This window comes from Streptomyces sp. NBC_00986 (genome assembly GCF_045162565.1).
Classification (GTDB): domain Bacteria; phylum Actinomycetota; class Actinomycetes; order Streptomycetales; family Streptomycetaceae; genus Streptomyces.
The window spans coordinates 4,990,281-5,105,623 of the sequence record NZ_CP108733.1 but is presented as its reverse complement, the minus strand read 5'-3'; the positions used below and the strand labels follow the sequence as shown (position 1 = coordinate 5,105,623).

Genomic DNA, 115,343 nt, shown 5'->3' with positions numbered 1-115,343 from the left:
CGCCGAGCAGGGCCGAGTAGAAGCGGTCCAGGTCGGCGAGCGTGGTCACCAGCTCGCCCGCGGCCCCGGCCACCCGCGGGTCGAGATCGGTGACGTCGGAGCCGTCGGCGGCGTAGGCCCGGCCGTGCGGTGAGGGAAGAGTGGTGCGGGAGCCCGGGAAGGAGGTGCCCGTCAGACGCAGCGGAGCGATGATGCGGCGCTCGGCCTCGGTGGCGTACGAGTTGCCGGTGACCTGTCGGATCACCAGGCCGAGCAGCACGTAGTTGGTGTTCGAGTAGGAGAAGCGGCCGCGATCGGCCGGAGGGTGGGTGATGGCCATACGGACGGCCTGAGTTGGGGTGACGGGGACGGTGCCCCCGGTGACCGCGGTGAAGTCGTACAGACCGCTGGTGTGGGTGAGCAGGGAGCGGAGGGTCAGCGCGCGCCCGTCGTTGCCCGCTCCGTGTACCAGACCGGGCAGGTGCTGCTCCACCGTGTCGGACAGGGACAGCCGGTGTTCGGCGGCCAGTTGGAGGATCACGGTCGCGATGAAGGTCTTCGTGATGCTGCCGACGCGGAAGTGGTCGGCGCGGCCGATGCCTGTTCCGGCCTGTGTGTACTCCGTCGTACCGAGTGCGTAGTCCGACTCGGCCTGGGCGTCGTCCGTCCCGGTCCGCGGGTGGTCCGTCCCGGTCGGTGCGGTGCCAACGCCCGTGCTGTCGTGGGCCAGTAGGGCCGCGGCGGGTGCTCCGCCTCGGGCGACCAGCAGTCTGACCAGGGCGTTCGTGTCCGGTGCCGGGTGGGCCTGGGAGGCTGCCGCGGACAGGCAGAGGAGGGTCAGGGACACCGGAAGGGCGAGCAGTGTCCGAGGTGTGGGCATCGTGATCCTCCGTTCTCATCGGTCATCCTGCCCGGGTTGGCTGTGTGACCTGCGGCGGATATGCGAGGGGATGTGCCGTCGGTGCGCGGGGAGAGCCCCCCTGGGCGTTGGGCACTTGTTCGGTGGGGGACAATGGAGGCTCTGTCAGGGCGGGTTGCATGAGGGGACGCATGTCGGAGGCGGAGCGGGCGGGGACATCCCGTCAGGACAAGAGCGAACGTCTCCTCGCCGGGCGGTACCGGTTGGGAGCAGTGCTCGGCCGCGGAGGCATGGGCACGGTGTGGCGTGCCGAGGACGAGACCCTGGGCCGGACGGTCGCCGTCAAGGAGCTGCGGTTCCCGTCCAGCATCGACGAGGACGAGAAACGCCGGCTGATCACACGGACGTTGCGCGAGGCCAAGGCCATCGCGCGGATCCGCAACACCAGCGCGGTGACGGTCTACGACGTCGTCGACGAGGACGACCGGCCGTGGATCGTCATGGAGTTGGTCGAGGGCAAGTCGCTCGCCGAGGCCATCCGGGAGGACGGTCTGCTGGAGCCGCGGCGTGCCGCGGAGGTCGGGCTCGCGATACTCGACGTCCTGCGGTCCGCGCACCGCGAGGGCATCCTGCACCGCGACGTGAAGCCGTCGAACGTGCTGATCGCCGAGGACGGCCGGGTCGTGCTCACCGACTTCGGCATCGCGCAGGTCGAGGGCGACCCGTCGATCACCTCCACCGGCATGCTCGTCGGCGCGCCCTCCTACATCTCCCCGGAGCGGGCCCGCGGGCACAAGCCGGGTCCGGCGGCCGACCTGTGGTCGCTCGGCGGGTTGCTGTACGCGGCGGTCGAGGGCGCACCGCCGTACGACAAGGGTTCGGCGATCGCCACGCTCACCGCGGTGATGACCGAGCCGTTGGAGGAGCCGAAGAACGCCGGGCCGTTGAAGGACGTCATCTACGGCCTGCTGAACAAGGACCCGGCCCAGCGTCTCGACGACGCGGGTGCCCGGGCGATGCTCAACGCGGTGATCCACGCGCCCGAGCCGAAGGCGGCCGAGCCCGAGCCGCCGGTGGACGCGACCCGGGTCGTGCCGTTGCCCGCGCAGCCGGGGCCCGCGGAGTCCGGCGGCAAGAAGAGCGGTGGCGGGAGCGGGAGTTCGGGTCCCTCGGCGGGGGCCGAGCGGTTGCGTGGGGCGTTCCGGTCCATGCGGAAGGCCGCGGGGGGTTCGGCGGGGGCCGGGGCGGCCACGTCTTCGGCGGCTGCGGGTTCTGCCACGGCTGCGGGTTCCGGCACGGGTCCGGGTTTCGGCACGGGTCCGGGTTCCGGTACGAGTCCGGCTGCGGGTTCGGGTTCTGGTGGGGCTTTAACTCCCGTTGCCGGTAAGCCGGGTGGCTCGGGTGCGGGTGCCGGTGCGGCTGCTGCCGGGGCTGGTTCGGCCGGCGTTGCCGGCACTTCGGGCAAGAGCGGCTCCGGTGCTGCCGGCGCCGCGGGCTCCGGTGGGGCGAAGAGCACGGCTGCCGACGGGAGTTCAGGGTCTGCCGCTGCCGGGCCTCGGACGCCCGGGGTGCCTTCGGCCCGGTCGGGAGGTGCTTCTGGTCCGGGGACCCGTTCCGGGACGTCGACCGGTTCGGGAACTGCGGCCGGCGCCGGCACTGGCGCTGCGGCTGGTTCCGGTGCCGCGGCCGGATCGGCGGCGAAGGGCGGTGCGGCGGACTCGGGTACACGTGACCCGGGTACGCCTGATCTCGGTGTGCAGTCGTCCGGGCTGCGGGAGCCGGGACTGCGGGACTCCGGTACTCGGGACTCCGGTACTCGGGACTCCGGTACTCGGGACTCCAGTACTCGGGACTCCAGTACTCGGGACTCCGGTACTCGGGACTCCGGTACTCAGGACTCCCGTACTCGGGACTCCGGTGCCCGGGACCTGGGTGCCGCTACGCACGAGTCGAGTACTCGGTCGGCCAACTCGGGTGCGGGCGGCCGGAGTTCCGGATGGCCGGTCATGACGCCGCCGGATCTGCCGCCGCGGCCGGTGCCGAGGGCGCCGCTGACCGATGTGGTGCCGAAGCGGACGCTGGTGATCATCGCGGTCGTCATCGTGCTCGCGCTGATCGGTGTCGTGCTGGCGTTCACGCTCGGTGGCGATGACGACAGCGGCTCGAAGGGGTCGAAGCACAACAGCGGCGCCAAGGCGGACAGCAGTGTCAGTGCGAGCGCGAGTGCGAGCACCGACAAGAAGGACAGTGGCACCACCGGCAGCACGGGCGGTGCGCAGACCGATCCCACGGCGACGGCATCGGGCTCGGGGAGCACGGCGAGTTCGGGTACGAACGCGTCCGGCGGGAGCGGTGACGAGACGGACGGCTCCTCGGGCGGCGCCGCGGTCGTGAAGACGTACAAGGGGAGCCAGGGCTTCTCGATAGGCCTGCCCGCCGGGTGGTCGTACCAGTCGACTGACTCCGCCGGAGTCCGGCTGACCGGCCCCGACGGGCAGAAGCTGCTGATCGCCTGGACCAGTACGCCGAAGAACAATCCGGTGGCGGACTGGAAGAACCAGGAGCAGTACATGACGCGCTCCGGGTACAACCGGATCCGAATAGAGAAGGTGGACTACCGGAGCTGGAACACGGCCGACTGGGAGTTCACCTATCAGGACGGTGGGACGCAGTACCGCACCATCGACCGCGGGTTCGTCGTCAACAGCCATCTCGGATATGCCCTCATGTACACCGCGAAGGCGGCCAATTGGGGTAGTGAGCTTCGTAAGGACACCTGGGCCACCCTGACGAAGACGTTCGAACCGAAGTCGTGAGGCGGGTGGGTCCGGGTTTGGCGCGCCAGATCCGTCAACCCCTCTTTGTGGGTTGCCTCCGGCACGTATCGTGAGTGGTTGCGGACCGTACGCATCCAGGTATGTGGACGGAACGGGCCGCTAGGCGAACGGAATTGACCAACCGGGCGGCCGGGGGAGGCAACGTGGACGACTATGCGGGTCGGGTGCTCGCCGACCGCTACCGCCTGCCGCTGCCACCCTCCGACGAGTACGAACTCACCGAGTCCCAGGCCTTCGACACCTACAGCGGGCAGGAAGTCCTGGTACGCCAGGTGCCGTTGCCGGAGGTCGTCGAGGCGGAGGTGCTCGGCGAGGACGGGCTGCCCGACGGGTTCACGGCGCGCGACCGCGGGGCGCGGCGGCCGGCCGCGGCGCGGACCGCGACGCGGCGGCCCTCCGATCCGGCGGTACGGCGCGCGGTCGAGGCCGCGCAGGCCGCGGCGCGGATCCCCGACCATCCCCGGCTGGACCAGGTCTTCGACGTGTTCGCCGAGGGCGGTTCGCTGTGGATAGTGAGCGAACTGGTGTCCGCCCAGCCGCTGTCCGCACTGCTCGTCGAGAAGCCGTTGTCGCCGTACCGGGCGGCCGAGGTCGCCTCCGACGTGCTGATGGCGCTGCGGGTCCTGCACGCGCACGGCTGGGTCCACCGGAACATCACCGCCCGCACGGTGCTCGTCTGCGACGACGGCCGCGTCATGCTGACCGGCCTCGCGGTCGGCGCGGCCGAGGAGGCACTGTGCGGCTACGACCCGGTGCCGCCCCAGGATGGCGAGGACGAACGCGGGCAGCAAGGACAGCACGGCGGCGGGGCAGCGGTACCCGCGAGTTTCAGGGCTCAGGGCGGCGGCGCTGTACCGCGTGCGGGTTCTACGGCCCCGGGCGGCTCCCTCCCTCCCGCGGGCTCGACGGCGCCGCCCGGTCCCAGGACTCCCGGCAGTTCCACGCTCCCTGCGGTCCCCGGTAGCTCCCGTGGCGGCGGCGCGATCGGCTTCGGCGGCGCGGCTGGCGGAACCGGCGCGGGTGCAACTGCCGCTGCCGTAGGCCCCGGTGCGGTGGACCCCGAGGCCGCCCGGCGGGCCGCGATCGAGGCGCGGGCCGCCGGAGGGCTGCCCGGAGTCGGCGTGGAGAGCGGTGGCGCGAGCGCGTCCTCCGCCGCGCTGGCCCGCCGTGACGCGGAGGTCGGCGGTGACGTCCGGGCCGCGCGGGCCGGGGCGATCGCCGCGTACCGGGCAGGCGCGCGAGCCGCCGCCCGGGTCCAGGAGACCCAGCAGCCGGGGCGCCCGGCACTCCCCGGTGCCCGGCCCCCGGTCGAGGGCGAGCGCGGCACCGCCCAGGCCAACGGTTCGGCCCAACTGCCGTACTCCGGTGGCAACGGCGTGGAGCAGCACCCGCCCGGCACCACACCCCCGGGCCAGATAGCCGACCCCTACGGCGTCCGCAACACCGCCTGGCACGGCGCCGCCCCGCGCCCCGGCGCCCCGGCCCCATCCACACAGGGCGACCGGCCGTCCCTTCCCCAGGAGGGCACCGCCGCAGGTACACCGCCCTCAGACGCAACAGGCACGTTCCCCGTCCCCGGCGCGAACACCCCGCCGCACGACGGAGAGGCCCGTCCCTACGGCGCGGACCCTTCTGCCTACGGCGCGGATCCCTCGGCCTATGGCGGAGATGCCCGTCCCTACGGAGCAGCACCCTCGGCGTACGGCCCGGGCGCACCCGCCCCCGCCCCCGGCACCGGCACCCGCCCCCACGGCGCGGACACCGCGTCCTACGGTCACAGCGCAGACCCCTCAGCCCGCCGCGGTACCGACCCCTCCACCTACGGCGCCCTCACCCCCGCCGCCGGTAACCCCCGCCTCGACGGTCCCGTCCAACCCGGAGCCGTCGCCACCCCCGGCAACTCCCCACGCCCTCCTGCCCGTTGGGACGAATTGGCCTCCGCCGGGGCTCCCGCTCGCCGGGGTCCCGCCACCGCGCTGGCCGCCGAGCGTGCGCGTCAGGTGCGGATGACGGTCGTGGGGCCCGTGACCGAGCGGTGGGCGCCCGAGCAGGCCGTACCGGTGCATGAGAACTGGCAGTTGGCCGCGCCGATCGGGCCCGCCACCGACCTGTGGGCGCTGGGCGCGCTGCTCTTCCGGGCCGTGCAGGGGCATGCGCCGTATCCCGAAGAGGCGACCGCCGAGCTGGTGCAGCTGGTGTGTGCGGAGCCGCCCGCCTTCGCGGAGGAGTGCGGGCCGCTCAGGCCGGTCGTGGAGTCCCTGTTGCGGCAGGACCCCACCGAGCGGCTCGACTTCGAGGAACTCCGGGGCTGGCTGCGGTCGTTGGTGCGTTCGGCGCCCGAGCCCGAGGCCGGTACGCATGTCGTCGCCACCCCGCCGACCGACCCGCGGCGGCTGCCGATCGTGCGCAGGCGGGGCGAGTTGGTGCGCAGGCGGCGGGCCGGGCTGCCCGCGACCAGTCCGCACGGGCGGCACAAGCGGGCCAAGGAAGAGGTCGGCGGGTCGCCGCGGCGGCTCGGCCGGACCCTGGTGATCCTCATCTTCCTGCTGCTCGCCGGTGCGGTCGCGTACGCGATGCTCTTCATGCCCAAGTCCGGGGAGAACTCCGGGGCGGGGCAAGGGGATCGGACCGGGGCCGCCGGGGAGGTCAGTACCGCGCCCACCCAGTCGTCGGCCGGGGCCAGCAGCCAGCCGCAGCCCGATCAGACCTCGCCCAGCGCCCACAAGAGCCCCTCCAACTCAGCCAGTTCGACCGAGACGCAGACGGACCCGAACGTCGCCGACGGGTTCGTGCTGCGCAAGGACCCCGAAGGGTTCCAGCTCGCGGTGGCGAAGGGCTGGACCCGGACGCCCAAGAACGGGAGCGGTCAAGTCGTCTACTCCCACGGCGACTTCGAGCTGATCGTCGTAGCGGGACGGGACAGTGCCACGGCGGACGGCAGCGATCCGATGGTCTACCAGCGGGACAAGGAGGCCGAGTTGCAGCCGTACCGCAACTCCAGCTGGGCCACCGCGACCGGGCTGCGGACCATCACGGTGGGCGGAAAGACCATGGCCGAGGGGCAGTTCACCTGGACGGACAGCCAGGGCGGCGACCTCTTCGTACGCAACATGGCGTTCCTCATCAACGGGCGCTACCACATCGTGCAGGTACGCGGCCCGGAGGCTCAACGCGACGAAGTGACAACGCTGTACGAGCAGGCGTCGTCGACCTACCAGTACACCGGGTGACCTGCGGAGGCGGCGCGCCGAGGCCCGGTGGTTCCCGTTCGGGCGCAGAAGCGACAACCGTCACAGTGCGGTCTCCGTGGTACCCCGCTGGTTCCCTGGACGAGGCCCTGTCCTTACGCTGAGCCTGTCAAGAGCATTGCGGGGAAACGTGAATCAGATGCAGGGCCTGCTCCTCGCGGGGCGCTATCGGCTCGCCGAGTCGATCGGCAGCGGCGGTATGGGCCGGGTGTGGCGCGCGCACGACGAGGTGTTGCACCGGACCGTCGCCATCAAGGAGTTGACGGCCGCGCTCTATGTGTCCGAGAGCGACCAGCCGAGGCTGCTCGCGCGCACCCGCGCCGAGGCACGCGCCGCCGCGCGGATCAACCACTCCGCCGTCGTCACCGTGCACGACGTACTCGAACACGACGGCCGCCCGTGGATCGTCATGGAGCTCGTCGAGGGCAACTCCCTTGCCGACGAGGTCAAGGAGAAGGGCCGGATCGAACCGGCCGAGGCCGCGCGCATCGGCGTATGGGTGCTGCGCGCCCTGCGCGCCGCGCACGCCGCCGGTGTCCTGCACCGTGACGTCAAGCCCGGCAACGTGCTGCTCGGGCAGGACGGGCGGGTGCTGCTCACCGACTTCGGCATCGCGCAGATCGAGGGCGACTCGACCATCACGCGCACGGGAGAGGTCGTGGGCTCCGTCGACTACCTCGCCCCCGAGCGCGTCCGCGGCGCCGACCCCGGACCGTCCTCCGACCTGTGGGCGCTGGGCGCCACGCTCTTCACGGCAGTTGAGGGCCGCTCGCCGTTCCGCCGCACCTCGCCGCTGTCGACCATGCAGGCCGTCGTCGAGGAGGACGCCGGCGAACCGCGGTACGCCGGTGCGCTCGCGCCCGTCATCGCCGCGCTGCTGAACAAGGACCCCGCGCTACGGCCCGACGCGGACCAGGCCGAGCAGATGCTCGCGGAGGCGGCCGAGGGGCGGCGCCCGCGCGCGGCGGAGGAGTGGCTGCCGACGCAGCAAGTGGGCTCGCGGCAGGGCGGGTTGGCGGAGGACTTCAACTCGGGTTCGGGCGCGAATCCGTACGCGTCGGCGACCGGGGGCGCGGCGCCGTACCCGTCGGCGACCGGGCCGACCCACCACACGCCGCTCGTCGCCAGTACGACACTCGCGCCCGCGCCGGCTCCGTCGAAGCGGCGCCGGCTCCGTTCGGTCGCCCTGGTGGTCGTCGTCGCCGCGCTCGTCGGCGGCGGTGCGGCGCTGGGGCTGCAGAAGTGGCACCAGGACGACGAGCAGGGCGGCAGCCCGTCCGCCTCCGTCTCACAGAGCCCCACGGCGACCGGCGCCACGCAGTCCCCGGCACAGGGCTCCCTTCCCGCCAACTGGGAGGTCCACCACGACCCTTGGGGCTTCGACGTCTCCCTCCCCAAGGGCTGGACGCGGAAGGTCTACGGCGACGCCGACGGCATCAAGCAGGTCGACTACACGCCCGACAACGGCAAGCACTTCGTCCGCATAGCCATCGACACCTCGCCGGACTTCCCCACCGCGAACGCCCACCAGCTGGACCTGGAAGTGCAGCTCCAGAAGCTGGTCGACTACAACCGGGTGACCCTGGAGGCGAACACCTACCGCGACCGTCCGGGGTCCCTGTGGGACTACACCTGGACCGCGCTGGCGAAGGACACCCCCTTCCCGGGACCCCGGCGCGCCGTCGAGGAGACGTACATGTCCCGTGACGGCGTCGAGTACGCGATCTACATGTCCGCGCCGGCCGCGGACTGGGCGACGACCAGCGCGCAGTTCAAGACGGTCATGCAGAGCTGGAGCCCCGACTCGGGCTGACCGCTTCCGGTTGCGTCATGATGGTGCGCATGGGGACCGAGGGGGACAACGTCCGGGTGATCGCCGGGCGTTACCGACTGGAGAAGCGGCTCGGGCGCGGTGGCATGGGCGTCGTCTGGCGCGCCACCGACCAACTCCTGGGCCGCCAGGTCGCGGTGAAGGAGATCGCGCAGGACGACTCCCTCTCCGAGGAGGAGGCCCGCCAGCAGCGCGACCGCACCCTGCGCGAGGCGCGGGCGGTCGCGCAGCTGCGGCACCCGCACATCATCGTCGTGCACGACGTCGTCGAGCAGGACGAACGGCCGTACATCGTCATGGAGTTGATCGACGGCGGCTCGCTCGCCGAGCGGATCTCCGCCCGCGGTCCCGTCGACGCCGCCGCGGCCGCACGCATCGGCATCGCGCTCCTGGGCGCGCTGCGTACGGCGCACGCGGCGGGCGTCCTGCACCGGGACATCAAACCGGCCAACGTCCTGCTGCAGACGTCCACCGACGAGACCGACTCCGAGCGGGTCGTGCTGACCGACTTCGGTATCGCGCAGGTCGCGGGTGCCACGACGCTCACCGAGAGCGGCGCGTTCGTCGGCTCGCCCGAGTACACCGCGCCCGAGCGGATGTCGGGCGTGCGGACCGGTCCCGCGTCCGACCTGTGGTCCCTCGGCGCGTTGCTGTGCACGGTGCTGAGCGGTGAATCGCCTTTCCACCGAGACTCGTTGGGCGGCATCCTGCACGCGGTCGTCATAGACGAGATCCGCCCGCCGGAGCAGGCCAGGCCGCTGCTGCCCGTCGTACGAGGACTGCTCGAACGCGATCCGGAACGGCGGCTGAAGGCGGCCGAGGCGGAACGGATGCTGCGGGCCTTCCTGGACACCGGGCGGACGCCGAAGGCGTCGACGGGGCGCCATCCGAAGGCGACATCCGGCCACGTGGCGAAGCCGACGCCCGGGTACACGCCGACTCAACGGGACGTTCCGCGACGGGACTTGGCACCCCCGCCCGCACCGTCACCGTCCCCGCCGACCCCTTCCTCCACGGCCGGGCAGCCCCCTCGGCGTTCCACGCGCGGGGTGCTCATGGCCGCGTTGCTGGTCGCGGCGATGGCGGGGGCCGGGGTGTCGGCGGCGGCGCTGTTGATGCGGGGGGACGGCGGGGACGGGGGCAACGGGGTTGCCTCGCCGGTGAGTTCGGCGCCGTTGACCTCCACGAGCGCCGGTACGCCGTCACCGTCGCCCTCCCCCTCGGCGAGCGCCGGGACGCCCAACACCCCTACCGCGCCCTCCGGTTACCGCATCGCCCACGACCCCGACGGCTTCTCCCTCGCCGTACCGGAGGACTTCGTGCGCGTGCCGCAGGGCGAGCGCATCTTCTACATGTCGCCGGGGGAGACCTTCCGGCTCGGCATCAAGATGTCCGACCCCGAACAGGGCGGCCCGCTCGCGGTGATGAAGGCCGCGGCGGCCAACGGGGCGGCCACGAACCCCGGTTACCACGACGGAAAGGTCACCGACACCACGCACTACGGACACCCCGCCGCGCTCTGGGAGTTCAGCTGGAACGGCTTCAGCGCGGCGGAGGGACCCCGGCACACCTACGACATGTGCTGGGAGGAGAACGGCCGGATGTACGACGTGTGGGTGTCGGCACCGGTCGGGAAGGTGCGGGAGGCGAAGGAGTACTTCGACGTCGCGCTGGACACGTTCGTACGCGCATAAACGGGAGATAAGCCGCGACCTCGGTCACGGCTCTGTGACCGGAAAGCGCCAGAGGTGGATGTGGTGGCGTCTGGCGAGATATGGATGGACGCATGAGCAGCAACGGGGGAGCCAGACACGGAGCCGACGAGCCGACGAGTTTCGCCCTGCAACCGCCGAACCCGCGCATGGCCGTGCCGGCGCAGGTGCCGCACCCGAACAACCCGTACGCGACGCCCGGTTCGCCGCCCGCACCGCAGCCGGACCCCGGCACCGGACGGCTCATAGCCGGGCGGTACCGGTTGCTCGGCAAGCTCGGGCACGGCGGCATGGGCACGGTGTGGCGGGCCAAGGACGAGACGGTGGACCGCGAGGTCGCCGTGAAAGAGCCCCGCGTCCCGGACCATCTTCCCGAACGCGAACGCACCAACGCCTTCGAGCGAATGCGCCGCGAGGCACGCGCGGCGGCTCGGCTCGATCACCCGGCCGTCGTGAACGTGCATGACGTGGCCGTCGTCGACGGTCAGCCGTGGATCGTGATGGAGCTGGTGACCGGCCGTTCGCTGGGCGACGCGTTGCAGGAGGGCACCCTCGACGCGCGGGACGCGGCCCGGATCGGCCTCCAGGTGCTGGGCGCGCTGGAAGCGGCACACGCGGCGGGCATTCTGCACCGGGACGTGAAGCCGGACAACGTCCTGCTGGGCCGCCACGACCGCGTCGTCCTGACCGACTTCGGCATCGCCCAGATTGAGGGCGAGACGAACCTGACCGACACCGGCGGTTTCGTCGGCTCGCCCGAATACATCGCGCCGGAACGGGTGTTGGGCCAGCGCCCCGGCCCCGCCTCCGACCTGTGGTCCCTCGGTGTGGTCCTGTACGCGGCGACGGAGGGCGTCTCCCCGTTCCGCCGCAGCAACACCCCCGCCACCCTCCAGTCGGTCCTCAACTCCGCCCCCGCACCGCCGACTTCGGCCCCTGGCCCGCTCGCCGACCTCATCACCGCCCTCCTCGCCAAGGACGCGGCGAGCCGCCCGAACGCGGCCCAGGTACGCGCCGCACTGGAATCGGTGGCCAACCCTCCGGCACCGGTGCCCACGCAGGAGGTGCGGTACGTCGAACGACCCAGTGCGGCAAGGGGACTTCGGCCGGGCCGTAAAACGTGGTTCGGCCTCGGCGCGGTGGCCGTCGCGGCGGCGGTGACGGCGTATCTGCTGATCGCGAACCCGTTCGCCGGGTCGCAGACGCTGCCGCACGACTGGAAGAAGCACCACGAGGCGGACGTGGCGGCGACGCTCGCGGTTCCCGCCAAGTACACGCGCGATGCGCCCGACCGTAAGACCGACAAGGGCCACTGGGTCACGTACACGGACCTGAGCGGGACCATCCAGATCGGCCTGCTCCTCGACCGGAAGTCCGAGGACACCCTCAACGAGATCAAGGACTCGGCCGCCGCCCAGATGTACGACGACAACGGAGACTTCAAGGAGAGCGGCAGCTCCGAACTCGACATGGCGAAGGGCGGGAAGACCAGACCGAAACCGACCGGTACCTATCGGGGCAGGCCCGCCGCCACGAACACGATCGCCTACCACACCGATGACAGCCAGGACGCCCTTCCCTGGGAGGTGCAGGTCCTCTACTACAAGACCACCTCCGGCAACATGTACCGACTCACGATCAGTTACCCCGGCGACGGCGACTTCACAGCCCGGGGCCGCGAGGTGGCGAAGGCGGCGATCGCGAACCTGGACGTCGACACGCTGTGAGCGGTGCTGGTGCGGCAGCGCACAAATACGTTGTCAGTGGCGGCAGTTAAGGTCATCCTCCTCTTTACCGGATCTTGGGAGGGGCTTGATCGTGAGGACGTCCAACTGGAGACGCGCCGGGGTGACATGTGCCGCCGTGGCACTGACCGCAGCTGCCATGACGGGAGTTGCGGCCGCGGCCGACGACACCGAAGCGCCGCAGACGCCGGTCGTCTCGTCGCAGGAGTACCCGAACGACTCGAACGAGCATGACGGGACCGGCAGTTACGGCACGTTCGTCATCGACTCGGCGTCCGACGACGTGGTGTCGTACCGCTACGAGTGGATGGGCGCCCTTCCGCAGACCCTGACGGCGGCCGAGCCCGGCGCCCCGGTCTCCTTCCGCTGGCTGCCGCAGACGAACGGGCCCACGTACCTCTACGCCCAGGCGATCGACGCCGCGGGGAACGTCAGCGCCAGGACGACCTACTTCCTCCGGGTCAGGACGGGCCGGGCGGCGGTCTCCCACTGGGACCCGCAGCACGACACCGGCGCGGACACCGGCACCGGCGTCACCTCCGACGAACAGGGCCCCACCGGGACGGGCATCGCCTCCGCCGCCCGGTTCGACGGCACGGACGAGGCGTACGTGACGCTCGACTCCGCGGTGGACACGGCGAAGATCTTCTCGGTCGGCGCGTGGGTCCGGCCGGACGAACTCGACGCCGGCACGACGGCCGTGAGTCAGGCGGGCTTCACCCTGGGCACGGCGACGAACTCGACGACCGGCGCCCCCAGTTGGTCCTTCGCGCTGCCCACCGCGGACGGCGGCACCGCACGCCTCACCGGCGGCTCCCCGGAGGCGGGCGAGTGGGCCCACCTCGTCGGCGTGTACGACGCCGAGCAGCACACGGCCCGGTTCTACGTCGACGGAGACCTCGTCGGCACGGCCCAGGACACGGTCGCGACCGGCGGCACGGGCACACTGCGACTCGGCGCGGGCAGCGACACGACCACCGCGCACTGGCACGGTCTCCTCACCCAAGTGAACGTCTGGGACCGGGTGTTCGTCCCCGAGGAGATCACGGCCGCGGCCATCCGCTCCCCGCAGCGCCAGGGCTACTGGAACCTGGAGACGGCTCCCGGCGGCGAGAGCCCCGAGTTCGCGGGCGGCGCCCCGCTCACCCTGGCGGGCGACGCGTCGATCTACACGGGCACCGACGACTGCGACGTGAACCCCGACTGCACCCCGGCGCTGTACCCCCTGGTGGGCTCCGGCAACCTGCTCCTGGACGGTGACGGCGACTACGCCACGACACCGGACGCGGTACGTCCGTCCGACGCGGGCTTCTCGGTGACGGCCCACGTGCGCATGGACGAGGACACGGCCACGCACGACATGACGGTCCTGTCCCAACCCGGCGAGCACACCGACCTGTTCACCCTGCGCTACGTCGCCGCGTCCAAGTCCTGGGAGGCCGTGGTCGCCCACGAGGACAGCGCCGGAGCGCCGACGACCACGGTCAGCGCGCCCGTCGCGCCGTTCGGGTGGGGGGAGGACGAGTTCCTCGCGGTGGTCTACGACGAGAGGACCGACCAACTGCGGCTCTACGTGGACTACGGCTACGCCGCGGACACCGCGAGCATCACCGGCGAGGACACCTGGACGCCCACCGGCGACCTCCAGGTCGGCCGCAGCCTCACCGCGGACGGGGGGACGGACTACCTGGCCGGCGAGATCGACGAGGTCCACACCTACGCCGGAGTCCTGGACGCGACGCGGCTCACCATTCTGAGAATCGGCGGCACGGACGACTGACCGGGCTCCGGACGCCGGGGAGGTGGCGGTGCGGTCGCAGCAGGAGAACACGGCGGGTCAGGAAGACCCGGCGCTCCTGAGCGTGCGCGCGCTCGGCGATCGCGGTCTGCCGCAGGACGTGATCGACGTGCGTGCGGCCTGCCGCCACCACTCCGTGATCGAGCTGGAGCAGCTGGCGCTCGGGGCCGACGGTCCGGACTTCGACCTCTTCGGCCTGCGGGACCGGCTGGAGAGTGTCGTCTGGGTCAGCGACGAGGAGTTCGCGGCGCACGGGCTCGACGCGGCGGAGATCGCGGAGTTGAGGCAGTGGGCCCTGGAATGGGAGTCCGACCTCGGTCTGCGGCTCGCGGAGGAGTACGACGACGGTCCGGACGCCGAGGGCGAGTAGCTACGAACTCCCCGCCGATACCCGGTACTTCCCCGGCGTCACCCCGAACTCCCGGCTGAACGCGTGCGACAGGGCGTACGGGCTGCCGTAGCCCGCCTCACGGGCGACCGTCGCCAGCGAGGCGTCCGTGTCCCGTAGCCGCGTCGCCGCCAACGTCAGCCGCCACCACGTCAGATACGCCATCGGCGCCCGCCCCACCAGCGCGGTGAACCGGCGTGCCAGCGTCGCCCGGGACACGCCCGCCGCGGCGGCCAGCCGGTCGTTGGTCCAGGGGGCGGCCGGGTCGGAGTGCAGGGCCCGTAGCGCGGCCGTGGTCACCGGATCGTTCAGCACGGACGGCCAACTGCCCGTCTCCGCCTCGGACATCCACGCCCGCACCATGTAAATCAGCAGGAGATCCAGCAGACTTGGCAGCGCCAGGCAGGCCCCCGGCCGCCGTTCGTCGAGTTCGTTCGCCAACAGGTCCACGGCCGAGCGCAGTTCGGGGTGGCGGCCGACCCGGTTCGGCAGATGGACCACCTCCGGCAGCTCCGCCATCAGCGGATGCGTCCGGCTCCGGTCCAGCCGGTACTTCCCGCACAGCAACTCGACCTCGCGCCCGTCCCCGCCGCCCCCGTCCGGCCGCCGCATCTCCTCGAACGGCACCGCACGTGCCGTGTCGCCGGGTGAGTCCGCCAGCACGTGTCCCGCACCGTGCGGCAGCAGTACGACGTCCCCCGCGCCCAGCGTCACCGGCTCACCACCCGTGTCGGGCACCAGCCAGCAGCCACCCGCCAGCACGACATGGAACCCGGCACCCTCGTACGGCGCGAGCCGCGTGCACCAACTGCCGTTCACACGAAGGCGGTTGGAGGAGGGCCGCCCGGTCCGTACGGCGGAGATCGCGTCGCTCACCACGTCCATGCGGCCAGGTTACGCCAGGGGAGCAGTGGTGAGCATTCCGCGCATCTGCATGAGTCATTCACGCATTGAGACGCTCACCTCGCCCTCCCTACGCTTGTCCCATGACCGAGGACAACACACAGACCCTGACCATCGGTGACGTCGAAGTCGTCCGAGTCGTCGAGTGGGCGCGGCCCTACGCCCCCGCCCGCACCCTCGTCCCGGACCTGCCGCCCGGCGTCTGGCAGGAGCACCGCGAGACGCTCGCCCCCGACCACTGGGACCCCGGGACCGACCGCGCCGTCGTGGCGCTCCAGACCTGGGTGGTGCGCAGCGCCGGGCGGACCGTGCTCGTGGACACCGGGGTCGGCAACGGGCGGGAGCGGCCCGGCAATCCGCTGTTCCACATGAGCCAGGGCGACCTCCCGGGGCGACTGGCGCGGGCCGGTGTGCGCCCGGAGGACGTCGACGTCGTCGTCAACACCCACATCCACGGCGACCACGTCGGCTGGAACACCCATGACGTGGACGGGAGTTGGGTGCCGCTGTTCCCCAACGCGCGCTACCTCCTTCCCGCCGCCGACGACTTCCACTTCGGGCCCGACAACAACTACGGCGGTGCGGTACGACCCGACGACCGCCTGACCTACGAGGACAGCGTCGCGCCCGTGCACCGCGCCGGGTTGGCGACCCTGTGGGACGGCACGGACGGCACGTACCGCGTCGACGAGCATCTGACATTGGAGTCCGCGCCCGGGCACACCCCGGGTTCGTCCGTGCTCCGGGTCGCCTCCGGCGGTGAACGGGCCGTGTTCGTCGGGGACTTGCTGCACAGCCCCGTCCAGATCCCGCATCCGGAGTGCAGCAGCTGCTTCTGCCTCGATCCCCGGCAGGCCGCGCACAGTCGTCGACGCGTGCTCGAACGGGCTGCGGATGAGCGGGAGTTGGTGATCCCGGCACACTTCGGCGGTACCGGAGTCGCGGAGGTGCGGCGGGTGGGCGACACGCTGATGCTCGCGAAGTAGGGCGCGCGTCGACAAGGCCGTACCGGGCACGGTACTGATGGGGCATGAGCGAAGTCGGCGAACAGGTGCGCGACGGACGTCTGGTCGGCGGTCGCTACCGGTTGCTCGAACGGATCGGCTCCGGCGGCATGGGCACCGTGTGGCGGGCGTTCGACGAACTCGTGGACCGCGAAGTCGCCGTCAAGCAACCGCGGTTGCCCGGCGACCCGGAGGACGAGGGGTTCCAGCGCGCCGCCCACCGGCTCTACCGTGAGGCCCGCGCCGCCGCCCGGGTCGACCATCCCTCCGCCGTCGCCATCCACGATGTCGTCATCGAGGACGAACTCCCGTGGATCGTCATGGAGTTGGTGCGCGGCGAGTCCCTGCACGAACTGCTCCAGCGCGGCCCCCTCGCCCCCGCCGACGCCGCCCGCATCGGCCGAGCCGTCCTCGGCGCCCTGTGCGCCGCGCACGCCGTGGGGATAGTGCACCGGGACGTGAAACCCGCCAACGTCCTCCTCGGCCCGCATGGCCGCGTCGTCCTCACCGACTTCGGCATCGCGCACATCCAGGGCGAGGAATCCCTCACCGCCAGCGGGGAGTTCGTAGGCTCGCTCGAATTCATCGCCCCCGAGCGCATGTCGGGCACGGGCGCGGGACCGGCCTCCGACCTGTGGTCCCTGGGTGTCCTGCTGTACGCGGCCGTCGAAGGGGCATCTCCCTTCCGCCGTACGACTGTTGAGTCCACCCTCGGCGCGATCCTCGCCGGCGAACCACCCGAGCCGACCCGCGCGGGGCCTCTAGGGCCGCTGATCCTGCGGATGCTGGAGCGGGAGCCGGAGACACGGCCGGGGGCGGAGGAGGTCGGCGCGGTACTGGACGCGGTGGCCGAGGGGAAGGACGTACCGGAACCGCCGATCGCCCGCCAGGACGCGGTGCCGGACGTGGAGCCCCTAGGCGCCGCGACCGCCGCCGACGCCGTACCGCAAGCCCAGTCGGAACCCGATCCCGCACCCGATCCCGCACCCACGACCGAGCCGACGCCCGAACCCAGGTCGCGCCGCCCCCGCCGCGCCCTTCTCGTCACGCTCGGGGTGCTCCTCCTGACGGGTCTGGTCCTCGGCACGTTCGTCGAGAGGCGCCTCGACAAGGACTCCTGGACCGCTCACCGGCGGGACGGCATGGACGCGGTCCTCTCCCTCCCGTCCCAGTACCGGCTTCTCCAGACGCGGGCGGCATCCGGCAGCCGTGCCGTCACCTACGGCACCGGCGCCCTCCGCGTCCGCCTCACCGAATGGGACGAGGCCGCGGGCACGCCCCTCGCCGAAGCCCGGTCCTGGGCCGAGGCCACGTCCGACCCCCGCTACACCCGCACCAGCTTCCGCGGGAACAAGAACGCGATCCTGGCCGACACCACCTACGAACAGTCCGGCGTCCCCACCCGTGCCATGGCCCTGGTCATCCGCACCGCCGACCACCGCATGTACGAACTGCGCGTGGACATGCCCAAGGGCACCCCGGCGGAGAAGAAGGGCACGGCGCTCTTCAAGGGCGCCCGCGCCCGGCTCACCCTCACGGAAAAGTGATCCGGCGGTGGTCCGGTGGCAATCCAGGGGTGATCATCCCCGTACAACGCGCTGATCAGGACATTCGTTGCCAGTGATCACTGGCGTCGTGTGAGTACTCGGTGAATCCCGATTACCGACGGGTACCCAAACCCTCCGCACCGGCATACCCTGCCGCACATGACGGACTCGCAGGCCCCGGAAAAGACCGGTACGGAAACGACGACCGGCACGAACCCCCTCGCGCCGGCTCCCACAGGCGCCCGTACCGCCGCCGATGTGGTCACCCCGGAGCTGGTCGCCCAGCTCACGAAGGGTGTGGTCGGCTCAGGCCGGACCGCCAACCACTCGCCGTTCACCGGCGAGAAGCTCGCCGATCTGCCCGAGTCCACCCCCGAGGACGTGGCGAAGGCCTTCGACGCGGCCCGCGCCGCACAGGCGCTGTGGGCGCAGACGCCGGTACGGCAGCGCGCGGCGGTCCTGCTCCGCTTCCACGATCTCGTCCTCGCCCGCCAGGCCGAGGTCCTCGACCTGATCCAGCTGGAGACCGGCAAGGCGCGGCTGCACGCGCACGAGGAGGTGCAGGCCGTCGCCGTCGCGGCCCGCCACTACGGCCGCAGGGCCCCCGCCTACCTCAAGCCGAAGCGGCACACCGGCGCCGTCCCGACCCTCACCAAGGTCACCGAACTCCGCCACCCGCGCGGGGTGGTCGGCCAGATCGCCCCCTGGAACTACCCCTTCGAACTCTCCGTCGGCGACGCGCTCCCGGCCTTCGCGGCGGGCAACGCGGTGGTCATGAAGCCGGACACGGAAACGTGCCTCACCGCCCTCTGGGCCCGCGACCTCCTCATCGAGGCGGGCCTGCCGGCCGACGTCTTCCAGGTCGTCCTCGGCGAGGGCCCGGTCGTCGGCCCCGAGGTCGTCAAGCACGCCGACTACGTCTCCTTCACCGGCTCCACCCGCACCGGCCGCGAGGTCGCGCAGGGCGCCGCGGCCCGGCTGATCGGCGTCTCCCTCGAACTCGGCGGCAAGAACGCCATGTTGGTCCTGGAGGACGCCGACATCGAGAAGGCGGCGGCGGGCGCGGTCCGCGCCTGCTTCTCCTCCGCCGGCCAACTCTGCGTCTCCATCGAGCGGTTGTACGTCCACGAGTCGATCGCCGACACCTTCCTCGAGCGTTTCGCCGCCCGCACCAAGGCGATGCGCCTCGGCACGTCCCTCGCGTACGGCGCGGACATGGGATCGCTCGCGGGGGAACGGCAGTTGGAGTCGGTCACCCACCACGTGGACGAGGCGGTCGCCAAGGGCGCGAAGGTGCTGGCGGGCGGAGTGGCCCGTCCGGACATCGGCCCGTACTTCTTCGAGCCCACCATCCTCGACGGCGTAGAGGCCCCCATGGCCGTCTGCGCCGAGGAGACCTTCGGCCCGGTCGTCTCCGTCTACCGCTTCAAGACGGAGGACGAGGTCGTGAAGGAGGCCAACTCCACGCCGTACGGCCTCAATTCCTCGGTCTGGACGAAGAGCGGCACCCGAGGACGCGCCATCGCCGCCCGCCTCCACACCGGCACGGTCAACGTCAACGAGGGCTACGCCTCCGCCTACGGCAGCGTCCAGTCCCCCATGGGCGGCATGAAGGACTCCGGCCTCGGCCGCCGCCACGGCTCCGAGGGCATCCTCAAGTACACAGAGGCCCAGACCATCGCCCAGCAGCGGTTGTTGCCGATGGCGCCTTCGCTGGGAATGACCGACGAGGCGTACGCGCAGTTCATGAGCAGGAGTCTCCGGCTGATGAAGGCATTCCGGCTGAGGTAGTTACCCCAGGGGCGCGGGGAACTGCGCGACCAGCCACACACGATCCGCAGCGAATCTCAATGAGGAGAACACGTTGTCGCAAGATGCCTACGACTATGACGTCCTCGTCGTCGGTTCCGGCTTCGGCGGTTCGGTAACCGCCCTCCGCCTGACCGAAAAGGGCTACAGCGTCGGCGTGTTGGAAGCCGGCCGCCGCTTCACCCCCTCAACGCTCCCCAAAAACTCCTGGGACCTGAAGAACTACCTCTGGGCCCCCAAGCTCAACATGTACGGCATCCAACGCATCCACCTCCTCGGCAACGTCATGGTCCTCGCCGGCGCAGGCGTGGGCGGCGGCTCCCTGAACTACGCCAACACCCTGTACGTCCCGCCGAAGCCGTTCTTCGAAGACCCCCAGTGGCGCGACATCACCGACTGGGAAGAGGAGTTGACCCCGTACTACGACCAGGCCCGCCGCATGCTCGGCGTACGCCTCAACCCGACGATGACCCCGTCGGACGTCCACCTGAAGGCCGCCGCCCAGCGCATGGGCGTAGGAGACACCTTCCACATGGCCCCCGTCGGCGTCTTCTTCGGCGACGGCAAGGACGCCGAAGGAACAGCGAAGGCACGCCCCGGCGAACAGGCCGCCGACCCGTACTTCGGCGGCGCGGGCCCGACCCGCAAGGCCTGCACCGAGTGCGGCGAGTGCATGACGGGCTGCCGCCACGGCGCCAAGAACACCCTGAACGAGAACTACCTCTACCTCGCCGAGAAGGCGGGCGCGAAGGTCCACCCGATGACGACGGTCGTGTCGGTGACGGACGACTCGCAGGGCGGCTACGCGATAGCCACCCTGCCGACGGACGCGAGGAAGTCGTCCAAGGGCCGTACCTTCAAGGCCCGCCAGGTCGTCCTCGCCGCCGGTACCTACGGCACCCAGACCCTCCTGCACCGCATGAAGACGGGCGGCCAACTGCCTTACCTCTCCGAGAAGTTGGGTGAACTGACCCGTACGAACTCGGAGGCGCTGGTCGGCGCGCAGACGACCGGCCGCCGCTACCGCAAGGCGACCGGCACCCGGCAGGTCGACTTCACACGCGGAGTCGCCATCACGTCCTCGATCCACCCCGACGAGAACACCCACATCGAACCGGTCCGCTACGGGAAGGGCTCCAACTCGATGGGCGGCCTCTCCATCCTCCAAGTCCCGTACGCGGAGGGCTCGTCGAGGGCGCTGGGCTGGCTCGCGAACGCGGCCAGGCACCCTCTCCTCGTCCTGCGTTCGCTCTCCAACCGCCGCTGGTCGGAGCGGACCATCATCGGCCTGGTGATGCAGTCGCTGGACAACTCCCTGACGACGTACCTGAAACCGGACGGCGTGGGGAAAGGGCTGCTGACGGCCCGTCAGGGTCACGGCGCCCCCAACCCCAAGCAGATCAGGGCGGCTTCGGAGGGCGCGGCCGCGATCGCCGCCGAGATCAACGGCTTCGCGGGCTCGAACGTCGGCGAACTCATGGGCACCCCGCTCACCGCCCATTTCCTCGGCGGCTGCCCCATCGGCGCCTCCCGCGAGACGGGTGTCATCGATCCGTACCACCGGCTCTACGGCCACGCCGGTATCTCGGTCGTCGACGGTTCGGCGGTCTCCGCGAACCTCGGCGTCAACCCGTCCCTCACCATCACGGCACAGGCCGAGCGCGCGATGTCGTACTGGCCCAACAAGGGCGAGCCGGACCCGCGCCCGGAGCAAGGGCTGTCGTACGAACGCCTGAAGCCGGTGGAGCCGCGTCAACCGGCGGTCCCGGAGGGTGCGTTCGGCGCACTGAAGCTGCCGTTCCTGGGGATGCCGACGGTACCGCCGAAGTCGTAGACGTTCAGGGGAACTTGAACGGCCGGTACAGACAGAAGGACCTGCGCCCCCCTCCGAGCGCAGGTCCTTCCTCGTGCGACGAGCTACGTGTTACGCGCTCGCCCCGCTCTTGCGCCGACGGACCATGACCACCGCGGCGGCACCCGCGACGACGGCGGCGCCGCCGACGAGGCCGATCACCGGCAGCGCGGAACTGGAGCCGGTCGAGGCGAGGCTGCCGGTCGGGAGGTCGGAGACCTCGCCCTGCGGCTTCTTCACCGAGGTGTCCTTGTCACCGGTGCTCGGGGTGGCGGTGCCCGGGTCGGTGTTCGAGGAGCCGGCCTTCAGGACCTCGAAGTCGTACTGGGCCCAGCCCTCGGCGATGCAGTCCTGGCCCTTGACGTTGTCGAGGTAGGCGCCGGAACCGAAGGAGTAGGCGTCGCCGGCCGGGGCCTTGGCGCTGATGCTGACGCGCAGGTCGACGGTCTCGCTCTTCCCGGACTTCAGGGAGTTGACGTAGAAGAAGTAGTCACCGGCCCACTCGTCGTTCCCGATGCGGTCCCACTTGCCGGTCTCGGGGTTCTTGAACTCCAGGTCCACGTACGGGCTCAGGAACTTCGACTCGTCGAGCTCGTAGTTCTCGACCTCGGCGTAGAAGGCGACACCGTCGACCGTGGTCTTCGACTTGTTGGTGACGGTCAGCTTGAAGCCGTGGAAGCCGTCGCCCGCGACGATCTTGCCCGGCAGGCCCTTGATGTCCGCGGACACCTTGGCGGTGGAGAAGTCCTCGTCCAGGTCCTCGCAGAACGGCACGTCCGGGTCGGTCGGCTCCCCGGTCGGCTCGGCCGAGGTGGAGGGCGTGGCCGACGTGGAGGCGCTGTCGCTCGCCGAGGGCGAGGTCGAGCCGCTCGGCAGGGTGCTGCCGGACGGCGACGCGGAGTCGGAGCCGGACGGCGTCGGGGAGGCCGAGTCGGACGGCGTCGCGGAGACGGACTCGCTCGCGCTGTCGCTCGGGGTCGGCGACGCCGAGTCCTCCGCGAACGCGGCCGGTGCGGACAGCAGGGCGAGCGGGGCGATGACGGCCGTCGCGGCCGCCGCGGCCATGGCACGGCGAAGCTTCATGAAGTCCTCAAGAAGTCCGGTGTGCTGCGGCAGCGCAGCACGCTGGGCGGAGGGCTCCGCGTGTGGGGCGCGGGTGTGGCCCTTGGTTATGCAGATGAGACCCGGGAGACCTGAGAACGGTTGTGCCCATCCTCACAGGATTCTTATGTGTGCTGTGTCACACCCAAGTTCTTCTTGTGAACATGCTTTCGGAGCGTCTAGAACTTGGGGACGTGTCTGACAAGCCTGCCGAGGAGCCGTCCTCGATCCCGGAGATCCCCGACGATGTCTGGGAACAGTTCGCCCGCGACACGGAGCGCGAGATTCGCGCCTCCGCCCCGAAGGAACCGTCCGCCCGCGCCCGTGAGGTGACCGAGCGGCTGAAGAGGGACGAGAGCAAAGGGAAGAGCAAGGGCAAGAAAGGCAAGCGCCAGGAGCCCGAGGGCTGGCGGACCGGTCCCGCCTGGCAGGAGATGAACGGCCGGGCCCGGCGCAAGCGCCGTGTGTGGGCCGTCCTCGGTGTCCCGCTCGCGATAGCCGTCGTCGTGGTCGCGATGAAACCGTCGCTGATCCCGGGCGACCCCTTCCACAAGGGCGGCAAGGACAGCCCCGACGCCGCCGCGGCCTCCCCGCTCGCGCCGGAGACGGCCGCCCCGACCGCCGCGCCCTCCGCCGTGGACCCCGAAACCCCCACCCTGGACCGGCCGTTCGCCGGTTCACCCGCCCTGAACTGGGCCGACGGCACCGCCGGCATCGTCCTGCCGAAGGCGAGGGCGGTGGGCGCGTTCTCGAAGGACCAGGTCCAACTCGCCCTGAAACAGGCCGAGACGTTCCTCGTCGACGCCAACCTCGACCCGAAGACGATCGCCGGCGCCCGCCCGGCCGCCGCGCTCGCGGTGCTCGACCCGAAGCAACCGGACATGCTCACCCGGCTGAACACGTCCCTGAGCACCCCGGCCAAGGCCCACGACCCGCTGCAGATGTTCAGCCGCTTCGACCCCAAGCAGGTACGGCTCGTCGGCGACGTCGTGAAGACCCGCGGCCGGATCACCTTCAAGGAGTGCAAGCAGTCCGGCGTCGCGATCCACGCCGACTACACCTTCGTCTACCCGGTCGTCCGCGCCGACGGCTCCGTCGAGGTCACCCGCACCATCGTCCGCCGCGTGCTCGACCTCGAACTCCTCGACCCCGCCCACTACCAGGTCACCACCGGCCGGCTCAGCGTCGACAACTACGACGCGGAGTACGGCAACACCGCCTGCCAGGTCTACGACGGCTACTTCCACCCGGACTTCCCCTCGGCGGAGCCCACGGGAGCGGCACCGACCGGCCCGACGACGGACCCGTACGACCGGAGCAAGGAACTCGGCGCGGGCCAGGACGAGACATGCGGGACGGTGTCACGCACCTGACCGCCGTGAGCCGACCGGCTATGTGCTGAACGGCCGTGCGCTGAAAGGCAGTCGAGGACAAGCGAAGGGCCCCGCGGGACGGAGCCGCGGGGCCCTTCTCCGTCAGCACCGACGTCAGGGCAGCGCCGGTGCCTGGGAGCGGCGCCGGGGGGTTGCGCCGCTTGTCTCAAGTGCCCTGGGTCGGCGCCCCGGCGCACACGGGGCGCACGCTTGGTCTCGACCTTTGGCAGGGGGACTGTGCACTGCAATGCGGTTGTCTGCTTGGGGACTTGCGGCTCGGGGAAGCCTCAGGGCCTTCTACGCATCGTGCTGGATGGACGCGGCCTCCGCAACCGTTCGATCCGGCTTTGTGCATTTTTGCAGTTTCCGCCGGGCGGCCCCGGGCGTCCCCGGAGCCGACCGTTCTCTTGGGTGACCGGGCTGCTGTCCCCTGCCGTCCGGTCACGACCCTGGAGCGAGGTCCCACGACGCACGGCACGATCCGTACGTCTCATCGCCCCAGCCGAGCCACGCGTGGTTCTTTCGGGCCCGCCCCTGGCTGGCGCGGACACCACCCCAACGAAGCGGTTCGCGGGGCGGTCACGCGCCGTACGGGTGAGAGCGGACCCGAACTCAGATACGACCGGCCTCAGATACGGCCCCGGGACAGTTCGAGCAACGTCATGGCCAGGGCGGTGCCGGGCTTGCCGAGCGCGGCGCTGTAGTGGCTGAGGATCTCGTTCTCCCGGGTCAGGCTCACCCGCCGCCCACCGGAGGCGATCCGCGCCTCCTGGACGACGGCGGACACGGCGACCCGTTCCTGGATCAGCCCGATGATCCGGTCGTCGAGGGCGTCGATGCGCTCGCGTGCGTCGGTGATCGTCTGCTCGGGCGTGGTGATGGTCATGCGGGGGCTCCTTGTCGGATGCGGACGCGGTACCCCGGGCGACAGATCCGGGACAACGACAGGCGCCCCGGGCCTTGTCGGCCCGGGGCGCCTGGAAAGTCGCTTGTCAGTAACTCAAGCAGCTCGACCATGGCAGCCGGCGGGCCGGTTGCCATAGGTAAAGAGGAAGGTCGGGTGCGTGAGCATGGGGGCGAGTATGGCACAGGCCCGGGGGTCCGGGGGTGGAGCCCCCGGGGGCGACCAGGTGACCCACCCAAGCCTCGTCACACAGGCACGACCAGGTGTCCCACCCGAGCCCCGTTAGAATCGATGACCAGAACCCGCCCAACCGCCGGAAGGCCCTCGTGTCAGCAGCGACCCCCGCCCCCGACACCGTCCTGGTCGTCGACTTCGGCGCGCAGTACGCCCAGCTCATCGCCCGCCGCGTCCGCGAGGCCCGGGTCTACAGCGAGATCGTGCCGAGCACCATGCCGGTGGCGGAGATGCTCGCCAAGAACCCGGCGGCGATCATCCTCTCCGGCGGCCCCTCGTCGGTGTACGCGGAGGGCGCCCCCCGCCTCGACCGCGAACTCTTCGACGCCGGCGTCCCCGTCTTCGGCATGTGCTACGGCTTTCAGCTGATGGCCACCACCCTCGGCGGCACCGTCGACAACACGGGTGCCCGCGAGTACGGCCGTACGGAACTGCACGTCTCCAAGGCGTCCTCCACCCTCTTCGAAGGCACCCCGGACGAGCAGTCGGTGTGGATGTCGCACGGCGACGCCTGCTCCGCCGCCCCCGAGGGCTTCACGGTCACCGCGTCCACGGACGTCGTCCCCGTCGCCGCCTTCGAGAACGACGAGAAGAAGCTCTACGGCGTCCAGTACCACCCCGAGGTCATGCACTCCACGCACGGCCAGCAGGTCCTGGAGCACTTCCTCTACCGGGGCGCGGGCCTCACCCCGGACTGGACCACCGGCAACGTCATCGACGAGCAGGTCGCCGCGATCCGCGAGCAGGTCGGCGACAGGCGCGCCATCTGCGGTCTGTCCGGCGGCGTCGACTCCGCCGTAGCCGCCGCCCTCGTCCAGAAGGCCATCGGCTCCCAGCTGACCTGCGTCTACGTCGACCACGGTCTGATGCGCAAGGGCGAGACCGAGCAGGTCGAGAAGGACTTCGTGGCCGCGACCGGCGTACAGCTGAAGGTCGTGGACGCGGAGGAGCGCTTCCTCACCGCGCTCGCCGGGGTCTCCGACCCGGAGCAGAAGCGGAAGATCATCGGCCGCGAGTTCATCCGCGTCTTCGAGCAGGCGCAGGCAGAGATCATCGCGGACGAGGGCCCCGAGGTCGCGTTCCTGGTGCAGGGCACGCTCTACCCGGACGTCGTCGAGTCCGGTGGCGGCACCGGCACGGCCAACATCAAGTCCCACCACAACGTGGGCGGCCTGCCGGAGGACCTCGAGTTCCAGCTGATCGAGCCGCTGCGCAAGCTGTTCAAGGACGAGGTGCGGATGGTCGGCCAGGAGCTCGGCCTCCCGGACGAGATCGTCCAGCGCCAGCCCTTCCCGGGCCCCGGCCTCGGCATCCGCATCGTCGGCGAGGTCACCAAGGACCGCCTCGACCTCCTCCGCGAGGCCGACGCGATCGCCCGCGAGGAACTGACCGTGGCCGGCCTCGACCGCGACATCTGGCAGTGCCCGGTGGTCCTCCTCGCGGACGTCCGCAGCGTCGGCGTCCAGGGCGACGGCCGCACCTACGGCCACCCGATCGTCCTGCGCCCGGTCTCCTCCGAGGACGCGATGACCGCCGACTGGTCGCGCCTGCCGTACGACGTCCTCGCGAAGATCTCCACCCGCATCACGAACGAGGTCGCCGACGTCAACCGAGTGGTCCTCGACATCACGTCGAAGCCGCCGGGCACCATCGAGTGGGAGTAGGCCTTTCTTGAGGCTCAGGTCCGCTTGAGGGTGCGCACCGGCGCCCCGGGCGTCCAGATCTGGACGACCAGGTACTTCTCGTCCTCGACGTAGGTCCGCACGACCTCCGTCACCTCGGTGCGGAAGAGGTGGAACGGCTCCGGCGGTTCCACCTCTTTGCTGTACGCCCCCTTCACCCCGGGGTCGGTGACCTCCACCGCCCGCCCGCCGACCCGCACATCCCCGCCGCCCATCTCCGTACCCGCCCCCGGGTTCGCCTGCAGCGCGAACCGCGGATCCCGCCGCAGATCCAGCGCCTTCAGCGAGTCGGGCATCATCCCGAACCACAACTCCCCGTCCAGGAAACGCACTTCGAGCCCGCTCGTCCGCGGCGACCCGTCCTTGCGCAGGGTCGCGAGGATGTGGTGCGTGAAGGCACCGAAGCGCTTCTCCACGGTCGCGGCGAGCTCGGGTTCGGCGGTGACGAATACCGCCCAGTTCGATGTCATACGGTCACTGTCCCGCCGATACCCGACATCCGCTGTCCGGATTCGCGGAGGACTGGGGACGGAGCAGGACGGACTCAGAACGGACTCGGTCGGGACTCGGGACGGACCCGGAAAGCCCCGGGAAGGCACCCGGCCACGCTTGGTGCCGCATCTTTACAGAACACCACTGCCCTTTTCGCCTCACTGACGGTAACTTCCGCCGGTAACCAGGAACCCAGTGCTGGAGGACCGATGCACGGGCCGACACCGCCCTCCCCCCTGCCCACCGACCGGCTGCGGTTCGCCATGCCGCCGATGCACGAGTCGGTCGAGGACGAACGCCGGCACCGCAAGGAACGGCTCGCGGGCGCCCTGCGCCTGTTCGGCCGGTACGGCTTCGAGGACGGGGTCTCGGGGCACATCACCGCGCGCGACCCCGAGTTCACCGACTGCTTCTGGGTCAACCCCTTCGGGATGCCCTTCCGGCACGTCACCGTGAGCGATCTGGTGCTGGCCAACTCGGACGGACAGGTGCTCCAGGGCCGCCACCACGTCAACCAGGCCGCGTTCACCGTGCACTCCCAGGTCCACGCCGCCCGCCCGGATGTCGTCTCGGTCGCCCACTGCCACTCCGTGCACGGCCGCGCGCTCTCCGCCCTCGGCGACTTCCTCGACCCGATCAGCCAGGAGAGCTGCGCCTTCTACGAGGACCACGCGCTCTACGACGCCTACAGCGGTGTCTCCGTCGACGCCGAGGAGGGCAAGCGGATCGCCGCCGGCCTCGGCTCGCGCAAGGCGCTCGTGCTGCGCAACCACGGCCTGCTCACCGTGGGGGACTCGGTGGACGCGGCGGCCTGGTGGTTCCTGTCCATGGAACGCTCCTGCCAGGTCCAGCTCCTCGCGAAGGCGGCCGGCCGCCTTCTCCTCATCGACCACAAACTCGCCGTCGCCACCCGCGAACAGACCGGCGGTGACCTCGTCGCGTGGATCAACTACCAGCCCCTGTGGCAGGACATCAGCCGCAGCGAACCGGACCTCCTCAGCTGAGGCCCCTACCGGAAACCCCGCAGCACCGCCGCCTTGGTCATCGTGAACTCCTCGTCCGTGAGCACCCCTTCCCGGTGCAGCTCCCCCAACTCCCGCAGCCTGCGCAGGAGTACGTCGTGATGATCCGCCGGAGGCGGGACGGAGGCCGCCCGTCGGGGCCGATCCGTGAACTCGCCGTTGTCGCCCTCGTGTTCCCGTGCCGACGGATGCGGCAGCCGCGCGGTCACCGCCGTCGCGACCAGCGCGGTGAGCAGATCCCGGCGGGTGCTGCCCCACAGATCGAGGGCGTACGGGTCCTTCTCCGGCGGCAGTTTGGAGAACACCGTCTCGCGGGTCACGAACCGCATGAACCCGTCCTCGTACCCGGAGTTGGGCAGCCACTCCACCTGGACGAGGTCGCCCACGGCGACTATGCGCGGCCCGGTCGCCCGCTTGACGCGCTCCGAGGTGTCGGCCCAGTCGATGCGCACCTGGGCGCCGTCGAACGACACCGTGCCGTCGGACGAACGCACCGAGACCGGCACCGGCGGACCCGGCAGGAGATACGCCTTGGTGGGGTCCTTGGGGATCTGGTCGAGGAGCAGCCCGTGCCGGATCTCCTCCGCCACGTACTCGGCCACCCCGGACCGGTCGATGTCCACCATCAGCCGGTAAGGATCCGCCGCGTCCGGCAGTCGTCCGCCGGTCGCCTGGAGCAGCGGGTCGGCACCCTCGCGCAGTCTCAGGCGCAGTCGGCCACGCTTGCGCTCGGGTTCGTAGACGACCCCCGCGACGGCTTCGAGGGGCACGGCGATCTCCCCGTACGTCTGCCGGAACAGTGGCACGGAGCGGTGAAGTCCCGGCGTGATACGGACCGTTGTGCCGTCGAAGGCCCAGGTCCCGTCGCGCTGGATGATCTCGGCCATAGGGAAATTCTCGCAGCCGGGTCAACACGGCGGCCGTCACTTCACCCGCGCTGACCAGACCTGCCGGACGCGGGCCGTGTCCCGTAGGGCACAATCCGCTGTTGTCGTACGGGAGTTGCAAGGCGGTGGCCAAAGGCTTCGGAGCCGGCCGCCGAACGTGAGGGTCCGGGGTCGCGGGCCGAGGGGCATGGGGAAGGCAGGCGTCGGGCGTGGCGGTGCAGGAGGCGAGACAGGGCGGCGAGCACGTCGGTGCCCACGGAGGCGGCTGCACCTGCGGGGACTGCCCGCACGGAGCACGCGAGGGGCATCGGCGCGCGGTCGCCGCGTTCCTCGTCAAGCGGGACGGATTCGCCGCCGGGGAGGGGCTGCCCGCGGCGGTGGCGCACTCGGTGTCCGCCTCCCGGCAGTGGGTCTCGGACGAACTGACCCAGTCCGCCGACGTCGTCGCCGAACGCGGCCGCGCCGAGGGCGGCGCCTGGCTGGCCCGCCTCTGGCACCGCACGGCCTTCGCGGTGTGGAGCGCCTTCGTCGTGCTGCTCCTGGTGCAGGCGCTCACCGCGATCGGCGCGGGCTGGACGGCCGCCCGCACGGCCGGACTGCTGGCCGCGCTCGTGGTCGCCGGCGCGCTGACCGCGGCCTCCTGGTTCCACCGGGCGCGCGGCGGGGCGCTGGCGCCGGTCATCGGTGAGGACAACCGGCTGTCGACCTCCCGCGCCGTGGCCGTGTCCTGGGTGCTGTTCGTCGCGTACGCGGTGCTGGTCCTGGCCGGGCGCCTCGCCGCCGCCTCCGACCACGCCGAGCGCGACGCCCTCATCTCCGGCCTCGAACTCGCCCGCGGCGCCGGTGTGGTGACCGTCCTCGCCGTGGTCTGCGCGATCGCCGTCCTCGTCCGCCGGGTCGTGGGCCTGCGCGTGCTGGGCCAGCGCCTCCAGAAACTCCCCGCCGACCGCCCCCGCGCGGCCGACCTCCTCACCGACGACGCGGGCCGCGGCACCTTCGCCGACATCCAGTACGTCGCGATCAGCGCCGTCGCCCTCGTCTTCGTGGCCGTACGCCTGGCCCGCCGCCCCGACCAACTGCCCGACCTGCCCTGGGGGTTGGCGGTCGTGGTGCTGATCTCGGCCGCGACATACCTGGCAGGCAAGTACGCGGAGGGCGGCCGTCCGGTCATCCTCTCGGTGGTGCGTTCCCGCGAGGCGGGCGACCTCGACGCCCCCATCCGCACCGGCGACGACATCGAGATCCGCGGCGCGGGCTTCGTACCCCCGGGCGCCCAGACCGCCGACCGCCTCTCCCGCATGGTCGTCCGCATCGGCCCGGTCAACGTCCACGTCCCCCTCGTCCCGGTCACCGGCGGCTTCTCCAACCCGACGGACACCCTCCTGACCGTCCCCGTCCCGGTCGACGTCGAGCCCGGACGGGTGGAGGTACAGGTCGTGACCGCGGCGGGCGTGGAGACGAACTCCTGCGTCGTCGACGTCACGGACTGACGCCCGCGGCGGGACGCCCACCGCACGAGCCGTACCAAAGTCGCGAAAACTGGTTGAAGCATGATTGAGCGGGTCCCCCTATTCGTACGTATGGTCTGTTGAGGGGTCACGGCACAGCGGGCGAGAGGCGGCTAAGGGCGATGACTCACGGCACTCGAATGGATACGCAAACCCCGTACCTCGACGGCGACCGGAGCTGGCGGGACACCGCCACCCGATACGCCCTGCTCCCATTGCGCGTCTTCCTCGGCGTCACGTTCATCTACGCCGGCCTGGACAAACTCACCGACAGCGCCTTCATGAAGTCCTCCGGCGCCGGCTCGATCGGCGAGACGATGCGCGCGGTCCGCGACTCGTCGGCGATCCCGGCCCTGGTCGACCTGGCCCTGAAGAGCCCCGTCGGCTTCGGCTACGCCATCGCCTTCGGTGAACTCGCCGTCGGTATCGGCACGTTGATCGGTCTGCTGGCCCGCCTCGCCGCACTCGGCGGCGCGCTGATCTCGCTCAGCCTGTGGCTGACCATCAGCTGGGCCAACGACCCGTACTACTACGGCAACGACCTCGCCTACCTGATGGCCTGGCTGCCCCTCGTCCTCGCCGGCGCCTCCATGTTCTCCCTGGACGCGGTGATCCGCGGCAGGCGTAGGCAACGGGCCGGAGGCTACCGGTAGCCTCCGAGACCGGGCGGGCTGTCGGGCCCCCCTTAGACGATCTTCAGCCGGATATGTCCGGACCGGGGTCGGCCGTGTTCCTGCGGCCGGCCCCTCGGCGTCTGCGGACCGCGCCGTTGATGCCCGCCACCACGCCGGCCAGCACCAGGCCGACCGTGACCAGCGGGATCACCGCGAACCACTCGGTCACCCACAGTCCGCCCGCGTCCCCGGCGTAGACCACGCCCGCGGTGGCGAGGAAGAGGCCGGCGACCAGCTTTCCGGGCTGGAACTCATGACGCAGCACGGCTGACCTCCGCCTGTCCGACGCCGACCTGGAGGTCCAGGTCCAGCGTGCCGGTGCTCTTGACGCCCGTCGCCGGGGTCAGGGTGACCTGCTTGTGCTTGCCCGGCTCCACGTCCACGTCCTTCTTGTCGTCACCGGGCAACTGGATGTCCCCGACGCGTACGTCCACACTCAGCCTCACCGTCACGTTCGACGGCACGATGACCTTCAACTGCCCGACGCCCACCTCGGCGTCCGTCGCGACGGTCTGCCCCTTGGCCAGCCGCAGCCGGGTCAGGTCGAGCGTGCCCACCCCGTTCCCCAGGTCGTACTTCTGCTGTACGTCCGCCACCGCCGCGGGCTGCCAGGTGAGGTGTTCCCAGTGCGTGGTGAGGTCCTTGGGCAGGGCGGCCGAGGCGGCGAGCAGGCCGGCCGTGACGATCGCGAGGAACACCGAGCCCGCCCCCGTACGCCCGAGGAACGCGCTGATCGCGATCCCCAGGCCGAAGACGACGAGCGCGCAGGCCAGGCCCGCCTGCAGGCTGGTGCCGAGCGCCTGGTCGTCCCACTTCGCGGCGGTGCCGAGGCCCCCCGCGAGCAGTGCGAGCAGGAACACCCAGCCGCCGATCCAGCGCGGGCCGCGCGTTTTCGGCGGCGCCGGGCGCGGGGCCCGCTGATCCACGGGCCAGTGCGGGTAGGAGGGGGCGAGCCTGACGTCGATCACATCCGCGATGTCACGCTCACGGGAGTCGCCGGGGCCCCACAGATAACCGGTGCCACCGACGTGTGTGCCGTCCTTGACGATCGGATCACGCCACCAGGAGGGGTAGGCGGTGGCCACCGGCGGCGCCTGGGCCTCCGGCGGGGCGTCGGCGACGGCCTGCGCGGCGAGCGGGTCGGGGTCGGGGGCGCCGCGCTGCTGCGACCAGTACCCCGCGCCCGCCAGCAGGAGGGAGAGGACGACGGCGAAGGTCAGCACACTGGCGTTGTTCAGCATCGACAGGAACACCCCGCAGCCGACCAGCGCGAACAGCACGGCGGCCAGGGCCTGGCCGTCCACGCGGCCGGTGAAGAGCTTGCGGACCTCGTTCTCCTCCTCGTCGTCGTACGGGACGAAGAGCCACGCGAAGCCGTAGAAGATGAGGCCGATGCCGCCCGTCGCCGAGAGCACGGCGAGCGTGATCCGGAAGATCACCGGGTCCATGTCGCACTGCCGCCCGAGCCCCGCGCACACCCCCGCGAGCACCTTGGACCGCCGGTCCCGCCGGAACCGGTGCGGAGCCGCGGCCGCGGTGCCGCCGCCGGGCACGGCACCCGGCGAAGAGGCGGCACCCGCGCCGGGCACGGCGTCCTGCGGCCCGCCGCCCGCTCGCGGACGTGGGCCGGAGCCGGGTCCGGGACCCGTCGCGGCGCGCTCGTGATCTGTCATGCGTCCATGCTGCCCGCCGCGAGCCGCCGATGGCAGTCGGGACGACCCTGGCCGAACCCTGAAATCCGCCCCGACCCGGACCGGGGGAGTGTTCGAGGGGCTGTGGTGTGTGCGGGCGGGCTGCACCACGAGCTGTTCGCCGGGCGGGCGCGGTTGCCGCGGGCGGCCGGTTGCCCGCCGGGCTTCCTGTGCCACGGCGACCGGCATGGCGACCGGCATGGCGACCGGCATGGCGACCTGCTCGTGTGCCGGTGGCGTTCAGATCTCCTGCAGCCGCCAGCGACCCATGGACCGTCGCGGCGGGTTGCCCGCTGGGCTCCCGTGCCACGGCGACCGGCATCGCGACCGGCTCGCGTGCCGGTGGCGCCCAGATCCCCCGCAGCCGCAGCCGACCCATGGACCGCGGACGCCCGCTTCGCCTTCCGGCAACCCGTCAGAACCCTCGCGGCACGCCGTTTTCGCGGACCGAGCGCGCCGAATTCGAAGATCAGGGGAGTCTCGGGGGTCGACCCTGATGCCCTGAACGGCGGGGCGTGTGAACATCGGTGGCATGCCGGAAGCCGCAGCATTGCCCGTCGAGGATCCGCGGCCGCCGCGCAAGCTCTACCGCAGCAGTGACGGTCGCTGGCTCGGTGGTGTGGCGCGGGGGCTCGCCGGGCATCTCGGGCTGCCGGTGATCTGGGTGCGGCTGGTGTTCGTGGGGCTGTTCCTCGCGGACGGACTCGGCGCGCTGCTGTACGCCTCGTTCTGGTTCTTCGTGCCGCTCGGCGTCGGCGGGGTCGCCGGTCAGCGGCCCCCGTCGCTCGTGTCCACCGAGACCTCGCCGGACGGCCGCCGCAGGCTCGTCGCCCGCAAGCCGGACAAGGGCCAGATCGTCGCCCTGCTCCTCATGGTCGTCGTCGCGCTGGTCTTCGTCGGCAATGTGAACCTGGGCAGCGGCGCCAAGGCCTATCTCTTCCCGACCGTCCTCGTCGGCGCGGGCGTCGCCCTCGTCTGGCGCCAGGCGGACAATGCCCGGCGCGCCCGCTGGGCCGAGGTCGGCAGCCGCCGCCGTACGCTCAGCCTGCTGCGCGCGGGCGGCGGCGTCCTGCTGGTCACCGCCGGTGCCACCGCGATCTTCGTGCTCCAGGGCTCCGCCGACCACCTCGGCTCGGTCCTCCAGGCCGCCCTCGCGGTCCTCGTCGGCATCACCCTGCTCGCCGGCCCGTACCTCGTGCGGATGACCCAGGACCTCTCCGAGGAGCGCCTGATGCGCATCCGCGCCCAGGAGCGCGCCGAGGTCGCCGCCCATGTCCACGACTCCGTGCTGCACACCCTGACCCTGATCCAGCGCAACGCGGAGAGCCCCAACGAAGTGCGGCGCCTGGCCCGCGCCCAGGAGCGCGACCTGCGCGCCTGGCTCTACAAACCGGAGGGCACCGGCAAGGACGAGGCCGACGAACCCGACACCCTCGCCGAGGCGGTGCGCCGCAGCGCGGCCGAGGTCGAGGACAAGCACGGCGTCCCCATCGAGGTCGTCGTCGTCGGCGACTGCCCCCTCGACGACAGAATCGGCGCCCAGATGCAGGCCGCGCGCGAAGCGATGGTGAACGCGGCCAAGTACGGTGGCGAGGGCGGCGCCGTACAGGTCTACGCCGAGGTGGAGGGGAAGACGGTCTTCGTGTCCGTCCGTGACCGCGGACCGGGCTTCGACCTCGACTCGATACCCGCCGACCGCATGGGTGTCAGAGAATCGATCATCGGCCGTATGGAGCGCCACGGCGGTACGGCCCGACTGCGCGCGGTGCCGGACGGCGGCACCGAGGTCGAGCTGGAGATGGAGAGGGCGGAGAAGACGTCATGAGCGACGCGACCGAGACGAACGAACCGGCGGAGCCGACCGGCGGGAGCGCGGGCGGGCGTCACGTGCGCGTGGTCCTCGTCGACGACCACCGCATGTTCCGTACGGGGGTCCAGGCCGAGATCGGCCGCACCGAGGAGACCGGGGTCGAGGTGGTCGGCGAGGCCGCGGACGTCGACCAGGCGGTCACGGTCATCACCGCGACCCGCCCCGAGGTGGTCCTCCTCGACGTCCACCTCCCGGGCGGCGGTGGCGTCGAAGTCCTGCGCCGCTGCGCCCCGTTGATGAGCGACGCCGAGCAGCCCGTCCGCTTCCTCGCCCTGTCCGTGTCGGACGCGGCGGAGGATGTGATCGGGGTGATCCGCGGCGGTGCGCGCGGCTACGTCACCAAGACGATCACCGGCACGGACCTCGTCAACTCCGTCTTCCGGGTCCAGGAGGGCGACGCGGTCTTCTCGCCCCGCCTGGCCGGCTTCGTCCTCGACGCCTTCGCGTCGACCGACGCCCCGCCGGTCGACGAGGACCTCGACCGCCTCACCCAGCGCGAGCGCGAGGTGCTCCGCCTCATCGCGCGCGGCTACGCCTACAAGGAGATCGCCAAGCAGCTGTTCATCTCGGTGAAGACGGTCGAGTCCCATGTCTCGGCGGTACTGAGGAAGCTCCAGCTGTCGAACCGGCACGAGCTGACACGGTGGGCGACGGCACGCCGACTGGTGTGACCCGTAGGGGACCTACCCCGTAAGCGCCCGACCTCGTAAGGGAGTTCACCCAGGGGCCCCTGGGGGTTCACACCACCCGGGTCGCCCCCGCGAACGGCATCTCGTCGATCGGCGCCAGTCGCACCGGGGCCGTCGGGTTCGGGGCGTGGATCATCTGGCCGTCGCCGACGTAGATGCCGACGTGACTGATGCCCGAGTAGAAGAACACCAGGTCGCCGGGGCGCAGTTCGGACCGGGAGACCCGCCGGCCCGCGTTGATCTGGGCGTAGGTCGTGCGGGGCAGGGAGACTCCGGCGGAGCTGTACGCGGCCTGGACGAGGCCCGAGCAGTCGAAGGCGTTCGGGCCCGTCGCGCCCCACACGTAGGGGCTGCCGAGCTTCTGGTAGGCGTAGGAAACGGCAGCCGCCGCACGGGAGTTGGGGGCGTCGGTCGCGGCGGCGGAGGAGCCCGGCGCGGCCAGCGCGCCCCTGGCCGTCGTAGACGAGCGTGATGCGCGGCTCGTGCCGCCGGTCGTGGAGTCGTCGACCTGGGCCCGCTGTTGAGGGGTCAGACCGGAGAGCAGGCGGCGGGCCTGGTCCAGCTTGCCGTTGATCGTCTTCTTCTGCCTGCCCAGCTCCGCCTGCCGGGACTTCAGCGAGGTCAGCTCGATGTGCGCGGCACCGCGCAACTGCTCGATCTCGCGCAGCTGTTGGCGTACCAGCTCGACGGCCGCCGTCTGCCGGTGGCCCACCCGGTCGGCGAACTCGGCGCCGTCCAGATACCGTTCGGGGTTGTCGGAGAGCATGAGTTGCACCGCGGGGTCGAGCCCGCCGCTGCGGTACTGGGCGGCGGCGACGTAACCCAGCGAGTCCCGGGCCGAGTTGAGCTTCTCCGTCTTGCGTGCCGCCTCGTCCCGCAGGGTGTTCAGCTGCTTCTCGGCCGCGTCCGCCTTCTCCTTCGCGCCGTCGTACTTCTCGGTCGCGACCTCCGCCTCCTGGTACAGCTTGTCCACCTTGGTCTTGACCTGCGTCGGTGTCAGCTGTGGCTCGGCGTGCGAGGTCCCGTCGAAGCCGGTCGCCGTCGCCGCGCCCGCGAGGGCGATCGTCGCCGCCGTCCGGGCTGTATTGCCGCTGAGCGAGCGCTGTCGGGGCTTGCGGTGCGCTGCCACGTGGACTGCACGTCCTTTCGTACGACCGCCGGGGGAGCGGGCGATTGCGCGTCCGGCGGCGGCCCGCACAGGGGGAGCGGGCCGCCGCCGGACATTCTTCGGCGGTGGTGGCCGACTGCCGCCCCTGGTCCGGGCGGCGGTGGGGAGCCGGTCACCTGGTGGAGGACGCTAAACCTGATGGTGACGGCCCGGTAACGCATGTCCACAACTGACATGAGGTGATCGGCGATTGACCACAAGTGACTGTGATCCCGGTCCGGGGCCGCCGCCTTCGCACGGAGCGCTGACCGAAGCGGCGGTTCCGGCGCGGGGCGGGGCGGCGCGGTGCTATGGGCCGCATATATGCAAGGTCATGAAGGCCGCTACAGAGGGGCGGTGTCGGAGGGTCCCCGAGCCCCTGATTAGGCTCCGGCCCCATGGACGTACTCATCCATCTCTTCGTCGGCCTGCACATCATCGGCATCGCCGCGCTGCTCGGCGGTTTCCTCACCCAGATGAAGGCGATGGGCCAGGGCACCGCCCGCTTCGTCCCCGGCATGCTGCACGGCGCGCTGACCATGCTGGTCACCGGCGCGATCCTGGTCGGCCTCAACCAGGCCGACGATCAGCACGTCAACAACATCAAGATCGGCATCAAGCTCGCGCTGCTGATCGTGATCCTCGGCCTCGTCTATGTGAAGCGGGACGAGGAGACGGTCGACAAGAGCCAGTTCGCGCTGGTGGGCGGGCTGACCATGGTGAACATCTTCATCGCGGTCCTGTGGACGTGACCCCGGACGTGGCGGCGAGGTAGAACCGGACCGTCCCCGCGGCGACGACCAGCCAGGCCGCCACCGCGATCCACAGCACCACCTCCCCGGGCGTCCGCAGCCACGAGACGCCCACGGCGGTTCCCACGGACAGCATGGTCGCCACCGTCATCCCCAACGGGAACACCGTCGACCAGCGCCGCACGTCGAAGCGCAGCCGCGGCCGGGCGACCTCGGCGCCCAGCAGGACCACGCACCAGGCCACGTCGAGCACCAGCAGCGTGACGGTCACGGCCCGCAGGACGCCCCGGTCGTCGGAGTTCCACAGGTACAGGCGCGCGCTGTCGGCGGTGATCAGTTTCGACCCGGCCAGCGCCGAGACGGCCAGCGCGCCGCCGACGATCCAGTGGTCCCCGGCCCCGGTGATCACCTGTGGCCATTCGAACCGGGCGAGTGCGAAGCCGTAGAGGACCAGGCCGAACCAGAACAGCACCAACGCCGTGTGCGCGAGCCAGGCCACCGACTCGGCCGCGGCGATCGTCGCCCCCAGGACCGCCAGCGACTGGGTGGCCACACAGCCGAGGAACACGGTGCCGGGCATCCGGCCCTGCCAGTTCCGTACGACCCGCACGAGCAGCCAAGGCCACAGCACCGCCGCCAGCGCCAGCAGCGCCTCGGCCACCGTCTGCCAGCCCGTCGCCGAGAACCGGGTCCCCAGGACGGCGGTCGCGGCCGTGGCGGTCAGTGCGCCGGGCGACTCCGCCTCCGCGAGCCACCGCCGCCGGTCCCGCAGCAGCCGTACGGCGAAGTCCGCGGCCAGCCCCAGCCAGAAGGCGCAGGCCACCGCGAAGGCGATGCGGGACAGCACCTCGTACCCCGTGACACGCAGGCCGACCGACATGATCGCGGTGGCCATCACGACGGCCCCGGCCGCCGGCGGACGCTGCGCCCACCAGGCGCGGAAGCGGGAGATACCGGTATCGGACATGGGCCGATGCTAGGGAGCGGCCCCGGTGCCGACGGCGGGCCACGCGCGCGTGGACGTCAAAAACACCTGCACGCGTGCGTGGCCCCCAAAAAACACCCTCACGCGCGCGTACGGACTCCGCTCAGGCCGGCCGCACCACGCTGTGGACCGTCGCCGCGCCGTCGTGGTGGATCGACTCCTCGCGTACGTAGGCGCCGGGCTTCGGGGCGTGGATCATCGTGCCGTCGCCTACGTAGACACCGACGTGACTGCTGTCGTCGTGGAAGAAGACCAGGTCACCGGGTTGCGCGTCGGCCAGGGAGACCGTCGTGCCGGCGTTCGCCTGGTCGGTGATCACGCGCGGGAGCGTCACTTCGGCGGCCTTCCAGGCGGCCTGGACGAGGCCCGAGGAGTCGTACGAACCGGGGCCGGCGGCGCCCCAGACGTACGGCTTGCCGATCTGGGCGCGGGCGAAGGCGATGGCCTTGGCGGCCTTGGTGGCGTAGAAGGAGTCGGCGGAGGGCGAGGAGCCGGAGGAGGTGCTCCGTGCCGCCTCGGTCGGCTGCTTCCGAGCGGTCGGCCGCGCCAGCAGTTCGCGCGCGGTGGAGAGCTTCTTCTGGACGGTGGCCTTGGCCGTCCTCAGGTCGCTCTGCGCGTCGTCGGGGGTGTGGAGGCTCTCGGCCGTCTCGTGACGGACCGCGTTCTTCTGGCGGCTGGTCAGCCGGCTCATCAGCTGGGCCTGCTCGAAGTAGTCCTGCGGGGTGTCCGGGAGCAGGAACGCCGAGGCGTCCGGTGCGGAGGCCCCGGTGCGGTACTGCGCGGCGGTGAACGAACCCAGCCGCTCCCGCGCGGAGTTGAGCTTCCGAGTGAGCCTGGGCGCGTCCTCAGGGCCGGTGTCGACACGCCTGCGCTGCCTGGCCGCCCTCTCCCTGGCCGCGTTGTACGTCTCGGTCCCCGACTCCGCCTGCCGGTAGAGGTCGTCGACCTTCCGCTCGACCTCGCCGAGACTCCGGTCGCCGTCGTCGGAGGGGGCCCATATGCCTGCGATGCGCGAGCCCGCGGAACGCGGCTTGCGGTGCGACGACGCCAAAGGAGGCGACTCCTTCCAAAGGGTGCCCTACGGGCCGTTGCTGTCCTACGGGGCCGTTGTTGCCCTACGGTCCGTGCCCGGAAAGGGAGTTGGACCGACGCGCCCCAGGTCGGCGGGGTCGTACGGCTTGATCGAACGCTAACCAATTCGTGTGGCTTGTGTGAAGGTTGATGGTCGATATGCCCGGTACGCGTCCGTGACCTTGGCCATGTGCTGGATCGGCCATCGCTGATCGTGATCGAGCGGTTCTGGTCCGTGAATTTTCCCGAGTTCCCGGGGTGGCAGTCGGTTGTCAGTGGGGCGCCCTAAACTCGGAAGGCGATGAGCAGCCTCTTTGACGACAGCTTCCTGGCGGATCTCCAGGGCCCCCGGGCCCACGAGGGAGAGCCCCCGCCACCGCCCGAGGACGAGCACGGACCGGAGCCGATTCCGGACGACCTGTTCGGCGGGAAGTTCGACGTGCCCGCGAGCAGAGACGCCCACTACCGGGACGGGGCCCCACGCCCGGTGGTCGACCCGGCGGCCCTGCTGGACGGGCTGAACGAGAACCAGCGCGCGGCCGTCGTCCACTCCGACACCCCGCTGCTCATCGTGGCCGGCGCCGGCTCCGGCAAGACCCGCGTGCTCACCCACCGCATCGCCTACCTCCTCGGCGAGCGGAACGTGCACCCCGGGCAGATCCTCGCGATCACCTTCACCAACAAGGCCGCGGGCGAGATGAAGGAGCGCGTCGAGCAGCTCGTCGGTCCGCGCGCCAACGCGATGTGGGTGATGACCTTCCACAGCGCGTGCGTCCGCATCCTGCGCCGCGAGTCGAAGAAGCTCGGCTTCACGTCCTCGTTCTCGATCTACGACGCCGCAGACTCCAAGCGTCTGATGGCCCTGGTCTGCCGCGACCTGGACCTCGACCCGAAGAAGTTCCCGCCGAAGTCCTTCAGCGCCAAGATCTCGAACCTGAAGAACGAGCTGATCGACGAGGAGGACTTCGCCGCCCAGGCCGCCGACGGTTTCGAGAAGACCGTCGCCCAGGCCTACGCGATGTACCAGTCGCGGCTGCGCGAGGCCAACGCCCTCGACTTCGACGACCTGATCATGACGACGGTCAACCTGCTGCGCGCCTTCCCGGACGTCGCCGAGCACTACCGCCGCCGTTTCCGGCACGTCATGGTCGACGAGTACCAGGACACCAACCACGCGCAGTACGCGCTGGTGCGTGAGCTGGTCGGCACCTCCGAGCACCCGGTCGATGTCCCGCCCAGTGAACACGACCTGCCGCCCGCCGAGTTGTGCGTCGTGGGTGACGCCGACCAGTCGATCTACGCCTTCCGGGGTGCGACGATCCGCAACATCCTCCAGTTCGAGGAGGACTACCCGAACGCGACGACGATCCTCCTGGAGCAGAACTACCGCTCCACGCAGACGATCCTGAGCGCGGCCAACGCGGTCATCGAGCGCAACGAGTCCCGCCGCCCCAAGAACCTGTGGACCAACGCGGGCGCGGGCGCGCAGATCACCGGCTACGTCGCCGACACGGAGCACGACGAGGCACAGTTCGTCGCCGAGGAGATAGACCGTCTCACCGACGCGGGTGACGCGAAGGCCGGAGACGTCGCCGTCTTCTACCGGACGAACGCGCAGTCCCGTGTCTTCGAGGAGATCTTCATCCGCGTCGGCCTGCCCTACAAGGTCGTCGGCGGTGTCCGCTTCTACGAGCGCAAGGAGGTCCGGGACGTCCTGGCCTACCTGCGCGTCCTGGCCAACCCGGAGGACGCGGTTCCGCTGCGCCGCATCCTCAACGTCCCCAAGCGTGGCATCGGCGAGCGCGCCGAGGCGATGATCGACGCCCTCTCGCAGCGCGAGAAGATCAGCTTCCCGCAGGCGTTGAAGCGCGTCGACGAGGCGTACGGCATGGCCGCGCGGTCGACGAACGCGGTCAAGAAGTTCAACACGCTGATGGAGGACCTCCGGACGATCGTCGACTCCGGCGCGGGCCCGGCGACGGTCCTGGAGGCCATCCTCGAACGCACCGGGTACCTCGCCGAGTTGCAGGCCTCCACCGACCCGCAGGACGAGACCCGCATCGAGAACCTCCAGGAACTGGCCGCCGTAGCGCTCGAGTTCGAGCAGGAGAACAGTTCAGGCGACGGGGAGAGCGAGACGCCGGTCGGGCTCGCCGCGTTCCTGGAGCGGGTGGCGCTGGTCGCCGACTCCGACCAGATCCCCGACGAGGACGAGGACGGCTCCGGAGTCATCACCCTGATGACCCTGCACACCGCCAAGGGACTCGAGTTCCCGGTCGTCTTCCTCACCGGCATGGAGGACGGCGTCTTCCCGCACATGCGCGCCCTCGGCCAGGCCAAGGAGTTGGAGGAGGAACGGCGCCTCGCGTACGTGGGCATCACGCGCGCGCGGGAACGCCTCTACCTGACCCGCTCGTCGCTGCGCAGCGCGTGGGGGCAGCCGTCGTACAACCCGCCCTCGCGCTTCCTGGAGGAGATCCCGGCGGCGCACGTGGAGTGGAAGCGGACCGGCGCGATGGCGGCTCCGCCGTCGACGGGTCCGGCCTCGGGCATCGCGGCCTCGCTGTCCTCGTCCCGCTCGCGTTCGTCGGCGTCGGGTGCCTCGGGCTTCGCCACCCGCAGGACCTCGGAGAAGCCGGTCGTGGCGCTGGCCGTCGGCGACCGGGTCACGCACGACCAGTTCGGGCTCGGCACGGTGGTCGGCGTGAACGGCACGGGGGCGAACGCGGAGGCGACGGTCGACTTCGGGGAGCCGAAGCCGAAGCGGCTGCTGCTGCGGTACGCGCCCGTGGAGAAGCTGTAAGCCGTAGTGGCTTGGGCCCTGAGGGAGTTGGGGCGGCTCAGGTCGGGTCGAGCCCGTGGCTGCGGAGCCACGGGAGCGGGTCGATCGCCGCCCCGCCCGCCGGACGCACCTCGAAGTGCAGGTGCGGGCCGGTGGAGTTGCCCGAGTTCCCGGAGTACGCGATCGAGTCGCCGGCCTTCACCGTCGTACCGGAGGCGACGCGGTAGCTGGAGAGGTGGCAGTACCAGGTCTGCGTGCCGTCCTTCTCCGTGAGGATCAGCATGTTGCCGTAGGCGCTGTTCCACTTCGTGCTGACGACGCCGTCGGTCGCGGCCATCACGTTCGTGCCGTACGAGACGGGGAAGTCGATGCCCGTGTGCACGGACATCCAGTTGACGCCGGCCTGGCCGAAGTAGGCGCTGAGGCCCTTCTGCGTGACCGGCAGCACGTACTTGGGGCGCAGCCGCTCCTTGCGCGCCGCCTCCGCCGCCGCCTTCTTCTTCTCGGCCTCCTGCTGGGCCTTGAGGTCGATACGTTCCTGCGTACGGCTGGCCCGGTCGGCGAAGTCGTCGGCACCGGCCGACAGGCTCTTGATCTGGGCGTCCAGCTTGTTGTTCGCGACGGACGGCTTGACCGAGGTCGCGTCCGAGGCGGAGGCCGTCGTCTCGCTGCCGCCGGTCAGCGTGCCGATGGACGCGGCGGCGATCCCGGCGACCCCCATCACACACGCGGACGGCACGGCGATGGTCATCAGCGCGGACCGCTTCGGAGGCGTACGGCGGCGGGAACGGCTCCCGTTGCGGGCCGCGGCGCGCGAGCCGGCCGGGGCCGGGCTCGGGGTGAACTCCTCCTGGTCGTCGAGGAGTTCGGGCTGCGACGGGGAACCGTCCTGGTCCGGCTCGGCCTCGTCGAGGGCGGGCATCTCGCCGGCGGAGGTCAACTCGCCGGTCAACTCGCCGTCTTCCGGAGCGGGTTCGTCGTACGTGCCCTCGTGCGTCCCGTCGTACGACGCCTGTTCAAAGGTGGTGGTCGCGTCGGCCGCGGTGCCGTCGGCGTTCCACTGCGTGGCGTCGTAGGTGCCGGTGTCGAAGGTCTGCGTGCCCCATTCCCATTGCTGGGTCTGGTCGGCGGGGGCGGCGGCATGCGCCGAAGTGTCGGGCTGGAGCCAGGCGTTCGCGTCCCACTGACCGCTGACGTCGGGGGCACCGGTCTGCGGCGGGATGGCGGACAGCTGCTGGTAGTCGGCCGACCAGGCGGTGGTCTCGTAGGCGCCCGTGTCGTAGGCGGCGTGGTGCTGGGCCGCGTACGGGTCGTAGTTCAGGGTGTGTTGGGCACCCGTGGACCAGGCGGAGGAGTCGTAGGCGCCGGTGGCGTGCGCCCCGGTGTCGTGGCCGTTGCCCGGCATGTCGCCGAAGAGGGGGTCGGTCGCGAAGGTCGCGGTGGCCTGGGCGGCCGCGCCGGGGTGGAAATCCGTGGCGGTGTGGTCGCCGTACGTGGTGAAGTCACCGTACTGGGCGTCCTGCCCGCCGTACGACGCGTAGTGCGCCGAGGTGGCATCGGAAGCCGGAGCCGGGGTGGTCATGGTCCCCGACGGGTGACGATCGTTCACCAACTTCTCTATTCGCCTCGACAACAGGGGCTGCCAGAGCAGTGCGGTGGACTGTACCCGGCAGTATGCGGGCGCGACAATCTTCGTCAGGTTTCGCGTCAGCAGGAAACGGGCATTCGGCCGTGTTTCGGGGGACGGCGGGCACGGGTTTGGCCGTGGGTTCGATTAGCGTTCGATCTTCGGGAGGCTGTGTGCCCGCTGTCGGTACCCGATCAGGCCACTGTCAGGCCGCCGGCGCGGGGGCTCGCGTGGGTGCCGGTGCGGCTCGCGGCCGGGGTTTCCGGCAGCGGGGTGTCGAGGGCCTGGCGGATGCCGGTCGCGACGGCCGGGTGGACCGGCAGGGCGAGGTGGCCGATCCCGCTGACCTGGACGTTCTGGGCGATCAGGTCGGGGTGGTCGACGCAGGCCGTCTCCAGCGGCTCCATCAGGTGGTCGAGGTCGCTCCAGAAACTGACGAAGTGCGTACGGCAGCCGGGCGCGGGCCGGGTCAGCTCCTCGATCACCGGCGAGCCGGGCCGCATCTGGCGGACGATCGGGTGGGCGTTGGCCAGCGGGACGACGGCCGTGCCGGAGTGCGGTGTGCCGAGCGTCACCAGCGTGCGGACCCGCAGGTCGCCGCCGAGCCGCTGCACGTAGTACCGCGCGATCAGCCCGCCGAGGCTGTGCCCGACGATGTCGACCTCCCGGCTGCCGGTGCGCTCGCAGATCTCCTCGATGTGCCGTCCGAGCAGCTCGGCCGCGGTGCGGATGTCGCAGGTCAGCGGCGAGTAGTTGAGGGACTCGACCTGGCGGCGGCCGTGCTGGGCCAGGGAACGGCGCAGCAGCACGAAGACCGAGCGGTTGTCGATGAACCCGTGCAGCAGCACCACCGGCGGCTTCGCCTCGGTCGGCAGCTGTGCCGCGTCCTTGGGCGAGGGCGGCTCGGGCAGCGGTTCCCGGTGTTCCTGGGTGATGCCGGAGGGATAGAGGAGAAGGTGGCCCGCGAGGATCACGATCTCCAGGGCGGTCGCTTTCAGGAGGGTCATCGAGAGGCCCGCCAGCCTGCTGGGCAGGAGGCGCTGACATAGCGGGAGAAAGGGCGCTGCGACCCCGGTGACCTTCATGGCCGACCTCCTGTCGGCACACGGAACGACAGCTCCGTCCCCCGTGTGCCCTCGTGGGAGGCCACGGCGAGGATCACCGACGGTGCCCGAGGGGTACGCGGGGGGTGAGTGCGGCGCACGGCGTGACCGACGCCGTCGATGTACCGAGGAGCCCTGTCGGTCTGGCGACGAGGCTTCCCGCTGTCGTGCCGTACCTGCCCTGCGTGCCCTACGTGCCTGCGCCGATGCGCCGTACCACCGCGCCGCGCGGCCTGCGGCGCGGTGGTACGGCGACCTCGTTGCGGCTCCCGGTGCGCTTGTTCCCGCTGGAACGCTGCGCGGCGAACGTGTCCCATCGTGTGATTTCCCCCTCGGTATCCGCCGCGAAACTGCCGGTTGCGGGATGCTGGAGATAACGTTCGTTCACTTCCCGCACTGAAGCGGGTACCGCGGTACCCGTGGGTAGGGATGAACGCAGTCGCTTCATGGAGGCAGTGATGGGTGTGGCAGCCGGTCCGATCCGCGTGGTGGTGGCCAAGCCGGGGCTCGACGGCCACGATCGCGGGGCCAAGGTGATCGCGCGGGCGCTGCGCGACGCCGGTATGGAGGTCATCTACACCGGCCTCCACCAGACCCCCGAGCAGATCGTCGACACCGCGATCCAGGAGGACGCCGACGCGATCGGCCTCTCCATCCTCTCCGGCGCCCACAACACCCTCTTCGCCGCGGTCATCGACCTCCTCAAGCAGCGCGAGGCGGAGGACATCCTCGTCTTCGGCGGCGGCATCATCCCCGAGGCGGACATCGCTCCCCTCAAGGAGAAGGGCGTCGCGGAGATCTTCACACCCGGGGCGACGACGCAGGCGATCGTGGACTGGGTGCGGGAGAACGTGCGACAAGGCTCCGCTACTGGACTCCGGTGATTGTTCAGCCCGTCCGGCGTTTGAGGAGGCCGTTCAGGCCGGAGGGGGGTTTGGGGGCACAGCCCCCAAGCTTCTACGGCGCTCCCGACCCCCGTGGCTTCTACGGTGCCGCCAACTCCCCTACTTCCTACGGCGCCCCCAGTTCCTCCGTCATCGCCGCGCGCAACCGCAACGTCGTGACCAGCCGCTGAAACGCCTCCGCCCAATAGCCCCCGGCTCCCGGCGCCGCGTCCTCCGTCTCGTCCGGCACCGCCAGCAACCCGTCCAGCCGACCCGCCTCGGCCGGGTCGAGACACCGCTCGGCCAGCCCCATCACCCCGCTGAAGCTCCACGGGTAACTCCCCGCGTCCCGCGCGATGTTGAGCGCGTCCACGACAGCCCGCCCAAGCGGCGCAGCCCACGGCACCGCACACACCCCGAGCAGCTGAAACGCCTCGGACAGCCCCTGCGCCGCGATGAACCCGGCGACCCAGTCGGCCCGTTCGCCCCGGCCCAGCGTGCTGAGCAGCTTGGCGCGCTCGGCCAGGGACACCGCCCCCGGCCCGCCCGCCTCGGGTGCCGACGGCGTCCCCAGCAGCGCCCGGGACCACTCGGGGTTCCGCTGCCGTACGGCCGCCCGGCACCACGCGGCGTGCAGCTCGCTCCGCCAGTCGTCCGCCACCGGAAGCGCCACGATCTCCTGGGGCGTACGTCCGCCGAGCCGCCGCTCCCAGGTCCCGAGCGGAGTCGCCTCCACCAACTGGCCGAACCACCACGAGCGTTCACCTCGTCCCGCCGGAGCCTTGGCCACCACACCGTCCCGCTCCATGCTCGAGTCGCACTCGTGCGGCGCCTCGACCACCAGGCCCGGTTCCTCGCGCGTACGGTCGACGGCCACGCAGGCCGACGCCCGGACCGCCATCCGCGCGGCGAGCGCCGAGTCCGGGAGCGCCGACAGCAACTCCGCGGCCGTGGCGCGGACGTTGCGGCTCCGGTCGGCCAACGCCTGTTCCAGGAACGGCTCGTCCTCGGCGGAGAGCCTCATCCGCAGCGAGTCGAGGAACATCAGCCGGTCCTCCGCCCGCTCCGTCGCCCAGGTCGTGACGAGCAACTCCCGTGCGGCGGGCGGCCGGTGTGCCCGTATCGCCGCGAGCAGGGCGACCCGCTCGGCGAACAGCCCCTCCTGCCACAGCAGTTGGACCTGGTCCGGGGCGTCGAGGTCCGGCAGTGCGGTGCCGCCGCCCGGTGTCGCGCGCAGGGCGAACCGCCAGTCCGGGTTCAGCCGGGCCAGCCACAACGCGCGCGGGCCCGCGAACTCCAGCGCCGCCGGCCGCAGATCCGTACGCCCCCGGGCCGCGTCCAGCAGCGCGGGCAAGGCCTGGACGGGTGCGGCGAAGCCACGCGCGTTGGCCGCCGTCAGCCACTGGGGCAGCAGTTCCATGAGATCCGGCGAGGTGCCCCTACGGCCCCCACCGCCCGTACCCGGACGGTCGGTCAGCAGCATCGCCAGCCTGCGCGCCGCCGCGGCGGGCAGCGCCGGACGCGCGTCGGGCGCGGCGGGCTCCGGACGCTCGGCAGCCCGCGTCGGAGTCAGCCCAGCCCGTCGCCGTACGGTCTCCACGGCCGCCGCGTCCAGCAGCGCCACGGGTGCGTCCTGGCCCGGCGCGCACCCCGGAGGTGTACGGCGGTCCGTGCCGAGCAGGGCCGTGGTGACGAGTTCCTCCCAGTCGGCCGCCGGGGGCGCCGGTGCGGGCGTGGTGTTCATGCGGTGCCTTTCCGTCGGTGTTTCGGAGGGGTGGGGTTCAGCACAGGGACACCGGCTCTCCCGCCCCCTCCGGCCAGGCCGTCAGCGGGGTGAAGCCGCGGTGGCCCAGTTCGCCGAAGACCTTGACGGGGGCGCCGCCGGAGAGGGCGACGAGCCGCCACAGGCCGGGGCGGGAACGGGCGCTCGCGGTGAGGGGCAGCGCCAAGTCCGCGTCGGTGTCCGCCAGTTGCCAGGAGTCGTCGTCCGGGGTGGGGACGACACGGTCCAGCGTCACCGGGACGGAATCCAGCCACGGGTCGTGCCGTAGGGCCTCCCCGTAATGGACGGCGGCCTGAGTTGTCGTCACCCCTGGTGGCCGTGCTGTCGTAGGCGAAGGTGCTGCGAACTGCTCACCCAGGGACGCCCGGAGCTGCCCGGCGCCCGGGAACGCGGACACCTCCGCGTCCAGGGTGAGCCCCATGGGCAGGGCCAGCTCGGGGGCGCGGCCCGCGGCGCCGTAGGAGAGGAGGAGGGAGGTGCGGCCCGAGTCCGTGCCGTGCAGCCAGATTCTTCGGGTCGTCAGTTTCGGGTCCGTCGTGTCGTACTGGGCGAGGACCAGCCAGCGGTCGCGCAGGGGTGGGCCGTCCGGCGACGCGGGCAGGCCGATGCGGGAACGGACCGTCGCCGCCAGGTCGTCGGGCAGGCGCTCGCGGCGCAGCCAGGCCTGGTCGAGGAGGTGGAGCAGTGCGCTCTCCTCCAGCAGACGGACCGGCCAGCCGGGTCCCGATGCCGGGATCGCCCCCAACTCCCTTGCCCGCGCGGCCAGTCCGGGGGCCTGGGCGTCGACCATGCGGGCCGCGGTCTCCTCCCACAGCCCGTACCCCGCCTGCTCCGCCGAGGCCAGGCCGGTGCGCAGCAGGTCCGTCAGCCGCTGCTCCAACTCGCCCGCGCCCGCGGTGATCCGCTCGGCCCTGCGCTCCGCCCTACGCCGCGCCGCCTCCGGATCAGCGGCGGCCGGGGAAGCGGACGCCCCCGCCGCCCGCTTCTCCTCCGTCCGCTTCCGCCGCCCCGCCAGCCACTCCTCGGCCCACCCCGGCGCCTGCCCCGACGGCACCGCACCGTCCTCGCCCGCCCACAACAGCAGCAGTCCCAGCGCGTGTTTGCACGGGAACTTGCGGCTCGGGCAACTGCACTTGTACGCCGGACCCGCGGTGTCCGCGATGTCGACGACCGTCTGATACGGCTTGCTGCCACTGCCCTTGCACAGCCCCCACACCGTCCCCTCGTCAGAACTGCCCGCCTCGGACCACGGCCCCGCCGTCCCGAGCTTGCTTCCCGCTTTGCGTGACGCTGCGTCAGGCGCCAGTGCCAGCACCTGATCAGCCGTCCAGCGCACCCCCTGCTGAGTCATGTCATCGAAGGTAGATCCCACCACTGACAATCGGTCCGCGAGCGGGCGGTGGGTGGGGTGGAGGGCGGCGACGGCGCGGGAGTTGGCGGCGCCGTGGAAGCTTGGTGGCTGCGCCCTCAAACGCCGGACGGGCTGAGATGTCACCGGTCTCCGCGAACGCGTTTTCGCAGGTCGGAACGCATTGTCAGTGGCATCGTGCAAGGTGGACACCAGATCCGAACCGGCGGAGCTGGAGGGGGCCTCAGCCATGACTGTGTCCGTAGAAACCACGCCCGAGCAAGCGAACGAGAAGCCGTCGAGCGAGGCGTTGCGGCCGCATGCCGAGGACGCCTTCGCCGATGAACTCGCCGCGCTGGCCGCGCAGGACGACCGGCCGCGTCCGGTCCGCTGGAAGATGTCGCCGTGGGCGGTCGCCACCTATCTGCTCGGCGGCACACTGCCGGACGGCACGGTGATCACGCCGAAGTACGTCGGCCCGCGCCGCATCGTCGAGGTCGCCGTCACCACTCTCGCGACCGACCGCGCCCTGCTCCTGCTCGGCGTGCCCGGCACCGCGAAGACCTGGGTGTCCGAGCACCTCGCGGCGGCGGTCAGCGGTGACTCGACCCTGATCGTGCAGGGCACCGCCGGCACCCCGGAGGAGGCGATCCGCTACGGCTGGAACTACGCGCAGCTGCTCGCCAACGGCCCGAGCCGTGACGCCCTGGTGCCCAGCCCCGTCATGCGCGCCATGGCGGAGGGGATGACCGCGCGGGTCGAGGAGCTGACCCGCATCCCGGCCGACGTGCAGGACTCGCTCATCACGATCCTGTCGGAAAAGACGCTGCCAATACCGGAGTTGGGGCAGGAGGTGCAGGCGGTCCGCGGCTTCAACCTGATCGCCACGGCCAACGACCGCGACCGCGGGGTCAACGACCTCTCCAGCGCCCTGCGCCGCCGTTTCAACACGGTGGTGCTGCCGCTGCCGGAGAGCGCGGACGCCGAGGTGGAGATCGTCGCCCGCCGCGTCGACCAGATCGGCCGCTCTCTGGACCTGCCGGCGGTACCCGAGGGTGTCGACGAGATCCGCCGCGTGGTGACCGTCTTCCGCGAACTGCGCGACGGGATCACGGCGGACGGGCGGACGAAGCTCAAGTCGCCCAGCGGCACGCTGTCGACGGCCGAGGCGATCTCCGTCGTCACCAACGGCCTTGCCCTGGCAGCCCACTTCGGCGACGGACTGCTGCGGCCGAGCGATGTCGCCGCGGGCATCCTCGGTGCCGTCGTCCGCGATCCGGCGGCCGACCGGGTCATCTGGCAGGAGTACCTGGAGGCGGTCGTCCGCGAGCGCGACGGCTGGAAGGACTTCTACCGGGCCTGCCGTGAGGTGAGCGCGTGAGCGACTTCGGGGGGCTGGTCGACGACGACTCCAGTTGGAGCTGCTGGAACCGAAGTTGGAGCGGGAGTGGGATCCGGAGGGGAGGGGGACGAAGTGGCGGGAACTGAGGGGGGCCGGGGCGTCGGGCCGCTGTTGCTCGGGGTGCGGCATCACGGGCCCGGTTCGGCGCGGGCCGTGCGGGCGGCGTTGGAGGCGGCCGGGCCGCGGGTCGTGCTGATCGAAGGGCCGCCCGAGGCCGACGTGTTGATCCCGCTGGCCGCCGACGAGGACATGCGGCCGCCGGTCGCGCTCCTCGGCCACGCCGTGGACGAACCCGGCCGCTCGGCGTTCTGGCCGCTGGCCGAGTTCTCCCCGGAGTGGGTCGCGATCCGCTGGGCCCTGGAGCACGGGGTCCCGGCCCGCTTCATCGACCTCCCGGCCACGCACACGCTGGCGTGGGGGAAGGACGACAAGGCCGACGCCGAGGGCGAGTTGACGGGGGAGGAGCAGCCACCGGACCCGACTGCCGAGACGCCGGCCGCCGCGACCCCTCCCGGCGAGTCCCCTTCCGCCTCGGACCCTTCTGCTTCGGACTGCTCTGCCCCGGACATCCGCGTCGATCCCCTCGCCGTCCTCGCCGAGGCCGCCGGTTACGACGATCCCGAGCGCTGGTGGGAGGACGTCGTCGAGCACCGGGGTGTGGGGGAGCGGGACGCGTTCGCGCCGTTCACCGCGCTGGAGGAGGCCATGGGGGCGCTGCGCGAGACGTACGGGGTCGGCGGGCACGAGCGGGATCTTGTGCGTGAGGCGTACATGCGGCTCCAAGTGCGGGCGGCACAGCGGGAGTTCGAGGACGACGTGGCCGTGGTGTGCGGGGCCTGGCATGTGCCCGCGCTGCGGCAGAAGGCGTCCGTCGCCGCGGACCGTGCGCTGCTGAAGGGGCTGCCCAAGGTCAAGGCCGATCTGACCTGGGTGCCGTGGACGCACCGCCGGCTGTCGCGGGCCAGCGGGTACGGCGCGGGCATCGACTCACCGGGCTGGTACGGCCATCTGTTCGGCGCCCCGGACCGGCCGGTCGAGCGGTGGATGACCAAGGTCGCGGGACTGTTCCGGGAGGAGGACCGGATCGTCTCCCCGGCCCATGTCATCGAGGCCGTACGGCTGGCGGAGACCCTCGCGGTGATGCGCGGACGGCCGTTGCCGGGGCTCGGGGAGACCACCGACGCGGTGCGGGCGGTGATGTGCGAGGGCTCGGACGTCCCGCTGTCGCTGGTGCACGACCGGCTCGTCGTCGGGGATGTGCTGGGCGAGGTGCCGCCGGGGGCGCCCGCCGTGCCGTTGCAGCGAGACCTCGACCGGTCGCAGCGCAGGCTGCGGATCAAACCGGAGGCGCTGGAGCGGGAGTTGGAGCTCGACCTGCGCAAGGAGACCGACGCCGGGCGCAGCAGGCTCCTGCACCGGCTGCGGCTGCTGGGCATCGAGTGGGGCGAGCCGACCGCGTCGCGGGGGAGCACGGGTACGTTCCGGGAGACCTGGCGGCTGCGCTGGGAACCGGAGTTGGCGGTACGGGTTGCCGAGGCGGGGGTATGGGGCACCACCGTGCTCGCGGCGGCGACCGCGAAGGCGCAGGCGGACGCCGTCGGGGCGCAGAGCCTCGCCGACGTCACCGCCCTCGCCGAGCACTGCCTCCTGGCCGAACTGCCGGACGCACTCCCGGTGGTGATGAAGGTCCTCGCCGACCGCGCGGCCCTCGACACCGACGTCGGCCATCTCGCCCAGGCGCTGCCCGCGCTGGTCCGTTCGCTGCGCTACGGCGACGTACGCGGCACCGACACCGGCGCGCTGACGGAGGTCGCGGCCGGCCTCGCCGAGCGGGTCTTCGTCGGCCTGCCCCCGGCCTGCGCGGCCCTCGACGCGGATGCCGCGGAGGAGATGCGGCGGCATGTGGACGCGGTGCACGGGGCGGTGGCGCTGTTGGGCGATGCGGGTGGGCCCGGGCCGGGATCCGGTCACGGTGACCTGCGTGACCGCTGGCGCTCGGTCCTCCGCACCCTCTCCGTGCGGGACACCGTTCCCGGTGTCATCCGGGGACGTGCCGTACGACTCCTGTTGGACGAAGGGGAGTTGGGGCCGGACGAGGCGGCCCGGCTGATGGGGCTGGTGCTCTCGCCCGGGACACCGCCGGCGGACGCGGCCGCGTGGATCGAGGGGTTCGTCGGTGGTGGGGGCGGGCTGCTCCTCGTGCACGACGAGCGGTTGCTCGCGCTGGTGGACGCGTGGCTGACCGGGGTGCCGGCGGAGGCGTTCACGGACGTACTGCCTTTGCTGAGGCGAACGTTCTCGTCGTACGAGCCCGGAGTGCGCCGAACACTCGGGGAGTTGGTCCGGCGCGGGCCGGGGAAGCAGGTGGGTACGGCGGCGACGGCGGCCGGGATACCCGGGTTCGGCGGGGAGTTGGACGCCGGACGCGCGGATGCGGTCGTGCCGGTGCTGCGGCTGCTGTTGGGGCTGGACGACAACGAGCTTGTGGGGGTGGCGGGATGACGAACAACGGCAGGCAGGGCATCAGGAAGCCGGAGACGCCGGGTGCGGGCGAGGGTGTGCGCGGGCGGCGGGCCGAGGGCGGCCCGGCGAAGGGCGTGCGGGTCGTACCGCTGTGGGAAGGGCTGCGTAGGGGAGTACGCGGATGAGCACGGGGACCTCCGGGGCGACCGAGGCGGTCGCGGTCGGCGGGGTCGCGGACCCGGGCCAGGAGCGGTTGCGGCGGTGGAGGCTGGTGCTCGGGGGTGATGCCGCCGACGGCACCGGGTGTGAGTTGTCCGGGCAGGACGCAGCCATGGACGGGGCGCTCGCCGCGCTGTACGGCCGGGAGGACAAGGGGCGGGCGGCGAAGGACCGTTCGGCGGGGCTCGGGGCGTCGGCGCCGTCCGTGGCGCGCTGGCTCGGGGACATCCGGACGTACTTCCCGTCCTCCGTCGTCCAGGTCATGCAGCGCGACGCCATCGACCGGCTCGGGCTGTCCGCGCTGCTTCTCGAACCGGAGATGCTGGAGGCGGTCGAGGCGGACGTGCATCTCGTCGGCACGCTGCTCTCCCTCAACAAGGCGATGCCGGAGACCACGAAGGAGACGGCGCGGGCGGTCGTCCGCAAGGTCGTCCAGGACCTGGAGAAGCGGCTCGCGTCCCGTACCCGGGCCACCCTCACCGGCGCGCTCGACCGCAGCGCCCGTATCAACCGGCCGCGCCACCACGACATCGACTGGAACCGCACGATCGCGGCCAACCTCAAGCACTACCTGCCCGAGTACCGGACGATCGTGCCGGAGCGGCTGATCGGCTACGGGCGGGCGTCCCAGTCCGTGAAGAAGGAGGTCATCCTCTGCATCGACCAGTCAGGGTCGATGGCGGCGTCCGTCGTCTACGCCTCCGTGTTCGGCGCGGTGCTGGCGTCCATGCGGTCGATCAACACCCGGCTCGTCGTCTTCGACACGGCGGTCGTCGACCTCACCGACCAGCTCGACGACCCGGTGGACGTGCTCTTCGGGACACAGCTCGGCGGCGGTACGGACATCAACAGGGCGCTCGCGTACTGCCAGTCGCAGATCACCCGGCCCGCGGAGACGGTCGTCGTGCTGATCAGCGACCTCTACGAAGGGGGCATCCGGAACGAGATGCTGAAGCGGGTCGCGGCGATGAAGGCGTCGGGGGTGCAGTTCGTGACCCTGCTCGCGCTCTCCGACGAGGGCACACCCGCCTACGACCGCGAACACGCCTCCGCGCTGGGCGCGTTGGGAGCGCCGGCCTTCGCCTGTACGCCCGATCTGTTCCCGGAGGTGATGGCGGCGGCGATCGAGAAGCGGCCGTTGCCGATACCGGACACCGTATGACGAACTAGCGTGTGCAGTAGGGGGCTTGTGCGTTCACGGGACACCCGTGCGAGGATCGTCGCTCATGAACCGGCCCGCCGCACTGCCCGGTGCCGCCCTGCGCGTGATGCGTACGGCGGTTGGGCGGCGTGTGCGTCAACGGGTGTTGCAAGTCGCCCTGCTGGTCGGCGGGTTGTTCGTGCTCGGCGTTGTCTTCGGGGGACAGGCGCAGGCGGCGGACGGGGTTCCGGGCAAGCCGGTGAGTCTCGGCAAGCCGGGGATTCCGGTGGTGGATTCCGCGGTGAAGCCGGTTCAGCTTCCTGTTCTTGCTCCGGTGCCGGCTCCGGTCACGGACACCGTGGAGCGGGTCGTGCAGCCCGTGAGTGACGTGGTGACGAAGACCGTGACCGAGGTGTTGGCCAAGGCGCAGGTGCCGCCGCTCTCGTCGCTGCCGACCCTGCCCTTGTTGCCCGCCGAGCCGACTCTTCCGGTGCAGACGCTTCCCGCGCAGTCGACACCGGTGCCGGTCTCCGCCACCCCGCAGCCCTCGCGTGCGGCCGGCGGAAGCAAGGCGCACCGGGCCGCGGCCCACGGGCACGCCTCGGAACCCGCGGCGGCCTCCACCCACGTGGCCGTAAGCGCCACGTACGGGCCGAACGCCGGCGCCGTAGGCCATGCCGCCGTCGTACGTCACACCCCGTCCCCCTCCGCCGGACGCACCCCCACCCAGCGCCAGGCACCCACCCCCACCGGTGACCCGAACGGCGCGCAGCGCAATCAGGCGGGTGTGGACAACGGCGGCTCACGGCACTGTGACGCGTGCGCCGTGACCCTGGGCTTCCGCGTGCCCGTGCGGATCGTGCCCGGTGTCGTCGCGTGCGCGGACGCGGCGGAGACCCGGGACAGGTACCGGGACGTTCCCGTTTTCCCAGGCTAGGCAGGGCCCTTCCGGCAGTTGAGCTGCCCGGAATGTCGCCATGTCTCCATTTCCGTGACGCCTGAGGAACCGACGCGCGCATGAGCACGAACGCCAGCACACGTATGAACCAGAACGCCGACACCACCCCCGCCGAACTCCGACGACGCCTTGTCGACGCCCAGGTCTCCGTCCCGAGGGAATCCCGGGTCAGGGCCGCCGCGGCCATCCAGGGTGCACGGGCCGCACGCAATGTCTGCGCCCGGACCGTTCGGCACTGGGAGTGACCGACTCCGTGAGGCAGTGACCCCGGACGGCCGAATGCCGTCGGTCTGTCCGGAGCACGTCTCGCGGTATGGGGCCTCGCCGGGCCAACCCCAACCCGGTGAGGCCCCGCCCGAACCGCCAGCCCGCACCACCCGCCCGCACCACCCGCCCGCACCGCCCGCCCGCACCGCCCACCCGAACGACCTGCCCGTACGTCCCGTCCGCGGCACTCCGTGTCACGGAATCCGGCATCATGTGACAGGTATCACCGCTCAGGTGTGACCCTCGATTTAGGGGCCCCCTGCAAGCAGCGATAACCTGCGAGACGGACATGCCGCGCGCTCGGTCACCGTGTGCGCCTCCCTTGTGACAGCGGACGTCACGTTGCCCTTCGCGGCACGCCCACGCATCCAACGAACCGCGATATCACTGAGGACGGAAGCGCGTGGACCTGTTCGAGTATCAGGCGAGGGACCTCTTCGCCAAGCACGATGTACCGGTGCTGGCCGGTGAAGTCATCGACACGCCTGAGGCGGCCCGCGCAGCCACCGAGCGGCTCGGTGGCAAGTCCGTCGTCAAGGCCCAGGTGAAGGTCGGCGGCCGTGGCAAGGCCGGTGGCGTGAAGCTCGCCGCCACCCCGGACGAGGCCGTCGCGCGTGCGACGGACATCCTCGGCATGGACATCAAGGGCCACACGGTCCACAAGGTGATGATCGCCGAGACCGCGCCCGAGATCGTCGAGGAGTACTACGTCTCGTACCTCCTCGACCGCACCAACCGCACCTTCCTCGCCATGGCGTCCGTCCAGGGCGGCGTGGAGATCGAGGTCGTCGCGGAGGAGAACCCCGAGGCCCTCGCGAAGGTCCCGGTCAACGCCAACGAGGGCGTGAGCATCGAGAAGGCCCGCGAGATCGTCGCGCAGGCCAAGTTCCCGGCCGACGTCGCGGAGCAGGTCGCCGAGATCCTCGTGACGCTGTGGGACACCTTCGTCAAGGAGGACGCCCTCCTCGTCGAGGTCAACCCGCTCGCGAAGGTCGCCGACGGCCGCGTCATCGCGCTCGACGGCAAGGTCTCCCTCGACGAGAACGCCGAGTTCCGCCAGGCGGACCACGCGGCGCTCGAGGACAAGGACTCGGCGAACCCCCTCGAGGCGGCCGCCAAGGAGAAGAACCTCAACTACGTCAAGCTCGACGGCGAGGTCGGCATCATCGGCAACGGCGCGGGTCTCGTCATGAGCACCCTCGACGTCGTCGCGTACGCCGGTGAGAACCACGGTGGCGTGAAGCCGGCCAACTTCCTCGACATCGGTGGCGGCGCGTCCGCGGCCGTGATGGCGAACGGCCTGGAGATCATCCTCGGCGACCCGGACGTCAAGTCCGTGTTCGTCAACGTCTTCGGCGGCATCACCGCGTGCGACGAGGTCGCCAACGGCATCGTCCAGGCGCTGCAGCTGCTCAAGGACAAGGGCGAGGCCGTCACCAAGCCGCTCGTCGTCCGCCTCGACGGCAACAACGCCGAGCTGGGTCGCAAGATCCTCTCCGACGCCAACCACCCGCTGGTCCAGCGCGTGGACACCATGGACGGCGCGGCCGACAAGGCCGCCGAGCTCGCGGCTGCGAAGTAAGGGACGAGGGACAAAACAGCCATGGCTATCTTCCTCACCAAGGACAGCAAGGTCATCGTCCAGGGCATGACCGGCTCCACGGGCATGAAGCACACCAAGCTCATGCTGGCCGACGGCACGAACATCGTCGGTGGCGTCAACCCGCGCAAGGCGGGCACCACGGTCGACGTCGACGGCACCGAGATCCCGGTCTTCGGCACGGTCGCCGAGGCGATCGAGAAGACGGGCGCGAACGTGTCCGTCCTCTTCGTACCGCCGGCCTTCTCCAAGGCCGCCGTCGTCGAGGCCATCGACGCCGAGATCCCGCTCGCGGTCGTCATCACCGAGGGCATCGCCGTCCACGACTCCGCCGCGTTCTACGCGTACGCCGTGGCCAAGGGCAACAAGACCCGGATCATCGGCCCGAACTGCCCCGGTCTCATCACCCCGGGCCAGTCGAACGCCGGCATCATCCCGGGCGACATCACCAAGCCGGGCCGGATCGGTCTGGTCTCGAAGTCCGGCACGCTGACGTACCAGATGATGTACGAGCTGCGTGACATCGGCTTCTCGTCCGCGGTGGGCATCGGTGGCGACCCCGTCATCGGCACCACCCACATCGACGCGCTCGCCGCGTTCGAGGCCGACCCCGACACCGACCTGATCGTGATGATCGGTGAGATCGGTGGCGACGCGGAGGAGCGGGCCGCGGACTTCATCGCGAAGAACGTGACGAAGCCGGTCGTCGGTTACGTCGCGGGCTTCACCGCGCCCGAGGGCAAGACGATGGGCCACGCCGGTGCCATCGTCTCCGGCTCTTCCGGCACGGCTGCCGCGAAGAAGGAGGCCCTCGAGGCCGCCGGCGTCAAGGTCGGCAAGACCCCGACCGAGACGGCCAAGCTCGCCCGCGAGATCCTGGCCGGCTGATTTACCCGGCTTCACGTCGATGGGCCCGTTCCCCTGGGTGGGGGGCGGGCCCATTGATGCGTTGTCGGTCGAGTGCGGGTGCGTCGTGGCTGGTCGCGCAGTTCCCCGCGCCCCTAAAAACACGGGTCGCCCTGCGTTTTTAAGGGGCGCGGGGAACTGCGCGACCAGCCCCCGCCGGGCCGCAGTCGACGACCTACCGACCGATCGGTGCCAGCCTCTCCGGGCCGCTCGTCATCCCGTTCCGCAGACGGTCCCGAAGAGCGACCTCGTCCTCCGACAACGCACCCTGCACAACCCGCGCCGGCACCCCCTCCACCCGTTCCCCCACCGGCACCGGCGCCTCATAACGCGTGGGCGCAACCCGCACGGTGAACGTCGTCGCCCCGATGATCGCGACGGTGAACGCGATCGCCGCCCGGGTCCAGAACACGGTCCGGCGTTCGCCCACGAAACGAACCGTCGGCGGCTTGGCAGCGTGCAGCCGCCCGGTGGAGGCGAGTTCGGTCATCCGCCGGTGCAGCTCGGCCGGGTCGGACAGGTCGGGCAACTGCGCGGCAAGCGCCTCGCGCGCGTGCAGCAGCCGGCTGGCCGCCGCCGGCGTACTCGCCTCCGTCTCCGCCGCCGTCTCCGCGAGCCCGAGCCCGACCCCGTCGTAGAGGAGAAGCGTGCGGCGGTACGACGGCGGGAGCTTGAGGAGGGCGGTCAGCAGGGCGCGGTCGGCGGCGTCCGGCGGCGGGGGTTCCGGGTGGCGGTATCTGGGGCGGAACCGGTGCCAGGGGGAGAGCGCGTGCTCGTACGCGACCGAGCGCACCCAGCCGGCCGGGTCACGGTCGACCGCCACCTCGGGCCAGCGCTGCCAGGCGATCTGGAAGGCCCGCTCGACGGACTCGCGCGCCAACTCGCGCCGCCCGGTCAGCAGATACGCCTGCCGTACGAGGGCGGGCGCGCAGAACGCGTAGAGCGCGTCGAAGGCCTGAGCGGGCGTCAGGGGCGCGCGGGACGGTTCCTCGATCGGTACGGGTACGGGGGCGGGGACGAGGACGGGTTCGAGTACGGCGGTGTCGTCCACCACCTCGACCTCCACCACGTCGACCTCCACCACCTCGACCACCTCAGCCTCGACAGCCTCGACCTCGGCCACCTCAACCTCGGCCGCCCCGACCGCCGGAGGCTTCGTCACGGTCTCTTCTTCACCCAGGCTGGTGAGCAATTTCGCGTACGCCTCCCGTTTCCGGCCACGTGGTGTCGTACGGCCGGTCTCCCACGAGCGCACCGTCTCGCGGCTGACGCCCACCCGCTCGGCGACCTGAGCCTGCGTCAGCGAGCCTGCCTCGCGCAGGCGTCGGCGTTCCTTGGGCGGAGGGAGCGGGGTTGCAGGGCTCTGCGTCACCGGACGCCCCTTCGTACGAAAAAGTACATAAACGTATATTGAGCGACACTTCCGAGGTTCGCCTGTTACGACGAGAAAGCGCGTGTCGTTGGGAGCATGGCGGGCGTGATGCCGATGACCCACCGCCGAGCGCTGTTGTCGCCCCTGCTCACCCGGATGCGCGACCGATCCCCCGGACTGGCCGCCAGCCTGTTGGGTGGCGCGGTCGCGGCGGGGCTCGGGCTCGGTTCGTTCGCGGTGCTCGTGATGGTGCTGTGGATCAGTTCGCCGTACCCCGACAGCGGGCCCGGCGGCGCCCTGCACATGGCCGCCGCCCTGTGGCTCCTCGCGCACGGCGTCGAACTGGTCCGCGCCGACACGCTCTCCGGAGTCCCCGCCCCCGTGGGCGTCACCCCGCTGCTCCTCCTCGCCCTGCCGCTGTGGCTGCTGCACCGGGCGGCCCGGCACGCGGTGCTGGGCGGGGAAACCGGCGAGGACGACGCCGAGGCCCCGCCCCTGATCGCCGCCCGTACCGCCTGGACCGGTGTCGCCCTCGGCTACCTCGCCGTAGGCACCGCCGCCGCCCTCTACGCGTCCGGCGGCGAACTCTCCCCCTCCTGGAGCTGGACCGCGGTCTGCCTGCCGCTGCTCGCCGCGGGCGCGGCCGGCTCCGGCGTGTGGACGGCGTACGGGCGCCCGCGCGAACCCGTGCTGAGCGTCCTGATCCTGCTGCCGGCCGGGCTGCGACGGCTCGTCCTCGGCCCGGAGGCCCGCGAGTCGAGGGCTCGTATCGGCACCGCGGTACGCGCCGCGGCACTCGGTACGGCGGTCCTCGTCGGGGGCGGCGCGCTGCTGCTCGGGGCGTCCCTGATCTGGCACGGCGGTGCCGCCCGGACATCCTTCCTCCAGCTCACGGAGGGGATGTCGGGCCGGTTCGCCGTCCTGCTGCTCTGTCTCGCGCTGATCCCCAACGCGGCGGTGTGGTCCGCGTCCTACGGCCTCGGCCCCGGCTTCGCGCTCGGCGTCCACCACACGGTCGCCCCCCTCTCCTCGACCCCGGCCCCCCTCCTCCCGCCGTTCCCCCTCCTCGCGGCCGTCCCGGACGCGGGCACCGGAACCCCGCTGAACTGGCTCGCCGGGCTGGTGCCGATGGCCGCCGGCGTGATGGTGGGGTGGTTCGTGGCCCGGGTCGCGGTGGGTGCCACCGCGGCTCAACGGGGCGATGTCGCAGGCGAGTTGACGAAGGAGCAGAAGCGGAGGGCGGCCGGCGCCGGGCTCCACCAACAGCCACCGCACGCCCCCTCCCCGCACGCCCCCTCCCCGCACTCCCTCTCCTCGCACACCCCCTCCCCGCACTCCCTCTCCTCGCACGCCCCCTCAGCACAGGCCCCCTGGGTGCAAGGCCGCACCGCCGCCACCGCCCTGCTCGCCGCCGGACTCTGTGCCGTAGCGCTGGCTCTGCTCGCGGAGTTGTCCGGGGGGCCGCTCGGGAGTGCCGCGCTCGCGCGGTTCGGGCCGGTGTGGTGGGAGACCGGGGGTGCGGCGCTGGCGTGGATCGCGGCGGTGGCGGTGCCTACGGCGCTCGGGTTGCGGGCGTGGCGGCTGCGGGAACGCCGGGTGCCTGCGCCGACGATCGGGAAGCCGCGAGAGGCCGAGGCCGACACGATGCCGGACGCTGCGGCGGAACGCTGGTTCCGGAGGCCGTTCGCGGTCGGCCGGGGTTCGGTCGGCCGGGGTTGGATCGCGCGCAAGGCGAAGAAGGCGGAGCAGCCGATCCCGGTACCCGTACCGGCGCAGGCTCCCGTCGACCAGCCGTACATCGCCTACGACCACGACCCCACGTTCGACCCGTACGACTTCCTGCCCGTCGACGTGCCGTCGGAGCCGGCGCCCACCCCCTGGTACGACGACGCCTCCCGCGAGGCCCGCTGGGCGGCCTTGAGGGAGGCGTCCACGCCACCTGAGCCCGAGCCGTCGGAATCTTCGGAACACCCGGAGGAGCCGGAACCGCCGGTGACGAACTGACCGGTGCCGTCTGTCAGTTGGCGGTGCCGAGGAACCCGCGCAGCTCCTTCGGCAGGAGCTGGTTGCAGGACTGCTTGGCCTCGTTCGTGAGGGCGTCGTTGGCGCAGGTGTAGTAGTCCTTGTAGACGAGCTGCGCGACGAACATCGCGGCCACCAGGGCGATGGCGAGGGACGCGGTGACCAGGCCGCTGATCGCCGCCGTCGTCTGGGGGCGGGCCTGTGTCTCGGGTGTCGCCGGGGTGTCCGGGTCGGCGGTGGGGGACTTGGCGCGCAGGGCGCTGCCGCCCCAGTAGAGGGCCAGCGCACCGAGCAGCAGGGCCACGTACGGCCAGCCGAAGAGGGCGAAGAAGAAGGCCCACATGCCGCTCAGCAGGGCGTAACGGGCGCGGCGCTGGGCCGGGTCCGTCGGGTCCCAGCGCATGCCGCCCTGACCGGGGCCGCCGTTGCCCGGGCCCTCGGGGCCGCCCTGTCCGGTGGGGCCGCCGGGCCGGTCGCCGAAGTTGCCCGAGGAACGCCCCGGCTGCCGGTCGCTCCACTGACTGCCCCACGGCGAGTGACCGCCGTCGCCCTGCGGGGCGTCGCTGTCCTCGCCGGCCTCGGGGCGCCGCGGCTGCCAGGGCCGGTCCGGGGTGCCCTCGGGCGGCGGCGCGAAGGGATTGTCGTCCTGCCCCGCACCGCTCTTCCCGTCCGAGGGCGCGTCGGGCGGCGACGAGGGTCGCTCCCGGAGCAGCACCGACCGCGGCGGGAACGTGAGAAGTCGCAGACTGCGGTCCGGCATCAAATGAGCGTCTTCCCCTTGTGGATGTGCTTGGTGGATACGTCTCTCCGACATGAGCTGGCAATAGGTGAACGCCTCGCACGACAACGGCGTTCCCGGACCCGCTCTCCCCAGACGCTACCTTCCGGCCACGCCCCCGTCCCGTGGGGGCTGTCCGGTGTGCCGGTATCGTTGCTGACGGTCGGCCGCTTCGTAGACTTCCCCGTATCCCGGGGCGCGAAGCATTCGTATGAACGCACGAGACGTACGGATGCACGAGCCGGCCGTACAAGACGACGCTTCCCCGAGAAAGGGCCCCGCCGTGGCCGCCAAGCCCGTGGCCAAGCGCCTCGTCGTGCTGGTCTCCGGATCCGGTACGAATCTGCAGGCGCTCCTCGACGCCGTCGAGACCGTCGGCACCGAGGCGTACGGAGCCGAGATCGTGGCCGTGGGCGCGGACCGCGAGGGCATCGAGGGCCTCGCCCGCGCCGAGCGGGCCGGACTGCCCACCTACGTGTGCAAGGTGAAGGACTTCGGGACGCGTGAGGAGTGGGACGCGGCCCTCGCCGAGGCCACCGCCGCGTACGAGCCCGATCTGATCGTGTCGGCCGGGTTCATGAAGATCGTGGGCAAGGAGTTCCTGGCCCGTTTCGGCGGCCGGGTCGTGAACACGCACCCCGCCCTGCTGCCCAGTTTTCCGGGAGCCCACGGCGTACGGGACGCGCTCGCGTACGGCGCCCGGGTCACCGGCTGCACCGTCCACTTCGTCGACGACGGCGTCGACACCGGGCCGATCATCGCTCAGGGCGTGGTCGAGATCCGGGACGAGGACGACGAGAGCGCTCTGCACGAGCGCATCAAGGAAGTCGAGCGCACGCTGCTCGTCGATGTCGTGGGGCGGCTCGCCCGCAACGGCTATCGCATTGAGGGACGAAAGGTAGTTATCCAGTGACCGCCGAGAACATCGAGAGCGGCAAGCGGGCCATCCGTCGCGCGCTCGTCAGCGTCTACGACAAGACCGGCCTGGAGGAGCTGGCCCGCGGCCTGCACGAGGCGGGCGTGGAGCTCGTCTCCACGGGTTCCACCGCCGCCCGTATCGCCGCCGCCGGTGTCCCCGTCACCAAGGTCGAGGACCTGACCGGCTTCCCCGAGTGCCTGGACGGCCGGGTCAAGACCCTGCACCCCAAGGTGCACGCCGGCATCCTCGCCGACCTGCGCCTGGAGAGCCACCGTCAGCAGCTCGACGAGCTGGGCGTGGCCCCCTTCGACCTGGTGGTCGTCAACCTGTACCCGTTCCGGGAGACGGTCGCGTCGGGCGCGTCCGCCGACGAGTGCGTCGAGCAGATCGACATCGGCGGCCCGTCGATGGTCCGCGCCGCCGCCAAGAACCACCCGTCGGTCGCGGTCGTCACCAGCCCCGCGCGCTACGCCGACGTCCTGAACGCCGTACAGAACGGCGGTTTCGACCTCTCCACCCGCAAGCGGCTCGCGGCGGAGGCCTTCCAGCACACGGCGTCGTACGACGTGGCGGTGGCGAGCTGGTTCGCGAGCGAGTACGCGCCGGTCGACGAGTCGCAGTTCCCGGACTTCCTCGGTGCCACCTGGGAGCGCGAGAACACCCTGCGCTACGGCGAGAACCCGCACCAGCCGGCCGCGCTCTACGTCGACGGCAGCGGCGGTGGCCTGGCTCAGGCCGAGCAGCTGCACGGCAAGGAGATGTCGTACAACAACTACACGGACACGGATGCCGCCCGCCGTGCCGCGTACGACTACGCCGAGCCCTGTGTCGCGATCATCAAGCACGCCAACCCGTGCGGTATCGCGGTCGGTTCGGATGTCGCCGAGGCGCACCGCAAGGCGCACGCGTGTGACCCGCTGTCGGCGTTCGGCGGGGTGATCGCGGTCAACCGGCCGGTCAGCAAGGAGCTGGCGGAGCAGGTCGCCGAGATCTTCACCGAGGTCATCGTCGCGCCCGGTTACGAGGACGGCGCGCTGGAGATCCTCGCCAAGAAGAAGAACATCCGCGTGCTGAAGGCCGCGGGCGGTCCGTCGAACGCGGTCGAGGTCAAGCCGATCGACGGTGGCGTGCTGCTCCAGGTCACCGACCGGCTCCAGGCCGACGGCGACGACCCGGCCAACTGGACGCTGGCGACGGGCGACGCGCTCTCCGCGTCCGACCTCGCCGACCTCGCCTTCGCGTGGAAGGCCTGCCGCGCGGTGAAGTCCAACGCGATCCTGCTGGCCAAGGACGGTGCCTCGGTCGGCGTCGGCATGGGCCAGGTCAACCGCGTCGACTCCGCGAAGCTCGCCGTCGAGCGGGCCGGCGAGGAGCGGGCCCGGGGCTCGTTCGCGGCCTCGGACGCGTTCTTCCCGTTCCCGGACGGGCTGGAGATCCTGACCGCGGCCGGCGTCAAGGCCGTTGTCCAGCCGGGCGGTTCGGTCCGTGACGAGCTGGTGGTCGAGGCCGCGAAGAAGGCGGGCGTCACGATGTACTTCACGGGGACGCGGCACTTCTTCCACTGAGATCGGCCAGATCCTCCGGAATCGCAGCGGGAGTTGGAACAGGGGCCGGGGCAGGCCCGGGCGGTGGCAGTTCGCACCACACCGTCTTGCCCTCCGGCCCCTGTTCCACGCCCCACCGCGTCGCGAGCGCGTCGAGCAGGACCAGCCCGCGACCGTTCTCGTCCTCCGGCCCGGCCGCGCGTACGACGAGCCAGGCGTACGGCTCCGGGTCCGTGACGGCGATTCGGGTACGGCCGTCGGTGTGGGTCACCGTCAGGGTCACCGGGGTCCCCTCGCCCAGGTGCCGGATCACGTTGGTCAGTAACTCGCTGACACAGAGCTGGACTTCGGGACACGGGACGCCGAGGTGCGCGCGTACGCCACGGCGGGCCTCCGGCACGACCTTGGGTACGGCGAGGAGTTCGAGGCGGAACGGAGTCACCGGTCGGCCGCCTTGCGGAGGGCGGCGGTGAGGGCCCTGGCGGTGTCGAGGTTGCAGTTGCCGAGTTCGACGAGCGGGGGGCCGTAGGTCTGGACGACGGAGGGCAGATCGAGGCCGAGGGACGGCAGGATGATCCCGTTGGCTTTCAACGCGGCCTGGAGTTCGGCTACTTCGGTGGTGGCCTCGTGGGAGAAGGGGCTGGTCATGCCCGTACGCCTTTCTCTGCGCGCGTCGTGCGCTCCGTGACGAATCCCTCACACCATGGCGTCAAATCTCGTACCGTGACAGTGGTTTGGGTTGCACACGGGAACTGGGAAATGACGGTGGTGATTCGTGCCTGTACGCAAAGAGCCCGACGCGTCGGCGGACGTTCCCTCTTTCTACGGCGCCGAGTTGCGCTTCAAGAGGGAAGCAGCGGGGCTCACGCTCAAGGAGTTGGTGGCGGGAAGCTACCGGGGCATCTCGCTCCTGAGTCAGATCGAGCGCGGTGAGCGGCGGATGCCGCTGGATCTGGCCCGGCACGTCGACAAGGTGCTGGAGACCGACGGTTTCTTCGAGCGGCGCTGTGAAGACGTACAGAAGGCGAAGCAGTCGGGGCACGCGGAGTACTTCGCGGATGCCGCGGCGATCGAGAAGCACGCAGCCTCGATCGAGGACTGGGGGCCGATGCTGCTTCCGGGGCTGTTGCAGACGGAGGCGTTCGCCCGGAAGGTCGTGACGATCGGTAGCCCCTGGCTGCGGCCCGAAGCCGTCGAGAAGCAGGTCAAGGCTCGCATGGACCGGGCCAAGGTCTGGCGAGCGGAGGACCGACCGGAGATCTGGACGATCGTGCACGAGAGCCTGATCCGCAGGCCACTGTTGCCGTCGGAGGAGATGGCCGTCCAGTTGGAGCACGTCGCCCACGTGATCCGCTCGACGCGAGGCGTTCTGCAGATCCTCCCGGAAACGCTGGCGGCCCATCCGTTCATGATGGGCATGGTCAAGGTGATGACCTTCCCGGACGCACCGCCCGTGGTGTACACGGAGGGCCTCCACACCGGCCAACTGATCGACTGCCCGGGCCTGGTGACGGACTACCGCCGGTCGTACGACCTGCTCCGGGCGGTGGCCCTGTCACCGGACACATCCCTGGACATGGTCGAACAAGCGGCGGACGACTACCGGAACGGCAAGCTCAGGGCCTGACGTCCGCGATGACCTCCCCGGCCTCGTCCCCGTCCGGGACTCCAAGGTCCCGCACGGTCCCGCCCTCCTCATCCCCGCCTCCGCCTGGGCACCCTTCGTCGGCTGGGCCGGTGCCGCTTAGGCCGTGTTGATGGTGAAGCGCAGCTCTGGGCGTGACCACGTCACCTTTGGCGGTGAGGGAGGGAGCGTTCCTACCGGCTCGGCCCCCATGCGCAGGTAGAACCGCTCGGCAGGGGGATTCGACACGACACGCACACGGGTCAGCCCCGCTCGCGCGGCCTGGTCGAGCATGTGCTCCACGAGTCGCCGGCCGACGCCCATGCCCTGAGCCCCATCCGACACGAACGCCAGGTCCAGTTCGGCCGGCTCCCTCACCAGGGCGTAGAAGCCCAGCACTTGGCCCGTGGATCCCACTGCCGCAAAGACCAAGTGCTGGTCGATGTACTCAGCTGTGACCCGGTAACCAGCGATCACCGTGGCGTACTGCCCCCGGTATGCGCCGGACTCCTGGACCAGCGCGGTGAGAACCTCGGCGTCCTGTTCGACAGCACGTCTGACCTGTACGGGTTGCATGCGCCGGAGTATAGGAGCGAAGGGCCATAGAGACCATTACGGGCCATGGAGACCATTACGGGCCATGGAGAACTCCTCTTCCCGGGCGCTGCCTGAGGCTTGTCCCGCAATGAACTTCAGTGAAGATCCGACTGGACCTCGGTCAGTCGATGCCTTCGACGATGCGGAAGTCGCGCTCGACGCCGTCGGAGAGGGCGACCAGCGCCTCCTGGTAGGCCGCGCTCTCGTGTGCCGCGACGGCCTGTTCGAAGCTGTCGAACTCGATCAGGATGGTGCGCTCGGCGATTCCGGCGTCGTGTGCGACGACCCGACCGCCACGGGCGAGTACCCGACCGCCCCCGGCCTTGACGGCCGGAGCGGCCAGCTTGTTGTAGGCCGCCAGCTTCTCGGGGTCCGAAATGGTGCGGTAGGCGCTGACCCAGTAGCCCTTGGGCATGGAACCTCCAGTGTGGGGATGAGTGTGTCTGACTTACGGGTTGGTCTCGGACGAGCGTCGGCGGGCGAGAGCGAGGCTAGTCGGCGTCGTGATCGCCATGGCGCCGATGCCGGCCAACGCCGCGGTGGTGGACGGGGGCGGAACGTAGTCACCGTGTGGGGAACGGGGCACCCCAGGGTTCTTCTTCCAGGAGGAGCCCGTTGGCCAGATAACTGATGATCCGGTACCAGCCGATCAGTACGAGCAGTTCAAGTAGTTGAGCCTCTTCGTAGTGCATGCGCAGGGCATCCCAGGCGGACTGTGTGAGCCGGGTCGTGTCGTTCAGTTCGTCAACCGCGTGGAGCAGTGCCGTGTGGCGTGACGACCATGGAGCACGAACTGCCGCGTCGGGTTGGGCAGTTGCCCGGAGTTGCTCCAGGGTGAGTCCGGCCTGCGGCGCCAGGGTCGCGGCGTGGACGCCCCATTCATAAGCGCAGGCGGATCGCGCGGTCACGCGGGCGATGACGATCTCCCGGTCTGCAGCAGGGAGGAGTCCATGGCCCAGCAGTCCGGCGCCGAGGGCGAACATTCGTGAGGCCAGCTCCGGGTTGCGGTGCAGTACGCGGAACAGGGCGAGTGGCTCGTGCGGCACACCCGGCGGCATCCATCGGCGGAGCGCCCGGTCGACGTCGGCGGTGTAGGGCGGGGTGAGCGGTTCGATGCGTGGCATCGCGACACCTCCTGCTTCGATTTTCGAATCACTATGATGCTTCGACAACCGAAGCGCAAGGAGTGAGAAGGAGTGAGTATGGAAGCCAGCGCGCCACGTCCGGGTGTGCCAGTACGGGGATCCGAATCCGGTCGTCCAGTGATGGCCGCACTCGACCTGCTCGGACGGCGTTGGACGATGCGGATCCTGTGGGAACTGAGTCAGGCTCCGGCCGGCTTCCGCGAATTGCAGCGCCGATGCGAGCGCATGTCCTCCAGCGTCCTCAGTACCCGCATCGAGGAACTGTCCGGCGCCCGCCTGCTCGCCCTGGACGGCGATGGCTACCGTCTCACCCGGCTCGGCCAGGACCTTGTCGAGGCGCTGAGCCCGCTGGACGCCTGGAGTCGGCGCTGGGCCGAGGAAATGGGACCCGCGACGGCAGGAGGACTGGAATGATCATCGCGTGGCTGGTCCGAGCACGGCAGGGAGTTGGCGCTGCACGCCGGGGTCGGCCATGGGGCCCACCGCTGGAGGACCGAATGCTCCTGGTCACGGCGTACTGGCGAACCAACTTGACGCTGCGCCGGCTCGGCGCGCTGTTCGGGGTCTCGAACGGGAGGAATCCGGGTCGAAGGCCGCCGTCGGCAAAACCATGACGATCGCCGACAGCGGCTACCCGGGAACCGGCCTCTTGATGCCCCACCGGCGCCGCGCAGGTGAAGAACTTCCCGACTGGAAGCAGACGCACAACAAGTCCCACAAGCAGGTGCGCGCCCAGGTCGAGCACGCCTTCGCCCGAATGAAGAACTGGAAGATTCTGCCTCGCCGTCGCTGGACGGGCCGACGGGACCCAACCGCCCACTGCCCCGTCCACACTCACCCGGAGATCACTTGCGGGACAAGCCTCAGCCGTCCACCTCGTACTGGCCCACCTCGATGAAGTACCGCAACTCCTCCGGCGTCCCGTCGATCACCGCTTCCGCCGCCGCGCGCAGGGCGGGGCTGATCGTCTTGTCGGCCAGGATGCGGAAGGCGGCGACGCGGTCGTCCTCGGCCTGGGCCAGGCGGTAACCGGTCTTCAGGAAGGTCCGCAGGTCGTCCACCGTGCCGTCGAGGGCCGCGTTGGCCTCGCGGGTGACGCCCTTGCCGGAGTCGGGGTCCGCCAGGATGCGCAGGACCGCGATCCGCAGGTCGTCGTCCGACATGGTGTCCACTGTCGCCGGGTCGACAGGGGAGTACGTGGCCACGACGGCCGACGTCGATGTGGTGTCGGCCGCGTGCGCCGGGGTCGCGAGGAAGAGGGCCGGGGCTACGGCGGTGGCCGCGACCAGCAGGGCGGTGTGGCGGACGGCTCGACGGATGGGTCTCACTGGTGAACCTGCCTCACGGGAGCGGGACTTGGACGAACGGTGATCTTCACATCGCACCGCTCGGGAAGTCATTGCCGCGTACAGGCAGTCTTGCCGCCGCCGTTCCTGCCGTAGAGCGGAGGGGAACCGGACGAGAACCGGAGGGTGACCGGAGAAACACCCCGCCCCCTCGCCCCGTCCCATCTATTGACGCGTACCTGGCGAATCAATAACCTCCCAGCGACATCGGTGATTGAAACGATTCAGTCGGCGAGGTGAGCCGCCCGCCGTCCGCTTCTCGTCAACTGGACCTCCCATGGCCGCTGACCGTCGAACCGTCCCCCGCCGCAGACGAAACCGCATCCTGGTGGCCCTCGCAGGCACCGCCGCACTCCTCCTCTGGTGCCTCCCGCAGGTGGCACAGGCCGCACAGACCGCACCGGCCGAGTCCGCCGCCGTGTCCGCCACGCCGTGGCCCTCGGCGCCCGACTGGCAGAGCTACGTCGAGGCGCCGAGCGGTGCGACCGTGTGCCCGACGGCGGTGACGAGCACGTCGGGCAGCGTCAGCGGCGCGGCGAACCTGGTGTGCGGGGGTTCGGGCGGAGCGACGCTGACGCTGGTGGCCGGGGGGACGACGCCGACCGTCGTGCTGGATTACGGCAAGGACGTCGGCGGGATGCCGTACTTCACGGTCTCCGCGGAGTCGGGGTCGCCGCAGCTCAAGGCGGGGTACAGCGAGAGTTCGCGGTACGTGTCGGCCTCGGGCGACGACGGCACCCCGTGGGGCGAGGGCGACCAGGCCCGCTCGGACACGTACACGGTGACCGGGCCGGGGACGATCACCAACCGCTCGGTGCAGGGCGGCGAGCGGTACGAGGAGATCACCCTCACCTCGCCCGGCACGCTCACGCTCAGCGCCGCCGGGATCCAGTACATCGCCGACCGTACGACGGCCGACGGGTACCAGGGCTACTTCGTGTCCAGCTCCGACCAGTTGAACAAGATCTGGTACGAGGGCGCCTACACCGCACAGCTCGACTCGGCCGCGGCCGGTTCCCTGCCCGGGAGTTGGCGGGTCGGCGGCGGCGTCCTCGACGCGTACGGCAGCGTGCCGCCCACCGTGGGGCTGCTGAACCAGGGCGGTTCGTGGGGCGACTACACCACCACCTTCGACACGAACATCGTGAGCAACCAGGCGGGTTGGGCGGTGCGCGGCCAGGACGCGGACAACGGCTACGTGTTCATCCTGAACGCGCACGACGACACCGGCGGCGCCCCGGACACGCTCCAGGAACTCGACCTCCACGACGGCACCTACACCAGCGTCGGCAGCACTCCGCTCCCCGCACCGCTGACCTCGGGCAGCTGGCACACCGTCACCACCACCGTGTCCGGCACGACCATCACCGTGTCACTGGACAACACCCGCCTGGTGAGCCTGAGTTCGGCGTCCTTCCCGGCCGGCACCACCGCCTACCCGACCGGCACGGTGGGCTTCCGCGAATACACCGGCGAGGAGGCGTACTTCCGCGATCTGAAGGTCGTGAACAGCTCCGGCGCCACCCTCTACAGCAACGCGCTCGGTACGACGTCCGCGCTGTCCGACTTCGCCGTACCCGGGGTCAACTCGGTGGCATCCGTCCTGGACGGCGCGAAGCGCGACCGCGCGATCTGGTCCGGCGACCTCAACGTCGAGGGCCCCACGGTGTACGACTCCACCGGCCGGACCGACTACCTCAAGGGCGCCCTCCAACTCCTCGGCAGCTACCGGCTGTCCAGCGGTTTCGTCACCGGCGCCCTGCCCCCGCAGAGCGCACCGCACACCGGCGCCGCGATCCAGGGCACCACCGGTACCTACTCGGCGACGTACTCGATGTACTGGCTGCTCGCCCTGGAGTCGTACTACCTCTACACCGGCGACACCGCGTTCGTGCAGCAGGAATGGCCCGTCGCCCAGGCCGAGTTGGCCTGGAACGCGACCGAGGTCGACTCCCGCGGGCTGTTGGTCACCGACGGGTCCACCGGCGCCGACTGGGACTACTACGACAAGGTGAAGACGGGCGCGGTCACCGAGTACAACCTCATCTACTACAAGGCACTGCTCGACGGAGCCCAACTGGCCACCGCCGCGGGGCAGTCGACGCTCGCCGCGCAGTACACCCAACGGGCCGCGACCCTCAAGGCGGCCATCAACACCTACCTGTTCGACAGCGCGACCGGCCTCTACCGCATCAGTGACACCAAGACCACCGGTGTGCCGCAGGACGCCAACGCCCTCGCCGTCCTGTACGGGGTGGCCCCGGCGGTGAACCACGCCTCGATCCTGGCCGCGTTGAAGACCGCCCTGTGGACCACTCCCTACGGCCCCCTGCCGTTCAGCTCCGACGCGGGATACAGCCCGGTGATCAGCCCGTTCGCCGGCGGGTACGAACTCGAGGCCCGGCTGGCCGCGGGCGACACGGCCGGCGCCGAGTCCCTGCTCGGCACGCTGTGGGGCCACATGGCCGCCGAGGGGACCGATTTCACCGGGACCATGTGGGAGAACGTCGCCACCGACGGTTCCCCGGGCGGGAAGACCACCAGCCTGGCACACGGCTGGTCGACCACCCCGACCTCGGCACTGTCCGGCTACGTACTCGGAGCCCGGCCCGTGACCGCCGGATACGCCACCTGGTCCGTACAGCCCCACCCGGGCGACCTGACCTGGGCCGAGGGCAGGGTCCCCACCCCGCACGGCGCGCTGGCGGTGTCCTGGGCAGGTGAGAGCGGTATCGGCCAGTTCGGCATGCAGGTCACCGCGCCCTCCGGCACCAGCGGCACGATCGCGGTGCCGACGTACGGCGGAGCCGCTCCCGTGGTGTCGGTCGGCGGTCAAGTGGTGTGGAGCAACGGCGCGTTCACCGCGACCGGCGGCATCGGCGGCGCCCACGCGGACGCGGACCACGTCTACCTCACCGGAGTCCAGCCCGGCACCTACCTGATCGCGGCGAACCCCGGCGGCGCGGCCACCCCGGCCGGCTACACCTCCTGCGCGCAGGAGAACGGCACCTGCTCCTTCACCGGGACCCGGTCGGTGGCCTTCGGAGCGAACGGCATCTACTCGTACCGGACCCTGACCGACGGCACGCCCTGCACCGGTACCGCGCTCGTCGACCTCGACTACGGCGTCGCGAAGTCCTGCTACACCGGCCCCGTCACCACCGGCCCGGCCGGATCGACGCTCTGTGCCACGGAGAACGGCATGTGCCCCTTCACCGGCACCCGCACGGTCGCGTACGGCGCGGGGAGCACGTACAAGCAGAAGGCGCTCACCAGCGGCACCCCCTGCACCAACGCGGTGTTCACCGACCCGGTCCAGGGCACGGTCAAGGCCTGCTATCTGCTCCCGGCCGACTGACCGGTGCCGTACGACGAAACGGCCGCCCGTTCTCCGCGAGAACGGGCGGCCGTTTCGTCGTACGACGAGTCGACGCCTACTGCGTGCGGATCACGATCGTGCCGCAGATCTTGTCCGCGAACGTCTGGCGCTTCGCGTCCCACGCCGGCCACAGGAAGCCTATGTAGCAGGCGATCGCGTCCACGAAGTGGGCGAGGCGGCGGACGAACGCCATGCCGACACCGAGCGGCTGGCCGTCGCTCTCGCGGACCAGACGGATGCCCAGCGCCTGCTTGCCGACGGTCTGGCCGGTGCGGCCCTCGCGGATCAGCTGCCAGATGAAGATGCCGAGGAGGAGGAGGGCGCCGATGCCCAGCAGCGCGCCGTTCTTGCTGGTCATGCCGACGACGTACAGGACGTACGGCACGGCCATGATGAGCCAGTCGACCAGCGTGCCGAGGAAACGCTGGCCCCAGTTCGCGTACGGCGGGGTCGCGCCGTAACCCGCCTGCTGGTACCCGGGGTAGGCTGGCTGCTGCGGGTAGCCGTAGCCCTGCTGCGGCGGGACACCCTGGGGCGCGCCCTGCGGGTAACCGTAGCCGGGCTGGCCCTGGGGCTGGCCGTAGCCCTGCTGGGGGTTCTGCTGTGGCTGCCCGTAGGGGTTGTTCGGGTCGTAACTCATGGCGGGATTTCCTCCGTTGGCAATGCGGGGACGATGCGGATTGCGCGGAGGTACGTCACGAAATGAGCGGTTTGCCCCCCAACACCTACCGCAGTACTGCGGCGTTCATCGTTCTCTTCGGGGTGACTTTTTGTCCAGTTGCATTCCGTAGGCGTTGTGTAAGTGCAACATCCTGATCATTCGGTACCCGGATTGGAACCATGAGGGCGTCATCCGCGAGGATGGGTCCATGACCGCCCAGATTCTCGATGGCAAGGCCACCGCAGCCGCGATCAAGTCCGATCTGACCGCCCGCGTGGCGGCGCTGAAGGAGAAGGGCGTCACGCCCGGCCTCGGCACGATCCTGGTCGGGGACGACCCCGGCAGCCAGAAGTACGTCGCCGGCAAGCACCGGGACTGCGCCCAGGTGGGCATCGCGTCCATCCAGCGCGAGCTTCCCGCCACCGCCTCGCAGGAGGAGATCGAGGCGGTCGTCCGTGAGCTGAACGAGGACCCCACCTGCACCGGGTACATCGTCCAACTCCCGCTCCCCAAGGGCATCGACGAGAACCGCATCCTCGAACTCATGGACCCGGACAAGGACGCCGACGGCCTCCACCCGATGAACCTCGGCCGCCTCGTCCTCAACGAGCCCGCCCCGCTGCCCTGCACTCCGAACGGCGTCCTCACCCTGCTGCGCCGCTACGGCGTGGAGATCAAGGGCGCGGAGGTCGTGGTCGTCGGACGCGGTGTCACCATCGGCCGCCCGATGCCCCTCCTCCTCACCCGGCGCAGCGAGAACGCCACCGTGACCCAGTGCCACACGGGCACCCGCGACCTCTCCTCGCACCTCAAGCGCGCCGACATCATCGTCGCCGCCGCCGGTTCCGCCCACCTGATCCGTCCCGAGGACGTGAAGCCGGGCGCCGCCGTCCTCGACGTGGGCGTCTCCCGCAACGCCGACGGCAAGATCGTGGGCGACGTCCACCCGGGCGTCGCCGAGGTCGCCGCCTGGATCTCCCCGAACCCCGGCGGAGTCGGCCCGATGACCCGCGCCCAACTGCTCGTCAACGTGGTCGAGGCGGCGGAGCGCAGTGTCGCCTGAGAGCCCTCAAAGCCCTGCGAGCAAGGACCCTGATCCAGGTAAGGGTGTGGATGCCGTGAAAGACACCGAGGTGACGGACCCCGGTACGAGCGCGGACGCCGTGGCCGCCGTAGCTCCTGCGGACGACGACATCGAGGTCGTGGACCCGGTCAGCGCGCCCGACGCAGACGGCAAACCGCGCCGCGCCACCCGCCGCTTCCCCCTCTTCACCCGGGACACCGCCCGCCCCGAGGGCGGCGGCCGGGCCGCCCCGCGCGGCGCCCCGGCCCCGGCCCGCCAGTGGCCGATCCTCGCCATCCTCGGCACGGTCGGCCTCGGCCTCCTCCTGACCGCCTTCGACGTCTTCCGCTACGGCATCCTGCTGATCGGCGCCGCGCTGCTGGCCGGCGCCGTCCTGCGCTGGGTCATGCCGGACGTCGGCATGCTCGCCGTACGCTCCCGCTTCACCGACATCGTCACCTACGGCATCCTCGGCCTCGCGATCGTCCTGCTGGCGCTGATGGCGCAGCCGAAGCCGTGGCTGACGATCCCGTATCTGAAGGACACGCTCCACTACACGGTCAACAGCAACTAGCGATCAGTAGCCAGTAGCCGGTGGTCGGTAACCGGCGCGCGGCGTCCGGCAGTCAGCGACACACGACGGCGGCCCGTCCTCTCCCCCGAGCAAGGACGCGCCGCCGTCTGCATTCACCGTGGCGCCCGGCGGGGGTGCCGCTCAATACCTGTCAGCGCGCTGTGGCACGGAGGTGACCGTTTCGCTACGCGCTCCGCACCGCCCGGCGACGAGGGAACCGTTCCCCTTCCGGTGTCGTCATTTCGCTCGGAGCGGGCGCAAGGGGACGCGCGGGACACCGGGGAGGTGCGATGGGCGGCTGGCAGCCGCTGCCGGACGAACTGCCGGCGGAGGTACGGCACTTCGTGGAACAGCTGCGCCTCCTCAAGGACCGCACCGGCCTGAGCCTGGTGGCCCTCGGCGCGCGCACCGCGTACAGCAAGTCCTCCTGGCACCGCTATCTCAACGCCACCCAGCCCCCGCCCCGGCAGGCCGTGGTCGCCCTGTGCCGGGTCGCCGGCGTCGACTCCGAACGCATCGGCGTGCGCTGGGAGTTGGCGGTCCAGGCCTGGCCCCGGCAGGTGCCGGTCCCCGAACGGGCGGACGGCGGGGACGAGTACCGCGACGATCCGACCCTTCCGTGGTGGGACACCCCGCCCGGGGAACCCGAGCGCGGGCCCGGCGGACGGTTGCTCCGGTACACGTTGGTGCTGTTGCTTCTCCTGCTCCTCACTGCTGTCGTGGGAGTCGTGGTCCTTGTGTCGATGTATTGACAAGTTTGCGGATATGCAACGAAGCCGACCAACATCAGCGTTAGCGTGGGCAATTCCGGGCAGAGGGGGGAAAGTAATGCCTCGTTGGAGGGCCTTGCCGGATGAGCTCGATCCGCAGGTCAGGGAGTTCGCGAGCCAGTTGCGCAGACTCGTGGACCGCAGCGGCCTGAGCATCGCGGCGGTGGCCGACCGCACGGGCTACAGCAAGACGTCCTGGGACCGCTATCTCAACGGCCGGCTCCTCGCACCGAAGGGCGCGATCATCGCCCTGGCCGAGGTCACCGGCACCAACCCCGTTCATCTGACCACGATGTGGGAGCTCGCCGAGCGTTCCTGGAGCCGCTCGGAGATGCGGCACGACATGACCATGGAGGCGATCCGGGTCTCCCAAGCGCGGGCGGCGCTGGGGGAGTTCGGGGTGGCCCCGGCACCCGCGACACCCACGAAGGGCGGCAAGCCGGCCCGTAAGGGGGGCGGCAGTGTCACCGCGACCCCGGGGATCGCGGGCCCGGCGGGAGTGTCCCCGACGGTGCCGCCACAGCCGGCGGCGCCCGACAGCGACGTACGAGAAGGTCCGTCGAAGGTTGCCAACTCGTGGGGGATGGCGGGGTATTCGGGACCGAAGCAGTCCGGTGCCGAAGAGGCTGCCGTGAAGCCCCAGCCCGAGACGACGATCCCGAAAGGTGAACAGCTTCGGCCCGCCCCGCCCGCCGGGGTGGGCGGGGCCAAGCGGCGGGCGCTGATGTTCGGGGCCGGGGTTCTCGGGGTGCTGGTCGTGATCGGGGCCGTATTCCTGTTCACCAAAGGCAACGGCGACGGGGACAAGAAGGCGGGGGCCGTGCACACCTCGGCCTCCGCGTCCGCCAGTACGAACCCCGATCTGCCGGCCGGAGTGAAGTGCGTGGGCGCCGGCTGCACCGGCAAGGACGCCGAGGCGATGGGCTGCACGACGGAGGCGGGTGCGGTGACCACAGCCAAGACCGCGACCGTCGGTACGACCGTCGTCGAGGTCCGCTACAGCAAGACCTGCGGCGCCGCCTGGGGCCGTATCACCACGGGGGTGGCGGGGGACTCGGTGCAGGTCAGCGCGGGGACCGCCAAGGAGACCGACAGCATCACGGCGTCCGATGACGCCATCGCGTACACCCCGATGGTGGCCGTGAAGGACGCCGGCGAGGCGAAGGCGTGCGTGACGCTGGCGTCGGGGCAGAAGGGCTGCACGACCTAGGCCGCGAAATGTGGGGATTCTGTGTACGTGCGGAATGCCCGCTCCGGATCGGGGGCAGGCGAAAAGTACCCCCACGGGATTCCGGACCCCCGGTTCCCCCCACGGCGGTCGTCCGGTGTTCCTCTCCCGAGCCGGACGGCCGCCTTTTGCGTGTTCCGGTCGGGGTGCTGTGGGGTGGGCCACACGGACCCGGGAGTCCGGGATCGCGGATGCGCGATAGCCTGACCGGTGGATCTCTTGATGCCAAGAGATCGATCATTTGTACGTCCCGCACCCCGGGGCAGTGCCGCCCCACCGCCAGCTGTCATAACGGAGAACGCCATGACCCGCACTCCCGTGAACGTCACCGTCACCGGCGCGGCCGGCCAGATCGGTTACGCCCTGCTCTTCCGCATCGCCTCCGGCCAGCTGCTCGGCGCGGACGTGCCGGTCAAGCTGCGTCTCCTGGAGATCACCCCGGCGCTCAAGGCCGCCGAGGGCACGGCGATGGAGCTCGACGACTGCGCCTTCCCGCTCCTCCAGGGCATCGACATCACGGACGACCCGAACGTCGCCTTCGCCGGCGCGAACGTCGCCCTCCTCGTGGGCGCCCGCCCCCGTACCAAGGGCATGGAGCGCGGCGACCTGCTCTCCGCGAACGGCGGCATCTTCAAGCCGCAGGGCAAGGCCATCAACGACAACGCCGCGGACGACATCAAGGTCCTCGTCGTCGGCAACCCGGCCAACACGAACGCGCTCATCGCGCAGGCCGCCGCCCCGGACGTACCGGCCGACCGCTTCACCGCGATGACCCGCCTCGACCACAACCGCGCGCTGACCCAGCTCGCGAAGAAGACGGGCACCACGGTCGCCGACATCAAGCGGCTGACCATCTGGGGCAACCACTCGGCCACCCAGTACCCCGACATCTTCCACGCCACGGTCGCCGGCAAGAACGCCGCCGAGACCGTGAACGACGAGCAGTGGCTCGCCGACGACTTCATCCCGACCGTCGCCAAGCGCGGCGCCGCGATCATCGAGGCCCGCGGTGCCTCGTCGGCCGCCTCCGCCGCGAACGCCGCCATCGACCACGTCCACACGTGGGTCAACGGCACGGCGGACGGCGACTGGACCTCCATGGGCATCCCGTCGGACGGCTCCTACGGCGTCCCCGAGGGCCTCATCTCCTCCTTCCCGGTCACCACGAAGGACGGCGTCTACGAGATCGTCCAGGGCCTGGACATCAACGAGTTCTCCCGCGCCCGCATCGACGCGTCGGTGAAGGAGCTGGAGGAGGAGCGCGAGGCGGTCCGCTCGCTCGGCCTGATCTAGTCATCGGCCTCATCCAGTCATCTGCGGGGAGTCACCCGCGGGGCCGTTCTCGACGGCCTTGTCACGGGCTTGCGCGGGCCCTGTTCCGGTTACGGCCGGAGCGGGGCCCGTTCCCTGTTTCCGCCGCTAACTTCGGAAGAGGTACGTGGTGGGTGATTCGGGGGGTTCGTGATGACTGGTTGGGGTGGCTCCGGCTACGGCTCCGGGGACTTCGGTGCCGAGCGCGGTCCGAGCGAGGAGCGGGGGCAGGCGCCCTGGGCGGTGTGGTCCACGGCGGAGACGCAGACTTCGCTGACCGCGCCGGCGTGGGTGTCGTCGCCGGCTCCTGTCCCGGCTCCGACTCCGGCTCCCGCGCCCGCTTCCGGCCGTCGCGCCTGGCGGCTGGTCCTCGCGGTGGCTCTCGCGGTGGTGCTGGGCGCGGGGGCCGGGGGAGGGGTCTGGTACGTCACGCACGGGCGCGGCACGCACAACCACGTGGACACGGGGGCGAGTACCGGTGCGAGCGCGACCGGGCCCGGATCGTCGTACCGTACCGCCCAGGACCCCACCGGTTACACGGTCGACGTCCCCAAGGGCTGGACCCGTACCCAACGGCAGGGCGCGCAGGCCCCGGTGGTCACCTACGACTCCCCGGACGGCACCCGCCGCCTGCAGATCTTCCGCGTCTCGGAGAACTCCCCGGCCGAGTCCCTCGACCTCGCCGAGAACGACCCCGGTTACGGCTTCGCCCGGCAGCCCGGTTACCAGGTCGTCGACCGTGCCACTGGCCCCAGTTGGGCCGAACTCACCTATCGCTACGACGACTCGGACAAGGGTGCGCGCCGGGTGATCGACCATCGTTTCGAGGCGGCGGGCGGTTCGCTCTACGCGATCCGGTCCAGTGGGCCCGAGTCCCTCGACCCCGCGCTGGTCAGGGGCCCGCTCGCCGCGGCGGTGGATTCCTTCTGCCCGGCGGGCGCGAACTGCCGGTAGGCGGGGGGAACTGCCTTTGGGCGGGGGCGGGTTCCTACTCCAGCCCCCGCTTCCCCGGCGCCCAGAACGGCTTCGTGAGGACGGAGCGCCGGTCCCAGCCCAACTCCTGTACGAGCACCTGCCGGACGTGCTGCACGGTACGGGCCTCCCCGGCGACGTACGCGATGCCGCCCGGATCGGGGGCGAGATCCTGTACCGCGTCGGGGAGTGAAGTCCCGCCCCTGGTCAGCCAGTTGAGGCGGTCGGCGTGGGCCAGTGGCAGTCGGTTCGCCTCCGAATCCGTCTCCACGACACCGGAGATCCGCGCCCCCTCGGGCAGCGCGGCCAGCATCGCGCCGAAGGCGACGGAGGCCGTCTCCTCGCCGACGAAGACGTGGTGGGAGGCGTCGGGGCGGAGCGTGAAGGTGCCCTCGGGCTTGCGCAGGCGCACCTGTTCGCCGGTGCCGACGCTCTTTCCCCAGCGGCCCCCGGGCCCGCCCTCGGAGTGGTCCAGCACGCACAACTCGACGGCGCCGGACGGGTCGTAGCGCCAGATGGAGTACGTGCGGAGGGTCAGGCCGGTGACCAGGACGCGGACCTGCTGGCCGGGGTGGACGTCGAGGCCGGCGAGGGCGTCGCCTTCGATGCGGAGGCGGCGCATGCGGGCGGTGACCGGTTCGGCGGCGGTGAGGGTGGCTCGGAGGGTGACCAGGTCGAGGACGGGGTTCAGGAGGGCGGACGGCACAGGGGCTCCTCAACTCGGTTGCACGTGTGGGGAGTTGCCGATCAGGAGTGGCGGGCTGAACGCGATAGTACGCGTTTCTCGTCGGACGCGATAGTGCGTGTGGTGGTCGTACGGTCGCGGTGGCCGACGATCACGACCGCGGTGGCCGCGAGGACGATCAGGGCGACCGTGCGCAGCGCCGGGGCCATGCCGTGGGCGAGGTCGGGGTGGGCGGCCAGGATCGTGCCGGTGACCGCCACACCCAGGGCGGCGCCGAGTTCGCGGGCCGAGGTGCCCAGGCCGGAGCCGAGGCCCGTCTGGTGCGGCGGGAGCGAGGTGACGACGCCGACCGTGAGCGCGGGCATGGAGAGCCCGGTGCCCGCCGAGATCACCAGCAGCCAGCAGGCGTACGTCCAGTACGGGGTGCCCGCGTCGGCGGTGGACGCGCCCAGCAGGCCCAGGCCGATGAGGGCGAGGCCGGTGCCGATGACCGGGCGGGGGCGGTGCGACCAGCGGACGGCGAGCTTCGGGACGAGGGCCATGCCGATCGTCAGCGGCACGATCGCGACGCCGGTGACGGCGGCGCCGTAGCCCTTGATTCCTTGCAGGTACTGGGAGTTGACGTAGAAGAGGGAGAACAGGCCGAAGAAACCGGTGGCCGTGCCGAGGGTGGCCGCGCGGAGGGTGGGGGAGGCGAAGACGCGCGGGTCGAGGAGCGGGGTGCGGGAGCGCAGGGCGTGGACGGTGAACGCGGCGATCAGTACGGCGCCTGCGGTGAAGGCCGCGATGATGCGCGGGGATGCCCAGCCGTAGGCCGGGCCTTCGATGATGCCGAAGAGGACCGCGACCAGGCCGGTGGTCAGGAGGACGGTGCCGGTGGGGTCGAGGTTGCTGTGCGCGGACCGTTCCGTGCGGGGTGTGGTGAGGGCGACCGCGAGGGCCAGCAGGGCGGCCAGCGGGACCATCGCCCCGAACAGGGCGCGCCAGGACAGGAATTGGCCGACCAGACCGCCGCCGAGGTTGCCCGCGAGGCCGCCGAGGCCGAGGGCGAGCGTCCAACTGCCCATGGCGCGGGCCCGGTTCTCCGGGGCGGACAGGTGCACCAGGATCGACATCGTCGCGGGCGTGATGAGTGCCGCGCCCGCGCCGGACAGGCCCCGCCCCGCGATCAGCGTCGCCGGGTTCTGCGCGAGCGCGCTGGTGGCGGCACCCGCCGCGAACAGGGCGAGCCCGGCGAGCAGCGCGCCCTTGCGGCCGTGCCGGTCGCCGAGCGCGCCGGCCGGGATGAGGAGACCGGCGAAGACGATGACGTACGCGTCGACCATCCACAGCAGTTCGGTGTGCGAGGGGTGCAGGGCGGACGAACTCAGCTGCGGGATAAGGAGGTTGATGGCGGCGACCATGCTCTGCGCGACGAGGACGCAGGCGCAGAGGGTCGGCAGGGTGGACCGTTTCAGGGCGTGTGAGGGCACGGCTCCTCCAGGGAGTCCGGTGTGGTGGGGGGTGCCCTGTCACCGTAGGCTCGGGGTGACCTGCTTTCCAGTGCAACCTTTGCAGGGGGTGAGTGCGTGTGACGCAATCCGCGAATCCCGGTAGTTCCGGCGGTTCCGGTAGTTCCGGCGGTCCGGGGAGTCTGGACCTGAATCTGCTGGTCGCCCTCGACGTGCTGCTGGAGGAGCAGAGCGTGCAGGGTGCCGCGCACCGGCTGCATCTCTCCGAACCGGCGATGAGCCGCACGCTCGGCCGGATCCGCAAGGCGCTCGGTGATCCCGTGCTGGTGCGCGCCGGGCGGAAGATGGTGCCGACGCCGCGTGCGCTGGCGGTGCGCGCCGAGGTGAGCGCGGTGGTGGAGCGGGCGCGGGCCCTGTTCGCGCCGGGGCGGGACACCGACCTCAGGACCGTCAGCCGTACGTTCACGATCCTCGGCCACGACGCGATCGCCGCCCTGTACGGCGCGGCCCTGTTCGCACGCGCCGCCCGGGAGGCGCCCGGCATCCGCATCCGGTTTCTCTCCGAGAGCCATGTCGACGCGCCGTTCCTGCGGCAGGGGACCGCCGACCTGGAGGTGGGGGTCATCGACTCCACGGCGCCCGAGGTGCGTGTGGAGACCCTGCACGAGGACCGGATGGTCGGGATCGTCCGCGCCGGACATCCGTTGCTGGAGGGGGAGTTGACCCCGAAGCGGTTCGCCGAGTCGGGGTCCCATCTGCTCGTGTCGCGGCGCGGCAAGCTGCACGGTCCCGTCGACGCCGCGCTCGCCGAACTCGGCCTGGAACGGCGGGTGGTGGGCTCCGTCGGCACCCTGCCCGCCTCGATGTTCGTGCTACGCGACACCGACCTGATCGGGCTGACCAGCTCCTGGGGCCTGCCGATGGCCTCCACGTTCGGCCTGGTCACCTTCGAGGTACCCCTCGAACTACCCCCGCTCCCCCTGGGGTTGGCCTGGCACCCGCGCCACGAGGCCGACCCGGCGCACGCGTGGCTGAGGGGCGTCGTGCGGGAGTTGATGGGGGACTGGTCAGCCGCTGTCGCCTAGACCTAACGAAGCACTACCAGCCGCTTCTCGAACCAGTGGTCCGCGTAGACATGGTCCACGTACGCCGGAATCTCCGCGTACCCGCACGCCCGGTACATCGCCTGCGCCTCCGTGAGCGCCGCATGCGTGTCCAGCCGTACGACAGCGAAGTCGTGCTCTACGGCGGCCAGTTCGAGCTCCGTGAGGATGCGGCGGGCGAGGCCGAGGCGGCGGGCGTCGGGGTGCACCCAGACGTGCCGGATCTCGCCGACGCCCGGCTCCAGGGTCCGCAGCGCCCCGCAGGCCACCGGCCGCCCCTCCTCGTACGCGACGAAGAACGCGCCCGCGTCCCCGGTGACCTCCTCCGGCCGTACGAGATCCGTCTTGTCGAAGCCCTCGGGGAAACGGGCGTCGATGTCGGCGGCGTAGGCGTCGAGGCAGGTGCGGGCGTCCTCGGCGGCACCGTCGACGAGGGCGACCGTGATGCCGGCGAGGCGGAGGAGGCGGCGGGTGGTCGCCAACGCGTGGGTGAGTTCGGTGCGTTGGGGTGGGGTGAGGGTGGCGAGGAGGCCGGCGGCGAGCGCGTTGGAACGGCGGTGCTGCTCCTCGGCCTCGACGCGACCGGCGTCGGTGAGCTCGATCTGGCGCAGGCGCGTGTCGTGCGCCGGCACGGTCAGCCGCACCAGCCCCTGTGCCTCCAGCGACTTCGCCATCCGGCTCAAGTAGCCCGCGTCCAGGGCGAGTCGGCCGCGCAGTTCGCGCAGCGAGACGCCGTGCCCGATCTCGAAGAGCAGCCGGGCCTCGTTGAGGGGGCGGTCCTGGCCGAGGTAGTGGTCGTCGAGCGCGCCGATGCGGCGGGTGAAGTAGCGGTTGAAGTGCCGGAAGGCGGCGACGTCCTCCGCGCTCACCGGTGCCGGTGCCGGTGCCGGTGAGGGGGTCGATTCCGTGACTGGCTCCATAGTTCTTTGACTTTAGTCAAAGGAATCGGAGGAATCCATGGTCGCGATGCGGCTTTTGTCCCCCTGTTCAGTGACTCGGCCCACTTTCGGCCATGGATTGCGCATGCATACGGACGTCCCGGGCAGGCGCTCGCAGTCCCCGAGAGTGACAGTTAGGTGACGCTGGGGCGCTGAACAGGAACGGAAGGCAATACCGATCATGGCCGACAACACGGAACAGCAGGCGGGGAAGACCATTCACGCGGGCGGGGACTGGCTGGAAGCGGTCTCGGGCGCCACGCGCGAGATCATCGACCCCGCGGACGCGCTGCCGTTCGCCGTGGTCGCGGAAGGCGACGAGAAGGACACGGACATAGCCGTCGCCGCCGCCCGTGCCGCCTTCGACGGCGGTCGGGGGGCCTGGCCGCTCACACCCGTCACCGAGCGCGCCGCCCTGCTGCGCCGCGTCGCCGACCTGCTCGTGCGCGACCGCGAGGAGCTCGGCCTGCTGGAGAGCCGGGACGCGGGCAAGACCGTGGAGGAGGGCCGCGTCGACATCGACTGTGTCGCCGACGCCTTCCGCTACTTCGCCGACCTCGTCGCGGGCGAGGCCCCCGGCCGGGTCGTCGACGCGGGCACGCCCGAGGTGCACAGCGTCGTCGTGCACGAGCCCGTCGGTGTCTGCGCGCTGATCACCCCCTGGAACTACCCGCTGCTCCAGGCGAGTTGGAAGATCGCGCCCGCCCTCGCGGCCGGCAACACCTTCGTCGTCAAGCCCAGCGAGATCACCCCGCTGACGACGATCGCCCTCATCGACCTGCTTGTCGAGGCCGGTCTGCCCGCCGGTGTCGCCAACATCGTCACCGGCCCCGGTCACTCGGTCGGCGCCCGGCTCGCCGAGCACCCCGACGTCGACCTCGTCTCCTTCACCGGCGGCCTCATCAGCGGCACGAAGGTCGCCCAGGCCGCCGCCGTGACCGTGAAGAAGGTCGCCCTCGAACTCGGCGGCAAGAACCCCAACGTCGTCTTCGCCGACGCCTGCGCCACCGAGGAGGGCTTCGACACCGCCGTCGACCAGGCCCTCAACGCGGCCTTCATCCACAGCGGCCAGGTCTGCTCCGCGGGTGCCCGCCTCATCGTCGAGGAGACCGTCCGCGAACGCTTCGTCGCCGAACTCGCCCGCCGCGCCGAGAAGATCCGCCTCGGCCGCGGCACCGAGGACGGCGTCGAGTGCGGCCCCCTCGTCTCCGAACAGCAGCGCGCCAAGACCGAGTCCTACGTCGCCGCCGCACTCGCCGAGGGCGCGGTGCTGCGCTCCGGCGGCAAGCGCCCCGAGCCGACCGCGACCCGGCCCGCCACCGGCTACTTCTACGAGCCGACCGTCCTCGACCAGTGCCATCGCGAGATGACCGTCGTACGCGAAGAGGTCTTCGGACCGGTCCTCACCGTCGAGACCTTCCGCACCGAGGACGAGGCGGTCGCGCTCGCCAACGACACCGAGTACGGTCTCGCGGGCGCCGTCTGGACCGCCGACGCGGGCCGCGCGCGCCGCGTCGCCGGACGGCTGCGGCACGGCACCGTCTGGATCAACGACTTCCACCCCTACCTTCCGCAGGCGGAGTGGGGCGGCTTCGGGAAGAGCGGTGTGGGCCGGGAGCTCGGCCCCGCCGGACTCGCCGAGTACCGCGAGGCCAAGCACGTGTACCAGAACCTGGCGCCCAGGCCGGTGCGCTGGTTCGCGGGCTGACGCCTCTCCGGCTCGCGAGCCTCGGTTCACGCACTGATCCGCGTTCGGCTCGCGGGTTTCGGTTCGCGTCCGGCTCGCGGGCCGACGGCCCCACGTCCCCTTCAACCCCCAGCCCCCACTGGAGTGAGTACCCCCATGCCCGACAACGAGTACGACTATGACTACGTCGTCATCGGCGGCGGCACCGCAGGATCCGTCATCGCCTCCCGCCTCACCGAGAACCCCGACGTCACCGTCGCCGTCATCGAAGGCGGCCCCAGCGATGTCGGCCGCGAGGACGTACTGACCCTGCGCCGCTGGATGGGCCTCCTCGGCGGCGAGCTGGACTACGACTACCCGACCACCGAGCAGCCGCGCGGCAACTCCCACATCCGGCACAGCCGCGCCCGCGTGCTCGGCGGCTGTTCCTCGCACAACACCCTCATCGCCTTCAAGCCGCTGCCGTCCGACTGGGACGAGTGGGAGGAGGCCGGCGCCAAGGGCTGGGGCGCGATCTCGATGGAGGCGTACTACGTCCGCCTCCTCAACAACATCGTCCCCGTCGACGAGAAGGACCGGAACGCCATCGCCCGCGACTTCGTCGACGCGGCCCAGGAGGCGCTCGACGTCCCGCGCGTCGAGGGCTTCAACAAGGCGCCCTTCACGGACGGCGTCGGCTTCTTCGACCTCGCCTACCACCCCGAGAACAACAAGCGGTCGTCGGCTTCGGTCGCGTATCTCCACCCGGTGATGGACGAGCGCCCCAACCTCACCCTTTTCCTTGAGACGTGGGCCCACCGGCTGGAGCTGAACGGCACCCGCGCGGAAGGCGTCCACGTCCGCACCAAGGACGGCGAGGAACTCCTCGTCCGCGCCCGCCGCGAGGTCGTCCTGTGCGCCGGCGCCGTCGACTCCCCGCGGCTGCTCCTGCACTCGGGCATCGGCCCCCGCAAGGACCTCGAAGCGCTCGGCATTCCCGTCGCCGTCGACCTCCCGGGCGTCGGCGAAAACCTCCTCGACCACCCGGAGTCGGTGATCGTCTGGGAGACCAACGGGCCGATCCCGGAGAACTCCGCGATGGACTCCGACGCGGGCCTGTTCGTGCAGCGCGACCCCCAACACCCGGGCCCCGACTTGATGTTCCACTTCTACCAGGTCCCCTTCACCGACAACCCCGAGCGCCTCGGCTACGAGCGCCCCGAGTTCGGCGTCTCCATGACCCCGAACATCCCCAAGCCGAAGAGCCGCGGCCGCCTGTACCTGGAGAGCGCCGACCCGGCGGTCAAACCCGCCCTGGACTTCCGGTACTTCACCGATGAGGACGACTACGACGGCCGCACCCTCGTCGACGGCATCCGCATCGCCCGCGAGATCGCGAGGACCGAACCCCTCGCCGGCTGGCTGAAGCGTGAGGTGTGCCCCGGCCCGGAGATCCTCGGCGACGCGGAACTGAGCGAGTACGCCCGCAAGGTCGCCCACACCGTCTACCACCCGGCCGGCACCTGCCGCATGGGTGCCGACACCGACGAACTGGCCGTGGTCGACCCCGAGTTGAGGGTCCGCGGCCTGGACGGCATCCGCATCGCCGATGCCTCCGTCTTCCCGACCATGCCCGCCGTGAACCCGATGATCGGGGTGCTCATGGTCGGTGAGAGGGCTGTTGACCTGATCGGAGGTGGTGCACGATGAGCACCGTCAGCACACCCAATGGCCTTGACGCGTCCGGCAGTTCCGCGAGCACGAGCATGAGCACGGGTGCCTCCGGTGACCCCGTGTTCTCGGTGGACGGCCTCTGGAAGGTCTTCGGCCCGAAGGCCGACGAGATCCCCGCCGACCCCGAACTCACCGCCCTCGACGCCGCCGACCTGCGCGCCCGCACCGGCTGCACCGCCGCCGTCCGCGACGTCTCCTTCGACGTCCGCAAGGGCGAGGTCTTCGTGGTGATGGGCCTGTCCGGCTCCGGCAAGTCCACCCTGGTCCGCTGCCTCACCCGCCTCATCGAACCCACCGCCGGCACCATCGCCATCGACGGCGAGGACGTCCGCGCCATGGACAAGTCCCGGCTGCGCGAACTCCGCCGCCACCGCGCCGCGATGGTCTTCCAGCACTTCGGCCTCCTCCCGCACCGCACCGTCCTCGACAACGTCGCCTACGGCCTGGAGATCCAGGGCGTCGGCAAGGCCGAGCGCCGCCGCCGGGCCGCCGAGGTCGTCACCAAGGTCGGCCTGGAGGGTATGGAACAGCGCCGCCCCGGCCAGCTCTCCGGCGGTCAGCGCCAACGCGTCGGCCTGGCAAGGGCGTTGGCGGTAGACCCCCAAGTCCTCCTGTTCGACGAGCCGTTCAGCGCGCTCGACCCGCTGATCCGGCGCGACATGCAGGAGGAGGTCGTCCGGCTGCACCAGGAAGAGGGCCGCACGATGGTCTTCATCACCCACGACCTGAACGAGGCCCTGAAGCTCGGCGACCGCATCGCCCTGATGCGCGACGGCCGCATCGTCCAACTCGGCACCCCTGAGGAGATCGTCGGCTCACCCGCCGACGACTACGTCCGCGAGTTCGTACGGGACGTACCGCGCGCGGACGTCATGACCGTCCGTACGGCGATGCGTCCAGGTGACTGCGGAGGTCCGGAGCACCCCGGTGCGCTCGCGGCCGACGCGGTCGTCGCCGAGGCGATCAAGGTCGTGTCCCGCAGCGGAAAGCCCGCCTGCGTCGTCGAGGACGGCCGCTGTCTTGGCGTGGTCGACCACGCACGGCTGCTGGACGTCGTGGCAGGGGCGGAGCTCGCCGATACCGGCAAGGAGGCGGTCTGATGGCAACGGTCACCGCACCCGCCCCGCGCCTCGCCCTCCCCGGAGTCCTCCGGCACCGGGCCGCGCACAAGCTCCTGCTCCTCGCGCTCGCCGCCGCGATCCTCGTACCGCTCGCCAACGCGCACTGGGCCAGCGGGAGTTGGCCGCACGCTCTCACCGTCGACCTGTCCGGTCCGCTGGGCCGGGCCAACGACTGGATCATCGACAACCGCGACAGCTCCCCGCTGTTCCTCTACTTCTTCGGCTACATCAGCAACGCCGTCGTCCTCTCCGTACGCGCCGTCTACCTGGTGCTGCTCGCCGCGGGCTGGGCGGGCGTCACCGCGTTCGGCGCCCTCGTCGCCTGGCGGGTGGCCGGCGTACGGCTCGCGATCGGGACCGGCGTCGCCTTCCTCGCCTGCGGGCTGCTCGGCATGTGGGTCCCCACCATGCAGACCCTCGCCCTGATGGTGGTCGCGGTACTCACCTCGGTCGTCGTGGGCGCCCTGCTCGGCCTGGCCGGCGGCCTCTCCGAACGCACGGACCGCGCCTTGCGCCCGGTCCTGGACACCATGCAGGTGCTCCCGGCCTTCGCCTACCTCCTTCCCGTCGTCCTGGTCTTCGGCATCGGCGTCCCCGCAGCGGTCCTCGCCACCGTCGTCTACGCCGCCCCGCCCATGGCCCGCCTCACCACGCTCGGCCTGCGCAACGCCGACCCGGAGGTCCTGGAAGCCGTCGAGTCCCTCGGCGCTACAGGACGCCAACGCCTGCTCACCGCCCGGCTCCCGCTGGCCCGCAAGCAGCTCCTCCTCGGCCTCAACCAGACGATCATGATGGCCCTCTCCATGGCCGTCATCGCCTCCGTCATCGGTGCCGGAGGCCTCGGCGACCGCGTCTACCAGGCCCTCGCCTCCGTCGACGTGGGCGCGGCCCTGGCCGCCGGTATCCCGATCGTGCTCCTGGCCGTCGTACTGGACCGCGTCACGGCCGCAGCGGGCGAACAGACCGACGAGTCCGCAGGTGAGCCGGGTTCGACTCTCCGCCCGTGGCTGTACGCCCTCGGCGCCACCGTCGCCGTAGCGGTGGTCGCCCGTCTCGCCGGTGCCCTGGACTGGCCCTCCGGTTGGACCCTGAACATCGCCGAACCCGTGAACCGCGTCGTCGACTGGATGACCGCCCACCTCTACTCCGGCGTCCCCTACCTCGGCGGCACCGCCGACTGGGCCGGCCACTTCACCACCTGGGTCCTGGACCCCGTACGCGACGGTCTGCAGTGGCTTCCCTGGTGGTCGGTGCTGCTGATCGTCGCCGCTCTCGCCTGGGTGATCGGCACCTGGCGCACCGCGCTCACCGCCGTCCTCGCCATGGCCGCGATCGGCGTGCTCGGGGTGTGGAAGCCGTCACTCGACACGCTGTCGCAGGTGCTGGCCGCCGTGGCCGTCACCCTCGTCCTCGGCTTCGCGACCGGCATCGCCGCCGCCCGCAGCGACCGCTTCGAACGTGCCCTGCGCCCCGTCCTCGACGTCTGCCAGACGATGCCGCAGTTCGTGTACCTGATCCCGGTCGTCGCCCTCTTCGGCGTCGGCCGCGCCCCCGCTGTCGCAGCGGCGGTCGTCTACGCCCTTCCCGCCGTCGTCCGCATCACCACGCAGGGCCTGCGCCAGGTCGACCCGGCCGCTCTGGAGTCGGCCCGCTCGCTCGGCGCGACCAGCGCCCAGCAGCTGCGGCAGATCCAACTCCCGCTCGCCCGCCCGGCGTTGCTCCTCGCCGTCAACCAGGGCGTGGTCCTCGTCCTTGCCGTCGTCATCATCGGCGGCCTGGTCGGCGGCGGCGCCCTCGGCTACGACGCCGTATTCGGCCTGGCCCAGGGCGACTTGGCCACAGGACTCGTCGCCGGAGCCGCGATCGTCTGCCTCGGCCTGATGCTCGACCGGGTGACCCAACCGACGGAACGCCGCACCAAGAAGGGAGCGTGACATGCGAGTTCGTACGCTGTATTCGGTCGCCGCGGTGACATCCCTCGCCCTGCTCTCGGGCTGCGGCGCCGCCGACATGACCAAGCAGGCCTCGCCCTTCGCCAACGCGCAGGGCGCCAAGACCGTGACCCTCTCCGTCCAGTCCTGGGTGGGCGCACAGGCCAACGTGGCTGTCGCGCAGTACCTGTTGGAGCACAAGCTCGGCTACCGCGTCGACACCGTCCAGGTCGACGAGGTTCCCGCGTGGGACGCGCTCAGCCAGGGCCGGGTCGACGCGATCCTGGAGGACTGGGGCCACCCCGACCAGGAGAAGCGCTACGTCGACGACAAGAAGACGATCACGCGCGCGGGCGGCCTCGGGGTGACCGGGCACATCGGCTGGTACGTCCCGACCTACCTGGTCAAGCAGCACCCCGACATCACGAACTGGAAGAACCTCAACAAGTACTCCTCGCTGTTCCGCACCGCCGAGAGCGGCAGCAAGGGCCAGTTGATGGACGGCTCGCCCTCCTACGTCACCAACGACAAGGCCCTGGTGACGAACCTGAAGCTCAACTACCAAGTGGTGTTCGCCGGTTCGGAGGCCGCGCAGATCACCCAGATGAAGCAGTTCGCCAAGGAGAAGAAGCCCTTCCTCACCTACTGGTACGCCCCCCAGTGGCTCTTCAAGAAGGTCCCGATGACCGAGGTGAAACTCCCTGCCTACAAGGAGGGTTGTGACGCCGACGCCGCCAAGGTCGCCTGCGCCTACCCCCACACCCCGCTGCAGAAGTACCTCAACACGGACTTCGCCAAGCGCGGCGGCAAGGCGGCGGCCTTCCTGAAGAAGTTCAAGTGGACGACCGAGGACCAGAACGAGGTCTCCCTGATGATCGCCGACCAGAAACTCTCCCCGGCCGACGCCGCGAAGAAGTGGGTGGACAGCCATCCCTCCACCTGGAAGGCCTGGCTGTCCTGACCCCGCTCACCCCTTCAGCTCTACGGCCCTCTCCTTGAGCGCGAGCGTCGCCCAGCGCTGGAGCCCCGGCCCGAACGTGATGCGCGTGGCCCCGAGTTCACCCAGTTCGGTGAGCGAGGGGCCCTCGCCGTCCAGCCGGGCGAGCGCGTTGACCGGCCCCTGGATACCGGACCGCAGCAACGGCAGCACATCCGCCGGAGCCATGATCGGATAGACACAGTCGGCACCCGCGGCGACGTACAACGCCGCCCGCTCGATGGCCCGTTCGGGATTCCCGTCCCCGTGCAGGAAAGTGTCGACCCGCGCGTTGACGAACAACCGCTCCGCCGCCACCGCCCGCACCTCGGCCAGCCACTCGGCGTGCTGCCGCGGGTCCTTGAGCACCCCGCCCTCGGAGTCCTCGAGGTTGCACCCCACCGCCCCCGCCTCCAGCAGCCGCTCCACCAACTCCTTCGGCGCGAGCCCGTAACCGCCCTCGACATCCGCCGACACCGGCACATCCACGGCCCGCACGATCCGCGCGACCGCCGCGAACATCTCGTCCGCCGGCACAGCCCCGTCCTCGTACCCGAGCGAGGCGGCGACCCCGGCACTCGGCGTGGCGAGCGCCGCGAACCCGGCCTCCACGAACACCCGCGCACTGACCGCGTCCCACGGCCCCGGCAGCACCAGCGGATCACCGGGCAGCCGCCGCCGATGCAGACTCCGGAACAACTCCACCTTGCTCACGGCCGACGCCCCCGCACCTCACGGCCCAACACCCGTCCAGGCGACGTCACTTGAACTGTCCCGCCTTGTAGTGCCCCGGCACCATCCGCGTGCTCACCCCGAACCGGTTCCACGCGTTGATCACCGTGATCGCGGCGATCAGCTGCGCCAGCTCGGCCTCCTCGAACTGCTCGGCCGCCCGCGCGTACACCTCGTCCGGCACGAAACCGTCCGTGATCACGGTGACCGCCTCGGTCAGCTCGATCGCCGCCAGCTCCTTCTCCGTGTAGAAGTGCCGCGACTCCTCCCACGCGCCGAGCTGGATGATCCGCTCCACGCTCTCGCCCGCCGCGAGCGCGTCCTTGGTGTGCATGTCGAGGCAGTACGCGCAGTGGTTGAGCTGCGAGGTGCGGATCTTCACCAGTTCCAGCAGCTTCGGGTCGAGGCCCCGCCGGGCGGCGATGTCGAGACGGACCATCGCCTTGTAGACCTCGGGCGCGTGCTGGGCCCAGTCCAGGCGGGGGCTGTGCTCGTGGGCGTAAGGAGTTTCCTGTGCTGTGGTCATGTCTTGACTCTAGAAGTCAGGCAGCCCAGGAGTATGGTCCATTTCCATGGCGAAACCTTGGGCCACTTTTGGCGTCGACCTGCATCTCGATCCGACCGCCACCAGCACCGGTGTCCGCCGCGGCCTCACGGACGCGCTGCGCGACGCCGTCCGCACCGGCCGCCTAGCCCCCGGCACCCGGCTGCCCTCCTCCCGCTCGCTCGCCGCCGACCTGGGCGTCGCCCGCAACACGGTCGCCGACGCCTACGCCGACCTCGTCGCCGAGGGCTGGCTCACCGCCCGCCAGGGCTCCGGCACCCGCGTCGCCGAACGCGCCGTCGTCCCGCCCACCGACACGACCCCACCCCGCCGCCTCCACAGTCGCCCCACCTACGACCTCGTCCCCGGCACCCCGGACCTCGCCGCCTTCCCCCGCGCCGAGTGGCTCAAGGCCGCCCGCCGCGCCCTCACCAACGCCCCCTACCAGGCCCTCGGCTACGGCGACCCCCGCGGCCGCGTCGAACTCCGCACCGCCCTCGCCGCCTACCTCTCCCGCGCCCGCGGCGTACGCGCCGACCCCGAGCACATCCTGATCAGCGCGGGCATCTCCAGCGGCCTGCGCCACCTCGGCGCCGTCCTGCGGACCCGCGGCGCCCGCACCATCGGGGTGGAGTCCTACGGCCTCGCCGTCCACTGGCAGATCCTGGACGAGGCCGGCCTGCGCACCCGCCCGCTCCCCTACGACGAACTGGGCACGAACCCCGGCCGGTTGACGGACGAACCGGCGGTCCTCCTGACCCCCGCCCACCAGTTCCCCATGGGCGTCCCCCTCCGCCACGACCGCCGCTCCGCCGTCGTCGACTGGGCCCGACGCACCGGCGGCCTGGTTCTGGAGGACGACTACGACGGCGAGTTCCGCTACGACCGCCAGCCCATCGGCGCCCTCCAGGGCCTCGACCCGAACCACGTCGTCTACCTCGGCACCGCCAGCAAGTCCCTCGCCCCCGGCCTCCGCCTCGCCTGGATGGTCCTGCCCCCCTCACTGATGGAGGAGGTCGCGCAGGCGAAGGGCGGCATCGACACCTGCGGCGTCCTGGACCAGCTGACCCTCGCCGAGTTCATCAACTCCGGCGCCTACGACCGCCATGTCCGCGCCGCCCGCCTGCGCTACCGCCGCCGCCGCGACACCCTGGTCGACGCCCTCGCCCAGCACGCCCCCGACGTCCACGTCACCGGCATCGCGGCCGGCTTCCACGCCGTCCTCAGCCTCCCACCCGACACCGAACGGTCCGTGGTCCAGGCCGCCGCCTGGCAGGGCCTCGCCCTCCACGCCCTGTCCTTCTACCGCCACGAACACGCCCTCGCCGACCCCCTGGACGCCCTGGTGGTGGGCTACGGCACACCACCGGACCATGCGTGGGCGGGGGCGCTGGAGGCGCTGTGCCGGGTACTGCCGTGACCTACGCGGCCGTTCTCGTGTGTCCTGGCCTACGCCGTTTCCACGGGAGCTTCGTCGGCCGCTTCCGCCGGCGCCTCACCGAACCGCGCCAATGCCAACGCCCCCGCCACAGCCACCAGGAACCCCAACACCGCCAGCCACTCAAGCCCGTCCCGCGTACGGTCCCCGAGCCACACCACCCCGACCAGCGCCGGACCGATCGTCTCCCCGATCACCAACCCCGCCGTCGCCGTCGTCACCGACCCCCGCTGCAGAGCCGTCGTCAGCAGCAGAAACGCCGCGCCCCCACCGACGAGCAGCGCGTACGTCGCCGGATTGCCGAACAGCGTCGACGGTGACAGCGAGTCGATCAGCCGGACCGCCACCTCGACGACCCCGAACCCGAACCCGGCGCCAAGACCGAGCGTCAACGCCCGCCCCCGCTCCGGCAGTCGCCCCCCGACCAGCCCGAGCAGCAGCACCACCACCGCTGTCCCGAGCATCGCCCACTTCAACGCTGTCGACCCGGCCCGGTCCCCCTCCGCCCCGGACGCCAGCCCCAGCATCGCGAGGCCCGCGCACACCACGCCGACGGCTCCCCACTCCACGCCGCTGAGCCGTACCTTCAGCAGCCGCGCGGCCACCACGGCCGTCACCGCGAGGCTCGACGCCAGTGCCGCCCCGACCGCGTAGATGGGAAGCGACCGCAGCGCCGCGATCTGGAACACGAACCCCAGCCCGTCCAGCCCCAGCCCCGCCAGATACCGCCACTGCCGCAGCGCCCGCAGCAACAGCGCCGCGTCCCCGCCCCCACCCGCCGTGGCCGCCCGCGCGGCGACCGCCTGCAACACCGTCGCCGTACCGAAGCAGACCGCCGCGCCGAGCGCGCACACCATTCCAAAGAGCACAAAGTGACTCTAGGGGAGGGGAGATCGCCACGGGCCTCCCATGTGGGCCCTCTCACCGATCTCCGGAGATTCCCCGGACCGGCAACGGCCCTGGACCCCCAACACCGCCCGCAGTTGGGCCAGCCCCCAGTCCAGGTCCTCCTGGCTGATCATCAGCGGCGGTGCGATCCGGATCGTCGACCCGTGGGTGTCCTTCACCAGGACGCCCCGGTCCATCAACCTCTCCGAGATCTCCCGGCCCGTCCCGACCGCCGGGGCGATGTCGACCCCCGCCCAGAGACCCCGCCCGCGCACCGCCGTCACCCGGCCCGTACCGGTCAACTCCTGCAGTTCCCGGTGCAGATGCTCCCCGAGCTCCGCGGCCCGCGCCTGGTACTCGCCCGACCGCAGCATCGCGATCACCTCCAGCGCCACCGCACACGCCAGCGGATTCCCGCCGAACGTCGACCCGTGCTCCCCGGGCCGGAACACGCCCAGTACCTCCGCACTCGACACCACCGCCGACACCGGCACCACCCCACCGCCCAGCGCCTTCCCGAGGACATACATGTCGGGCACCACCCCCTCGTGCTCGCACGCGAACGTCCGCCCTGTCCGCCCGAGCCCGGACTGGATCTCGTCGGCGATGAGGAGCACGTTCCGCTCCCGGGTCAACTCCCGTACCCCCGCCAGATATCCGGCCGGTGGCACCAGCACGCCCGCCTCCCCCTGGATCGGCTCCAGCAGCACGGCCACCGTGTTCTCACTCACCGCCGCCCGCATCGCGGTGAGGTCCCCGTACGGCACGATCCCGAAGCCCGGCGTGTACGGGCCGAAGTCCGCCCGCGCCTCCGGGTCGGTCGAGAAGCTGACGATCGTCGTCGTACGGCCGTGGAAGTTGTTGCCCGCCACCACGATCTTCGCCCGCCCTTCAGGCACGCCCTTGACCCGATACCCCCACTTCCGGGCCGTCTTCACCGCGGTCTCCACCGCCTCCGCGCCCGTGTTCATCGGCAGCACCAGCTCCATGCCGCACAGCTCGGCCAACTCCTCGCAGAACGCGGCGAACCGGTCGTGGTGGAACGCCCGCGACGTCAGCGTCACCCGCTCCAACTGAGCCTTCGCCGCCGCGAGCAGCCGCGGATTGCCGTGCCCGAAATTGAGCGCCGAATACCCGGCCAGCAGATCGAGATAGCGCCGCCCCTCCACGTCCGTCATCCACGCACCGTCGGCGGTGGCGACGACCACCGGCAGCGGGTGGTAGTTGTGCGCGGTGTGCGCCTCGGCGGCGGCGATGAGGGCTTCCGTACTGTCCTGGTTACTGGCTTCCGTACTGGTCACGGCGTCTCCCGGGGGTGAGGGTGCCCCTTTCCTATCCTCGCCCGCATGGTGGACGCAGGAGCCGCACCGTCCGGCACGCCCGGTAGGCTGACCGGCGGGCCGTGACTGGCGCGCTGGGATGGGACCGACCATCGGGGAGCGGCCCGAGCTGGAATGTGTGCCGTGCGCCTGGGCCGTACCGAGAACGCCGAACGCCACGTCCGGAGGTCCCCATGCCCGACAATTCCGCGCCCCTCTCCAACGAGTCCATCGCCTTCCGCGCCGCCCTCGACGTGATCCGCGCCGTCGAACCGCGCGTCGCCGACGCCATCGGCCAGGAAGTCGCCGACCAGCGCGAGATGCTCAAGCTGATCGCCTCCGAGAACTACGCCTCCCCGGCCACCCTCCTGGCCATGGGCAACTGGTTCAGCGACAAGTACGCCGAGGGCACCATCGGCCGCCGCTTCTACGCCGGCTGCCGCAACGTCGACACTGTCGAGTCCCTCGCCGCCGAGCACGCGCGCGAACTCTTCGGCGCCCGCCACGCCTATGTCCAGCCGCACTCCGGCATCGACGCCAACCTCGTCGCCTTCTGGTCGATCCTCGCCGACCGCGTCGAGGTCCCGGCCCTGGCGAAGGCGGGCGTCCGCCAGGTCAACGACCTCTCCGACGCCGACTGGGCCGAACTCCGCCAGGCCTTCGGCAACCAGCGCATGCTCGGCATGTCCCTGGACGCCGGCGGCCACCTCACCCACGGCTTCCGCCCCAACATCTCCGGCAAGATGTTCGACCAGCGCTCCTACGGCACAGACCCCGTCACCGGCCTCATCGACTACGAGGCCCTGCGCGCGTCCGCCCGTGAGTTCAAGCCGCTGATCATCGTCGGCGGCTACTCCGCCTACCCGCGTCTCGTGAACTTCCGCATCATGCGCGAGATCGCCGACGAGGTCGGGGCGACCCTGATGGTCGACATGGCGCACTTCGCCGGCCTGGTCGCGGGCAAGGTACTGACCGGCGACTTCGACCCGGTCCCGCACGCCCAGATCGTCACCACCACCACCCACAAGTCGCTGCGCGGCCCGCGCGGCGGCATGGTCCTGTGCGACGACTCCCTCAAGGACCAGGTCGACCGCGGCTGCCCGATGGTCCTCGGCGGCCCGCTCCCGCACGTCATGGCAGCCAAGGCCGTCGCCCTCGCCGAGGCCCGGCAGCCCTCCTTCCAGGACTACGCCCAGCGCATCGTCGACAACTCCCGTGCGCTGGCCGACGGTCTGATGCGCCGGGGCGCCACCCTCGTCACCGGCGGCACCGACAACCACCTCAACCTGATCGACGTCGCCTCCTCCTACGGCCTCACCGGCCGCCAGGCCGAGGCCGCGCTGCTCGACTCGGGCATCGTCACCAACCGCAACGCCATCCCCGCCGACCCCAACGGCGCCTGGTACACCTCCGGCATCCGCATCGGCACGCCCGCCCTGACCACCCGTGGACTGGGCACCGCCGAGATGGACGAGGTCGCCGGTCTCATCGACCGGGTCCTCACCACCACGGAGCCCGGCACCACCAGCAAGGGCGCGCCGTCCAAGGCCCAGCACATCCTCGACCCGAAGATCGCGGACGAGATCTCCCACCGTGCCACCGACCTCGTCGCCGGCTTCCCGCTCTACCCGGAGATCGACCTCGGCTGACAGCTGACATACGCCCTCTGTTGAGTTGTCAAAGATCGGCGACTCTCACAGATCGATGAGTTCCTGTCGTGGTTCCTCGCGCGGCGGTCCGGCCTCACGCCGGGCCGCCGCGCGGCGTATCAGCAGCGTGCCGCCGACCCCGACAGCCACACCTGCTGCCGCCCACGAGACGGGCCCGGCCAGCCCCGCCGATCCGGACCCGCCCCCAACTGCCTTGCTGCCGTTACCCGTTCCGCCGAGAACCCCTGCCCGCTCCAACTGCGCGAAGACCGCACGCGGTGCCCGATGCCAGCGGATGTCGTCGTCCGCCACCTCCGGAGCCGGATCAGTCCGCACCCACGGTGTGCCGTCCGCGGCCACGAACAACTGGTCCTCCCGCTCCACCGCGACATCGCCACCCGGAGCCCGACTCGTCCGCGGCCAGCCCCCGACCCCGGTCAGCCCCCACACCACGGTCATCCGCACCGCCGGATACCGGCCCGCCTCCCACTCCTGCGACACCCGCTCCGTCCCCGCGTATGTCGGCTGCAGCAACGTCCACAGGCGTGCGAACGACGACTCCCCGGAGCGCCAGGTCTCCGTCCGGCCCGTGTCGCCCGCCACGACCAGCGCCAGATCCGGGATGTCCCGGAGCGGAGCCGCTTGGACCTGGTGCATTCCGACCAGGGCCATCAGCACCGGCCCGGCCACGAGACACAGGCTCCGCAACCTCGCCCGTCCCCTTCCGACTTCCATTCCTCCCCCCTCCGTCTCTTGCCGCCCCTCACACGTCCCGCAACTCCTGCCGAGGCCCCGGCTCCCGCCCCTTCCGCCACCGGTCCAACGGCAGCCGCGCGACGAACGGCCGCAGAACCAGGGCCAGTACCGCTCCGGCAGCCGCACCCGGTATCGCCCACCACCAGTCGGTGCCATGACCCTTGTCCGGCAGGGAGACCCGCACCGTGGTGGTCCCGGCCGCCGTGTCGGCGTCAGGTGCGACGGTCGCCGGCGCGGGCTCGGTCGACTGCCACGGTGCCGGGAAGATGCCGGAGTAGCCGTCGCCGGTGTCCTTGCCCGTCACACCCAACTTCTTCAAGAGAGCGTGCAGTTGGGCGGGTTGCCCGGCCCGGTGCCAATAGCCGTTCAGGTTCGTGTTCTCCGAGGCGTCGGCCGCCGTGTGGATCCAGACCGCCTGCGGCCGGGAATCGACCGGAAAGACCCGGTCGATCCGCCAGGGCGATATGTCGTGCGCCAGCCAGGTGACGTTGATCTGCCGGGCGTGGGCCAGATCGGCCTCGGGCGGCTTGTCCCGGGTGCCTTTGCCCTCCGGCCCGAGCAACTGCTGGAGTTCTCCGTACTGTTCGTCCGAGTAGTACAGCGCTTTCGCCTGCTCGCTCTCCGGCGAGGTCACGAGCACGCTCGTCGGCCCGCCCGCCGCCGCGTCCGACGCGCCCCACAGCATGAGGGCCAGCGTCATCGCCAACGCCCCGCTCAGCGCCGCCAGTTCACGAACCCCGCCCGGACACCTCCCAGCCCTGCCCGCACTCCCGCGCGTCCCGCCCGTAACTCCGCCAGCCCCGCCCGTACTTCCGCCGCCGAACACCCGAACCCCCAACCAGCCGATCCCCGTACGGCCCGACCGCGAGCCGCCTGTCACTTCTGGTACACCGCTCGACCCGCCGAGGTTCCCACCCCACCCGCGCCGTCTGAACTGCCCGCACTCCTCGCACAGTTCGCGCCACTTGCACAGGTCGCCCTACCTCCGTCGATCGAGCGACCGCGCGATCTCCACGGCCCGCTCCTTCGACCCCACACCCTCCAGACGGAACGTCAGATTCTCGCCCGGAACCCCACCGACCACATGGGTCCACAGCAGCGTCGGCCCCGTCGTCCGCTCCTCCCGCGTGAAACGGTCCCCGTCCGCGTCCACCAGCCAGAAACTCAGCAGATGCGGTCGCGCGAACCACAGCGCCGGGTCCTGTATGCCCTCCGGCGGGACGGTCCCGCTCAGCGACAACCACTCCGGCGGCTCGCGCACCGTCTTGGCGAAACCGACGTCCAACCGCGCCGGATACTCGTCGACCCGGACCGTGTGCCCGCCCTCCCGCCAGCACAGGCTGACCAGAAAGCGACCCCGCGGCTCACCGGTCACCGTCACCGCGTCCGGCACGCCCAGCGCGTCCGGCACCACCGGCTCGAACCCCGCCCGCCGACGGGCCTGCGCCAGCGTCACCGACCGCCCGCACCCGGGCACCTCAGCCCCGGCCGAGGGCACCGCCGACGGGTCGTACCGCACCTCGACCCCGCCGAAGCCGAACCAGTCGAAGACCGCCGCCCGCACCGGAGGCGTGAGCACGAGCACCGTCAGCACACCGCACAGGGCCGCCACCAGCGCCCGCCGCCGCATCCGCATCCAGCGCCGGACGGCCCGCAGCCGCTCCCGAACCCCGGTGGGCCCGGCCTCCTGAACGGGGACGGGGATCTGCTCGGCCACTATCTGCGCCAGCACCCGCTCGACCATCGTCTCGGACCCCGCGGTCTCGCCCCCGTCAGCACCCCGCGCGTCCAGCGAACGCCCCAACGCCCGCAGCTCCGCGGGCAATCGAGAGGCACCAGCGTGCCCATCGCGGCCCACCCGCCGACGCCCGCCGCCCTCACCGGTACCGGCACTCGCACCTTCAGCGGCGCCCTCACCGTCGTACGACTTCCGTCCGTCACTCACACTCATCACCCCCTTCCCGAGGTCGGAAATCCGGCAGCAATCGCCCGAGTTTCTTCAGCGCGCGGTTCAGCCGGGACTTCACCGTGCCGCGTGGCCAGCCCAGGGCCTGGGCCGTCTCCGGTTCGTCCATCTCCAGGAGATAGCGGTAGGTCACGACCAGGCGGTGGTCCTCGCTCAGCTGGTCCAGGGCGGAGAGCAGGGCCGCGCGGCGCTCCGTCTCCAGCGTGGCCACCGCCGGGTCCGCCGATTCCGGTATCAGCGGCTCGGCCTCCGCGAACGCCGCCTCCCGGCCGGCGAGCGTGCGCTGACGCGCCGCCGTACGCACTGTGTTCCTCGTCTCATTGGCGACGATCGACAGCAGCCACGGCTTGAACGCCGCGCCGTCCCGGAACCTGCCCAGCGCGCAGTACGCCTTGACGAAGGCCTGCTGCACCACGTCCTCCGCGTCCGCTCCCGCCCCGAGTGCCGCGGCCGCCCTGAGTGCGATGCCCGTGTGGGCCCGCACCAGCTCCGCGTACGCCTCCGGCTCTCCGGCGCGTACGCGTGCGATCACCGCGGCCTCATCGACGATGCGGCCCCCCTCCCGCGTCTCCACATATTTGGTACACCGCCCGAACCGGATCGGTTCCCACCCGTGTCGCATCTCTTCCGAACCAGTTCCGGACCGGGTCCCGAGACCTGAGAGAATGGTGAACATGGCGACAGACCGACCCCGCGTGCTCTCCGGAATCCAGCCCACAGCAGGCTCGTTCCACCTCGGCAACTACCTCGGCGCCGTCCGCCAGTGGGTGGCCCTGCAGGAGTCCCACGACGCGTTCTACATGGTCGTCGACCTGCACGCGATCACGGTCCCGCAGGACCCGGCGGACCTGCGCGCCAACACCCGGCTCGCCACCGCACAGCTGCTGGCCGCGGGGCTCGACCCGGAGCGCTGCACGCTCTTCGTCCAGAGCCATGTCCCCGAGCACGCCCAGCTCGCCTGGGTCATGAACTGCCTGACCGGCTTCGGTGAGGCGGCCCGCATGACCCAGTTCAAGGACAAGTCCGCCAAGCAGGGCGCCGACCGCGCCAGCGTCGGCCTGTTCACGTACCCGATCCTCCAGGTCGCCGACATCCTGCTGTACCAGGCGCACGAGGTGCCGGTCGGCGAGGACCAGCGCCAGCACATCGAGCTGACCCGCGACCTCGCCGAGCGGTTCAACGGCCGCTTCGGCGACACCTTCACGATCCCGAAGCCGTACATCCTCAAGGAGACGGCGAAGATCTACGACCTTCAGGACCCGTCGATCAAGATGAGCAAGTCGGCGTCGACTCCGAAGGGCCTCATCAACCTCCTCGACGATCCGAAGGCGACCGCCAAGAAGGTCAAGAGCGCGGTCACCGACACGGACACCGTGATCCGCTACGACGCGGAGCACAAGCCGGGCGTCAGCAACCTGCTCACCATCTACTCGACCCTCACCGGCACCGGAATCCCGGAACTGGAGCAGAAGTACGAGGGCAAGGGCTACGGTGCGCTCAAGACGGACCTCGCCGAGGTCATGGTCGAGTTCGTGACGCCCTTCAGGGAGCGCACCCAGCAGTATCTGGACGACCCGGAGACGCTCGACTCGATCCTGGCCAAGGGCGCGGAGAAGGCGCGAGCCGTCGCGGCCGAGACCCTCGCCCAGGTGTACGACCGGGTCGGCTTCCTGCCCGCCAAGCACTGAGGCGTACGACCGCACCCAAGTACCGACTGACGTACCACTGGACAGAGCGCTGCACATCACTACGGTTGCGCCTGCCCACAACTCAGGTGTGGTCGTACAGTCGATAGCCGGGTGTCCGCACGTGTGGCCGCCCCCGCTCACCATGAAGACCACCATCAGGACCATCGACAGGACGACAGGAGACGACGTGGGGACCGTAACGATCGGTGTGTCGATCGCGGTCCCGGAGCCTCACGGCAGCCTGCTCCAGGAGCGGCGCGCGGGCTTCGGCGACGCCGCGGCTCACGGTATCCCCACGCACGTCACGCTGTTGCCGCCGACCGAGGTGGACGCCTCGCAACTGCCCGCGATCGAGGCCCACCTGGTCGACGTCGCCGCCGCCGGACGCCCCTTCCCGATGCGGTTGTCCGGCACCGGGACCTTCCGGCCGCTGTCCCCGGTCGTCTACGTCCAGGTCGTCGAGGGCGCTTCCGCCTGCACCTGGCTGCAGAAGCAGATCCGCGACGCCTCCGGGCCGGTGGCACGCGACCTGCACTTCCCGTACCACCCGCACGTCACCGTGGCGCACGGCATCGACGACGAGCTGATGGACCGTGCCTACGAAGCGCTCGCCGACTACCGCGCGGAGTGGTCGTGCACCGGCTTCGCGCTCTACGAACAGGGCCCCGACGGCGTCTGGCGCAAGCTACGCGAGTTCGCCTTCGGCGGAGCCGTCGTACCGCCCCAGGCGGCCCACACCGAGCGCGGCACGATCCCCAGCCACTGAGCGCTCTCAGACCGTCAGCCGCCGGAACAGCCCCCGTGGCAGGTGTCGCAGCACCGACGTCACCACGCGCAGCGTCCCCGGCACCCACACCGTCTCCGAGCCCCGGCGCAGGCCCAGTTCGATGGCTGTGGCGACGGATTCGGGGGTGGTCGTGAGCGACGCCGCCCTCGGGTCGGCCATGGTCCTCGACCGTACGAGCCCCGGGCGTACGACCATGACGTGCACGCCCGTGCCGTGCAGCGCGTCGCTCAGGCCCTGCGTGAAGGTGTCCAGGCCGGCCTTGCTGGAGCCGTAGATGAAGTTCGCGCGGCGGGCCCGTTCGCCGGCCACAGAGGAGAGCACCACCAGGGAACCGTGCCCCTGGGTCTGCAACGCCCGCGCGCTGACCAGACCGGCCGCCACGGCACCGACGTAGTTGGTCCGCGCCACGCGCACCGCGGCGGCCGGTTCACGCTCGTCCCGCGCCTGGTCACCGAGGACGCCGAAGGCGAGCAGCACCATGTCGACGTCGCCCTCCGCGAAGACCTTGCCGAGCACCGTCTCGTGGGAGTCGGGATCGAGCGCGTCGAAGGCGACGGTGTGGACCTCGGCCCCCAGGGCGCGCAGTTCCGAAGCGGCACTCTCCAGGGCGGGCGACGGACGGCCCGCCAGCCACACCGTGCGGGTCCGGCGGGCGATGAGTCTGCGGGCGGTGGCCAGCGCGATCCGGGACGTACCGCCGAGGACGAGGAGGGACTGTGGAGGACGCATGCCGGTGACCGTATCGCCCGCTTATGGGCAGTTCGCCGTACGGCGTCGGCGCCCTCCCTGAAATGGGCGATTAATCGGATGCCCTCCCATTGCCACTGCCTGGGACGCCACGCACGCGAGTTCCCTGGGTACTCGCACATCGGTCTCGCGGACGAGGGCAGAATCGGATCATGGACTGGCTGAAGAAGCTCCCCTTCATCGGGCCGCCGGTGGCGCGCCTGATGCTCACGCACGCGTGGCGGTCGTACGAGCGGCTGGACCGGGTGAAGTGGTCGCAACTGGCCGCCGCGATGACGTTCATCAGCTTCATCGCGCTGTTCCCGCTGCTGACCGTGGCCGCCGCGATCGCCGCCGCCACCCTGAGCACCGACCAGCAGCACCAGCTGCAGGACAAGATCGCCGAGCAGGTCCCCGGCATCTCCGACCAGCTCAACATCGGTTCCCTGGTGGACAACGCGGGCACCATCGGTCTCATCGCCGGTGCCGTCCTGCTGTTCACCGGCATCGGTTGGGTCGGCTCGATGCGGGAGTGTCTGCGCGCGGTGTGGGAGCTGCCCGACCGCGACGAGAACCCCCTCCTGCGCAAACTCATCGACACCGGGGTGCTGATCGGCCTGGGCGGCGCCGTCCTCGCGACGATCGCCATCTCGACCGTCGCCTCCGCCCTGGTCGACTGGATCAGCCGCGAAATGGGCCTGGTCGAGGGCGGCTGGGGCGGGATCCTGCTGCGCATCGCGGCGTTCGGCGTCGCCGTGTTCGTCGACTTCCTGCTGCTGCTGTACGTCCTGACGCTGCTGCCCGGCGTCGAACCCCCGCGCCGCCGGCTCTCCGTGGCCGCGCTGATCGGCGCGGTCGGCTTCGAACTGCTGAAGCTGCTGCTCAGCGGCTACATCCAGGGCGTCGCCGCGAAGAGCATGTACGGCGCGTTCGGCGTCCCCGTGGCACTGCTCCTGTGGATGAACTTCACCTCGAAGCTGGTCCTGTTCTGCGCCGCCTGGACGGCGACGCCGAGCAAGGGTGACCCCGCGGACGACGAGTACGACCCGGCCGACGAGACCGAGAACCCGAAGGTCAGGGACGAGGGCGACGACGGACCAGATCCGGCAGTGGCCAGCGCCGGTTGACCAGGAAGACACCCGCCGCGAGCAGCACCAGCAGCCCGCCGGTGACCGCGAGCGCGATCCCGACCCCGCTCGAACCGTCGTCCTCGGAAGCCGCCGCCGAGGCCGACCCACTGGCGCTCGGCTTCGTGGACGTGTCGCCGCCCGCCTCCCCGGAGGCCGTCGCACCCGGCTGTGCGCTCGCCTGCGGGACGTTCTTGGGCGCGACGAGCTCACCCACCGGCTGCACCTTCCCGTCCGCCTGGAAGCCCCAGTCGAGGATCTTCGCGGCCTCCTTGTAGACCTCGTTGTGCTCGTCCTTCTCCGGGTTCATGACGGTGACCAGCAGCACCTTGCCGTTGCGCTCGGCGACGCCGGTGAAGGTCGCGCCCGCGTTGGTGGTGTTGCCGTTCTTGACGCCCGCGATGCCCGGGTACACCGAGACGTCCGAGTCGCCGCTCAGCAGCCGGTTGGTGTTCTGGATCTCGAAGGTCCCGCGGACCGACTTGCCCTTCTTCTTCGTCGTCTCGCCCGGGAACTTCGCGCTCACCGTCGAGCAGTACTCCCGGAAGTCCTTCTTCTGCAGCCCGGAGCGCGCGAACAGCGTCAGGTCGTACGCCGACGAGACCTGCCCCGGCTCGTCGTAGCCGTCCGGCGTCACCACGCGCGTGTCGAGTGCCTGGAGGTCCTGGGCGTGCGCGTTCATGTCGGAGACGGTCTTGGCGACGCCCCCGTTCATGTGGGACAGGACGTGCACCGCGTCGTTGCCGGAGCGCAGGAAGACACCGAGCCACAGGTCGTGGACCGTGTAGCTCTCGCCCTCCTTTATCCCGACCAGGCTGGAACCGGCGCCCATGCCGGCCAGGTCGGCCGCGACGACCTTGTGCTCGGTCGTCTTCGGGAACTTCGGCAGCACGGTGTCCGCGAACAGCATCTTCAGGGTGCTCGCCGGAGGCAGCCGCCAGTGCGCGTTGTGCGAGGCGAGCACCGCGCCCGACTCGGCGTCGCTCACGATCCACGACCGCGCGGTCACGTCCTTCGGCAGCACCGGGACGCCGTTCGTCAGATTGACCTGCGTCCCCGCCTGGCCGAGGCGGGCGCCGCCCACCGACGACATGTTCGCCGGGGGAGTGGCCGTAGGACTCGCCGACGAACTCGTGGACGAACCAGGGGTGGGGGTCGGACTCGGGGCCGCGAGGGCGACGGGCGCGGTGAGCGCGAGGGACGACAGGGCGGCGGAAAGCACCAGCAGGGGTCGCCTGATGGTCTGCAGTGGAGCGGGCACGGACGAGAACGTACATGCCGGGGGACCCGAAGTCCCGTCACCGGCCCCACCCCGGACACGGGCCCCCGGGGACGACGGCGATACTGGACTCATGAAGCTCAGCCGCCCCGTCTCCTGGTTCCTGCTCGCCTTCGGGGTGTGGAGCTGGGTCATCTGGGTCACTTTCGTCAAGAACCTGGTCAAGGACACGAGCGGACTGGCCTTCGACGACGGCCACCCGACGGCGTATTTCTGGGTGCATCTGACCCTCGCCGTCGTCTCCTTCGTATTGGGGACGGTCATCGGGGGCCTCGGGTTGCGTGGACTGCGCGCACTGCGCGAGACGTCATAAAGAAGTGGCCATCGTCGTCATCGCTCTCGTGGCCCTGATCGCCGTCGCCGTCCTCGGCGGGCTCCACTGGTACGTCTGGCGCCGCCTCGTCCGCGACACCACGCGCGCGTGGGGCCCCGCCCGCGTCACCGGCACGGCCGTCCTCGTCGCCGGCCCGGTCCTGATGATCGCGGCCCTGGCCACCGAACGCGGTGGCGCACCCTTCTGGCTCCAGCAGATCCTGGGCTGGCCCGGCTTCCTGTGGATGGCCCTCGCGATCTACCTCCTGCTGGCCGTCCTCGCGGGTGAGGTCCTACGGCCGCTGCTGCGCCGCCTCCTCGAACGGCGTGGGCGGGCCGGGACGGCCGTAGGAGCGCACGAGGCCCCTGCCTCTGCGACAGCCCCCGCAGAAGCCCCTGAAGCGCCGCAGAGCGCTCCCTCGCGCCGTCTCTTCGTCTCCCGTGTCGTCGGGGGTGCGGCCGCCGCCGCGGCCGTCGGGACCGTCGGGTACGGCACCTACGGTGTGCTGCGCGGGCCGAGTGTGAAGCGGGTGACCGTGCCGCTGGCCAAGCTGCCGCGGTCCGCGCACGGGTTCAGGATCGCGGTCGTCAGTGACATCCACCTGGGGCCGCTCCTGGGGCGCGGGTTCGCGCAGAAGGTCGTCGACACGATCAACGCGACCCAGCCCGATCTCATCGCCGTCGTCGGTGACTTGGTGGACGGCAGTGTCAAGAACCTTGGGCCCGCCGCGGCACCCCTGGCCGGGCTGAAGGCGCGGTACGGCAAATTCTTTGTCACGGGTAATCATGAGTACTTCTCCGGTGCCCAGCAGTGGCTGGAAGAGGTCCGCACGCTCGGGATCCACACCCTGGAGAACGCCCGTACCGAACTGGCCGGATTCGACCTCGCCGGGGTCAACGACCTCCAGGGCGAGAGCGAGGGGCAGGGGCCCGACTTCGGGAAGGCGCTCGGCGACCGTGACGCCACGCGCGCGTGCGTGCTGCTCGCGCACCAGCCCGTACAGATCCACGAGGCCGTGAAGCACGACGTCGACCTCCAGCTCTCCGGGCACACCCACGGTGGCCAGCTGTGGCCCGGCAACTTCGTCGCGGCGGCGGCCAATCCGACGGTCGCGGGCCTGGAGCGGTACGGCGACACCGAGTTGTACGTCAGCCGGGGCGCGGGCGCCTGGGGACCGCCCACGCGCGTGGGGGCGCCTTCGGACATCACGGTCGTCGAACTGGCCTCGAAACAGGCTTAGTTGCCGATGCCGGAGCATGTCTGCGAACTGGCTGAGAACCGGCTGTGAAACGGGCAATTAACACCCGTCGGTAAGTTCTTTCTCATCTCGGCAGAACCCTCTTCCCCCGGATGAAACTCCTGTGGTTAGGTGATCCGCGCCACTAGGGGAGTGGCATATGGGAGGGGCCCGGGAGGGCCCTCGGGAGGGCACACCGATGCGGTCGGTTCGCATACGGATTCTCGCGACGCTGCTGGTTCTGGCGGCCGTGGGAGTCGGGGGCTGGCAGTTGCTGCCCTCGGACGGAAGCAAGGACAAGACGATCACGGTCGGGACGACGGACGCTGTCACGTCCCTCGACCCGGCCGCCGCGTACGACGCCGGTTCCTGGGCGCTGTACAGCAACGTCTTCCAGTCGCTGATGACGTTCGACTCGGGCGGTACGACACCCGTGCCGGACGCGGCCAAGAGCTGCGCGTTCGTGGGCGGGGGGCTGACGACGTACCGCTGTGTGGTGCGCTCGGGGCTCACCTTCCCGAGCGGGCGCGCGATGACCGCCGAGGACGTGAAGTTCTCCTTCGACCGGGTCAAGAAGATCAACTCCGATGTGGGTCCGTCGTCTCTGCTCTCCACGCTCGGCTCGGTCGACGCCTCCGGGATGACGGTCACCTTCCATCTGTCGTCCCCGGACGCCACGTTCCCGTTCAAGGTGGCCACCGGCGCAGGTGCGATCGTCGACAGCACCAAGTACCCGAAGGACGCGCCGCGCAACGGCTACCAGGTCGACGGCACCGGGCCGTACACCCTGTCCGCGTATACGAAGGACAAGAAGGCGGTCCTTTCCCCGAACAGCCACTACAAGGGTGCCGTCAGCACCGCCGGGAGCCCGATCGAGCTGCGCTACTACGCCGACTCGGACGCGCTGCAGAAGGCGTACCAGGCGAAGCAGGTCCAGGTCGCCACCCGCCAGTTGCCGCCGAAGATGCTCTCCGGGCTCTCCGCGAGCGACCCCAACCAGCGCGTGTCGGAGGCGGACAGCTCCGAGACCCGCAACCTGTATCTCAACACCCGTAAGGGCACGCCCCTGCACGACGTCCTCGTCCGGCGGGCGATGGCCTGGCTGATCAACCGCGAACAGCTGGCCGCCACCGTGTACGACGGCACGGTCGACCCGCTGTACTCGCTGATCCCCACCGGCATCGTCGGCCACACGACGTCCTTCTTCGACGACTACCCCTCCCAGAACGTCGACAAGGCGAAGGAACTCCTCGAAGAGGCCGACGTTTCCGTCCCGGTCCACTTCACCTACGGCTACGGCATCGGGCACGGCGCCGGCAAGGAGGAGGCCGCCGAGCTGAAGAAGCAGCTGGAGGCGAGCGGGCTCTTCAAGGTGGACGTCAAGGGCTACGAGTGGACCGACTTCCAGAAGCGCTGGGCGACCGGCAAACTGGACGCGTACGCCGTCGGCTGGGTCGCCGACTACCCCGACCCGGACACCTTCGGCTCCCCGCTCGTCGGCACCGGCTCCACCATGAACACCGGCTACAGCAACAAGATCGTCGACCAACTGATCCTCAGCAGCCAGAAGTTCGCCGACCGCAGCCGCGTCGACGACGACTTCCGCGACCTCCAGTCGGACGTGGCCGCGGATGTGCCGCTGATCCCGCTGTGGCAGCGCAAGGAGTACGTCGTGAGCAGCGAGGACATCGGCGGAATCTCCTATCTCACGGACGGCACAGGCGTGTTCCGGCTGTGGGCGCTGGACTGGATCTGACGCGATCCCGTGCCGTCGCACGTGATCCTCTTCCGTTGACCTTCGTTCGATCTTTTGTCCGAGTGACGCCGGTCGGCCCTCGCACGCAGCACCATGTGACGGAGGTGTGTGTGGGGTGAGGAGCCGACGTGGTCAGACGCAACGCCTTCCGGCTGCCCCGGCACCCGGCTTCCGTGGGTCTCGCCCGGCGCCGGGTCCGGGACCATCTGGCCGACTGGGGGCACCGGAGTGACGACCCGGCGCTCCAGGACGCGGTGCTGCTGGTGTCCGAGCTGGCGACCAACGTCGTACGCCACGGGCCGCTCCTGGAGCGGGAGTTCGAGGTGGCGGTGACGGCCCTCGCGGACGGCTCCTGCCTCATAGAGGTGTCGGACGAGGGCCGTGTGGAACCCCGCCTGCGGGTTGTGACGGCCCTGGAGGAGGCCGGCCGGGGTCTCCACCTCGTGGAGGGCATCGCGGCCGCCTGGGGCGTCTGGAGCCGCGGCGCACACGGCAAGACGGTCTGGGCCCTGGTCCAGGCCGACACCCCATGACGCACCGCGTGTTCGCCGACACCCCATGACACAGGCGCTGTTCTACGACGGCACAGGCGTCCGCGTCGGCAGCGTCACGGTCACCGCGAGCCCCTCGCCCGGCGCCGTCCGCACCGCCACATCGCCGCCGTGCGCCTTGACGACGCCCTGCACGATGGCCAGCCCCAGACCGCTGCCCGCACCGCCGCCCGCCCGGAAGAAGCGGTCGAAGATGCGCGCCGCGTCGTCCTCGCGGAGCCCCGGACCCTGGTCCGCGACACACAGCCGTACGACCCCGTCCTCGCGCTCCACACCGAGTCGCACGGGCACGTCGGCGGGGGTGTGGGTGCGGACGTTGGTCACCAGGTTGCCGAGTACCTGGCGCAGGCCCGACTCGTCGGCGCGCACCAGGAGGGAGCCGTCGGCGCCGACCGTGACGGGCCGCTCCGGCTGCTGCACGCGCAGGTCCTCGGCGGCGTCGCGCACCAGGCGGCTCAGATCGACGCTGCGGAAGCGCAGTTCGGGCCGCTGGTCCAGGCGGGCCAGCATGAGGAGTTCGTCGACGAGACGGCCCATGCGGTCCGCCTCCGCGTTCATCCGGTCCCAGGCCCGCCTGCGCTCGTCGGGCTCGGTCAGCATGCCCTTGTCGTACAGCTGGAGGTAGCCGCGTATCGCCGACAGCGGGGTGCGCAGCTCGTGCGAGGCGTCGGCGACGAAGCGGCGCAGCTGGGCCGCCGTACGCTCGCGCGTGCGGTACGCCGACTCCACCTGGTGGAGCATCGAGTTGAGGGCGACCCGCAGCTGCTCGACCTCCTGCGTCGGATGGTGGCTGGAGGGCACGCGCCGGGTCAGGTCGCCCTCGGCGATGGCCGTGGAGGTCTCGACCATGTCCTCCAGGGGCAGCATCCGGCGGCGCACGCTCATCATGGTCAGCGCGGCGAGCAGCACGAGCAGCAGGCTGCCGAAGGCGAGGTCCAGCTTGAGGGCCTTGGCCATGCCGTTGTGGAGGCCGCCGGTGGAGGCGGCGATCAGGATGTACGTGCCGTCGGCGAGCCGGGTCCCGATCGCCCGGTACGGGGCGTGGCGCAGCGAGATGTCGCGCGGTGTGCCGTCGGCGGCCAGCGTTGCCGGGTCGCTGAAGACGGCGGCGAGCGCCCGCTGGTCGGTGGTCGGGGCGAAGCCGGCGATCGTGAGCACTGTGCCCTGGGAGTCGACCGCCGCGAACACCTTGTCCGGGTTCGGTGAGTCGGCGCTCTCCTGGGGCATCAGATGGTCGCCGATGCCGGACAGCGTGCTCAGCATGTTGAGTTGCGGAATGGTGAGCTGCGAACCGCTCAGCGAGTCACGGGACTTGGTCAGCTCGGTGTCGACCTGGGCGAGCAGATAGTGCCGCATGCCCATGAGGCTGACGGCGGTGGCCATGACGATGCCGAGCGCCAGCAGCGCGAGGTTGGCCAGGGTCAGCTTGGCGCGCAGGGAGTGGGCCCCGCGCTCGCAGTTCGGCAGCCGGATGTTCATGCGAGCCCGTATCCGACGCCCCGCCGCGTGGTGATCACGGGCGGTCCCAGGGTCTCCAGCTTGCGCCGCAGATAGCTGATGTAGGTCTCGACGACGGTCGACTCCGGCGGGGTGTGCTCGTACTGCCAGACGTGGCGCAGGAGTTGCTCCTTGGGCACGACCCGGCCGCCGTTGCGCACCAGGAAGCGCAGCAGGGCGTACTCCGTGGGGGTCAGCTCGACCGAGCGGCCCGCGCGGTGCACCGAGTACGTCGTCTCGTCCAGCTCCAGGTCGCCGTAGCGCAGGGGCGGGCGCTGGGGGAGGACGTCGGCGGGGCGGGTGCGGCGCAGGACGGCGGTGATGCGGGCGACGACCACGTCGATGTCGAAGGGCTTGGTGATGTAGTCGTCGCCGAAGCCGAGGGCGCCGACGATCTCGGCCGGCGCGTCCCGCGCGGTGAGGAAGACGACCGCCAGATCCGGCCTGCGGGCGCGCAGTTCGTGCCCCAGGGCGCGGCCGTCGCCGTCCGGGAGCATCACGTCGAGCAGCGCGCAGTCCGGGCGGGTGCGCTCGGCGAGGGCGAGCGCCTCGCGCACGGTGCCCGCGACCATCACCTCGAAGCGGTGGTAGCGCAGCGCGATGGCGAGGACGTCCGCGATGCTCGGTTCGTCCTCGACCACCAGCACGGTTCCTGGAGCCGTCATGCCCCCAGTATCGGCCGGGGCACTGACAGCCGGGCCGGTTCGGTCTTTGGAGTTCCTTGAGAGTCATGGCCGATGCATGTCCACGCGTGCGTGCCGCCGCCAATTCTGTAGGCCAGGACCTGGGGGACCGTCCGACCGATCGACCGAGTCAACTCGGTTTCGAATAAGGAGCGTTGAGCGTGGCGGCATTGGCACGGTGGTGCTATCGGCACCGGCTGGTGGTCCTGTTGCTGTGGGTGGGGGCGTTGTTCGGCCTGGGCCTGTCGGCCTCGACGGCCGGGACGGACTACGCGAACGTGTTCTCCCTCCCGGACACGGACTCCAAGAGCGCGTACGACCAGATGGCGAAGGCCTTCCCGAACACCTCGGGCGACACCGACACGGTGGTCTGGAAGGTCGACTCGGGTTCGGTGAAGGACCCGTCCGTACGGTCCCGGATCCAGCCCGCGCTCGACAAGATCGCCGGAATGAAGGGCGTCGGCGGGGTCACCGGCCCCTACTCGGGCGCCCGGGGCGCGGGGCAGATCAGCTCCGACGGGACGATCGCGTACGCGCAGGTCACCTTCGCCGAGCAGGCGAACGCCGTCCCCAAGGACCTCGTCCAGAACGTCGTGGACACCGCGCAGAGCGCCGAACGCAAGGGCCTCCAGGTCGAACTGGGCGGCCAGGCCGTCCAGCGCGTGGAGGAGCCGCCGGGCGGCATCGCCGAGGGCGTCGGCATCCTCGCGGCGGCGATCGTCCTGTTCCTGGCCTTCGGCTCGTTCTACGCGATGCTGCTCCCGATCGGCGTCGCGATCTTCGGCGTCGGCACGGGCCTGTTCTCCACCCAGCTCCTCAGCCACACCACCGACATCCCCGACCTGGCCCCGCTGCTGGCCACCCTGATCGGCCTCGGCGTCGGCATCGACTACGCCCTGTTCATCGTCACCCGGCACCGGCGCGGCGTCCAACGCGGCCTGGATCCCGAGGAGTCGGCGGTCATCGCCCTCAACACCTCGGGGCGCGCGGTGCTGTTCGCGGGCGGCACGGTGTGCATCGCGCTCGCCGGGATGCTGGTGACGAACCTGCGCTTCCTGGACGGCGTGGTCATCGGCACCTCGCTCACGGTCGTCCTGAGTGTGCTCGCGGCCACGACGCTGCTCCCCGCCCTGCTCGGCTTCCTGGGCGTGCGGGTGCTCAGCCGCAAGCAGCGCCGCAAGCTGGCCGCGACCGGGTCCGAGCCGGAGCGCACCGACAACCTCGCGGCCCGCTGGTCGGCCGCCGTGCAGAAGCGGCCGCGCCGGATCGCCGTGTTCGCCCTCGTCGTCATGGCGGTCCTCGCCTTCCCCATCCTGTCGTTGCGCCTCGGCGCCACCGACCAGGGCAACGACGACTCGTCGACGACCACCAGGCAGGCCTACGACCTGCTCGCCGACGGCTTCGGGCCGGGCTTCAACGGCCCCCTCCAGGTGGTCACTTCGGGCGGCGACACCGCCACGCTGGTCGAGGACATCCGGGCGACGAAGGACGTGGCCCAGGTCGCCGCGCTGCCGCCCGCGCACGGCGTGACGGTGATCCAGGTCGTCCCGAAGACCTCACCGCAGTCCGTGCAGACGGACGACCTGATCGACACCCTGCGCGACAAGGTCATACCCGAGGCCGGCGTGACCGGCCACGTCGGCGGCGTGACGGCGATCTCCAAGGACTTCGCGACCGTCACGGGCGACCGCCTCCCGCTCTTCGTCGCGACGATCATCGGCCTGAGCTTCCTGCTCCTCCTGCTCGCCTTCCGCTCGCTCGTGGTCCCGCTGACGGCCGCCCTGATGAACCTCATCGCGGCGGCGGCCTCCTTCGGCGTCCTGGTGGCGATCTTCCAGTGGGGCTGGGGCCTGGACATGCTCGGCCTCGGCAAGGAGGGCCCGATCAACGCCTTCCTGCCGGTCATCATGCTGTCCCTGCTGTTCGGCCTCTCCATGGACTACCAGGTGTTCCTGGTGAGCCGTATGCACGAGGAGTGGGTGCACACCAAGGACAACGCCCGCGCGGTCCGCGTCGGCCTCGCGGAGACCAGCCGCGTCATCAACAGCGCGGCCCTGATCATGGTCTGCGTCTTCCTGGCCTTCGTGCTCAGCGGCAACTCCGGCGCGGCGACGGCGGGCGTCGGCCTGGCCGCCGCGGTCGCCCTCGACGCCTTCATCCTGCGTACGGCCCTGGTGCCGGCCGCGATGCACCTGCTCGGCAAGTCCAACTGGTGGCTGCCCGGCTGGCTGGACAAGGCGCTGCCGCACCTCGCCGTGGAACCCGCCGAGGAGCCCGCTCCGGCCGTTGTGGAGGGCCCGTCCTCAGCCGTCCACGGTTTCGTCCGTACGACCGAGGGTGAGCCCGTGGAGGGCGCCTCAGTGACGCTGCTGTCGGCCGGGGGACGCCAACTGGACCGCGTCGAGTCCCTGGCGGACGGCTCGTACATTGTGTCGGTGCCGGGCCCGGGGACCTACCTCCTGGCGACGACGGCGACCTCGTACGGCTCGATCGCCCGCCACGTGGCGGTGACGGACGGTCCGCTGGTCTACGACGTCGAGCTCGCGGAGGGCGAGGTGGACGCCGTCAACTGACGGCATCGACTGACCGGAGTGTTCAGGGGCGTTCGTCGTCGGCGGGTCCGGCGGCGGGCGCCCCGCGCTTCTCCCTCTTCGCCTTCGCCGGATCGGGCAGCGCGTTGGTCATGCCCGGCAGGAAGTCCGTGAACAGCTCGTGCACCTCCAGGACGAGCGGCCGCAGCACCCTGAAGCGCGCGAGGGAGACCCCGCGCGCGGTGAGACGCGCTCCGCGCTCCGCGAGCCGGTAGCTCCGCTCACGGCCCTCGGTCCGGTCGAACACCCAATACAGCACGAGCCCCATCTGGGAGAGCCACATCAACTCCGGGAGCACGTCCCGCAGTTCCGGCGCCACCTTGGTCTTCGCGCCGAACAGCACCTCCTTGTGGACGTCGATGGCCTGCACGCGCGCGTGCTCGCTCTCCGCGGAGAACGGGCTCAGCGGGCTGTCCGGGTCGGCGGCGTTCTTGAAGAACTGCACCGCGAACTCGTGGTACGGCTTCGCGACGTCCAGCCACACCCGCAGCACGCCCGCGAGCCGCGCCTCCAGATCGGTCTCCCGGTCCAGCACCTCGCGGACCGCGATCCGGTGCTCCTCGGCGAGCCGGTCGTAGAAGCCCTGGATCAGGTGCTCCTTGCCGGCGAAGTAGTAGTAGGCGTTGCCGACCGAGACGCCCGCCTCCTTGGCGATCGCCCGCATCGTCGTCTTGTCGTAGCCGTGCTCCTGGAACAGCCGCATGGCCGTCTCCAGGATCAGCGCACGGGTCTGCTCGGACTTCGCGGACCTGGCGGGCGTACCGCCGTCCTCTTCGGGGCTGTCGTTCTTCGCGGGCACGGAAAGAGAGCCTATCCAGTGGGGCAGGAA

At 71.0% G+C, this 115,343-nt stretch carries 99 protein-coding genes, 2 pseudogenes and 1 riboswitch (2 of these 102 cut by a window edge); of the genes and pseudogenes, 59 read left to right on the top strand and 42 right to left on the bottom strand.

Features of this window, described 5'->3' with window-relative positions; all coding sequences use genetic code 11:
• Positions 1–859, bottom strand: the 5' portion of a protein-coding gene (locus OG504_RS22275; RefSeq protein ID WP_405991416.1) for a serine hydrolase domain-containing protein. 269 nt of this gene lie to the left of the window's left edge; 859 of the gene's 1,128 nt are visible here — the first part of the coding sequence; it begins with the start codon at positions 857–859; its stop codon lies beyond the left edge, outside the window.
• Between the two features lie 170 nt (positions 860–1,029).
• Here OG504_RS22275 and OG504_RS22270 point away from each other — a divergent pair, with 170 nt between their 5' ends.
• From OG504_RS22270 to OG504_RS22240, 7 genes are all read left to right on the top strand, one after another.
• Complete coding sequence (locus OG504_RS22270) at positions 1,030–3,654, top strand: serine/threonine-protein kinase (RefSeq protein WP_405996404.1); 2,625 nt, start codon at positions 1,030–1,032, stop codon at positions 3,652–3,654.
• Between the two features lie 164 nt (positions 3,655–3,818).
• Positions 3,819–6,905, top strand: a complete 3,087-nt coding sequence (locus OG504_RS22265) for a protein kinase (protein WP_405991415.1) — start codon at positions 3,819–3,821, stop codon at positions 6,903–6,905.
• A 157-nt stretch (positions 6,906–7,062) separates the two neighbouring features.
• A complete protein-coding gene (locus OG504_RS22260; protein WP_405996403.1) occupies positions 7,063–8,736 on the top strand; it encodes a serine/threonine-protein kinase in 1,674 nt (557 codons plus the stop codon).
• Between the two features lie 29 nt (positions 8,737–8,765).
• Positions 8,766–10,448 carry a serine/threonine-protein kinase gene (locus OG504_RS22255; RefSeq protein ID WP_405991414.1) on the top strand — a complete coding sequence of 561 codons (1,683 nt, stop codon included), beginning with the start codon at positions 8,766–8,768 and terminating at the stop codon, positions 10,446–10,448.
• Between the two features lie 92 nt (positions 10,449–10,540).
• Positions 10,541–12,193, top strand: a complete 1,653-nt coding sequence (locus OG504_RS22250; protein WP_405991413.1) for a serine/threonine-protein kinase — start codon at positions 10,541–10,543, stop codon at positions 12,191–12,193.
• A gap of 157 nt (positions 12,194–12,350) precedes the next feature.
• Positions 12,351–13,991, top strand: coding sequence for a LamG domain-containing protein (locus tag OG504_RS22245; RefSeq protein ID WP_405991412.1), 1,641 nt, complete (start codon positions 12,351–12,353; stop codon positions 13,989–13,991).
• Positions 13,992–14,019: 28 nt separating this feature from the next.
• Positions 14,020–14,379: a hypothetical protein gene (locus tag OG504_RS22240; protein WP_405991411.1), complete on the top strand. Its 360-nt coding sequence runs from the start codon at positions 14,020–14,022 to the stop codon at positions 14,377–14,379.
• Here OG504_RS22240 and OG504_RS22235 read toward each other — a convergent pair whose 3' ends face one another.
• Positions 14,380–15,282, bottom strand: a complete 903-nt coding sequence (locus OG504_RS22235; RefSeq protein ID WP_405991410.1) for an AraC family transcriptional regulator — start codon at positions 15,280–15,282, stop codon at positions 14,380–14,382.
• A gap of 101 nt (positions 15,283–15,383) precedes the next feature.
• On the opposite strand from OG504_RS22235, the gene OG504_RS22230 reads away from it, so the two are divergent.
• The 4 genes from OG504_RS22230 to OG504_RS22215 all read left to right on the top strand — a co-directional run bounded on the left by OG504_RS22230 (position 15,384) and on the right by OG504_RS22215 (position 21,494).
• Positions 15,384–16,286: an MBL fold metallo-hydrolase gene (locus OG504_RS22230; RefSeq protein WP_405991409.1), complete on the top strand. Its 903-nt coding sequence runs from the start codon at positions 15,384–15,386 to the stop codon at positions 16,284–16,286.
• 44 nt (positions 16,287–16,330) lie between these two features.
• Positions 16,331–17,851, top strand: a complete 1,521-nt coding sequence (locus OG504_RS22225) for a serine/threonine-protein kinase (protein WP_405991408.1) — start codon at positions 16,331–16,333, stop codon at positions 17,849–17,851.
• A gap of 159 nt (positions 17,852–18,010) precedes the next feature.
• Positions 18,011–19,642, top strand: a complete 1,632-nt coding sequence (locus OG504_RS22220) for a succinic semialdehyde dehydrogenase (RefSeq protein WP_405991407.1) — start codon at positions 18,011–18,013, stop codon at positions 19,640–19,642.
• A gap of 73 nt (positions 19,643–19,715) precedes the next feature.
• Positions 19,716–21,494 (top strand): GMC oxidoreductase, encoded by a 1,779-nt coding sequence (locus tag OG504_RS22215; protein WP_405991406.1) that lies wholly within the window; start codon positions 19,716–19,718, stop codon positions 21,492–21,494.
• A 90-nt stretch (positions 21,495–21,584) separates the two neighbouring features.
• Here OG504_RS22215 and OG504_RS22210 read toward each other — a convergent pair whose 3' ends face one another.
• Positions 21,585–22,595: an LPXTG cell wall anchor domain-containing protein gene (locus OG504_RS22210; protein ID WP_405991405.1), complete on the bottom strand. Its 1,011-nt coding sequence runs from the start codon at positions 22,593–22,595 to the stop codon at positions 21,585–21,587.
• Positions 22,596–22,807: 212 nt separating this feature from the next.
• Between OG504_RS22210 and OG504_RS22205 the strand changes: the two genes are divergently transcribed.
• On the top strand, positions 22,808–23,986 hold the full coding sequence (locus tag OG504_RS22205; protein WP_405991404.1) for a hypothetical protein: 1,179 nt from the start codon (positions 22,808–22,810) through the stop codon (positions 23,984–23,986).
• Between the two features lie 628 nt (positions 23,987–24,614).
• Here OG504_RS22205 and OG504_RS22200 read toward each other — a convergent pair.
• Positions 24,615–24,872: a chorismate mutase gene (locus OG504_RS22200; protein WP_405991403.1), complete on the bottom strand. Its 258-nt coding sequence runs from the start codon at positions 24,870–24,872 to the stop codon at positions 24,615–24,617.
• Positions 24,873–25,216: 344 nt separating this feature from the next.
• Between OG504_RS22200 and guaA the strand changes: the two genes are divergently transcribed.
• Positions 25,217–26,788, top strand: a complete 1,572-nt coding sequence (guaA, locus tag OG504_RS22195) for a glutamine-hydrolyzing GMP synthase (protein WP_405991402.1) — start codon at positions 25,217–25,219, stop codon at positions 26,786–26,788.
• A gap of 14 nt (positions 26,789–26,802) precedes the next feature.
• Here guaA and OG504_RS22190 read toward each other — a convergent pair whose 3' ends face one another.
• Entirely contained in the window at positions 26,803–27,276 is a 474-nt protein-coding gene (locus OG504_RS22190) for a pyridoxamine 5'-phosphate oxidase family protein (RefSeq protein WP_405991401.1), read from the bottom strand.
• A 231-nt stretch (positions 27,277–27,507) separates the two neighbouring features.
• Here OG504_RS22190 and OG504_RS22185 point away from each other — a divergent pair, with 231 nt between their 5' ends.
• Positions 27,508–28,302, top strand: a complete 795-nt coding sequence (locus tag OG504_RS22185) for a class II aldolase/adducin family protein (RefSeq protein ID WP_405991400.1) — start codon at positions 27,508–27,510, stop codon at positions 28,300–28,302.
• A 5-nt stretch (positions 28,303–28,307) separates the two neighbouring features.
• On the opposite strand, the gene OG504_RS22180 is transcribed toward OG504_RS22185, so the two are convergent.
• On the bottom strand, positions 28,308–29,207 hold the full coding sequence (locus OG504_RS22180; protein ID WP_405991399.1) for a DUF4429 domain-containing protein: 900 nt from the start codon (positions 29,205–29,207) through the stop codon (positions 28,308–28,310).
• Positions 29,208–29,416: 209 nt separating this feature from the next.
• Between OG504_RS22180 and OG504_RS22175 the strand changes: the two genes are divergently transcribed.
• Together OG504_RS22175 and OG504_RS22170 are read left to right on the top strand one after the other, a co-directional pair.
• Positions 29,417–30,697: a hypothetical protein gene (locus OG504_RS22175; RefSeq protein ID WP_318018289.1), complete on the top strand. Its 1,281-nt coding sequence runs from the start codon at positions 29,417–29,419 to the stop codon at positions 30,695–30,697.
• 140 nt (positions 30,698–30,837) lie between these two features.
• Positions 30,838–31,368, top strand: a complete 531-nt coding sequence (locus tag OG504_RS22170; protein ID WP_384286804.1) for a DoxX family protein — start codon at positions 30,838–30,840, stop codon at positions 31,366–31,368.
• Positions 31,369–31,411: 43 nt separating this feature from the next.
• On the opposite strand, the gene OG504_RS22165 is transcribed toward OG504_RS22170, so the two are convergent.
• Both OG504_RS22165 and OG504_RS22160 read right to left on the bottom strand, forming a co-directional pair.
• Complete coding sequence (locus tag OG504_RS22165; RefSeq protein ID WP_405991398.1) at positions 31,412–31,654, bottom strand: hypothetical protein; 243 nt, start codon at positions 31,652–31,654, stop codon at positions 31,412–31,414.
• The gene (locus OG504_RS22160) at positions 31,641–33,062 is read right to left on the bottom strand and encodes a PspC domain-containing protein (RefSeq protein ID WP_405991397.1); all 1,422 of its coding nucleotides are present in this window, start codon (positions 33,060–33,062) and stop codon (positions 31,641–31,643) included. The genes OG504_RS22165 and OG504_RS22160 overlap by 14 nt, the downstream gene beginning before the upstream one ends.
• A 550-nt stretch (positions 33,063–33,612) precedes the next feature.
• On the opposite strand from OG504_RS22160, the gene OG504_RS22155 reads away from it, so the two are divergent.
• Complete coding sequence (locus tag OG504_RS22155; protein WP_405991396.1) at positions 33,613–34,905, top strand: PspC domain-containing protein; 1,293 nt, start codon at positions 33,613–33,615, stop codon at positions 34,903–34,905.
• A complete protein-coding gene (locus OG504_RS22150; RefSeq protein WP_019055616.1) occupies positions 34,902–35,621 on the top strand; it encodes a response regulator transcription factor in 720 nt (239 codons plus the stop codon). Before OG504_RS22155 ends, OG504_RS22150 begins: the two co-directional genes overlap by 4 nt.
• Before the next feature lie 67 nt (positions 35,622–35,688).
• Here OG504_RS22150 and OG504_RS22145 read toward each other — a convergent pair whose 3' ends face one another.
• Positions 35,689–36,768, bottom strand: coding sequence for an NlpC/P60 family protein (locus OG504_RS22145; protein WP_405991395.1), 1,080 nt, complete (start codon positions 36,766–36,768; stop codon positions 35,689–35,691).
• A 416-nt stretch (positions 36,769–37,184) separates the two neighbouring features.
• Between OG504_RS22145 and OG504_RS22140 the strand changes: the two genes are divergently transcribed.
• Positions 37,185–37,538 carry a hypothetical protein gene (locus OG504_RS22140; protein ID WP_019055618.1) on the top strand — a complete coding sequence of 118 codons (354 nt, stop codon included), beginning with the start codon at positions 37,185–37,187 and terminating at the stop codon, positions 37,536–37,538.
• Here OG504_RS22140 and OG504_RS22135 read toward each other — a convergent pair.
• Together OG504_RS22135 and OG504_RS22130 are read right to left on the bottom strand one after the other, a co-directional pair.
• Positions 37,516–38,505, bottom strand: a complete 990-nt coding sequence (locus tag OG504_RS22135; protein ID WP_405991394.1) for a tellurite resistance/C4-dicarboxylate transporter family protein — start codon at positions 38,503–38,505, stop codon at positions 37,516–37,518. The two genes, OG504_RS22140 and OG504_RS22135, sit on opposite strands and share 23 nt — an antisense overlap.
• Positions 38,506–38,626: 121 nt before the next feature.
• Positions 38,627–39,574 (bottom strand): C40 family peptidase, encoded by a 948-nt coding sequence (locus OG504_RS22130; protein WP_405991393.1) that lies wholly within the window; start codon positions 39,572–39,574, stop codon positions 38,627–38,629.
• A gap of 321 nt (positions 39,575–39,895) precedes the next feature.
• Here OG504_RS22130 and pcrA point away from each other — a divergent pair, with 321 nt between their 5' ends.
• The gene (gene pcrA, locus OG504_RS22125; protein WP_405991392.1) at positions 39,896–42,397 is read left to right on the top strand and encodes a DNA helicase PcrA; all 2,502 of its coding nucleotides are present in this window, start codon (positions 39,896–39,898) and stop codon (positions 42,395–42,397) included.
• Positions 42,398–42,434: 37 nt separating this feature from the next.
• Here pcrA and OG504_RS22120 read toward each other — a convergent pair whose 3' ends face one another.
• The 3 genes from OG504_RS22120 to OG504_RS22110 all read right to left on the bottom strand — a co-directional run bounded on the left by OG504_RS22120 (position 42,435) and on the right by OG504_RS22110 (position 45,494).
• Positions 42,435–43,958, bottom strand: a complete 1,524-nt coding sequence (locus tag OG504_RS22120) for a peptidoglycan DD-metalloendopeptidase family protein (protein ID WP_405996402.1) — start codon at positions 43,956–43,958, stop codon at positions 42,435–42,437.
• Between the two features lie 239 nt (positions 43,959–44,197).
• Entirely contained in the window at positions 44,198–45,088 is an 891-nt protein-coding gene (locus tag OG504_RS22115; RefSeq protein ID WP_405991391.1) for a lipase family alpha/beta hydrolase, read from the bottom strand.
• 208 nt (positions 45,089–45,296) lie between these two features.
• Complete coding sequence (locus OG504_RS22110) at positions 45,297–45,494, bottom strand: hypothetical protein (RefSeq protein ID WP_405991390.1); 198 nt, start codon at positions 45,492–45,494, stop codon at positions 45,297–45,299.
• Positions 45,495–45,564: 70 nt separating this feature from the next.
• Here OG504_RS22110 and OG504_RS22105 point away from each other — a divergent pair, with 70 nt between their 5' ends.
• Positions 45,565–45,990 (top strand): cobalamin B12-binding domain-containing protein, encoded by a 426-nt coding sequence (locus tag OG504_RS22105; protein WP_393759690.1) that lies wholly within the window; start codon positions 45,565–45,567, stop codon positions 45,988–45,990.
• A 127-nt stretch (positions 45,991–46,117) separates the two neighbouring features.
• Here OG504_RS22105 and OG504_RS22100 read toward each other — a convergent pair whose 3' ends face one another.
• Positions 46,118–47,734: a DUF5691 domain-containing protein gene (locus OG504_RS22100; protein ID WP_405991389.1), complete on the bottom strand. Its 1,617-nt coding sequence runs from the start codon at positions 47,732–47,734 to the stop codon at positions 46,118–46,120.
• Between the two features lie 37 nt (positions 47,735–47,771).
• Entirely contained in the window at positions 47,772–49,124 is a 1,353-nt protein-coding gene (locus tag OG504_RS22095; RefSeq protein ID WP_405991388.1) for an SWIM zinc finger family protein, read from the bottom strand.
• Positions 49,125–49,371: 247 nt separating this feature from the next.
• Between OG504_RS22095 and OG504_RS22090 the strand changes: the two genes are divergently transcribed.
• From OG504_RS22090 to sucD, 8 genes are all read left to right on the top strand, one after another.
• The gene (locus OG504_RS22090; protein ID WP_405991387.1) at positions 49,372–50,502 is read left to right on the top strand and encodes an AAA family ATPase; all 1,131 of its coding nucleotides are present in this window, start codon (positions 49,372–49,374) and stop codon (positions 50,500–50,502) included.
• Between the two features lie 93 nt (positions 50,503–50,595).
• Positions 50,596–53,025, top strand: a complete 2,430-nt coding sequence (locus OG504_RS22085) for a DUF5682 family protein (protein WP_405991386.1) — start codon at positions 50,596–50,598, stop codon at positions 53,023–53,025.
• The gene (locus tag OG504_RS22080) at positions 53,022–53,171 is read left to right on the top strand and encodes a hypothetical protein (RefSeq protein WP_405991385.1); all 150 of its coding nucleotides are present in this window, start codon (positions 53,022–53,024) and stop codon (positions 53,169–53,171) included. The genes OG504_RS22085 and OG504_RS22080 overlap by 4 nt, the downstream gene beginning before the upstream one ends.
• Positions 53,168–54,367 carry a vWA domain-containing protein gene (locus OG504_RS22075; RefSeq protein ID WP_405991384.1) on the top strand — a complete coding sequence of 400 codons (1,200 nt, stop codon included), beginning with the start codon at positions 53,168–53,170 and terminating at the stop codon, positions 54,365–54,367. The genes OG504_RS22080 and OG504_RS22075 overlap by 4 nt, the downstream gene beginning before the upstream one ends.
• A 64-nt stretch (positions 54,368–54,431) precedes the next feature.
• The gene (locus OG504_RS22070) at positions 54,432–55,283 is read left to right on the top strand and encodes a hypothetical protein (RefSeq protein ID WP_405991383.1); all 852 of its coding nucleotides are present in this window, start codon (positions 54,432–54,434) and stop codon (positions 55,281–55,283) included.
• Positions 55,284–55,363: 80 nt separating this feature from the next.
• Positions 55,364–55,549: a hypothetical protein gene (locus tag OG504_RS22065; RefSeq protein ID WP_405991382.1), complete on the top strand. Its 186-nt coding sequence runs from the start codon at positions 55,364–55,366 to the stop codon at positions 55,547–55,549.
• A 425-nt stretch (positions 55,550–55,974) separates the two neighbouring features.
• Positions 55,975–57,153, top strand: coding sequence for an ADP-forming succinate--CoA ligase subunit beta (sucC, locus tag OG504_RS22060; protein ID WP_405991381.1), 1,179 nt, complete (start codon positions 55,975–55,977; stop codon positions 57,151–57,153).
• Positions 57,154–57,174: 21 nt separating this feature from the next.
• Entirely contained in the window at positions 57,175–58,059 is an 885-nt protein-coding gene (gene sucD, locus OG504_RS22055; protein ID WP_355923795.1) for a succinate--CoA ligase subunit alpha, read from the top strand.
• A 193-nt stretch (positions 58,060–58,252) separates the two neighbouring features.
• On the opposite strand, the gene OG504_RS22050 is transcribed toward sucD, so the two are convergent.
• The gene (locus tag OG504_RS22050; protein ID WP_405991380.1) at positions 58,253–59,449 is read right to left on the bottom strand and encodes a sigma factor-like helix-turn-helix DNA-binding protein; all 1,197 of its coding nucleotides are present in this window, start codon (positions 59,447–59,449) and stop codon (positions 58,253–58,255) included.
• A gap of 96 nt (positions 59,450–59,545) precedes the next feature.
• Here OG504_RS22050 and OG504_RS22045 point away from each other — a divergent pair, with 96 nt between their 5' ends.
• Positions 59,546–61,453, top strand: coding sequence for a DUF6350 family protein (locus OG504_RS22045; RefSeq protein ID WP_405991379.1), 1,908 nt, complete (start codon positions 59,546–59,548; stop codon positions 61,451–61,453).
• Between the two features lie 13 nt (positions 61,454–61,466).
• Here OG504_RS22045 and OG504_RS22040 read toward each other — a convergent pair whose 3' ends face one another.
• Positions 61,467–62,231 carry a hypothetical protein gene (locus tag OG504_RS22040; protein ID WP_405991378.1) on the bottom strand — a complete coding sequence of 255 codons (765 nt, stop codon included), beginning with the start codon at positions 62,229–62,231 and terminating at the stop codon, positions 61,467–61,469.
• Between the two features lie 301 nt (positions 62,232–62,532).
• Here OG504_RS22040 and purN point away from each other — a divergent pair, with 301 nt between their 5' ends.
• Both purN and purH read left to right on the top strand, forming a co-directional pair.
• On the top strand, positions 62,533–63,162 hold the full coding sequence (purN, locus tag OG504_RS22035; protein WP_405991377.1) for a phosphoribosylglycinamide formyltransferase: 630 nt from the start codon (positions 62,533–62,535) through the stop codon (positions 63,160–63,162).
• Entirely contained in the window at positions 63,159–64,733 is a 1,575-nt protein-coding gene (purH, locus tag OG504_RS22030) for a bifunctional phosphoribosylaminoimidazolecarboxamide formyltransferase/IMP cyclohydrolase (RefSeq protein ID WP_405991376.1), read from the top strand. The genes purN and purH overlap by 4 nt, the downstream gene beginning before the upstream one ends.
• Here the strand turns inward: purH and OG504_RS22025 are convergent.
• Positions 64,705–65,154: an ATP-binding protein gene (locus OG504_RS22025; protein ID WP_405991375.1), complete on the bottom strand. Its 450-nt coding sequence runs from the start codon at positions 65,152–65,154 to the stop codon at positions 64,705–64,707. The genes purH and OG504_RS22025 overlap by 29 nt on opposite strands.
• Positions 65,151–65,360 (bottom strand): hypothetical protein, encoded by a 210-nt coding sequence (locus OG504_RS22020; RefSeq protein ID WP_405991374.1) that lies wholly within the window; start codon positions 65,358–65,360, stop codon positions 65,151–65,153. Before OG504_RS22020 ends, OG504_RS22025 begins: the two co-directional genes overlap by 4 nt.
• Positions 65,361–65,487: 127 nt before the next feature.
• Here OG504_RS22020 and OG504_RS22015 point away from each other — a divergent pair, with 127 nt between their 5' ends.
• Together OG504_RS22015 and OG504_RS22010 are read left to right on the top strand one after the other, a co-directional pair.
• Complete coding sequence (locus tag OG504_RS22015; RefSeq protein WP_405991373.1) at positions 65,488–66,339, top strand: Scr1 family TA system antitoxin-like transcriptional regulator; 852 nt, start codon at positions 65,488–65,490, stop codon at positions 66,337–66,339.
• A gap of 22 nt (positions 66,340–66,361) precedes the next feature.
• A pseudogene (locus OG504_RS22010) lies at positions 66,362–66,460 on the top strand (DUF397 domain-containing protein); the annotation flags it as partial.
• On the opposite strand, the gene OG504_RS22005 reads toward OG504_RS22010, so the two are convergent.
• The 3 genes from OG504_RS22005 to OG504_RS21995 form a co-directional block, all read right to left on the bottom strand.
• On the bottom strand, positions 66,457–66,912 hold the full coding sequence (locus tag OG504_RS22005; protein WP_405991372.1) for a GNAT family N-acetyltransferase: 456 nt from the start codon (positions 66,910–66,912) through the stop codon (positions 66,457–66,459). The pseudogene OG504_RS22010 and the gene OG504_RS22005 sit on opposite strands and share 4 nt — an antisense overlap.
• Before the next feature lie 142 nt (positions 66,913–67,054).
• On the bottom strand, positions 67,055–67,348 hold the full coding sequence (locus OG504_RS22000) for a DUF1330 domain-containing protein (protein WP_405991371.1): 294 nt from the start codon (positions 67,346–67,348) through the stop codon (positions 67,055–67,057).
• 148 nt (positions 67,349–67,496) lie between these two features.
• Positions 67,497–68,057 carry a carboxymuconolactone decarboxylase family protein gene (locus OG504_RS21995; RefSeq protein ID WP_405991370.1) on the bottom strand — a complete coding sequence of 187 codons (561 nt, stop codon included), beginning with the start codon at positions 68,055–68,057 and terminating at the stop codon, positions 67,497–67,499.
• Positions 68,058–68,135: 78 nt separating this feature from the next.
• On the opposite strand from OG504_RS21995, the gene OG504_RS21990 reads away from it, so the two are divergent.
• Entirely contained in the window at positions 68,136–68,492 is a 357-nt protein-coding gene (locus tag OG504_RS21990; RefSeq protein WP_405991369.1) for a winged helix-turn-helix transcriptional regulator, read from the top strand.
• Positions 68,489–68,976 (top strand): annotated as a pseudogene (locus tag OG504_RS21985) (transposase family protein). The gene OG504_RS21990 and the pseudogene OG504_RS21985 overlap by 4 nt, the downstream one beginning before the upstream one ends.
• Here the strand turns inward: OG504_RS21985 and OG504_RS21980 are convergent.
• Positions 68,942–69,406, bottom strand: coding sequence for an ALF repeat-containing protein (locus OG504_RS21980; RefSeq protein ID WP_405991368.1), 465 nt, complete (start codon positions 69,404–69,406; stop codon positions 68,942–68,944). The pseudogene OG504_RS21985 and the gene OG504_RS21980 overlap by 35 nt on opposite strands.
• Before the next feature lie 295 nt (positions 69,407–69,701).
• Here OG504_RS21980 and OG504_RS21975 point away from each other — a divergent pair, with 295 nt between their 5' ends.
• Complete coding sequence (locus tag OG504_RS21975; RefSeq protein WP_405991367.1) at positions 69,702–72,782, top strand: alpha-L-rhamnosidase C-terminal domain-containing protein; 3,081 nt, start codon at positions 69,702–69,704, stop codon at positions 72,780–72,782.
• A gap of 76 nt (positions 72,783–72,858) precedes the next feature.
• Here OG504_RS21975 and OG504_RS21970 read toward each other — a convergent pair whose 3' ends face one another.
• Positions 72,859–73,443, bottom strand: coding sequence for an RDD family protein (locus OG504_RS21970; protein ID WP_405991366.1), 585 nt, complete (start codon positions 73,441–73,443; stop codon positions 72,859–72,861).
• A 229-nt stretch (positions 73,444–73,672) separates the two neighbouring features.
• Here OG504_RS21970 and OG504_RS21965 point away from each other — a divergent pair, with 229 nt between their 5' ends.
• From OG504_RS21965 to OG504_RS21940, 6 genes are all read left to right on the top strand, one after another.
• The gene (locus OG504_RS21965) at positions 73,673–74,527 is read left to right on the top strand and encodes a bifunctional methylenetetrahydrofolate dehydrogenase/methenyltetrahydrofolate cyclohydrolase (protein ID WP_033280120.1); all 855 of its coding nucleotides are present in this window, start codon (positions 73,673–73,675) and stop codon (positions 74,525–74,527) included.
• A 100-nt stretch (positions 74,528–74,627) separates the two neighbouring features.
• Positions 74,628–75,101, top strand: a complete 474-nt coding sequence (locus OG504_RS21960) for a DUF3017 domain-containing protein (protein WP_405996401.1) — start codon at positions 74,628–74,630, stop codon at positions 75,099–75,101.
• Between the two features lie 290 nt (positions 75,102–75,391).
• A complete protein-coding gene (locus OG504_RS21955) occupies positions 75,392–75,853 on the top strand; it encodes a helix-turn-helix domain-containing protein (RefSeq protein WP_405991365.1) in 462 nt (153 codons plus the stop codon).
• 94 nt (positions 75,854–75,947) lie between these two features.
• Positions 75,948–77,081, top strand: a complete 1,134-nt coding sequence (locus tag OG504_RS21950) for a DUF2690 domain-containing protein (RefSeq protein ID WP_405991364.1) — start codon at positions 75,948–75,950, stop codon at positions 77,079–77,081.
• A gap of 321 nt (positions 77,082–77,402) precedes the next feature.
• Entirely contained in the window at positions 77,403–78,392 is a 990-nt protein-coding gene (locus tag OG504_RS21945) for a malate dehydrogenase (RefSeq protein WP_033280123.1), read from the top strand.
• 171 nt (positions 78,393–78,563) lie between these two features.
• The gene (locus OG504_RS21940; protein ID WP_405991363.1) at positions 78,564–79,364 is read left to right on the top strand and encodes a hypothetical protein; all 801 of its coding nucleotides are present in this window, start codon (positions 78,564–78,566) and stop codon (positions 79,362–79,364) included.
• Between the two features lie 34 nt (positions 79,365–79,398).
• Here the strand turns inward: OG504_RS21940 and OG504_RS21935 are convergent, their stop codons facing one another.
• Positions 79,399–80,088, bottom strand: coding sequence for a siderophore-interacting protein (locus tag OG504_RS21935; protein WP_405991362.1), 690 nt, complete (start codon positions 80,086–80,088; stop codon positions 79,399–79,401).
• A gap of 41 nt (positions 80,089–80,129) precedes the next feature.
• On the bottom strand, positions 80,130–81,539 hold the full coding sequence (locus OG504_RS21930) for an MFS transporter (RefSeq protein ID WP_405991361.1): 1,410 nt from the start codon (positions 81,537–81,539) through the stop codon (positions 80,130–80,132).
• A 92-nt stretch (positions 81,540–81,631) separates the two neighbouring features.
• On the opposite strand from OG504_RS21930, the gene OG504_RS21925 reads away from it, so the two are divergent.
• Entirely contained in the window at positions 81,632–82,603 is a 972-nt protein-coding gene (locus OG504_RS21925; RefSeq protein WP_405991360.1) for a LysR family transcriptional regulator, read from the top strand.
• A 2-nt stretch (positions 82,604–82,605) separates the two neighbouring features.
• Here the strand turns inward: OG504_RS21925 and OG504_RS21920 are convergent, their stop codons facing one another.
• On the bottom strand, positions 82,606–83,541 hold the full coding sequence (locus OG504_RS21920) for a GNAT family N-acetyltransferase (protein ID WP_405991359.1): 936 nt from the start codon (positions 83,539–83,541) through the stop codon (positions 82,606–82,608).
• A gap of 199 nt (positions 83,542–83,740) precedes the next feature.
• On the opposite strand from OG504_RS21920, the gene OG504_RS21915 reads away from it, so the two are divergent.
• The 5 genes from OG504_RS21915 to OG504_RS21895 all read left to right on the top strand — a co-directional run bounded on the left by OG504_RS21915 (position 83,741) and on the right by OG504_RS21895 (position 90,972).
• Entirely contained in the window at positions 83,741–85,267 is a 1,527-nt protein-coding gene (locus OG504_RS21915) for an aldehyde dehydrogenase family protein (protein WP_405991358.1), read from the top strand.
• 135 nt (positions 85,268–85,402) lie between these two features.
• Positions 85,403–86,935, top strand: coding sequence for a GMC family oxidoreductase (locus OG504_RS21910; protein ID WP_405991357.1), 1,533 nt, complete (start codon positions 85,403–85,405; stop codon positions 86,933–86,935).
• 56 nt (positions 86,936–86,991) lie between these two features.
• On the top strand, positions 86,992–88,059 hold the full coding sequence (locus OG504_RS21905) for a glycine betaine/L-proline ABC transporter ATP-binding protein (protein ID WP_405996400.1): 1,068 nt from the start codon (positions 86,992–86,994) through the stop codon (positions 88,057–88,059).
• Entirely contained in the window at positions 88,059–90,014 is a 1,956-nt protein-coding gene (locus OG504_RS21900; protein ID WP_405991356.1) for an ABC transporter permease, read from the top strand. The genes OG504_RS21905 and OG504_RS21900 overlap by 1 nt, the downstream gene beginning before the upstream one ends.
• A 1-nt stretch (position 90,015) precedes the next feature.
• On the top strand, positions 90,016–90,972 hold the full coding sequence (locus tag OG504_RS21895; protein WP_405991355.1) for an ABC transporter substrate-binding protein: 957 nt from the start codon (positions 90,016–90,018) through the stop codon (positions 90,970–90,972).
• Positions 90,973–90,978: 6 nt separating this feature from the next.
• Here OG504_RS21895 and OG504_RS21890 read toward each other — a convergent pair whose 3' ends face one another.
• Positions 90,979–91,701, bottom strand: coding sequence for an isocitrate lyase/phosphoenolpyruvate mutase family protein (locus tag OG504_RS21890; protein ID WP_405991354.1), 723 nt, complete (start codon positions 91,699–91,701; stop codon positions 90,979–90,981).
• A 46-nt stretch (positions 91,702–91,747) separates the two neighbouring features.
• Positions 91,748–92,245, bottom strand: a complete 498-nt coding sequence (locus OG504_RS21885) for a carboxymuconolactone decarboxylase family protein (RefSeq protein ID WP_405991353.1) — start codon at positions 92,243–92,245, stop codon at positions 91,748–91,750.
• 46 nt (positions 92,246–92,291) lie between these two features.
• Between OG504_RS21885 and OG504_RS21880 the strand changes: the two genes are divergently transcribed.
• Complete coding sequence (locus tag OG504_RS21880) at positions 92,292–93,683, top strand: PLP-dependent aminotransferase family protein (RefSeq protein WP_405991352.1); 1,392 nt, start codon at positions 92,292–92,294, stop codon at positions 93,681–93,683.
• A gap of 29 nt (positions 93,684–93,712) precedes the next feature.
• On the opposite strand, the gene OG504_RS21875 is transcribed toward OG504_RS21880, so the two are convergent.
• Positions 93,713–94,558 (bottom strand): hypothetical protein, encoded by an 846-nt coding sequence (locus OG504_RS21875; RefSeq protein WP_405996399.1) that lies wholly within the window; start codon positions 94,556–94,558, stop codon positions 93,713–93,715.
• A gap of 21 nt (positions 94,559–94,579) precedes the next feature.
• Complete coding sequence (rocD, locus tag OG504_RS21870) at positions 94,580–95,890, bottom strand: ornithine--oxo-acid transaminase (RefSeq protein WP_405991351.1); 1,311 nt, start codon at positions 95,888–95,890, stop codon at positions 94,580–94,582.
• Between the two features lie 91 nt (positions 95,891–95,981).
• Positions 95,982–96,071: riboswitch (ZMP/ZTP riboswitch) on the top strand.
• Positions 96,072–96,102: 31 nt separating this feature from the next.
• On the opposite strand from rocD, the gene OG504_RS21865 reads away from it, so the two are divergent.
• Positions 96,103–97,557: a glycine hydroxymethyltransferase gene (locus OG504_RS21865; protein ID WP_405991350.1), complete on the top strand. Its 1,455-nt coding sequence runs from the start codon at positions 96,103–96,105 to the stop codon at positions 97,555–97,557.
• Positions 97,558–97,602: 45 nt separating this feature from the next.
• Here the strand turns inward: OG504_RS21865 and OG504_RS21860 are convergent, their stop codons facing one another.
• The 4 genes from OG504_RS21860 to OG504_RS21845 all read right to left on the bottom strand — a co-directional run bounded on the left by OG504_RS21860 (position 97,603) and on the right by OG504_RS21845 (position 100,811).
• A complete protein-coding gene (locus OG504_RS21860) occupies positions 97,603–98,292 on the bottom strand; it encodes a hypothetical protein (protein ID WP_405991349.1) in 690 nt (229 codons plus the stop codon).
• A 28-nt stretch (positions 98,293–98,320) separates the two neighbouring features.
• On the bottom strand, positions 98,321–99,013 hold the full coding sequence (locus OG504_RS21855) for a hypothetical protein (protein ID WP_405991348.1): 693 nt from the start codon (positions 99,011–99,013) through the stop codon (positions 98,321–98,323).
• Positions 99,014–99,292: 279 nt separating this feature from the next.
• The gene (locus OG504_RS21850; protein ID WP_405991347.1) at positions 99,293–100,264 is read right to left on the bottom strand and encodes a hypothetical protein; all 972 of its coding nucleotides are present in this window, start codon (positions 100,262–100,264) and stop codon (positions 99,293–99,295) included.
• A complete protein-coding gene (locus tag OG504_RS21845) occupies positions 100,251–100,811 on the bottom strand; it encodes an RNA polymerase sigma factor (RefSeq protein ID WP_405991346.1) in 561 nt (186 codons plus the stop codon). Before OG504_RS21845 ends, OG504_RS21850 begins: the two co-directional genes overlap by 14 nt.
• A gap of 142 nt (positions 100,812–100,953) precedes the next feature.
• Here OG504_RS21845 and trpS point away from each other — a divergent pair, with 142 nt between their 5' ends.
• Positions 100,954–101,967, top strand: coding sequence for a tryptophan--tRNA ligase (gene trpS, locus OG504_RS21840; RefSeq protein ID WP_405991345.1), 1,014 nt, complete (start codon positions 100,954–100,956; stop codon positions 101,965–101,967).
• Positions 101,968–102,154: 187 nt separating this feature from the next.
• A complete protein-coding gene (locus tag OG504_RS21835) occupies positions 102,155–102,733 on the top strand; it encodes a 2'-5' RNA ligase family protein (protein WP_405991344.1) in 579 nt (192 codons plus the stop codon).
• Positions 102,734–102,739: 6 nt separating this feature from the next.
• On the opposite strand, the gene OG504_RS21830 is transcribed toward OG504_RS21835, so the two are convergent.
• On the bottom strand, positions 102,740–103,483 hold the full coding sequence (locus OG504_RS21830; protein WP_405991343.1) for a decaprenylphospho-beta-D-erythro-pentofuranosid-2-ulose 2-reductase: 744 nt from the start codon (positions 103,481–103,483) through the stop codon (positions 102,740–102,742).
• 170 nt (positions 103,484–103,653) lie between these two features.
• Here OG504_RS21830 and OG504_RS21825 point away from each other — a divergent pair, with 170 nt between their 5' ends.
• Positions 103,654–104,607 (top strand): YihY/virulence factor BrkB family protein, encoded by a 954-nt coding sequence (locus tag OG504_RS21825; protein WP_405991342.1) that lies wholly within the window; start codon positions 103,654–103,656, stop codon positions 104,605–104,607.
• Here OG504_RS21825 and OG504_RS21820 read toward each other — a convergent pair.
• Positions 104,555–105,868: a D-alanyl-D-alanine carboxypeptidase family protein gene (locus OG504_RS21820; protein WP_405991341.1), complete on the bottom strand. Its 1,314-nt coding sequence runs from the start codon at positions 105,866–105,868 to the stop codon at positions 104,555–104,557. The genes OG504_RS21825 and OG504_RS21820 overlap by 53 nt on opposite strands.
• 91 nt (positions 105,869–105,959) lie before the next feature.
• On the opposite strand from OG504_RS21820, the gene OG504_RS21815 reads away from it, so the two are divergent.
• The 4 genes from OG504_RS21815 to OG504_RS21800 all read left to right on the top strand — a co-directional run bounded on the left by OG504_RS21815 (position 105,960) and on the right by OG504_RS21800 (position 109,725).
• Complete coding sequence (locus tag OG504_RS21815; RefSeq protein WP_033280279.1) at positions 105,960–106,199, top strand: SCO4848 family membrane protein; 240 nt, start codon at positions 105,960–105,962, stop codon at positions 106,197–106,199.
• 4 nt (positions 106,200–106,203) lie between these two features.
• The gene (locus tag OG504_RS21810; RefSeq protein ID WP_405991340.1) at positions 106,204–107,439 is read left to right on the top strand and encodes a metallophosphoesterase; all 1,236 of its coding nucleotides are present in this window, start codon (positions 106,204–106,206) and stop codon (positions 107,437–107,439) included.
• Between the two features lie 196 nt (positions 107,440–107,635).
• Complete coding sequence (locus OG504_RS21805; protein WP_405991339.1) at positions 107,636–109,192, top strand: ABC transporter substrate-binding protein; 1,557 nt, start codon at positions 107,636–107,638, stop codon at positions 109,190–109,192.
• 128 nt (positions 109,193–109,320) lie between these two features.
• Positions 109,321–109,725 (top strand): ATP-binding protein, encoded by a 405-nt coding sequence (locus OG504_RS21800; protein ID WP_405991338.1) that lies wholly within the window; start codon positions 109,321–109,323, stop codon positions 109,723–109,725.
• A gap of 42 nt (positions 109,726–109,767) precedes the next feature.
• On the opposite strand, the gene OG504_RS21795 is transcribed toward OG504_RS21800, so the two are convergent.
• Entirely contained in the window at positions 109,768–111,222 is a 1,455-nt protein-coding gene (locus tag OG504_RS21795) for a sensor histidine kinase (protein ID WP_405991337.1), read from the bottom strand.
• A complete protein-coding gene (locus OG504_RS21790) occupies positions 111,219–111,905 on the bottom strand; it encodes a response regulator transcription factor (protein WP_366489322.1) in 687 nt (228 codons plus the stop codon). The genes OG504_RS21795 and OG504_RS21790 overlap by 4 nt, the downstream gene beginning before the upstream one ends.
• 188 nt (positions 111,906–112,093) lie before the next feature.
• On the opposite strand from OG504_RS21790, the gene OG504_RS21785 reads away from it, so the two are divergent.
• A complete protein-coding gene (locus OG504_RS21785) occupies positions 112,094–114,496 on the top strand; it encodes an MMPL family transporter (RefSeq protein ID WP_405996398.1) in 2,403 nt (800 codons plus the stop codon).
• Positions 114,497–114,518: 22 nt separating this feature from the next.
• Here OG504_RS21785 and OG504_RS21780 read toward each other — a convergent pair whose 3' ends face one another.
• The gene (locus tag OG504_RS21780; protein WP_405991336.1) at positions 114,519–115,313 is read right to left on the bottom strand and encodes a TetR family transcriptional regulator; all 795 of its coding nucleotides are present in this window, start codon (positions 115,311–115,313) and stop codon (positions 114,519–114,521) included.
• Positions 115,314–115,324: 11 nt separating this feature from the next.
• Positions 115,325–115,343: the end of a thiol-disulfide oxidoreductase DCC family protein gene (locus OG504_RS21775; protein ID WP_405991335.1), read on the bottom strand. It continues 503 nt past the right edge of the window; the window shows 19 of its 522 coding nt (coding positions 504–522); its start codon lies beyond the right edge, outside the window; its stop codon occupies positions 115,325–115,327.

Bases quoted from the DNA above. Each gene is read 5' to 3' on its own strand.
- OG504_RS21790 (WP_366489322.1), bottom strand. From the start codon at position 111,905: ATGACGGCTCCAGGAACCGTGCTGGTGGTCGAGGACGAACCGAGCATC.
- OG504_RS21970 (WP_405991366.1), bottom strand. From the start codon at position 73,443: ATGAGTTACGACCCGAACAACCCCTACGGGCAGCCACAGCAGAACCCC.
- OG504_RS22200 (WP_405991403.1), bottom strand. From the start codon at position 24,872: ATGACCATCACCACGCCCGAGCAGACGATCACCGACGCACGCGAGCGC.
- OG504_RS21995 (WP_405991370.1), bottom strand. From the start codon at position 68,057: ATGCCACGCATCGAACCGCTCACCCCGCCCTACACCGCCGACGTCGAC.
- OG504_RS22235 (WP_405991410.1), bottom strand. From the start codon at position 15,282: ATGGACGTGGTGAGCGACGCGATCTCCGCCGTACGGACCGGGCGGCCC.
- OG504_RS22095 (WP_405991388.1), bottom strand. From the start codon at position 49,124: ATGACTCAGCAGGGGGTGCGCTGGACGGCTGATCAGGTGCTGGCACTG.
- OG504_RS22100 (WP_405991389.1), bottom strand. From the start codon at position 47,734: ATGAACACCACGCCCGCACCGGCGCCCCCGGCGGCCGACTGGGAGGAA.
- OG504_RS22140 (WP_019055618.1), top strand. From the start codon at position 37,185: ATGGACGTACTCATCCATCTCTTCGTCGGCCTGCACATCATCGGCATC.
- OG504_RS22040 (WP_405991378.1), bottom strand. From the start codon at position 62,231: ATGCCGGACCGCAGTCTGCGACTTCTCACGTTCCCGCCGCGGTCGGTG.
- sucD (WP_355923795.1), top strand. From the start codon at position 57,175: ATGGCTATCTTCCTCACCAAGGACAGCAAGGTCATCGTCCAGGGCATG.
- OG504_RS22250 (WP_405991413.1), top strand. From the start codon at position 10,541: ATGAGCAGCAACGGGGGAGCCAGACACGGAGCCGACGAGCCGACGAGT.
- OG504_RS22150 (WP_019055616.1), top strand. From the start codon at position 34,902: ATGAGCGACGCGACCGAGACGAACGAACCGGCGGAGCCGACCGGCGGG.
- OG504_RS22000 (WP_405991371.1), bottom strand. From the start codon at position 67,348: ATGCCCAAGGGCTACTGGGTCAGCGCCTACCGCACCATTTCGGACCCC.
- OG504_RS22180 (WP_405991399.1), bottom strand. From the start codon at position 29,207: ATGGCCGAGATCATCCAGCGCGACGGGACCTGGGCCTTCGACGGCACA.
- OG504_RS22120 (WP_405996402.1), bottom strand. From the start codon at position 43,958: ATGACCACCCCGGCTCCGGCTTCCGATGCCACCTCGGCGCACTACGCG.
- OG504_RS21885 (WP_405991353.1), bottom strand. From the start codon at position 92,245: ATGACCACAGCACAGGAAACTCCTTACGCCCACGAGCACAGCCCCCGC.
- OG504_RS22115 (WP_405991391.1), bottom strand. From the start codon at position 45,088: ATGAAGGTCACCGGGGTCGCAGCGCCCTTTCTCCCGCTATGTCAGCGC.
- OG504_RS22225 (WP_405991408.1), top strand. From the start codon at position 16,331: ATGAGCGAAGTCGGCGAACAGGTGCGCGACGGACGTCTGGTCGGCGGT.
- OG504_RS22155 (WP_405991396.1), top strand. From the start codon at position 33,613: ATGCCGGAAGCCGCAGCATTGCCCGTCGAGGATCCGCGGCCGCCGCGC.
- OG504_RS22005 (WP_405991372.1), bottom strand. From the start codon at position 66,912: ATGCAACCCGTACAGGTCAGACGTGCTGTCGAACAGGACGCCGAGGTT.
- OG504_RS21945 (WP_033280123.1), top strand. From the start codon at position 77,403: ATGACCCGCACTCCCGTGAACGTCACCGTCACCGGCGCGGCCGGCCAG.
- OG504_RS22245 (WP_405991412.1), top strand. From the start codon at position 12,351: ATGACGGGAGTTGCGGCCGCGGCCGACGACACCGAAGCGCCGCAGACG.
- OG504_RS21895 (WP_405991355.1), top strand. From the start codon at position 90,016: ATGCGAGTTCGTACGCTGTATTCGGTCGCCGCGGTGACATCCCTCGCC.
- OG504_RS21850 (WP_405991347.1), bottom strand. From the start codon at position 100,264: ATGAGTGTGAGTGACGGACGGAAGTCGTACGACGGTGAGGGCGCCGCT.
- OG504_RS22105 (WP_393759690.1), top strand. From the start codon at position 45,565: ATGGGTGTGGCAGCCGGTCCGATCCGCGTGGTGGTGGCCAAGCCGGGG.
- OG504_RS22020 (WP_405991374.1), bottom strand. From the start codon at position 65,360: ATGACCAGCCCCTTCTCCCACGAGGCCACCACCGAAGTAGCCGAACTC.
- OG504_RS22190 (WP_405991401.1), bottom strand. From the start codon at position 27,276: ATGACATCGAACTGGGCGGTATTCGTCACCGCCGAACCCGAGCTCGCC.
- OG504_RS22160 (WP_405991397.1), bottom strand. From the start codon at position 33,062: ATGACAGATCACGAGCGCGCCGCGACGGGTCCCGGACCCGGCTCCGGC.
- OG504_RS21990 (WP_405991369.1), top strand. From the start codon at position 68,136: ATGGAAGCCAGCGCGCCACGTCCGGGTGTGCCAGTACGGGGATCCGAA.
- OG504_RS21805 (WP_405991339.1), top strand. From the start codon at position 107,636: ATGCGGTCGGTTCGCATACGGATTCTCGCGACGCTGCTGGTTCTGGCG.
- OG504_RS22135 (WP_405991394.1), bottom strand. From the start codon at position 38,505: ATGTCCGATACCGGTATCTCCCGCTTCCGCGCCTGGTGGGCGCAGCGT.
- OG504_RS21905 (WP_405996400.1), top strand. From the start codon at position 86,992: ATGAGCACGGGTGCCTCCGGTGACCCCGTGTTCTCGGTGGACGGCCTC.
- OG504_RS22170 (WP_384286804.1), top strand. From the start codon at position 30,838: ATGACTCACGGCACTCGAATGGATACGCAAACCCCGTACCTCGACGGC.
- OG504_RS22065 (WP_405991382.1), top strand. From the start codon at position 55,364: ATGAGCACGAACGCCAGCACACGTATGAACCAGAACGCCGACACCACC.
- OG504_RS21815 (WP_033280279.1), top strand. From the start codon at position 105,960: ATGAAGCTCAGCCGCCCCGTCTCCTGGTTCCTGCTCGCCTTCGGGGTG.
- OG504_RS21830 (WP_405991343.1), bottom strand. From the start codon at position 103,483: ATGCGTCCTCCACAGTCCCTCCTCGTCCTCGGCGGTACGTCCCGGATC.
- OG504_RS22080 (WP_405991385.1), top strand. From the start codon at position 53,022: ATGACGAACAACGGCAGGCAGGGCATCAGGAAGCCGGAGACGCCGGGT.
- OG504_RS21910 (WP_405991357.1), top strand. From the start codon at position 85,403: ATGCCCGACAACGAGTACGACTATGACTACGTCGTCATCGGCGGCGGC.
- OG504_RS22220 (WP_405991407.1), top strand. From the start codon at position 18,011: ATGACGGACTCGCAGGCCCCGGAAAAGACCGGTACGGAAACGACGACC.
- OG504_RS21915 (WP_405991358.1), top strand. From the start codon at position 83,741: ATGGCCGACAACACGGAACAGCAGGCGGGGAAGACCATTCACGCGGGC.
- OG504_RS22185 (WP_405991400.1), top strand. From the start codon at position 27,508: ATGCACGGGCCGACACCGCCCTCCCCCCTGCCCACCGACCGGCTGCGG.
- OG504_RS21795 (WP_405991337.1), bottom strand. From the start codon at position 111,222: ATGAACATCCGGCTGCCGAACTGCGAGCGCGGGGCCCACTCCCTGCGC.
- OG504_RS22255 (WP_405991414.1), top strand. From the start codon at position 8,766: ATGGGGACCGAGGGGGACAACGTCCGGGTGATCGCCGGGCGTTACCGA.
- OG504_RS21855 (WP_405991348.1), bottom strand. From the start codon at position 99,013: ATGACGCTGGCCCTCATGCTGTGGGGCGCGTCGGACGCGGCGGCGGGC.
- OG504_RS21940 (WP_405991363.1), top strand. From the start codon at position 78,564: ATGACTGGTTGGGGTGGCTCCGGCTACGGCTCCGGGGACTTCGGTGCC.
- OG504_RS22090 (WP_405991387.1), top strand. From the start codon at position 49,372: ATGACTGTGTCCGTAGAAACCACGCCCGAGCAAGCGAACGAGAAGCCG.
- pcrA (WP_405991392.1), top strand. From the start codon at position 39,896: ATGAGCAGCCTCTTTGACGACAGCTTCCTGGCGGATCTCCAGGGCCCC.
- OG504_RS22070 (WP_405991383.1), top strand. From the start codon at position 54,432: ATGAACCGGCCCGCCGCACTGCCCGGTGCCGCCCTGCGCGTGATGCGT.
- trpS (WP_405991345.1), top strand. From the start codon at position 100,954: ATGGCGACAGACCGACCCCGCGTGCTCTCCGGAATCCAGCCCACAGCA.
- OG504_RS21825 (WP_405991342.1), top strand. From the start codon at position 103,654: ATGGACTGGCTGAAGAAGCTCCCCTTCATCGGGCCGCCGGTGGCGCGC.
- OG504_RS21975 (WP_405991367.1), top strand. From the start codon at position 69,702: ATGGCCGCTGACCGTCGAACCGTCCCCCGCCGCAGACGAAACCGCATC.
- OG504_RS21920 (WP_405991359.1), bottom strand. From the start codon at position 83,541: ATGGAGCCAGTCACGGAATCGACCCCCTCACCGGCACCGGCACCGGCA.
- OG504_RS21865 (WP_405991350.1), top strand. From the start codon at position 96,103: ATGCCCGACAATTCCGCGCCCCTCTCCAACGAGTCCATCGCCTTCCGC.
- OG504_RS22260 (WP_405996403.1), top strand. From the start codon at position 7,063: ATGCAGGGCCTGCTCCTCGCGGGGCGCTATCGGCTCGCCGAGTCGATC.
- OG504_RS22075 (WP_405991384.1), top strand. From the start codon at position 53,168: ATGAGCACGGGGACCTCCGGGGCGACCGAGGCGGTCGCGGTCGGCGGG.
- OG504_RS22045 (WP_405991379.1), top strand. From the start codon at position 59,546: ATGGCGGGCGTGATGCCGATGACCCACCGCCGAGCGCTGTTGTCGCCC.
- OG504_RS21880 (WP_405991352.1), top strand. From the start codon at position 92,292: ATGGCGAAACCTTGGGCCACTTTTGGCGTCGACCTGCATCTCGATCCG.
- OG504_RS21955 (WP_405991365.1), top strand. From the start codon at position 75,392: ATGGGCGGCTGGCAGCCGCTGCCGGACGAACTGCCGGCGGAGGTACGG.
- OG504_RS22270 (WP_405996404.1), top strand. From the start codon at position 1,030: ATGTCGGAGGCGGAGCGGGCGGGGACATCCCGTCAGGACAAGAGCGAA.
- OG504_RS21900 (WP_405991356.1), top strand. From the start codon at position 88,059: ATGGCAACGGTCACCGCACCCGCCCCGCGCCTCGCCCTCCCCGGAGTC.
- OG504_RS21965 (WP_033280120.1), top strand. From the start codon at position 73,673: ATGACCGCCCAGATTCTCGATGGCAAGGCCACCGCAGCCGCGATCAAG.
- OG504_RS22230 (WP_405991409.1), top strand. From the start codon at position 15,384: ATGACCGAGGACAACACACAGACCCTGACCATCGGTGACGTCGAAGTC.
- OG504_RS21875 (WP_405996399.1), bottom strand. From the start codon at position 94,558: ATGGTGTGCGCGCTCGGCGCGGCGGTCTGCTTCGGTACGGCGACGGTG.
- OG504_RS22210 (WP_405991405.1), bottom strand. From the start codon at position 22,595: ATGAAGCTTCGCCGTGCCATGGCCGCGGCGGCCGCGACGGCCGTCATC.
- OG504_RS21860 (WP_405991349.1), bottom strand. From the start codon at position 98,292: ATGGAAGTCGGAAGGGGACGGGCGAGGTTGCGGAGCCTGTGTCTCGTG.